This is a genomic window from Ruegeria lacuscaerulensis, assembly GCF_013034745.1.
GTDB lineage: Bacteria > Pseudomonadota > Alphaproteobacteria > Rhodobacterales > Rhodobacteraceae > Ruegeria > Ruegeria lacuscaerulensis_B.
Genome location: NZ_WQGP01000009.1, coordinates 111,604 through 209,442, shown reverse-complemented (window position 1 = coordinate 209,442; position 97,839 = coordinate 111,604). Strand labels below are relative to the sequence as shown.

The following is a 97,839-nucleotide window of genomic DNA, read 5'->3' as shown; positions in this document are numbered from 1 at the left end:
ATAAAAAGATATGGCAGCAAACGAACTATCGTTTTCGGCATGGGTCACCCTCCCGTTTTCATCCGAACTGCATAGACAGGATTTAAAGTTAGCAAACTGAAGCTGGATACCTTTCTCGCCTGCTTTCCGAATCCATAAACAACAGATTGGTCCTTGGTAGATAAAGTTGCAGGAATTCGGTCAGATTCCGAATAAACGTCGGCAGTCTGACGCAATATGCGTTTTGGACCTACTTTGTTCCAGACACGTCGACGGATTAAGTAATTTCCGCGCATTGCGAACAGCTTAGCAGACCTTCAAGCGAAGCAGAATCGCGCGGCATCAAGGGAACGAAGAGTTTGTGAAGAAAGTTCAACAGAACACATTTGCTTATTCAGCGGGGATGTATGGATCCTTAGTGCCAGGCTTAATTGGAGGCTCTTTTTGAAGTGAGATTGCGTGCTGAGTAAGTTGTTTCAGAGCTGCCTGCGGTACCCAAGTCTCAGGAAACAAGACATTCTGTGTCTCACCGGGGTCTTTATAGAGATTGTAGATCCGCGGCACGCCGTAACTTACGGTACCTGTCAGAATGTTCTGCTGCTCTTTGAGGTGTACTTTCCAGTTCCGCCATTTCACGCCCCAAACGTCGTTACCCATATAAACAATTACGCCTTCCCGATTTGATTTCTCCTTATTTCCAAGGAAAAACTCGGTCTGGTCGATACCATCTATTATCCGGTCGTCTGGAACTGAGCCGCTCGCTATATTGGCGAATGTGGGGAATAAATCCATTTCATGAATAATTTCGTCACTGGTTACACCAGCCGGAATTTTGCCTGGCCAACGCACTGCGAACGGCACTCTCAAGCTGCCCTCGAACCCGGTGAATAGCGAGCCGCGCCAAGGACCTGCATTGCCCGGTATGAAATATTCAACGGAGGGAGTATTTGATCCTTCAGGCAAGATTTCAGGACCATTGTCGGCCGTGAAAATAAAGATCGTGTTGTCTCGTATTCCGAGATCGTCAATCGCGTCTAATAGCATACCATTGTAAGCATCGATCTGTGCCAGCACATCTGCAAATCTACCGTTGCCGGTAGAGCCCGCAAAATCCGGATGGGGAATGAGGGGGTAGTGTGTCATTGTGTAAGGCAGGTAAAGGAAAAAAGGCGTTTCAGATGCGGCGTGACGAGCCATAAAGTCGATCGCGCGCCTAGTTAACTCACCGTCGATCAATGCCCGCTGCTCAAGATCATAGTCCAAAACCTGCTGCGGTGTTGAACCTCGAATGCCTTCATAAATGTGGGTTCCGGCAACACCGCTTTCGGAAAACCCATCAAGGATGGACCAAGGTGTTTCGTCGCTTGAGTTTGGGATTCCGTACCACTCCTCAAAACCCTGATCAGTAGGAAATCGACCTTCTGTATGACCAAGGTGCCACTTGCCGAACATGCCAGTTGCATACCCCGCATCAGACAGCATTTCGGCCATGGTAACTTCCCACTGCACCAAGCCATATACGCCCCCTCCTAAAGGGATTGTACCATTGCCGGTCCGAACAGCGTAGCGACCGGTCATTATCGCTGCGCGTGATGGTGTGCATTGAGACTCGACGTTGAAGTTTGTGAGTCTCAAACCTTCAGCAGCCAATTGGTCTAGACGTGGAGTCGCTGCACCACGCGTTATTCCGCCGCCATTAAATCCAGGCTCGCCCCAACCGAAGTTGTCCATGAACACCAAAACAATGTTGGGTTTCTCGGACGCGTAAGCCGCCGTGCCGAACAGAGTCGTGACTGCAACTGCAAATGCTATGAATGTTCGACCCATCATCTTGCTCTCCAAAACGAAATTTGAGTAATGCAGGGGCTCAGGATCAGAATATATATTTGACCCCGCCCTCGAAGTTCCAATCCAGTGGTTCGTCTGGTCCCAAGCCGACACCAGGGCGGCCGTAAAGAGTGACGCCGGATTTCCACGTGTATCCAACCTCCGCATCGAAAACACCGCCCTGGGTATCGTTTTCCCAATCCACAATGTATTGAGGATTCAAGAGCATATAGAGCTGCTGCTCAGGCCATTGCTTTAGGAAAAAGACATCAAATCGGGTCTCATTGACATCGTCGCCGACGTTTGATCCCACATTAAAAGCATGCTGTATGCCGGGGAAGAGCCCGGAACTCTTAATGCCGAACGGATTGAAGAACGCGTAAAATAACTGCGGACCCAATACAACGTCATCGTCGCCGAGGATGTCCTCTGACGCGGTGGGCAACCATACCTCTAATCCGTATGCGAAAGCTTGCCGAGTCTCGGGATTCAGATAGGGAACGGTCAAGACGCGAAAGTTGATATCCCCAAGGCCCGCCTCATCAAAAAAAAAGCCGGGGCCAGTAACATCAACTGATCGATGAGGAATTTTTATCCGAAACTGCCATTTACCTTTGGCGAACGGCGTTCGGTATTCAAACGTAGTAACGTTTCCCGTGTTTCCGCCTCCTAAATCTTGATATTCATGATAAAGGCGGACGTCTTTCTGAAAATTAATCGGGTTTGTTCCGGTTTTGTCATCTTTAGAACGGAATTTTTCGTCGGAAGCTTGTTCTGCTTCTGAAGCTTCTTGTGCCAGAGCAGGATTGATTGTCTGCAATGCGGTTAGGCAAACAGAAAACGCTAGGGACAAAAAATAATATTTCATGACGCACTCCGAATTCCATTGGGTTCGCCACTTTCTGAAGTGGCGATCAGGAAGACTTGTAGCGGTTACGCTACTATCCTTGGTCTTAGGAAGTCGTTGCCATTTCACGACAAAATTTGCGGCACTACCAATGCAGCTTTCGCGGTTTCACATGCTAAAGTGAAGAAAACTGGCCACGCAAATTGAATATTGAGTCAAACTCTGTGGAAAGGACTACAGGCATACTCAGAAGTGAAAATGAGAAAGCTAGCGAAACAGCTTATTGAACCGCGGCAATTGGGGATCATCTTCGCGGTTCTTGGATAAGCAGAGACGGAAGGCTCACAGCCTCGCTGCCTGCGACCTCTCCGAGAGAATTAGTCTCCTTCAAGCCTCGGCCAATAAGTTGAACAACCTTAGGCGACTCAGCAAATTTTCCGTGGCTCTTCGTTCCAACGTCGTCGACTTCGCTGAGATCAATTACTGAAACACCAAGGTCTTCCAATTGCTCAATGTTTGCTTGCCCAAGTCGTGTTTGTCGTCCAGCAATTAAGCTTGAAAGCTTCAACGCGTAGTCGGCCTTCGAAGTAAGGATGTATACGTCATCTACGACTTCGGGGATCAATTGCAATTGAGCACGAAACAGGTCGAGATCGATGTCCGGTGAAGCCAGAATAATGTTCTTCAGTCGGTTCTTACGATCAAAATGGCCAGTTGTCGTTGCGTAGACAATGCCTTCCATTATGGCAAAGCTGCCCATGGACCATGCTAAGATATCAACCCTGTTCGCATTGCTGCGCGTCAGCAAATCTGCGGCAGTCACCATTTGAACTCTAGATTGAAGTGCACTGTTAAGGTCGTAAACATATCGTGTGGCGCTAGCGTAAGATGCCCAGGAAAAAAGTACCGGAACGCCTTCGAAACCTGAGTCTTGCACGAATTGGGTTAACCTAAGTGTCGCGTCGCTCAGGGTCATATTATACCCGTGTACGAAACCTAAGATCGTTCGATCTTCTGGAGATCTTCTTTCCAATTCTCTATTCATACTTGATAGGAACTTACCGTCGGTTTCATACACCACAGGTTCAATTACAGTGAAGTTCTTGCGCGGGTCTGGTGGATTTGTTTTCGATCTCTCTATCTTTGAGGTCGTGTGGTTAGGGGGCACGGTTACAACGACTGACGAAAGGCCGAGTTGCCCTGATCGTTGACGAGAATATAGTTCAGCTTCAACGCCACTTCGAGCTCTGGATGTCATGATGAAAACTTTATGGCTTGTTATACCCGGCACCTGGGATGGCGACACATCCGGATTTTCAATGCCAATAAGATCCGGCGGACGCGTACAACTTAGTAGTGCAAGGCACAAAACTAGGGAGAACAATGCTTGCCGAAGTATGCCCATCAAAAAGCGCGCTCCCTGTTAGTAAATGAGACCTCCACATTCGGTCAGGAAAGTTCCGCAAGATTTTGCAAGCTGGGTCTACATCAATCGTGCTGACGCGGTTATTTCAGATCTGTATTTGCTTGGTGAAACTTCGAATACTCGTGTAAACGCGCGTGTGAAATGTGAAGTGGCGGAGTAACCAAGCTCGTTGCCAATGATCGCCACTGTCGCCTCACTTCCTCGTAAAAGCTCACATGCCCTTTGCATTCGAACTCGCTCCAATAAATCTCGGAATCCGATACCGTGTGCCTCAAGCCTACGTTGCAAGGTGCGAGGGCCCATTGCCAAAGCGCGGGCGGTTTCCTCAAGACCGCTCTTTCCATCCGGCAAGTGTATCTTGATCAGGTGAGCGACCGACCCAATAAAATCTAGCGGCAAATCTTCACCCAAATGCTTTAGGTCGGCGAGGGAAACCAGTGCATCGCCATTGGAGGCTTGAATGGCCCGTGCTTCTTCGAATTGATCCCGGTCCAAAACGAACGCAAAGCTGTCCGAACAAAAATGCACAGGCGCTTCGAATGTATCTTCATAGTCTTGCTCCCAAGGTCCACTTGAACACGCTAATTTTATGCTCTTCGGGCACCATTCAGGACCAAGATAGGCTCGAATAACGGCCTCAAGAATACGCAGGGTCATATCACCTGCTTGGCGAAAACCAACAATAGACTGGAAAAGGTTCTGATAACCTATAGTGCACTCATTTTCTGAGTACTGTACTGAGATTTCACTCCCACTTTCGTAATACGGTAGCCCGGTTTTAAACTTAGCGATCGCACCTTTCAGCGTTTTTGCGGAAAGGACAAAATCTGCCATTGCACCGTATTCGCTCAGTTCTATTCCTTCAGTAGCCTTAAGGCCAAAAGATCGAATGCCTGTTACTTCAGCGGCGTTTCGGTACAGCCCGATAATGTCTTTCATGGGGATGACAGCGTCACGGTCGTCCAAAATTTCGTAAGGAAGAATCTGCCGATCTAACGTGCGGCGCAGCGCTTCTTCTCCACCCCAAGCTAGAATTAACTCAGGTAGCCCATTTAAATCGCTAACGCGCCCAAACGTCATTTCACTCATAACTAAATATCATGGCTGCGGGAGCCTTATGTCAACTTGGCGTAGATTCAGCGCTTTCCTCTAGCTTCGAGACGGAACGCCGCCGCGCTGTGAGAAAACACGCGGCTTGATGACCATTGCAAAGCAAAGTTTTGCAATCGATCAAGCCATTGCCGGGATTTTGTCGTGAAATGGTAACGCCGTTCCTCAGAAAGATAGAGCAAGCGAAACTTGATCATCATAACATCGGCATGAGGCTACGATCTACCATTCCAGAAGCGGTGGACGGCGACAAAGCGTATTTGCTCAATGGTTGGATTACTCAGTCCAGCCCGAGCGATTGCAATAGGTTTCCTCCGGTTTGAGAGAAACTGGTCGAATGAGACACTTGTGGCTGGCTTGGAAAGCAATCCCAGCAAGTGAGCCTCCTCGCAAGCCAATGCAAAAGCAAGCGACGTTGGAGTAGTTATGTATTTAGGGAAAGAAAAGTGAACGCCCAAATTCTGTCACTACGCGCACTATTTGTTTCTGTTGGTGCGATACAGTTAGCAACAGCAGCCCTGGGAACGCTAGTCGCTCTTCAAATCGCGTCGATTGGAGGAACTCAAGAAGCCGCTTCGATTGTCGCTGCAGCTTATTCGCTTGGGTTTATGGTTGGCTGTTTTTACATCGCTAAGCCGCTAGCTCGGATTGGGCACATCCGGGCCTTCACGGCGGCCGCTGCGATTTGCACGCTTTTCACTCTAATTCTGTCGAGTACCCAAGAACCAGTCATAATGGTGTTTGTTCGGTTCATCACCGGGCTCGCGACGGCAGGTCTATACGCTATCGGCGATGCTTGGATCAATGACACTGCCGGACCTGAAAACCGAGGACGCATACTCGCAGTTTACGCAATCGTTCTCGGCATCGTGTCGGTTCTGAGCCAAGGGATTGTCATTAACCAATCAGCCGAGCTTTCAGAAGCCTTTGTTCTTGTCTCGATGTTCTATTGCTTCGCAATTGTCGTGCTTGCAACAACGCGGACCAATCCTGCGAGTCCCGGAGGAACAGCGAATATTAGGATTAGCGAAGTCTTCAGAGAGTCGCCCACAGCGTTCGTCGGCGCTTTTATAAACGGTCTTCTAGTCACTGTTATGTTAACAGTTGTTCCGTTTCGTGCCAGCGTGCTGGGGCTCGATCCCAGGACAATTGCTATTGGAATTGGATTGGCCTACGCGGGCCGCATTTTTTTCCAGTTCCCGCTCGGAAAAGCCTCTGACGAAATGGACCGTCGGATTTTGATTGCTGGCGTCTCTGTATTTACCGCTATGATACTGTTACTGTTCGTTGTTTTGGGCAAGGGCGACGCCGCGGCTGCCAAGGGCGACTATGGTATAGGGTGGCAGCTTTTTGGGTTTGCTTTGGTTTTCCTCTTGGGTGGCTTGCTTCTCCCAACCTATTCGTTGCTAGTCGCGCATGGAATGGATCGAACTGTGCCGGTCTACGTTCCTTCTGCAGCAGTAACGCTACTCTTCGTTTGGACGCTCGGCGGTGTGACGGGGCCTGTTCTTGCAGCAATTGTGAGTAAGTTATTTGGCGATGGAAACATATTCTTGATGTGCTTGGTCATCGCGCTCACGTTCTCACTGTTTGTCGTTTGGCGTAGGAATCGCCGCGATAGTGTACCGCAAGCTGCTCGAGCTACTCATGTGCCCGGTACCGCGACAAGCGTTGAGATGACGCCTGAGCAAAAGCGAGTACCGGTTTCTGCCACGATTTTGGGGGCAGAAGAGGAACTATGATACTTATTAGCTTCGCGAGCTTCAGCTTTGTTTCGGATAGGCGAGTGTGTCGGGTGCCGCTTGGTATCACATTGCGAAGTAGCCAAGATGAGGCCTTACACCCGCAGATACAAGCATCATCACGCGGTCACAATCCGATAAGAAAATTTTTGAAATGCAATTCACGTTAAGTGTTGGGAACTCATTGAGTGAGGAAAAAATGCGCAATAAAACAAAAGCTTCTGTATTTTATCTGTGCGTAGGTTTATTTGTAGGTTGGATGGTGTATCAACCCACGGCTCAGTCTTTCGCCCAAACCGCAAGCAGGAAATGTCCAGAAAACCCCGACAAATCAGGAACCTTCACATTGGAAGGCCAAAAGAGAGGAATATTCGTCGCTTTTAGACAGGGAGAAGGCGTCCTTACTCTCAACAACGGTCAGCAGGTTGAGTTTACAGTAAGAGGGTTGAAGTTCGGCGAAACGGGATCGAGCACCGTACGAATAAAGGGAGATGTATACGGGCTGCAGTCCTTGGAAGACTTCGTTGGACACTATGAAGGAGTCGCTGGTGGCTTCTTGCCGATGATAGAACGAAAAGACGTACAAGTGGTGAATTCTAACTGTGTGACTCTAGTTGCTAAAGTCGTTGAATCGGGATTGCGCTACTCTCTTGTAGCCGGACAGAGTTTTTTAATTGAATTCCCTGAAGAATGAGAAATGGATTTGAGTACAAATATTTACAATCGTCCTTCGTGAGATGGTCGACTTCCAAACAACAACAATAACAACACTTAAAACCCCCGATTTTTGAAGTCGCTTTCTGAAAACCCCCGCCCCCTCATTATTCGGATATGAATTCTGTCTGGCCAACTGCCCAGCGCTATACGGCTTGCTGGCCTCTGCCGATAAACCATGCCCATGTGTCAGCTTCAGAGCGTGGCGCAAATGTCTGTCCATGGAGTCGGTCTCGACTTTTGGCAGACACCCTGCCGCAACTTCTAAAACATCATTGGCAAACAAGGAGACCATCACATGATGATCGGATATGCTCGCACGTCGACACTGGAACAGAAAGCATCCCTAGAGGCTCAGAGAGAGTCACTGAGGGGCGTTGGGTGCGAGAAGGTGTACGAGGAACAGATAAGCTCTGTGGCCCTCAGAGAGTCCCTCAACGCCGCTATGGAGTTCTGCCGGGAAGGTGACGTTCTGGTAGTGACCAAACTGGACAGACTGGCCCGGTCTGTGAAGCATCTCGGGGAAATTGTGGACGACCTAGAAGCAAGGAATATTGGCCTTTGGGTGCTGAACCTAGGCTTGGATACGTCAAATGCCACCGGGAAACTGATGCTGAATGTTCTGGGTTCCGTGGCTCAGTTTGAACGGGAGATGATGCTGGAACGTCAACGGGAAGGCATCGCCAAGGCAAAGGCCGAAGGCAAGTACAAGGGAAGAAAGCCCACTGCCAGAGCTAAGGCAACGGACATTGAGCAGTTGCTTTCTGAGGGGCTTAGCAAACGGGCGATAGCCAGACACCTGAACATCTCCGAAAGGTCAGTCTATCGAGTCGTGACGTCGCTGTCCTGACACCTCACCACCTCAATCAGATCACTTAAAAAAACAATCGTCGTACGAGCCGCTTTGGATAATTCTGAGCGGCTTTTTTGTACGCCCAGCGCAAGAAAGACCAACTCATGAAACTGTACAAACGCAATGGTTCTTCATTCTGGTGGTATTCGTTCACCGTTGATGGAAAGCAATACCGGGGTTCAACAAAGCGGTTATCCAACGACAAAAAGGGGGCAAAGGCAGTCATGCAGAAAGCCTACCAAGATGCGCTTGACCGAGTTCAGTTTGCAGAGCTGCCTGAAATCAGCCTTGAGGACTGCTTTGAACATGCATTGGTTGATCTGGACAAGGAACAGTCCAGACGCATCTACAGGGCGTCCTATCGTGTCCTGTATGAATACGTTTCGTCAAAGGACATGAACGCTTCTGACTTCACGCAAGACATGCTGGAAGACTTTCTGGACTTTCGTCGTCAACAGGGCCGTAAGGAAAACACTCTGAAAGGTGATATTCGAGCGATCCGTCGTGCGTTCAACAAGCTTGAGCATCGGTACAACTGCCCGAAGCTGAAGTACCCGAGCATCAAAGGCTTTACCAAGACACGGTATCTGTCTGACCGTGAGGAAAAGATCATCTTCGATGTTCTGGCGCAGAACGAAACTATCACGGCACGTAAGGCGGAACAGCTTTGCGTGGTGCTGATTGACACGGGTTTACGCCTGATGGAAGCGGTAACTCTGGAATGGGAATTCATCGACCTGAACAGACGGGAAATCGAAGTCTACCGGACCAAGACCGGAACGGTATCGTTGGTGCCTATCTCGCAAAGGGTTCATGACCTGTTTCGACGGTTGCATAATCAGGACCAGCCTTTCGAGGGCGTAGAGGAAGCAATCAAACTTCTGCGTAAGGTGATCCGTGACAACTGCAACAAGTCGGAGCGGGTTGTCCTGACACGGGGTAGCGCCACGGTGCATAGCCTTCGGGATACTTATGCCAGTCGGATGGTCCAACGTGGCCTTTCGATACAGCAAGTCTCGGTCCTTCTGGGGCATTCAAATATCTCCCAGACCATGAAATACGCTCAACTTGAAAAGGTAGACGTGGTTGCTCAGGCACGTTTGGCGCTCGACGCCTGACGCGCAATCTTAGTACAAAAACCCACACAGTATGTGCGGACAATACTTCTGGGGTAGGAAAATCAGGCTGTAAAGGGCTGAAAAGTAAATGAAAAATGGAGTGGTGGGTGATAACGGATTTGAACCGCTGACATCTTCGATGTGAACGAAGCGCTCTACCACTGAGCTAATCACCCGTAAGGCGGCGTCTTACAGTGAGTCTTGGCCCGCCGCAAGAGCCGGGATTCGTTTTTCTAACCCCGGCACCAAAGTCCCCCCGGAGGCGCGCCCCGAGAGGAAAATGTCCTCATAGACCCGGCAAACCTGGCAGTCTGGACAGAACGCCACGCTGACCGAAGGTGGTGCCGCGTTCGTTGCCAAAGTTCACACGGACGCCGAAGCTGACATATGCTTCGTTTTCGCTACCGGACACCAATGGGGACGAAATATGGGCAACACCGACATTGCCGTAGACTTCGGCATTGTCCGCAGCCGCATAAGAGGCGCCAATGGCAAACAGGTTGTAGTCCAGTGCACCTGCAAAGTTGTCAACGATGTCAAAGCTCGCGTTCAGTTCCCATGCATCAGCCAATTCGGTTTTTGCCGAAATACCAAATAGCGTGCCATCCAGATCCGAGGCATTTGTCAGATCTTGCCGCCCAAGATAACCTTCGATCTCTGCGGGTCCGGCATCAAATCCGGCTTCCAGACCGTAGAATTCGAAATCGGCATCGGCCAGGTCTTCCTGGCCGTAAAACAGGCCGAAAGACGCGTTGTTGGCGGTGTGCCAGTTGCCGTGCAAGGTCCAGTTCGTTGCGGTCTCGCTTAGGTCCTGAAATCGCTGGACGCCAAGATCTAGCTGTGTGCTGAATGCGCGGTTAAATGCCAATTCTCCAGAACCGTTCAGGTTGTAGGCGTCACCGAAGTCGGTGTCTGTGAACGTAGAATAATCCAGATTCAAATATCCGCCGGAAAATTCGACAGCTTGTGCTGCACCAGTCAGGGTTGCTGCTGACAAAGCGCTGCTAATAAACAACTTTTTCACGTTTATGCTCCGTTTTCTTTTCGTTGTGCAATAGGGTCTTGTTGAGACCTTCTGAGCAATTGCGGACTTAATCGGGCTAGAGCGGAAAGTGTATCTGGCACAGTTGAATTAGGTGCGATGTGGCGAAGCTGACACAGTTTTTGGTTGTGGCGAAAACACCTGCTGCTTGATCCACTTGCGTTGTTGGCTGATCTACTGTCAAGACCGGTGATGACACGTTGATCCGAGATCTTCGGCGAAGGTAAAATTCCCGAATTCGGAAAAAACTTCAAAACGCCGCTTGACGCTGCCCGAGCGGAGCCATAATACACCCCAACGTTCAGCAACGAACGTGCAGCGGGCGGTTGTAGCTCAGTTGGTTAGAGTACCGGCCTGTCACGCCGGGGGTCGCGGGTTCGAGCCCCGTCAACCGCGCCATCGCTGCACTCCTTGGTCCAGGTTAAAGGCCGTAAAAATAGATGCGCGGTTGTAGCTCAGTTGGTTAGAGTACCGGCCTGTCACGCCGGGGGTCGCGGGTTCGAGCCCCGTCAACCGCGCCATTTATTTCTCAAATCTCAGTCAGAACTTTGAACATTCAGCACATTGCGCGCCGACGCACATGTTTTGTCAGGAGTGATCGGCAATAATCCGTAAGTTCACACTTTGTTCTAATTTTTCTGTTGGAGACTCAGTGCTGCTCGCCTATTTCTAGGTCACTTGCGTGTAGGGGGCCAAGAATGGCTGAGCTTAAGAATATCGAGGTGCGCGGCGCGCGCGAACATAACCTCAAAAGCATTGATGTGGATATTCCGCGGGATCAGCTTGTTGTGATCACGGGGCTATCTGGTTCGGGCAAGTCGTCGCTGGCCTTTGATACGATCTATGCCGAGGGTCAGCGTCGCTATGTCGAAAGCCTGTCGGCTTATGCGCGGCAGTTTCTGGACATGATGGAAAAGCCCGATGTGGATCACATCAGTGGGCTGTCTCCAGCGATCTCGATTGAACAGAAGACGACGTCGAAAAACCCGCGCTCGACCGTGGGGACCGTGACCGAGATCTACGACTATCTACGCCTTTTGTTTGCCCGCGCAGGTACGCCCTTTAGCCCCGCCACCGGCCAGCCGATTGAGGCGCAACAGGTGCAGGACATGGTCGACCGGATCATGACGATGGAGGAGGGCACGCGCGGCTACTTGCTGGCCCCCATCGTGCGCGACCGGAAGGGGGAATATAAGAAAGAGTTCCTTGAACTGCGCAAACAAGGTTTTCAACGTGTCAAAGTGGATGGCGAGTTCTATGAGCTCGATACCCCGCCCACTTTAGACAAGAAATTCCGCCATGACATCGACGTGGTCGTAGACCGCCTTGTTGTGCGTGAAGGGATGGAGACTCGGCTGGCCGACAGCCTGCGCACCGCTTTGGATTTGGCGGATGGCATCGCGATTCTGGAAACCGCCCCGAAGGAGGGCGACCCGGAACGTATCACCTTCAGCGAGAATTTTGCCTGCCCAGTCAGCGGCTTCACCATCCCCGAGATCGAACCACGCCTGTTTTCTTTCAACGCGCCATTTGGGGCGTGCCCGGATTGCGACGGGTTAGGGGTCGAGCTGTTCTTTGACGAACGCCTCGTGGTGCCGGACCAGACGCTCAAACTGTATGACGGTGCCTTGGCCCCGTGGCGCAAGGGTAAGTCGCCATATTTTTTGCAAACCATCGAAGCCATTGCGCGGCATTTTGAGTTCGACAAGAACACCCCGTGGAAAGACCTTCCCGCCAAGGTGCAACAGGTATTCCTGCGCGGCTCTGGTGATGAGGAAATCCAGTTCCGTTATGATGAGGGCGGGCGAGTCTATCAGGTGACACGCAGCTTTGAGGGCGTTATTCCGAATATGGAACGCCGCTATCGCGAAACCGACAGCGCCTGGATTCGGGAAGAATTCGAGCGTTATCAGAACAACCGTCCTTGCGGGGCCTGTGAAGGCTACCGTCTGCGACCCGAAGCTTTGGCCGTCAAGATCGCGGGTCTGCATGTGGGGCAGGTGGTTCAGATGTCGATCCGTGAGGCCTTGGCTTGGGTTGAGGACGCCCCGAACCATCTGAGCGTACAGAAGAATGAGATTGCTCGGGCGATTCTGAAAGAGATTCGCGAGCGCCTCGGATTCCTGAATAATGTGGGTTTGGAATATCTTACGCTGTCTCGTTCTAGTGGCACGTTGTCCGGTGGCGAAAGCCAGCGTATCCGGTTGGCCAGCCAGATTGGGTCCGGCCTGACGGGCGTGTTATATGTGTTGGACGAGCCTTCGATCGGGTTACATCAGCGGGATAATGACCGGCTGCTGGGGACGCTCAAGAATCTGCGCGATCAGGGCAATACGGTGATCGTGGTCGAACATGACGAAGAAGCGATCCGCGAGGCTGATTACGTGTTCGATATTGGCCCCGGTGCCGGTGTGCATGGCGGGCAGGTGGTCAGCCATGGAACGCCAGAGCATATCGCGGCCGATGCGGCCTCGATGACCGGGCAATACCTGTCGGGCACGCGAGAGATTGCTGTGCCGACTGACCGGCGCAAAGGGAACAAGAAAAAGCTGAAGGTCGTCAAAGCCACCGGGAATAACCTGAAAAACGTCACGGCAGAATTTCCGCTGGGTAAGTTCGTTTGTGTGACCGGTGTATCGGGTGGCGGCAAGTCGACTCTGACGATTGAGACACTGTTCAAAACCGCCTCGATGCGATTGAACGGCGCGCGGCAGACGCCTGCGCCCTGTGAGACGATCAAGGGTCTGGAGCATCTGGACAAGGTGATCGACATTGACCAACGCCCAATTGGGAGGACTCCGCGTTCGAATCCAGCAACTTACACCGGAGCTTTCACTCCGATCCGCGACTGGTTTGCCGGTCTGCCGGAAGCCAAGGCGCGAGGGTACAAGCCGGGGCGGTTTAGCTTTAATGTCAAGGGCGGCCGGTGCGAGGCGTGTCAGGGTGACGGCGTCATCAAGATCGAGATGCACTTTCTGCCTGACGTCTATGTCACCTGCGAAACCTGCAAGGGTGCGCGCTACAATCGCGAAACATTGGAGATCAAATTCAAGGGCAAGTCCATCGCCGATGTCCTTGATATGACTGTAGAAGACGCGCAGGAGTTCTTTAAGGCCGTGCCTTCAATCCGCGATAAGATGGATGCGCTGGCGCGTGTTGGGCTGGGCTATATCAAGGTTGGGCAGCAGGCCACGACCTTGTCCGGGGGCGAGGCGCAGCGGGTGAAATTGTCCAAGGAATTGTCCAAACGCTCGACTGGGCGGACGCTGTATATTCTGGATGAACCAACGACGGGTCTGCATTTCGAAGACGTGCGCAAGCTGTTGGAAGTGCTCCATGAATTGGTCGATCAGGGCAATACGGTCGTTGTGATCGAGCACAATCTGGATGTGGTAAAAACCGCTGACCATATTATCGACATCGGCCCCGAAGGTGGCGATGGCGGTGGTGAGATCGTCGCCACCGGCACGCCCGAAGACGTGGCCGCCGTCGAGCGCAGCCATACTGGGCGATACCTGAATCAGATGCTGAACTCTGAACAGGTCGCGGCGGAATAGCGTCAATACTGCGCGTATCGCAGCATATGCCAGTGGCGCAGTAATGGTGGGAAGAAAAGAAACACAAAGCCGAAATTCACATAGGCAAACACCATCATCGGCAGCCACATGGCGACGCCAATCAGTCCGACAAATCCGGCAATGCGGGTCGCTGTTACGGGTTTCACCATGCGGTTCAGCATTGCGTGGAACAGCCGTCCACCATCCAGCGGCATCAATGGCAGCATGTTGAAAATCGCCAGCCACAGGTTCAATTGTGCGGTCACGACCAAAACCCACCCCAGCGCGGGAGAGGAAACGAAGGGCTCGACCAGTGAACACACCGCCCAAAGGGTCAGGTTCACTATTGGCCCCATGGCCACGATCAACTCATCCTCGTACGACGAGGTCGAGCGGCGATGTTCGCAAAATCCGCCACCGCAATAAAGGACGACGCGGTTGACGGGGACGCCCTGGATCAAACAACCCCAAGCGTGTCCGAGTTCGTGCAGCAGGATCGAGCCCAGCAAAATACCCACGAATCCAAGCGCATAGGGCAGGGTCCCGGGGTCGAAGCTGAATCCGACGATGATCAGAACCAGTAAAATCAGGCTCTGGTTCAATTGAATGGGTACGTTCCACGGGCCGCGGAACTCAAAAATCGCACCGTCACTATACATATTCAATCCTCGCAATAACGAGAATCGTGATGACGCAGAATTGCGTCAAAAATTGGGTGCTATCGTTGAGGTTGTGTGACCTAGTTCAGAATGTCGACGACCGCGCCGATCAGGTTCAGCACTTTGCGCGTTTCGGGGTCGACCCGGTAAACGTAATCGCCAGCTCGGATATACGAACCGCGATCTAGACCATAACGGTAAGGGTCATTGATCCAGCGGTAGTCGTTATTGATGAACTCGCCGTTGCGATACAGTTTTTTGGCCTGGCCAGGCGGAACGCAAGGTACGTTTTTCTTGGCCAGACCCGGTGGGCAATGGCCACCCTTGTTCTTGACCTGAATCACAGGTTGCGAAGGGATGCGAAAAACGTTGTCCGTAGTCTTGCCGATGCCTTTACCATTGCCTGCCATCACCGCCGCAGGAGCGGCCACCAGAGTGGAAACTGTTAACAAAACTGCCAAAACGCGTGACATCGTGATCTCCGACACAAAACTGCTCTGACTCGATAGATGGCGGTCCGAAGGTCGGCGGTCAACCCCGCGGGCAGATACCCGCCCACGGGATAATATCATCCGCGTCCGCGTTTTTCGAACCGGGGCAGCATGGCAGAAAAGTCCTTGCCCAGCCCGTTCTCGGCCTCGACAAACTGCTCATAAAGCGCAGTGGCCGCCTGTCCCATCGGAGTATCAGCATCCGAGCTTTCGGCCGCTTGCTGGCTGAGGCGCAGGTCCTTGAGCATCAGTTCCGCCGCAAAGCCCGGTTGGTAATCGTTGTCCGCCGGGCTGGCAGGTCCTACACCGGGCGCGGGGCAATAAGCGTTCATCGTCCAACTATAGCCCGAGGACGTGCTGACCACGTCGAACATCTTTTGCCGGTCCAGACCCAGCTTGTCAGCCAGCGCAAACGCCTCGCAGGTGGCGATCATAGTGACGCCGAGGATCATGTTGTTGCAGATCTTGGCGGCCTGACCGGCACCAGAGCCACCGCAATGCACGGCCTTTTGCCCCATGATGTCGAACAGTGGGGCGGCCTTGGCGAAGGCCTCCTCAATGCCACCTGCCATAAAGGTCAGGGTTCCGGCGGCGGCACCGCCAATCCCTCCGGACACGGGTGCATCCACGGCCAAGACGCCAACTTGAGCGGCTTGGTCTGCGACTGCGCGGGCACTGTCCACATCTACGGTCGAGCAATCCACCCAGACCGCGCCCGAATCCATTGCGGGCAAGATCTGGTCAGCGACAGCACGCAGTATCTGGCCGTTGGGCAGCATGGTGATGACGATCTCGGCACCGACGGCGGCTTCAGCCCCCGAAGCGGCCATAACTACGCCTGGAACGTCTACGTCTGCCATGTCAAAGCCTGCAACCTCGTGCCCGGCCTTGGACAAATTGGCAGCCATCGGATTGCCCATATTCCCAAGGCCGATAAACCCGATCTTCATTCCTCAATCCTCCTCGAATGTCAGCGTATTGCTGCCCAGCGGTTGTAGCATCCGCGACACTTCGACAATGGGGACAGTCCGGTCTTGGTGCTTCCAGCGGGGTGTGCGGTCCTTGTCGATAATCTGTGCGCGGATACCTTCCAGAAAATCTCCGTGCTCGCCTGCGCGGTAGGTAAAGCGGAATTCATGTTCCAGCGCTTTCCGAATGGTCAGGTTAGGCCCGCGCAGCCGGTGCAGCATTTCGATACAGCAGGCCATGGAAAGGGGCGAACCTCGGTTCACCATTTTCAATGCGCACGTCGCAAAATCCGTGTCTGACGCGGTCAGGGTGTTGAGGATGTCCTGCAACCCTTCACCATCAAAAAGCATGTTGATCTGGTCTTGCAGCGCGGCCAGTTTGCCGTCAGGGGCGTCTTGGGCATGGGCGGCCAGCAGGCTTGCGTCGCCCGAGGCTTCGAGCATGTCGATCAGGTCAGCCCATTGCGCGGTCGGGATGTAGTGATCGGCGAATCCAGCGAAAATCGCGTCGGCGGGACCCATACGGTGGCCGGCTATGCCCAGATATTCGCCCACCCGACCGGGGGCCAGCGCAAGCATCAGCGAACTGCCCACATCCGGCACCAGACCGATGCCGCATTCGGGCAGGGCGATCTGGCTGCTTTCGCCCACGACGCGATGACTGCCGTGACATCCGATCCCAACGCCGCCGCCCATGGTAAATCCTTGCAGGAAACTGACGACCGGTTTGGGGTATTCGAAGATCAGCGCATTCAGGCGGTATTCATCCCGCCAGAACGTCTGACCATATGCGAAATCGCCCTTGGTGCCGGTTTCGTAAAGCTCGGCAATGTCGCCTCCGGCGCAAAAGGCTTTGTCGCCCTCGGCGTCAAAGATGATCAGATCCACCGCATCATCCTCGCGCCAGTTGCGGAGCGCCGCGTCGATGGCCATGCACATGTCATAGCTGAGCGCGTTCAGGGCCTTGGGCCTGGTCAGAGTGATCCGTCCGGCGCGGCCCGCTGTTCGAATGTCGATATCAGCCATAGCGCCCTCAGCGATTGGCCAACATCTGGCGCGACACGATCACGCGCATAATTTCATTCGTTCCTTCCAGGATTTGATGCACGCGCAAGTCGCGGACCAGTTTCTCGATACCGTAGTCTGCAAGGTAGCCATAGCCGCCATGCAGTTGCAGGCACTGATCCACCACTTTCGATCCGGTCTCGGTCACGAATTTCTTGGCCATGGCGCAGAACTTGGTGGCATCGGGCGCGCCCTGATCCAATTTCCACGCGGCTTGGCGCAAAAATGTGCGCGCGGCCTGCAACTCGATCTCCATATCGGCCAGACGGAATTGCAGCGCCTGAAACTGGTCGATGGACTGACCGAAGGCCTGCCGCTCGGACATATATTGCAACGTCATATTCAGCCCCGCTTGCGCGGCCCCTAACGAGCATGAGGCGATGTTAAGCCGTCCGCCATCTAGGCCCATCATCGCATATTTGAACCCGTCGCCTTCGACACCAACAAGGTTTTCGGCCGGGATTTTGCAATCGTCGAACTGCACCTGCGCCGTGGGTTGGCTTTTCCATCCCATCTTCTGCTCCAAAGCGCCGAAGGACAGGCCGGGGGCGCCGTCCTCGACATAGACCGTTGAAATCCCCTTGGGACCGTCCTGTCCCGTGCGCACCATGCAGACATAGGCGTCGGAATAACCACCTCCTGAGATGAACGCCTTGGTCCCGTTCAGCAGGTATCCTTCATTGCTGCGGTCCGCGCGGGTTTTCAGCGCAGCAGCATCCGAGCCCGAGCCCGGTTCGGTCAGGCAATAGCTGAGAACGGTATTCAGGCTGAGAACATCGGGCATGATACGTGCTTTAAGCGCATCCCCGGCGAAACTGTCCAACATCTTCGCGCACATGTTGTGAATCGAAAGAAACGCCGCGACGGACGGGCAGGCCATCGACAACGCCTCGAACACCATTGTGGCATCCAGACGCGACAGGCCCGAACCTCCACTGTCTTCAGAGACGTAGAGGCCGCCGAATCCAAGCTCTCCGACACGTGGCCACAGGTCTTTGGGGATGGTCCCTTCAGCCTCCCACTGTCGAGCATAGGGGGCTATGTTCTTCTGCCCGAACTCATAGGCCATGTCGAAGATCGCAGTCTGCTCTTCGGTCAAAGCGAAATCCATGGCTTCCCTCCCACGCCGACGGATGAATTGAACGAGTGTTTATTTCCCAATCCTTACAGAAATTTTTCACGGCCAGCAATTCCCAGCATCTGTCTATTGGGGATTAAAGGTCGTGGTGAAATTCCTCGATCAGGTGTTGGACAACCGCTTTTCCCGGATCTTCGCCACGGGCGGATGCCTCGGCATAAACGCGTCGCTGACGTGTGGCCGATGTTCCGTTCTGCGCGATTTGTTGCAACCGCGCCAGTTCGGTCATTGTACCAAGTGCCTCGGTGTCTTCAGCCAGTAGTCCCATCAGTTCGCCCATCAGTTCGGGCATGGGCTTGATCGAGCGGTCGCCAAAGTCGATCATGCCCTCGCCTACGCCATAGCGCAGTGCGCGCCAACGGTTTTCTCCGATCAGGAACTGGTCATAGTTGCGCCAACGCAGGTTTCGCGCTTTCAGGCGGCACAGCATTCGGGTCAGGGCCTGTACCATCGCCGCAAGAGACAGCGCGTGTTCAAGCCTCGGTTGCACATCCATGATCCGCGTCTCAAGCGTGGGGAAGCGGTGCGACGGCCTAAGGTCCCACCAGATTTTCGACGTATCCTCGATCACGCCAAGCTCTACCAGAATACCGGTGGTGCGCTCATATTCGTCCCAACTGGCCAAGGCTGGGGGCAACCCGGTGCGTGGAAGGTTGTCAAAGACCGTCAAACGGTACGAGGACAGCCCCGTATCCTCACCGTTCCAATAGGGGGATGAGGTGGACAAGGCCAGCAGATGAGGCAGGAAGTAGGCCAGTTGCGGCATCAGATCAGCACGCAGGGCAGGGTCTTGAACCTCGATGTGGACATGCATCCCACAGATCAGCATTCGCCTCGCCACGCCGCCCAAAGCATGTTGCAGCGCGTCATAGCGTTCCTTGCGCGTGTGGTGCTGCTTCTTCCAGTCGGCAAACGGATGGCACGACACCGCAATTGGTGCGAGGTTGTAGTCTGCCGCGCGTTTGGCCACGCAGGACCGTAGGCGTTTCAGGTCCTCTCGTGCGGCGGCGATAGTGGCATGGGGGCGGGTGCCGACCTCGATCTGACATTGCAGGAATTCGGGGCTGACCTGGCCTTGGAAGTCGGTCTGGCAAGCTTCCATCAACGCCTCGGGCGCTTCGGCAAGTTCGCATGTGTCGCGGTTGACCAGAAGATACTCTTCCTCGATACCCAGCGTGTATTCTTGCTGCATGGTCGCCCTCGTCGGTTATTCCAAACAGTGAATACGGAAATGATCGTCTTGCCAAGTGTTTGGCTTGCGAAGCCCCCGGCGCCGGCGATAAGAACCCTTCAGTCAACAGTCCAAACCCCGGAGCGTTCGCGTGAAACCCAGGAAATTCCGAAAAATCAACGACGCCCTTGAGGAACTTGGGGTTAAACTTATCGACAAAGCCCCCGAAAATGACGAACGCGTCCGCCTTGAAGCGTTTGAGAGGGCAGGAGGCTTGACTCGACCCGCCTATGCCTTGTCGCCGGGGATGAAGGAGTTCGATATCGCGCCGCTGGCGGCCGAATATGGCGAACATGCCGATGCGCTGGCCGCGATGAAGGACCCGGCGCGCTGTCAAACCGGCTATCGGATTGGCAATGGCTATTATGATAGCCCCGATGCCGATGCCTTGTACCTGATGATCCGTCGGTTCAAACCTCGAAGGGTGATTGAGGTCGGCTGCGGCAACTCAACGCGCGTGACCCGGCAAGCGATCATCGACGGCGGGCTCAAGACGCAGATCACCGCGATTGACCCCTATCCGCGTGCAGACATCGCCCATGTGGTGGATCATTTCGAACAGAAACGGCTGGAAGAGGTCGACCCCGCGCTGTTCGATCAGTTGGAGGCGGGCGACATCCTGTTCATCGATTCCAGCCACGTCGTACGCATAAGCAATGACGTCGCACACCTGTTCTGTCGCATAATTCCTGCATTGAAACCCGGTGTCGTGATCCATGTGCACGATGTTTTTTTGCCCTACGAATATCCCAAGCGATTCTTCTATGACTGCCCCGGTTGGGGCGAGCAGTACATGCTGCACGCTTTGCTGCAATCTGGCGCGTATTCAATGCTTTGGCCGGGGTATTACCTGCAACAGGATCGTCCTGATGCGGTCGAGACTTTGCCGTTCCTGGGCGATGGTCGTGCGCAAAGTATCTGGGTGCAGATCAAAGAAAATTGAACTCAAAGTGATCCGCTGCGGCTGAGGCCCCGTACCCCTTTCGATAACACGCTGGAGAGGAGATACAGCCATGTTCCGCCAAACACTGATGGGTGCCGCAGCCGCACTTGCCCTGACACTGCCGGTCAAGGCGCAAGCCGCCGACATCGTGGACACCGCCGTTTCGGCCGGGTCGTTCGAAACGCTTGTTGCCGCTGTTCAGGCTGCTGGTCTGGTCGACACGTTGAAAGGTGATGGCCCGTTCACCGTATTCGCCCCCACAGATGAGGCATTTGCCGCCTTGCCCGAAGGCACAGTAGAAACGCTTCTGCTGCCCGAGAATAAGGATCAACTGGTCGAAATTCTGACCTATCACGTGGTCCCGGCCAAGGTTATGTCCGGTGACATTGCTGGTAAGCGTGCAAAGGTTCTGACGGTCCAAGGTGATCGACTGAGCGTCAACGCCAAGCGCGGGGTTAAAGTCAACGACGCCGAAGTCATTCAGGCAGACATTGAAACCAGCAACGGTGTGATCCACGTTGTCGACGCAGTAATTCTGCCGGAATAACGCGCTGTAAAGTCATGAAAAAACCCCGGTCCTTGCGGCCGGGGTTTTGTGTTTCAAACCAGTCGAACTTGGGTTCCGACCTGGACGAGGGGATAGAGCTCCTCGACATGCTGATTGTAGAGCCCGATACAGCCGGACGAGCTTTGACGTCCAATCTTGCGGGTATCATGGGTACCGTGGACCAGATAGGCAGGCCAGCCAAGATACATAGCCCGCGTGCCCAGCGGATTGCCTGGCTCACCGCCTTCCATGCGGATCGGCAGATCAGGATCACGCTCGCGCATCGACGCGGTCGGTGTCCAGCTTGGGTTTTCGCGTTTGCGTACAACCTCGGTATAGCCGCGTTTTGTCAGCTCTTCGCTCATGGGGACTGAGCTGGGATACAGTTTGTAGGTCCCGTCTGGACCCCAGTAATGCACTGCGCGGCTGGTGATGTCGGCCAACAGGGCACCCACACCCAGCTCATCAAAATGGTCCTGCCAATTCTGCTGCGAGAAGGACGAGACGTTACGGCGCACCGGAAGCTGCGTGCTGATCGCGTCTTCGTTCTGCGGGAATGCGTCAGAGCTTTGGGCGCGCACAAGGGCAGGGGTGGCCAACAGGGACGCTGCCCCCAACAAGGCAGAGCGACGGGTCAAGCGGGAATTGGACAATTTGGCCTCCGGTTCAGGAACTGCTCGATCAATAATTTGCCGTTAAAATATTGGCGTTCGATGCATATTTCCAGACATCTTGGCCTGAATTTATCGTGAAATCGGCGCTTCGGCCGGAATTCGGCAGACCGTTGCCGAAAAAAAACGGCCCCCGAAGGGGCCGATTCAAAAACTACGTCGCATTTAGTCCATGGCTTTGAAGTTAAATTCGCCGCCTTCTTTGATACCCGAGGGCCAGCGCGCGGTGACCGTTTTGGTCCGGGTATAGAATTTGAAGCTGTCCGGGCCGTGCTGGTTCAAGTCACCAAACATGGATTTTTTCCAGCCGCCAAAGGTGTGATAGGCCAGCGGAACTGGGATCGGAACGTTGACGCCCACCATACCGATGTTCACACGGCTGGCGAAGTCGCGGGCGGTATCACCGTCACGGGTGAAGATCGCGGTGCCGTTGCCATATTCATGGTCCATCGCCAGTTTCAGCGCTTCTTCATAAGATCCCGCGCGAACGGTCGACAGAACCGGACCAAAGATCTCTTGCTTGTAGATGTCCATATCCGGGGTCACGCGGTCGAACAGGTGTGGGCCGACAAAGAAGCCGTCCTCATAGCCCTGTAGGCTGAAGTCGCGGTTGTCGACGACCAGTTCTGCGCCTTGTTCGATGCCCGAGTTGATCAGGCCCAGGATACGCTCTTTCGCGGCTCCGGTGACGACGGGGCCCATGTCCACGTCATCGCCTGCTGTATAGGGGCCGACTTTCAACTTTTCGATGCGCGGCACCAGCTTTTCGATCAGCGCATCGGCGGTTTCCTCACCCACAGGAACGGCGACCGAAACTGCCATGCAGCGTTCGCCAGCCGCGCCAAACCCGGCACCGACCAGAGCGTCGGCGGCTTGATCCAAATCCGCGTCGGGCATGACGATCATGTGGTTCTTGGCACCGCCAAAGCACTGTGCACGTTTGCCATTCGCCGTGGCGCGGGAATAGATGTACTGCGCAATCGGGGTCGAACCCACGAAAGAGACGCCCTGAATGATCTCGCTGTCCAGCAGGGTATCCACGGCCTCTTTGTCGCCATTGACCACTTGGAACACTCCCTTGGGCAGACCAGCCTCGACAAACAGTTCCGCCAGCATCAGCGGGACCGAGGGGTCACGTTCGGACGGTTTCAGAACCACGGCATTGCCGCAGGCCAGCGCCGGGCCCACGTGCCACAGCGGCATCATGGCGGGGAAATTGAACGGCATGATCGACGCCACAACGCCCAGCGGCTGGCGCATGGAATACATGTCGATGCCGGGGCCTGCGCTATCGGTGTATTCGCCCTTCAGCATCTGTGGTGCGCCGATGCAATATTCGATCACTTCCAAACCACGCTGAAGGTCGCCTTTGGCGTCAGGGATGGTCTTACCGTGCTCGCGGCTGAGCGCCTCGGCCAGCTTGTCCATATCGCGGTTCATCAGGCCAACCATGGCCATCATCACCCGCGCGCGTTTCTGCGGGTTAGTGGCTCCCCACGCGGGCTGCGCAGCGGCGGCGCTTTCGATGGCAGCCGTGGTCTCGGCCGCGCTGGCCATCGGGCATTTGTACTGAACTTCACCCGTAGCCGGGTTGAAGACGTCGTCAAAGCGACCAGACGTGCCGGGCACGTTCTCGCCGTTGATGAAATGGGACAGTTCGGACATTGCGAATTCCTCCGTTATCTTTGCGCGCACAATAGGCTTGCAAAAATCGCGTGAACAGAGGCAATGTCTCAAATATGTTTTGCAAAAATGCAAAGGGTGTGCGGTGACGCCGAATTGGGATGATATGCGGGTGTTTCTGGCAGTTGCGCGAGAAGAAAGCCTGTCTGCCGCGGGTCGGCAACTTAAGATCGACCCCGCGACAGTGGGCAGACGGATTGCTCGGCTTGAGGCTTCGCTGAACGCGCCTTTGTTCACCAAATCTCAGCAAGGCTATGTTCTGACCTCAGCCGGTGAACGCCTCCTGGATCATGGGTTGAAAGCGGAAGAGGCGATGCGCGCTGCAGCTGGGGCTATGGCGGGGTCGTCCAAAACGCTAAGCGGACAGATCAGGATCGGGGCCCCGGATGGTTGCGCAAACTACCTGTTGCCACAGGTTTGCGCGCAAATCTGCGATGCCAATCCCGATCTGGATATCCAGATCCTCGCCTTGCCCCGTGTCATCAACCTGTCCCGACGCGAGGCGGATATGGCTGTGACCGTCAGCGCGCCGACGGCAGGCCGGGTGCTGGTTCAGAAAATCACCGACTACCGGTTGTATCTGGTTGCCAGTGACGAATATCTTTCCGCGCGGCCCGCGATCCCAACGCCCGAAGCACTGAAAGGGCATCGGATGATCGGCTATATCCCGGACATGATCTTTGACCGGGAACTCGACTACCTGGTCGATCTTGGGGTTGACCGTGTCGCGCTTGCATCGAATTCCGTATCGGTCCAGTTGCGCCAGGTTGCCTTGGGCTCTGGAGTTTGTGTGGCCCACGATTTCACGCTGCCATTCCATCCAAACCTGCGGAAAATCCTGACGGATCATGTCAGTCTGACCCGGAGTTTTCATCTGGTCCGACATCAAGGGGATCAGCGAAACGAGCGTCTGAACCGGTTTGCAACTGCGCTGACCGCAGGAATTCGTGACGAAGTGGCGCGGCTGGAAGCGGCAGCTTCATCTTGACACATTCAATCATTCCGGCAACGCTTTGGAAAACAGCAAGTTATTTCGGAGGTTTCGCCTATGCTTGTTCAGGCCATTCTGAAATCCAAGGCCACCGAAGGGGTCATGACGGTTGCCCCGGACGTGACCGTGTCCGATGCGTCGAAAATTCTGGCAGAAAAGCGGATCGGTACGGTTGTGGTGTCCGAGGATGGCGGGAAATCCGCAGCAGGCATTCTGTCGGAACGCGATATCGTCCGTGAACTTGCGGCCAGCGGCAGCGGATGCCTCAGCAAACCGGTCAGCGCCTACATGACCAGCGATCTGGTAACGGCGACGCGTCAGGATTCGGTCCAAGACGTCCTGAGCCGCATGACTGAAGGACGGTTCCGTCACATGCCTATTGTCGAAGATGGCAAATTGATCGGCATCGTTACACTTGGGGATGTGGTCAAAGCGCAATTGTCCGAACTGGCAATGGAGAAAGAGGCGCTGGAAACCATGATAATGGGGCACTAATCGCCCCGATATCCACGCCAACCTATTGCACCTGCGGCAGAGTTGTGTTTGCTTGCGCAGAAATTTTGTTGCGCAGGAGGCGGCGATGAGGGTTGGATTATATCCCGGAACTTTTGATCCGATCACCTTGGGTCATATCGATATCATTCGTCGCGCATCCGCACTTGTGGACAAGCTGGTGATTGGGGTTGCGATCAACCGCGACAAGGGACCTTTGTTCACTTTGGAAGAACGCGTTTCCATGATCGAGGCTGAATGCGCGCATCTGACCGAGCAGACCGGCACGGAAATCGTTGCGCATCCCTTTGAAAACCTGCTGATTGATTGTGCCCGCGATGTTGGGGCTCAGATCATCGTGCGCGGCCTTCGGGCCGTTGCGGATTTCGAGTATGAATTCCAGATGGTCGGGATGAACCGCGCACTGGACAATTCGATTGAGACGGTCTTTCTGATGGCCGAGGCCCGCCATCAGGCGATCGCCTCGAAACTGGTTAAAGAGATTGCCCGTCTGGATGGGGACGTGTCGAAATTCGTCACGCCCCGTGTCGATGCGGCGTTGAAAGAGCGTTTAGGTTAACGCGCCCATAGCCGCCGCGGTATCCAGCATCCGGTTCGAGAAGCCCCATTCGTTATCATACCAGGCCAGCACCCGGACCAGAGTGCCGTCGGTTACCTTCGTCTCGGGCAGGGACACGGTCGAGCTGTGGGAATCGTGGTTAAAATCGACCGAGATCAGTGGGCGCTGTTCCGCCGCAAGTACGCCGGGGATCTTGGCTGCCGCTTCTACGAACAGGGCGTTGACCTCTTCCTCGGTAGTAGAGCGTGAGACTTCGACGACCAGATCGACAACCGACACGTTGGGCGTCGGCACTCGAATGGCCTGTCCGGTCAGTTTGCCTTGCAGTTGCGGCAGTACAAGACCCACGGCAGAGGCCGCTCCGGTTGTTGTCGGAATCATCGACAGAGCCGCGGCGCGGGACAGGTAGGGGTCTTTGCCAGCGGAATCGTGCACCGGTTGGCTGGCCGTATAGGCATGCACCGTCGTCATGTTGCCATGAACAATGCCAAGGCCCGCATCAAGGGCGGCAGCAACGGGTGATAGGCAGTTCGTGGTGCAAGACGCGTTCGACACAATGGTATCCTGAGCGGTCAACTCGTGATCGTTGACGCCGAATACGATCGTTTTCACGCCACCATCCCCGCGGGCAGGGGCCGAGATCAGAACCTTCTTAGACCCATTTTCCAGATGACGGGCAGCAGCCTCGCGCGTGCGGAACACGCCGGTGCATTCCAGTACGACGTCCACATCGGACCAGTTTAGGTTTTCCGGGTCACGCTCGCTGGTCAAACGTATGGGACCGGCGCCAACATCCATTCCGGCTTCAGACAGCGTCACTGGCTTGGAGTACCGGCCATGGACACTGTCAAACTCGAACAGATGCGCGTTCATCTCGGGCTTGGCCAGGTCGTTTATGGCGACGATTTCAACATCGGTTCGGCCAGTCTCCATAACAGCACGCAACACGTTGCGTCCGATGCGTCCAAATCCGTTGATTGCCAGTTTGAGTGTCATAATCTGCTCCGTCCGTCTTTCGGCTTGCGTTCGAGTTAGCGCTAACAAAGCCAGAATGACGAAAAAGTCAAGGAAAACCTATGTCAGCGCCAGACGGCGATCCAATCCAGGAAGGCATAGAGTTTCTTGCCCAGAAACAGAAAATGCTCGGGCCCGAACAGGGCATAGTCTAGGCAGGCGGCCCCCAGAATCAAAAAACCCAGCCAGATAGCTATTTGATTGGTCATCGAGGCCCCGAACGAAAATGCCCGCCCAGATAACCTGAGCGGGCAAATATGTTCAAGAATTCAATGGCGTCTTAGTTAAGACGGCCCATCGCAACTGCGACATCCGCCATGCGGACCGAGAAGGCCCATTCATTGTCATACCATGCCAACACGCGCACCATGCGGTCACCGACCACGCGGGTTTGATCCGGTGCGAAGATCGAGCTTTCTTCGGTGTGGTTGAAATCGGTCGAAACCAGCGGCGCGGGCTCATAGCCCAGAACGCGCTGCATATGACCCTGCGAAGCTTCACGCACGATAGCGTTGACCTCGTCAACAGTCACCTCGCGGCCGGCGCGGAAGGTCAGGTCCACTGCCGAGACATTCGGGGTCGGAACCCGGATTGCGGAGCCATCCAGACGACCTTTGAGGTTCGGCAGAACCTCACCCAGCGCCTTGGCAGCACCTGTCGAGGTTGGGATCATCGACATAGCGGCAGCGCGAGCGCGGTACAGGTCGCTGTGGCGGCGGTCCAGCGTGGGCTGGTCGCCGGTATAGGCGTGGATCGTGGTCATGATGCCATGCTCAATCCCGATGCCTTCGTCCAGAACCTTGGCAAGCGGAGCAAGGCAGTTTGTGGTGCAGGAGCCGTTTGAGACCATTTTGTCATCAGCAGCCAGGCTGTTGTGGTTCACGCCATAGACGATGGTTTTATCGACATTCTTGCCCGGAGCTGACAGCAGAACCTTTTGCGCGCCACGCTCAAGATGCGTCTTGGCTTTCAGGCCGTCATTGAACTTGCCGGTGCACTCCAGAACGACGTCGCAGCCTTCCCAGTCCAGCTCGTTCATGTCGTAGGTCGAGAACATCTCCATGGGGCCGCGGCCCAGATCCATGGTGTTGCCCTCGATCGAGACGTCGCGGGGGAAGCGCCCGTGGACGCTGTCATATTTCAGCAGATGCGCCGTGGTTTCCAGCGGGCCGGTTGCGTTGACCTTGATCACTTCGATGTCGTTGCGGGCCGATGCCGCGATATGCGACAGGGTGCAGCGGCCAATACGGCCAAAACCATTGATGCCGACCTTGATGGTCATCTAACGTCTCCAAAATGCGCTTGCGTTGCAGGCGATATAGCGGCCCTAACGCGTTCTCAAAAGAGTAAAAGTGACATATTTTTAACGTGTTAGCGCAAACCTTGGCCGGTATCGCTAACGCTTGCGCTAGCTGAAAGATCAGGTAGGGTCCACCTGCGGCAGGTTACAGGAAGGAACACGGCATGAGCGGTCTTTTGGCATTGCTGGACGATGTTGCCGGAATTGCAAAAGTTGCGGCATCGTCGGTTGATGATGTTGTTGCAGCGGCTGGCAAGGCCGGGGCCAAAACGGCGGGCGTGATCATTGACGATGCTGCCGTGACTCCGAAATACGTGCAAGGTTTCGCCCCGGCGCGCGAGTTGCCGATCATCTGGCGCATCGCGCGCGGGTCGGTTTTCAACAAGATCGTGCTGCTGCTACCCGTTGCGCTGTTGCTGGCTAATTTCGCGCCCTGGCTGATCACGCCTTTGCTGATGCTGGGCGGGTCTTATTTATGTTTCGAAGGGGCTGAGAAGATTTTCCATGTTCTCTTTCCCCATGGCAGCCATGCCATCGACGAGGATATGAAAATCCGAGATCCAGGCCATCTGGAAGAGCAGAAAGTCAAAGGTGCAATAAAGACCGATTTCATCTTGTCGGCCGAGATCATGACCATCGCGCTGGCCGCCATTGAGGCGCCGAACATCTGGATGCAGGCGGCGACGTTGGCTGTTGTCGGGATCGGCGTGACGGTTGCGGTCTATGGCTCGGTCGCGTTGATCGTGAAAATGGACGATGTGGGCCTGTTTCTGGCGCAGAACGCACCAACGCCGATCGGGCGCGGAACCGGGCGAGGCTTGGTCAAAGCCATGCCGATTGTGATGAAGCTGCTTTCAATCGTTGGGACCGCCGCAATGCTGTGGGTCGGCGGGTCGATCATCATCCACGGGCTCGAGGTTTTGGGCTTTGGCTGGCTGGGCCACCACATTCACGACTGGGCCTATGCGGTAGGCCATATGGTTTCAGCGCAATATGAAGGCGCGGCTGAGTGGATCGCCAAGGCAACTATGGACGGTGTGTTCGGATTAGCCTGGGGATTGGCGTTAATCCCGGTGGCGACAAAGCTGCTCAAATCGCACTGATCTGGCCAATCCGCGCCGCCATAATGAGCGGCGCGGCATCGTGTCAGAAACCGTTGGTATTGCCTTCGACCACAACTCCCGACCCGTCGATCTTGCCGTCTTTGAACAAGGTTACGGCGACCCCGTCAATTTTCAATTCCCAGCAATTCTTGGGGTCTGTGCCGTATTGAAAGCACATGCCACTATCCGTTGCTTCCCACTTGCCCGTGTAGCCCTCGCCCTTGATGGTGCCATCAGCGGCGTAATATTCGGTAAACGCGCCCGACAGCATACCTCCGGCATAGGTGTGGCCCGCCATGGTTTTCTGAATCTCTTCCTTGCTGGCAAATTCAGCCGCAAAGGCTGGGGCGGCGGTGGCCATGACAACGGCGCAGAGGACGGCGTGGAGTTTCATATTTGGTCTTCCCTGTGACTGGTTGGTTTTGCCGCAGGTAATGCGTTTCAGTCGTGAGGATAGGGCAGGCGGGGTCACAATGACTCACCAACCTGTGACAGGAAACAGGTAGGAAAAAAGGCGACCACTGTGGTCGCCTTTTTTGTGATTTGATATGCGTTGCGGGTTAGCCAAGCAGGTCCTTGACCTTTGCAACGGTGGCTTCGGCAGTGATGCCGAAATGCTTATACAGCTCTCCCGCGGGGGCCGACGCACCAAAACCCGACATGCCGATGAACCCAGCCTTGGCTTCACGGCCACGCTCGCCCAGCAGCCAGCGATCCCAGCCACCGGCGCGGACGGCGGCCTCGATGCCGACGCGGACGGCACCGGCGGGCAGCACGCGCTTGCGATAGGCTTCGTCCTGCTCGGCGAACAGCTCCATACAGGGCATGGAGACGACGCGGGTGCCGATGCCTTCGGCCTCAAGCATCGCTTTGGCTTCCATCGCCAGTGACACTTCCGAGCCGGTTGCAATCAGGATGGCCTGGCGTTTGCCTTCGGCCTCGGCCAGAACATAAGCGCCTTGTGCGGCCAGGTTCTTGGTTTTGTGATCCTTGCGCACGGTCGGCACGCCCTGACGGGTCAGCGACAGGACCGAGGGGCTTTCCTTGAAGGTCAGCGCCAGTTCCCATGCCTCAGCCGTTTCAACCGTGTCGGCGGGGCGGAACACATAGGTGTTGGGTGTCGCGCGGCTGATCGCCAGATGCTCGACCGGCTGGTGGGTCGGGCCATCTTCGCCCAGACCGATAGAATCGTGAGTCATCACGAAGACCGACGGGATTTTCATCAACGCGGCCAGGCGCATCGACGGACGCGCATAGTCGGTGAAGGCCATGAACGTGCCGCCATACGGGCGGATGCCACCATGCAGCGCCATGCCGTTCATCGCAGCGGCCATCCCGTGTTCGCGGATACCGTAGTGGATGTAACGGCCTTTGCGGTTTTCCGGCAGGAACACGCCCATATCCGCAGATTTGGTGTTGTTCGACCCTGTCAGGTCAGCCGAACCGCCAACGGTTTCGGTCATGATCGGGTTAACGACGTTCAGAACTTTTTCCGACGAGGCGCGGGTGGCCAGTTTCGGTTGGTCTTCCGAAGCTTGTTTCTTGAACGCGCGGATCGCGCCGGCCAGTTTCTTGGGCGCTTCAAACGCATAGGCGCGGTTGAACTCGGCCTGCTTACGCTCGGACAGCTCGGCAAAGCGGGCCTCCCATGCGGTGCGCTCGGCGGCACCACGGGCACCGATGGCTTCCCAAGCCGATTTCACGTCGGCAGGGATTTCAAACGCGCCATGCGGCCAGCCATAGCCTTCTTTGGCGGCTTTTAGTTGATCCTGATCGGTCAGCGCGCCATGGCCTTTTGATGTATCCTGAGCCGCGTGACCCAGAGCAATGTGGCTTTCGCACGCGATCATGGTCGGTTTGTTCGACTTTTTCGCTTGCACGATGGCTGTGTCGATGGCTTGCGGGTCATGGCCGTCGATCTCGATCACATGCCAGCCCGAAGCCGCGAAACGGCGCACCTGATCGGTCCGGTCTGCGATGTCCACGGTGCCGTCGATGGTGATGTTGTTGTTGTCCCAGAAGACAATCAACTTGCTCAGCTCATGACGTCCGGCGAGGGTGATCGCCTCTTGGCTGACGCCTTCCATCAGGCAGCCGTCGCCCGCGATCACATATGTATAGTGATCAACGACCTTCTTGCCGTAGTGCGCGCGCTGGATTTCCTCGGCCATGGCAAAGCCCACAGCGTTCGAGATACCCTGACCCAGCGGGCCGGTGGTGGTCTCAATTCCATCGACCAGAAAGTTTTCCGGATGGCCTGCGGTTTTTGCGCCCAACTGGCGGAAGTTCTTGATCTCGTCCAGCGTGACGTCAGCGTGGCCGGTCAGATACAGCAGCGAATAGATCAGCATCGAACCATGGCCGGCTGACAGGATGAACCGGTCGCGGTCGGGCCAGTTCGGGGCCGAGGCGTCAAATTTCAGGTGCTTTTCGAACAGCACGGTCGCAACATCGGCCATGCCCATCGGCATGCCAGAATGGCCGGAATTGGCGGCGGCGACGGCGTCCAGGGTCAGGGTGCGGATGGCCGCAGCTTTGTCCCAATGTTCGGGGTTTGCATTGCGCAGCGCAGTCAGGTCCACGGGCGTTATTCCTTTGGATTACGGGCAGATTGCGCGCTGAATACCACTCAGCCCTCAAAGTGCAAGCAGAACCGGGGGTTACGCGGTCGCAGTGGTTCAAGAATGCGGTCCAAGTGATTGAAAGCAAACAGTGGGTATTTTCCGCGCCATTCGGTTAGACTAGGCCAAGACGAAGACAATGTTGATTCGCACAAATCACATTTCAAGGAACCTTGGTAAACAGGTGGCACAGGTATGAGCCAGATCGAAGAACTACAACGTCGCATTGTCGCCGCGATGGAACGGATTGGAGCCGGCGTCGATGCCTTGGGCACCAAACCAGCAGATCCCTCCGGACAAGACGATGTACTGAAAGCTGCATTGGATGACGAAAAAGTTGCCAACGCGCAGCTTGAAGAGCGTTTGAAATCGCTGAAACAGCGCCACGAGCAAGAGGTCGACGCGATGCGCGCCGACATGGAAAACTTGCGTGCAGCCCCGGTCGAAGACCCTGAGGCGCCTCAATTGCGTCAGCAATTAGCAGAGGCGACCGCGAAACTGGCTTCTGTCGAAGCGGCGCGGGCCGAGTTGGCCGAAGCCAAGGCGGCTTTGGAAAATCAGGATGAACTGGACGCGCTGAAATCCGAAAACGAAGAGTTGAAGGCCGCGATCAACGGGGCTCTGGCTCTGGAAGAAGAAAACGCGCGTCTGCGGTCCGAATTGGCTGATAGCGAGCGGGTTGCTGAACTTTCGGCCGAGTTGGAGATGCTGCGCGCCGAACGCAGTAGTCACGGGGCCGCGATGTCGCGTCTGGATGATGACCTGCAACGGATGCGCAAGGCAAATGAACAGCTGCGCGAGACGGTAGATGAGCTGCGGTCTGCCTCGCAAAACGGAATGCCGGATGCCGAATTGTTGAACCGCGCCACGGTGGCCGAGCTTGAGGCGACCCGCGCCGCACAAGCCACAGACGCGGCCGAAGCCCACGCAGTTCTGGCCCGGCTAGAGCCGTTGTTGTCGCGCGCGAAACTGGCGGAAGGTGAGGTGGAGTAATGCCCGAGGTGACCATTCAAATCGGCGGTCGTGGCTTTGAAGTCTCGTGCCAGCAGGGGGAAGAGGTGTTCTTGCAGGCCGCTGCCAAGATGTTGGACGACGAGGCTCAAGTGCTGTCGGATCAGATTGGCCGGATGCCGGAATCGCGGATGTTGCTGATGGCTGGGCTGATGCTGGCCGATAAGGCCGCCGCTACGGATGATCGTATCAAGATGCTGGAAGGCAAGCTGGCTGAGGTCGAGGCCGAGGTGCAGACCCTGCGCAACGCCCCGCAGCCTGAACCAGAGCGTGTCGAAGTGGCGGTCGTGCCGCCCTCGGTCACGGATACGCTGGCGGAACTGGCCGCACGGGCCGAGGCATTGGCGTCGGTGGTGGAAGAGAAAGCGGGATGAAATTTTTCCCTGCTACTGCGCTAGCTTCCATGCTGGGCATGTGGGGCAGCGTCGCGTCGGCCCAGATAGACGTCCTGCCTGTGACCTTCACATGCGAGAACGGCACTCCGCTGGAGGTGATCTTTTTCAACGCTACAGACGGTGCAAGTGCTGCGGCGATGTTGGTGGATAACCGGTTGATTGCATTGGAGCAGACCATCAGCGGGTCGGGTATCCAATACCGCTCCAGCGGTCCGGGTGGCAGCTATGTCCTGCGCTCGAAAGGCTGGGACGCAACTGTCAGCTATCTGGCGGCAGGCGATGCCGCCAGCGAGCAGGTTGTTCTAAGCGATTGTAGTAGCCGCTAATCAGGCGTTAGCTTCGCGGATCTTGTCGGCGGCATCTTTGTTGTAGCCGACGCCATTGTCGTCAAACAGCGTGTCCAGTTCGCCGGACAGGGTCATCTCGGTGATTATGTCGCAACCGCCGACGAATTCACCTTTGACGTAAAGCTGCGGCACGGTCGGCCAGTCGGAATAATCCTTGATGCCCTGACGGACCTCTTCATCAGCTAGAACGTTCACGTCGGCATAGTCGACGCCCATATAGTTCAGCACACCAGCCACGCGGGACGAGAATCCGCATTGCGGCATTTCCTTGGTGCCTTTCATATACAGCACCACATCGTTGGCTTTGACGGTTTCGTCAATCTGGGTCTTAACGTCGCTCATCTTGCGTTTCCTTCTCCCCCGCGTCCGGGGCGTTGGTTTCATCCTGAGACAGACCGGGGGTCCATCCTTCGTTCTGTAGCCGCCGCTGCTCCGTCTGAGCCAAAATGTACGGGTCGAGACCGCGGCGTTTGATACCGCCAGCTTCGCCGATCTTGTCCGGGGCCGGGCGTATTTCGACCAGTTTGTGTTTTCTTTTCCGTTTCACATAGGCTTCGATCAATGCGGCGGCAACTATTGATGCAAAAACTATTGCAAAAACGATGGAAGCCACTGGCATCAAGATTAAGAACTATCTGAACGATGCTGTTCGTTCGCGCTATTACGGAGTCTTCTACGATAGTGAAGTATCAAACCGGGCAAACCGATCAGTACAAGTGGAGCTAGCAAACTGCTAAAACGCTATATGCCGCAATTGAACCGTAGATCGCTAAGTTACTCCGGTACTTTCGTTGTCAGCGCCAGCGCGTGCAGCTCTCCATCTGGGCCGTCCATCTTGCCTTTCAAGGCCGCATAGACCGCGCGCTGTTGTTGAACCCGGTTTTTGCCGCGAAAGCTCTCGTCCACGACCATCGCGGACATATGCACGCCATCACTGCCGCCGACTTGAATTTCCGCATCGGGAAAGGCTTCGCGCAGCAGGTGTTCGATTTCGTGGGCGCTCATCGGCATGTAGGTTACTCCTGAAGGTCTTTCCCAAGATGTAGAGCGCCTAAGCGGGGCGCGCAAGTGGTCCTGAGACGACAAAACCCGCGCCGATCAAAGCGCGGGTTTCGGTATCGTTTGAGAAGGCTATGTCAGGCGACAGCTTCCGCAAAGCTGCTGCGGAATGTGGCGGTCAGCTCAACCAGCGCAGCCTCAGAGCCTCCGATCTTGACCGCATCGCCGGTGAAGCGGCCGACCGAGACCAGCGGAACGCCGGCCTGACCGGCAGCGATCATTAGCGCCTCAGCCTGATCAAAGTTGCAAGCCACCAAATACCGGGCTTGATCCTCGCCAAACAAGAATTCGGTTGGAGCTTCGTCTAAGTGGACACCGACGCCCGCGGCCTCGGCCAGTTCGAACGCAGCTAGCGCCAGACCGCCATCGCCCAGATCGGTACAGGCTTTGATCATCTCGCGGTTGGCGCGGATAAACTCGCCGTTGCGCTTTTCGGCCTCCAGATCGACATGGGGCGCGTCGCCGTCTTCGCGGTTGAACACCTCAGCCAGCAGGGCGGATTGACCCAGATGGCCATTCGTTTCACCGATGACCAGAGCGACATGGCCTTCGCGCACCTCATTTCCGATGATCTCATCAGTGTGGTTTAGCAGGCCAACCGCGCCAATGGTGGGGGTCGGCAGGATCGCTTGACCGTCGGTCTCGTTATAGAGCGAGACGTTGCCCGACACGATCGGCATATCCAGCGCGGCGACAGCCTCGCCAATGCCTTTGATCGCGCCGACAAACTGTCCCATGATCTCGGGCTTTTCGGGGTTGCCGAAATTCAGGTTATCGGTGGTTGCCAGCGGGGTTGCCCCCACGGCGGTCAGGTTGCGATAGGCTTCGGCCACCGCCTGCTTGCCGCCCTCAATCGGGTTGGCACGCACGTAACGCGGGGTCACGTCGCTGGTGAATGCCAGAGCCTTTTCGGTGCCATGCACGCGGACCATACCCGCGCCCAGACCCGGCGTGCGGGCGGTGTCGGCCATGACCATCGTGTCATATTGCTCGTACACCCATTGCTTGCCTGCGTAATTGGGCGAAGAGAGCAGGGCACGCAGACCATCGATTGGATCAATCTGAGGGACCTCGGCCAATTCCTCGGCTGCGGGTGTTTCGACCCAAGGGCGGTCGTACTCGGGCGCGGTCGAAGACAGTTTCGACAGAACCAGATCAGCTTTGACATCGCCATTATGAACGATCAGGAAACGGTCTTCAGCGATTGTTTCGCCAACAATGGCAAAGTCCAGATCCCATTTCTCGAACACGGCGCGGGCCTCAGCCTCAAGCTCGGGCTTGAGGACCATCAGCATCCGTTCCTGAGATTCCGACAGCATCATCTCATAGGCGGTCATGTTTTCTTCGCGCTGGGGGACGTTCTCGAGATCTAGACGTACGCCAAGGCCACCCTTGTCGCCCATTTCAACTGCGGAACAGGTCAGGCCAGCTGCACCCATATCCTGGATCGAGATCACGGCGCCGGTCTGCATCAGTTCCAGCGTTGCCTCCATCAGGCGCTTTTCAGTGAAGGGGTCGCCAACCTGAACGGTGGGGCGCTTTTCTTCGATGGTGTCATCGAACTCGGCCGAGGCCATGGTCGCACCGCCAACGCCATCACGGCCGGTTTTGGCGCCAAGATAGACGACAGGCATGCCGACGCCCGAGGCGGCCGAGTAGAAAATCTTGTCGCTATCCGCCAGACCGGCGGCGAAGGCGTTCACAAGGCAGTTACCGTTATAGGCCGGGTGGAACCGCACCTCGCCACCCACGCAGGGCACACCGAAGCAGTTGCCATAACCGCCAATGCCTTCGACCACACCATTCACCAGCTGGCGGGTCTTGTGGTGGCCGGGTTCGCCAAAGGACAGCGCATTCATCGACGCGATGGGGCGCGCGCCCATGGTGAAGACATCACGCAGAATGCCACCTACGCCAGTCGCCGCGCCCTGATAGGGTTCGATGTAGGACGGGTGGTTGTGGCTTTCCATTTTGAAAACCACAGCCTGACCATCGCCGATATCGACCACGCCTGCATTCTCACCCGGACCGCAGATCACCTGCGGGCCCGAGGTGGGCAGGGTGCGCAGCCATTTCTTGGAGGACTTGTAGGAACAATGCTCGTTCCACATGGCCGAGAAAATACCCAGCTCGGTAAAGGTCGGCTCGCGCCCGATGATTTCGAGGATCATGTCATATTCGTCGGGCTTAAGCCCGTGTGCGGCAATCAGATCCGGGGTGATGGCGGGCTCTTGCATCTTATGTCCTGTGTCCAAAGGGGCCGAGATTGCGCGCCTTTTAGGGCAAGGGCGCGCCCGTGGGAAGGGTCAAGTCACCGCAGGGTGGTCTGGATGAAGAAAAACGGGCCCCGCAAAAGTGCAGGGCCCGCGTATTGGTTCAAAAAGCGTGGGCTCAGGCCGGGGCTTCGCCCTTGTTGACTGCATCGGCGGCGGCGGCACCGACGGCTGCTTTTTGCTCTTCCGAGAGGTTCTCGTTCTCTTCCAATCCCGGAATGGCAACCCGAACTTCCCGGCGCGCAAAATCGATGCCGTTGGCATTGAATTCCGCCTTCACGCGATTGAAAATCTCTTTGCGGAGCGTGAACTGTTTGCCCGGTTTGGCCATGAACTTGCCCCGGATAATCATGCCGACATCGTCGAAGTCGAATACTCCTTGAGATTTGAACGGTTGCAGGAAGCCATCCTTGTGGGTCTCGTCCTGCATCATCTCGGCCCCGATCTTCTTGAAGATTTTCTTGACCTTGTTGGGATCAGTATCAAACGGCACGGTAAATTTCAGCTTCATGATGACCCAGTCGCGGCTGAAATTGGTCAGCTTTTGTATCTCACCATAAGGGATCGTGTGAACGGGTCCGCGGTGGTGGCGCAACTGCATGGAGCGGATCGAGATCTTTTCGACAGTACCCATGGTGCCGCCCACATCGACATATTCACCCACGCGGAAGGCATCGTCGATCAGGAAGAAGATGCCGCCGACGATGTCAGCCACCAGTTTCTGTGCGCCGAAGCCGATGGCCAGACCCAGAACACCGGCACCAGCCAGTAAGGGCGTGATGTTGATGCCCAGCGCCCCGAGGGCAAGCAGGCCGAAGATTACCGCGATGGTGATCTGCGCTGTGATGCGCAGCAGCGGCAGGACAGTCGCAAGACGCGAACCACCCGCGCCGCCGCCTTCGCCACCGGCTTCTTCGTCCAGCGCCTCAGCTGCGGTCTGTTCCTTAGCCAAGCGACGGTTGATCCAAAGAGAGACGACCTCGTTTAAGATATAGCCAATGGCGATGATCAGCAGGAACTCGATCACGGCGCCGCCCACTTCGGCACTGACGCCGGCCGAGGCCACATCGCGCAGGTCCAGATGCCAGGCGTTCGCGATCATGAAGACAACGAAAAGGCCCGCAATAACGCGACCGATGCGAATATAGCTGCGCTTGGCCGAGCGATGCGCCCGTTCGGCTAGCGGCCCTTCACCCGACATCGGCGGTTGAAGATGCCGCACCAAGCCCCGAATCAATGTATCAAGTGCAGGCGCGATCAGCAGCCAGAACATGGTGGTGAAATGCGCCCCGTTGACCAGAACACGCATGACAGCGGGGTCACGCTGCGCCACAAGGAATTCGACCAGCAACCAGATCGCGACCGAGACCCCAATTGCGAAATAGGGGTAATAGTGCGAAACTTCTTCGTCGAATTTGGTGTGATCGGGGTCTGTACCCAACATCATCTGGGATAGGCCCTCGCGCGCAGTCCAGGCGATCAGGCCGATATAGATGTGGATCGCGGCGTTCAGCCAGAATCCGATGCGCGTATCGTCTGATGTTATGTCATTCAAGCCATTGAAGCGCAGGATGAACAGGGTAAAGCCGATCAAGATGAGCAGGCCAATCAGATTGCGATGCAGGTATTTTGCCCAGTGATCATCAATGTTGACGAGCCGGAACTGCGGTTTTTGCGGTGCCAGAACAAAGCGCGAGACAGCGGCCCCAAGACGCGGCACCCAGATCAGGTAGAACACAAAGGGTCCGGCATAGATGATCTGCTCAGGCGTCAACACGCCGCGACCGAATGCACGGACGACCACATAAAATACGATTAGCCCCGCGATTTCCCTACAAAACCGTCGAAACAGGTATCGGGCAGCGCCCCATAGATCGGCCTCGTCCGCGACCTCTGTCGCTTCGTGCCAATGACGGGTCAGGAAAATAAACAGTTTTTCGGCGACATACCCAACCAGAAGGACGGACAAGACGAGCCCTAATAGAGTGAAAACCCCGGTCGTGCCGAACGTATCAGCGAAATTGCCGAACGCTGTGATCTGCGCCGTTACAATCCTGGGAAGTGTTGTAAGAACATGAGTCCAGGACGAAACCATCTCGGCCCAGATTTCGTTGATTTCGGTCAGTGGGTCTTCGACATTGGCTTTTTCAGCGGCTTTTTGTTCGGCCACGGCATCCAGCCGCTCCAGAAGAATCGCGCGCACCTGATCGTCAGACATACGCGCAACAAGATCGTCGACCTGTTCAGGTGTCAGATCCTCGGGAATTGTGACCGATGACGCGCTGGTATCCTGCGCAAAAACGGGAACCGCCAGAGAAAGCGCAGCGACCATCGCCAGCGCCAGGCGAAGTGGGTGAAGCATGAATGAGCCCTCGAACACAAATTATTTAGCTTTTTCGGGATCATATGCGGTTGGAGGAATTTTTCCCAGTAGTTTTGCGGGGGCGACAAGGGTGGAAGCCAAAAAAAAGGCCGAGCACTAAGCTCGGCCATAGTCCAACAGGGAGGTATGAAGATGATGAGCGTTGCAGCATCATCGCCTTCATGTGCTCATTTAGGGATCACTTTATGAACGATCAAGATGTTTCAGACTGATCAAAGGTCATGTCCGCTATGACCTTGGTGCATAGCTAGAGTTTTCCCATCTGCTTCAACTGTTTGCGCTGCGCGATGATTTCGTCCTGCACGAAGTCGCGGAAAGCGGCGACACGCTTGGAATGTCGCAGTTCTTCGGGGTAGGCCAGATAAACGGGGACATCTGCAGTTTCGATATCGGTGAGCAGGGGTACCAGATGTGGAAAATCCTGGGTTACGTAGTCCGGCAAGACGCCGATGCCAAGGTTGTGAAGCACGCCTTGCAGCACGCCGAAATAGTTGTTCACTGACAACAGGGACCTGGGGTTATAGGTCATCAGGTGCCGTACCATGGCGGCACTTGCCCCAACTTGCGGTGCCGATGGCGTCTGGCTGATCAGCCGGTGGTTCGCGATTTCCTCCAACTCCTCAGGGGCGCCGTTTTCCTCTAGATATTCTTGCGTGGCGTAAAGCTGCATCTGAACGGTCATCAGGCGTTTGCGTACTAGATCAGCCTGGCTGGGCTCTTTCATGCGGATGGCGACGTCTGCTTCACGCATGGGCAAGTCCAGAACCCGCTCCTCTAGCATCAGGTCAATGTTAAGGTCCGGGTATTGTTCGTAAAGCTTCGGTAGGCGTGGTGCGAGCCAGAGCGTGCCAAAGCCGAACGTTGTGGTGACGCGCAGAACGCCGAACACTTCTTCTTCACTGTCACGGATACGCGCGGCGGCGGCATCCAGACGTTTAGACATGGCCGAGGTGGCGTCGAACAGCAACTCGCCCTGTTCGGTCAGGATCAGTCCGCGTGCGTGGCGGTGGAAAAGAGTCGAATCAAGCGATTCCTCCAGCGCCCGAATTTGGCGGCTGACGGCGGATTGCGACAAATTCAGCTTGTCGCCCGCATGAGTCAGGCTGCCTGCATCGGCCACCGCGTGAAATATCCTAAGCTTGTCCCAATCCATCGCCGCAACTTTCGTTATCTTTTGGAAGCCCTATATGAAATAGGTAACAAGTTCTACATTCAAACTGTGATTTTGGCAGGATTACAGAGGGTAAACCCTATACAGGTCAGAAATTGTGACCTAAAATGCGAGGGAAATACGCACACTGATCTGACGAGGGGAGACGTCTGATGAGCCAGCCACAGATATCGCTGAACGACCGGTTTGATATTGAGAAGAACCCCGTCCTTTTGAACGGCACACAGGCGCTTGTGCGGTTGATGCTGTTGCAGAAGGAACGTGACCGACAGGCAGGTTTGAATACTGCAGGTCTGGTCACAGGGTATCGGGGCTCTCCGTTGGGTGCGGTCGATCAGCAGATGATGCGGGCGCAAAAGCATCTGGCTGAAAGCGATGTCACCTTCCAATTCGGCCTGAACGAAGATCTTGCTGCCACCGCGCTCTGGGGCAGTCAGCAGGCAGGTCTGCGGGGTGATGGCAAGTTCGATGGCGTGTTCGGCCTGTGGTACGGCAAAGGCCCCGGCGTTGATCGTTCGGGCGACGTGATGCGCCATGCCAACATGGCGGGAACGGCGGAACATGGCGGTGTCCTTGTTGCGATGGGCGACGATCACACCGGCGAAAGCTCGACCGTGCTGCACCAGTCCGAGTGGGCGTTGGTGGATATGTATATGCCTATTGTCAGCCCGGCGGGTGTTCAGGAAATCCTCGATTACGGCATCTACGGATATGCGCTCAGCCGGTTTGCGGGCGTGTGGGTCGGGTTGAAGACGATGAAGGACACGATCGAAGTGACCTCGGTCGTCGATGGCAGCCCGGATCGGATCAAAGTGGTCACGCCGCAATTCGACATGCCCCAAGGCGGCCTGAACATCCGTCTTGGCGACACGCCGCACCTGCAAGAGGCGCGGATCATCGACGCCAAAAGGTTCGCGGCTGAGACGTTCTCGCACGCCAACAAGATGGACAAGCGCGTCTGGGGCAAACCCGGTGCCAAGATCGGTTTCGTCGCGGCGGGCAAGAACTGGCTGGATCTGGTCCATGCTCTGTCGCTGCTCAATATCGACGAGGCTGAGGCCGAACGGCTGGGGATCACAACCTACAAAGTGGGCCAGACCTTCCCACTGGATATGGCGGGTTTTCATGACTGGGCCGAAGGGCTGGACCTGATCGTCATCGTCGAAGAAAAACGCAAGCTGATAGAGGTTCAGGTCAAGGAAGCCATCTTCGACGACCGTCGCGGGCGGCGCGTGTATGGGTGGTACAAAGGTGGTGCAGGGACCCTACACCGGGAAGAGCTGTTCCCGACCCGCGGTGCCCTTGATCCGATTATGATCGCGGAAAAGCTGGGCGATATCCTGATCGAAGAGGGGCGCGAAACCGACGGTGTGCGTGCAGGGCTTGCCAAACTGGCCGAGTCGCGCCGGGCCGACAATGCCGAAGAGATCGCGACGCGTTTGCCCTATTTCTGCTCGGGATGTCCGCATAACAGCTCGACCAAGGTGCCCGACGGCAGCCGTGCTTATGCAGGCATAGGGTGTCACTACATGGTTCAATGGATGGACCGAAATACCTCGGGCTTTACCCAGATGGGGGGCGAAGGCGCGAACTGGATTGGCGAGGCTCCATTCTCGACCACACCGCACGTCTTTCAGAACCTCGGCGACGGGACCTATAACCACTCGGGCGTGCAGGCCATCCGGGCGGCGCTTTCGGCGGGGACGAACATTACCTTCAAGATCCTGTTCAATGATGCCGTTGCCATGACAGGTGGACAGGGCAATGAGGGCGATTTGACCGCCGAACGCATCGTGGCCGAGGTCAAGGCGATGGGCGTACAGCACGTGGCTTTGGTCTATGACGAAAAGGAAGATGTGAATTTCAAGGCGCTGCCATCGGGGGTAGATACGTTCGAACGCGCCGAACTAATGCAGGTTCAGGAAAAATTCCGCGAGATCGAGGGCGTCTCGGTCATTGTCTACGTGCAGACCTGCGCTGCTGAAAAACGTCGCCGTCGCAAGCGCGGAACGTTCCCGGACCCGGATAAACGTGTCTTCATCAACACTGACATCTGTGAAGGCTGCGGCGATTGTGGGGTTCAATCCAACTGCGTCTCGATCGTTCCGAAAGAGACCGAGCTGGGCCGGAAGCGCGCGATTGATCAATCCAGTTGCAACAAGGATTTTTCCTGTGTGAACGGATTCTGCCCGTCTTTCATCACGTTGGAAGGTGCGAAGATCCGTAAGGAGGCCACCACCGAAATCGACTTGCCGGATTTGCCAATGCCCGATCTGCCAGAGATCAATGGCACGCACAACGTGGTGATTACCGGAATTGGCGGGACCGGCGTGGTGACGCTGGGCGCGGTATTGGCGCAGGCGGCGCAGATCGACGGCAAAGGTGCGGGCATGATGGAAATGGCTGGCCTGGCGCAAAAAGGCGGCGCGGTGCATATCCACTGTCGTCTGGCCAATCGCCCCGAAGATATCAGCGCCATCCGCGTGGCCACCGGCGAGGCACATGCGCTGATTGGTGGCGATCTTGTCGTGTCCGCAGGGGCAAAGACCCTGGGCCTGACCCGTGCGGGCCAGACCGGTGCCGTGGTCAACAACCATGAAACGGTGACAGGTGATTTTACGCGTGACACCGCCTTCCGTATCCCTGGCGAACGTTTGGAACTGGCACTGGAAGCGCGGCTGAAAGAGGATGTCTCCCTGTTCGACGCGACCGCATTGGCGCGCGCCGTGATGGGGGATTCGATCTATTCCAACATGATGGTCTTTGGGGCCGCGTGGCAGCGTGGATTACTCCCGGTCAGCCATTCGGCCATAGAACAGGCTATCGAATTGAATGGCACTGCAGTGGAACGCAATAAGCGCGCCTTTGATATCGGCCGCTGGGCGGTTCTGCACCCGCAGCAGGTCGCCGATATCCTGAAACCGAACGTCGCTGAACTGCCCAAAACGCTGGATCAGATCATTGATTTCCGTGCTAACCACCTGACCGATTACCAAAGCGCGCGTCTGGCCAAAAAGTATCGCAAAATGGTCGATGCCTTCGAGGATACCGATATCCGCGAGGCCGTAGCGCGGGGCTATCACAAACTTCTGTCCTACAAGGATGAATACGAGGTCGCGCGTCTGCTGCTGACCAGTCGCGAAAAAGCCACAGCCGAGTTTGATGGCGATTTTCAAATGACCCTGCATCTGGCCCCGCCCATTCTTGGCAGCAAGGGGCCGAATGGTCGCCCGAAAAAACGAACCTATGGCGAATGGATGCTGGGTCCGCTCAAGCTCTTGTCCAAGTTGAAAGTCTTGCGAGCGACGCCTCTGGACATTTTTAGCTACAGCTCCGAACGTCGGATGGAGCGCGCCCTGATCAAACAATATGAGCGTGATCTCAAAGAGATCACTCCGCTGATCAACGCTCAGACACGGGACGCGGTGATCGCACTGGCGCGTCTGCCGCTGGACATTCGTGGCTTTGGTCCGGTCTTGAAGGAAAGCGAAGCCAAGGCCGCCAAGCGGCGCGAAGAACTGTTGTCTGTCATTCGCAGCGGTGGGCCCGATTTGCGCGCGGCGGCGGAATAGATCGTCACATCCCTGTCACGATCTCTAGGCAAACCTGTGGGCTGCACCTAAGTTGCAGGCCACAGAACCTCGGAGACCGCAATGCCTTCGCCCCGCCATGTCGCTCGTGACATTTCCTATGCTTATTCCGCCGAAACCAAAGGCGGTCGCATGGTCATCAAGTTGATGGAAAACACGACGGGTCGGATGCGCCTGATCAAACGCGCGGACGGCTATGAGCAAGAGGTCGCGCAGGGCCGCGATTTTTGGACGGTCATGGTGGACCGTTATGGCCTTTCTCTGGATGTGGTGGGCGGATCGCTCGCGAATATCCCCAATACCGGCCCGCTGATCCTGATTGCCAACCACCCCTATGGCATTCTTGATGGGATGATGATGGGACATATTCTGTCGCAAACGCGCGGCGATTTCCGCATTCTGGCCAACAGCGTGTTTCGCAAGGCCGAAGACTTGAACCGGGTCGTGTTGCCTGTGTCGTTTGACGAGACCAAAGAAGCGATGAAGCTGAACTTGCAAACTCGCAAAACGGCCCTGAACTATCTGGGTGACGGTGGCGCGATTGGGATTTTCCCCGGCGGTACGGTCAGCACCGGGGTTAAGCCGTTCTCATACCCGATGGATCCGGGCTGGCGCGGCTTTACTGCACGAATGGTCGCTAAATCGAACGCAACAGTGGTGCCGGTCTTCTTTGACGGTCACACCTCGCGTCTGTTTCAGATCGCCAGCCATCTGCACAGCACTTTGCGCATGGGATTGCTGATCAAAGAGTTCAAAAAACGTGTCGACACTCCGGTCAAAGTGGCGATCGGGAAGCCGATCAGCCGCGACGTTCTGGACCCTCTGGCCAGTGACACACGCAAGATGATGGATTTCCTGCGCAAAGCCACGTATGAGCTGTCCCCGAAGCCGTTGAAGTCTTATGACTACGGCTATGAGTTTGAGGAACGGCATCGCGCCTGAAGGGGCAAATGGCAGTAGGTATTTTTGATTCTGGTTTGGGCGGGTTGACCGTTCTGGACGCCGCGCAGAAACGTCTGCCGGAAGTGGATTTTCTGTATTACGCGGACAGCGCGCACGCGCCTTATGGCGTGCGGGATGCGGAAAACATTTATGACCTGACCCGCGGGGCGGTGAACGCGTTGTGGGACCGCGGCTGTGATCTGGTGATCCTGGCCTGCAACACCGCCAGCGCTGCTGCGCTGCGCCGGATGCAAGAAGAAGGCGTGCCCGAGGGCAAGCGCGTGCTGGGTGTCTTTGTACCGCTGATCGAGGCTTTGACCGAGCGGCAATGGGGCGACAACAGCCCTCCGCGTGAGGTTGCCGTAAAACATGTGGCGCTGTTTGCGACGCCCGCGACTGTCTCCAGCCGTGCATTTCAGCGCGAACTGGCCTTTCGCGCCATTGGCGTGGATGTTGAGGCCCAGGCCTGTGGCGGCGTGGTCGATGCCATCGAGGACGGCGACATGATTCTGGCCGAAGCCCTGGTACGCAGCCATGTCGATGCTCTCAAACGCAAGATGCCTGATCCGCAGGCCGCGATTTTGGGCTGCACCCATTACCCGCTTATGGCCGAGACCTTCCAGGCGGCTCTTGGTCCGAATGTGCAGGTGTTTAGCCAAGGTGATCTGGTGGCCGAAAGCCTAGCGGATTACCTAGCCCGGCATCCAAACATGCTGGGCAAGGGCGAGGCTGGGTTTCTGACCACCGGCAAGCCCGCCTTCGTCAGTGACCGGGCAACGCAGTTCCTGCGACGACAAATCTCCTTCGAGGCTGTCTGACTTAGGTCAAGGACGCCAAACGGGCGAATCCGTAAACCAAGGCCGGCGCATCGGCGGTCGTGATATGTGACATATGAATAGAAGAGGTCTGACATGACCCATAAAATCGCAATTCTGGGCGCTTCCGGCTACACCGGTGCCGAACTCGTGCGCCTGATCGCCGAGCATCCGAATATGGAGATCACTGCGCTGGCCGCCGAGCGTAAGGCGGACCAGTCCATGGCGCAGGTCTTTCCGCATCTGCGCCATATGGATCTGCCGGACCTGTGCAAGATAGCCGAGATTGACTTTTCGCAGATCGACCTGTGTTTCTGCGCCTTGCCGCACAAAACCAGCCAAGAGGTCATCCGCGATCTGCCCAAAGATCTCAAAATCATTGACCTTTCCGCCGATTTCCGCCTGCGCGACCCGGATGACTATGAGAAATGGTACGGCAACCCGCATGCCGCTTTGGCGCAGCAGGACGAAGCCGTCTATGGCCTGACCGAGTTTTATCGCGATGATATCCGCGATGCGCGTCTGGTGGCGGGTACCGGCTGCAACGCGGCTACAGGGCAATATGTGCTGCGCCCGCTGATCTCGGCCGGGGTGATTGATCTGGATGACATCATTCTGGACCTCAAATGCGCGGTGTCCGGCGCGGGGCGGTCGCTCAAGGAAAATCTGCTGCATGCCGAACTCAGCGAAGGGTACAACGCCTATGCCGTGGGTGGCACGCACCGGCATCTGGGTGAGTTCGATCAGGAGTTCTCGGCCCTAGCAGGACGTCCGGTCCATGTGCAGTTCACGCCGCATCTGGTTCCGGCCAACCGGGGCATCCTGGCGACCACTTACGTGAAAGGCGATCCAGAAAGCGTGTATGAAACGCTGGCCAAAACCTACGAACACGAACCTTTCATTCAGATGCTGCCCTTCGGTGAGACCCCGTCGACCCATCATGTGCGGGGCTCGAATTTTTGCCATATCGGCGTGGTGGGCGACCGGATCGAACGTCGCGCCATTGTGATCGGCGCGCTGGATAATCTGACAAAAGGTAGCAGTGGCCAAGCCTTGCAGAATGCGAACCTGATGTTAGGTGAAACTGAAACCCTTGGCCTGATGATGGCCCCTCTATTCCCGTGAGGATATCATGAAGTCTCTCAAGAAACGTCGTCGCGTACAAATCATTCTGCTGGCTGTGGTGGCCTTGGTGTCATCGACGGCGTTGATTGGGTGGGCTTTGCAGGATGGAATCAACTTTTTCCGGTCCCCCAGCGAAGTAATCGCCGAGCCACCCAAACCGACGGAGGTTTTTCGCATCGGCGGGTTGGTCGAAGAAGGCTCAATCGTGCGGGGGCAGGGTGAGACTGTGACCTTTGTCGTCACAGATGGCGGTGAAAGTGTACCGGTGGCCTTTACCGGTGTCCTGCCTGATTTGTTTACCGAAAATCAGGGTATGGTTGGCACAGGCAGCTACGTGAATGGCGTGTTTGAAGCCACTGAAATCCTTGCGAAACACGATGAGACATACATGCCAAAAGAGGTGGTGGATGCGCTCAAGGAACAAGGCGTCTACAAAGAAGGCAGCGATAGCTGAACTCCGCTCAGATTTGAGTAAACGGGCGTTGCGAGGATGAACCTTGCAGCGCCCTTTGTCATTGTTCTGAATTAACCGTTCTCTGCCAGCGTCCTCGGCAATCAGATGCGGAGGATGCCATGCAAACGGTTCGGGATATCGCAAAGCAGATCGTGGCGCGCGAAGGTGGGTTCGTGGACGACCCGGACGACCCCGGCGGCGCGACCAAATACGGCGTCACAATCCATACGATGCGGCGTTTGGGGCTGGATTTGAACGCGGACGGTCAGATGACGACAGAGGATGTCAGGCTGCTCAGCCTATCGCGAGCCGTCGAGATTTTCGTCACGCATTATTTCGACCGTCCCCGTCTGGCCTTGCTGCCCGAGGGTCTTCAGGCGTCAGTTTTCGACATGTATGTGAATACCGGCGCGCAGGCCGTGAAACTCCTGCAACACTTGCTGCGCGATATGGGGTTTGCGGTGACGGTTGATGGGGTCATCGGGCCGCAAACCGCGCAGGCCAGCCTCAAGGCTGCCGAAAGGAGCCCAACGGCCTTGGCCGATGCATACGGGATTGCGCGCCGGAACTATTACTTTCGACTGGCCGACCGTCGCCCTGCGTCCCGAAAATACGCGCGAACGCGGGCCGGGGGGAAGGGCGGGTGGATACGCCGGGCGGAAGAGTTCATTTCGGCCCGCTATCACCTGAACGAACGCGAATTTCAGCAAAGGGTTGCGCAATGGGATTGATCTCGGATGTCTTGACGTTTCTGTTCGGAGGAGGGCGCAACGTGGTGCGTGAAACCGCTGAGGTATTCCGCGAGAATGCCGAAAACAGCGCTGTCCGGGATGCGACGGTTCAAAGCCAAACGCTTGCGCAGTTTGGGGCCGAGTTTCAGATGCCGCAGAAAGGCGCCTATGACCGGTTCATCGACGGGTTAAACCGCCTGCCGCGCCCCGCGCTGGCGCTGGGAACGATGGGGTTGTTTGTGGCTGCCATGATCGACCCGCTGTGGTTTGCCGCCCGAATGCAGGGAATCGCCTTGGTGCCCGAGCCGCTTTGGTGGCTTTTGGGGGTCATCGTGTCGTTTTATTTCGGTGCGCGACATCAGGCCAAGGCACAGGATTTGCAGCGGGAAATCTCAGCCACAGTCCTGCGCGCACCCCAGGTTGCCGGAAACATCGAGACCCTGAATGCGCTACGTCACACCAGCGTGGGTCGGTCGGATCCTGGCCCTGACGCAGAACTGTCCGAGATGATCTTGACCCCGGACCAGAACCCGGCACTTGAAGAGTGGCGTCGCGCGAAAACAGCCTGACCCGCGACACTATGTGCGTGCTGTTTAAGCGAAAGTTATTGGTGCTTGCGACGCAACAGGACTATATCCGGGGCCATGATTACAGAACTCGGTCACTACGCGCTCATCCTCGCCTTCCTCGTTGCGATTGTGCAAACAGTCGTTCCCTTGATCGGCGCGGCCAAAAGGTGGACCGGGTGGATGACATTCGGCGAGACGGCGGCCATCGCTCAGTTCGTTTTGGTCGGGTTCTCTTTCTGTGCATTAGTCTGGGCCTTCACGACTTCGGACTTCTCGCTGCGCATCGTGGTTGAGAACAGCCATTCCGCAAAGCCGATGCTTTATAAGATCAGCGGCACATGGGGAAATCACGAAGGGTCTATGTTGCTGTGGGTCTTCATCGTGGCGATTTTCGGCGGTATGGCAGCGATATTCGGCGCGGGGTTGCCGCCAACGCTGAAAGCACGCGTCTTGGCGGTGCAGGCGGCAATTGGTGTCGCGTTCTATGCCTTTATCCTGTTTACATCGAACCCGTTTGATCGCCTGATCGTCGCTCCGTTTGATGGGCGGGACTTGAATCCTCTGCTGCAAGACCCCGGATTGGCCTTCCATCCGCCCTTCCTGTATCTGGGCTATGTGGGTCTGAGCATGGCCTTCAGCTTTGCCGTCGCCGCCCTGATCGAGGGCCGCGTAGACGCGGCCTGGGGACGGTGGGTACGCCCCTGGACATTGGCCGCATGGGTGTTTCTGACCATCGGTATCGCGCTGGGATCGTGGTGGGCTTACTACGAGCTCGGCTGGGGTGGATTCTGGTTCTGGGATCCGGTTGAGAATGCCTCGTTCATGCCATGGCTTTTGGCGGCGGCGCTGCTGCACTCGGCCATTGTGGTCGAGAAACGCGAGGCGCTGAAAAGCTGGACCATCCTGCTAGCGATCATCGCATTTGGGTTCTCGCTGATCGGCACGTTCATCGTGCGCTCGGGGTTGCTGACCTCGGTCCATGCCTTCGCAAACGACCCGGAACGCGGCGTGTTCATCCTGTTCATTCTTGTGATCTTCATTGGCGGCGCGCTGACGTTGTTTGCCGCACGCGCGCAGGCGATGGAGGCCAAGGGTGTCTTTGGAATGGTCAGCCGAGAAAGCGCGCTGGTGCTGAACAATATCTTGCTGGCCGTTAGCTGTTTCGTGGTCTTTTTCGGAACCATGTGGCCCATGGTCGCCGAGATGGCGTTTGATCGGAAACTGTCCGTTGGGCCTCCGTTCTTCAATGCCGCCTTCACGCCCTTCATGATTGCTTTGGGCCTTGTGCTGCCCATTGGGGCGATCCTGCCGTGGAAGCGGGGTAAGATCGGCAAAGCGGCATATTCGCTACGCTATGCGTTTGTGCTGGCTGTTGCATTGGCCATTCTGGTTTGGGCGATGCAGACCGGCCGCAGCGCCATGGGCCCGGTTGGGCTGTTTCTTGGCGCATGGATCACCTTCGGGGCAGCGGTGGACCTGTGGAGTCGCACGGGCCGTAAAGGCAGCATCCAACGTCTGTTCCGACTGCCTGGTGCGGATTGGGGCAAAGCAGTCGCTCATACTGGGCTTGGCGTCACTATCTTTGCCATTGCGGGTTTGACCGCTTGGGAAGTCGAGGATATCCGCGTCGCACAACCTGGCCAACCTTTCGAGGTTGGGCAATTTACGCTGACACTGGAAGATGTCAGACGGGTTGAAGGTCCCAACTATTTCTCGACAACTGCTGATGTTCGGGTCGAAAAGAATGGTCGTCCGATGGGCAGCCTGCATCCCGAAAAGCGCGACTATCCAGTTGCGCGCATGCCCACAACAGAGGCCGCGATCGACTATCGCTTTTTAGGCGATCTTTATGTTGTGATCGGCGATCAGCAGGCCGATGGCGGCTGGGTCATGCGGACCTATATCAAACCGCTGGCCAACTGGATTTGGGGCGGGTGTATCCTGATGGCGCTGGGTGGTTTCCTCAGCCTGTCGGACCGGCGGTTCCGGGTCGCAGCGGGCGCGCGCAAGGCCCCAAGTGGCGGAGTACCTGCGGAATGAAGCGCCTTTTCCTGATCTTCGCCCTAATCGCCTCACCCCTGTTTGCGGTGCAGCCTGATGAAGTGCTGGACGATCCGGTTCTTGAACAACGCGCCCGCGATCTGAGCACCGGGCTGCGGTGCCTTGTTTGCCGCAACGAAAGTATCGACGAAAGCAACGCTGATCTGGCCCGTGACCTGCGCCTATTGTTGCGCGAGCGTCTGGTTGCCGGGGACACGGATGACGAGGCGATCCGGTTCATTGTAGATCGTTACGGCGAGTATGTCTTGCTGAAGCCAACAGTTACGGGGTCGAACCTGATGTTGTGGCTGGCCGGTCCGATCATGCTATTGATCGCCGCTGCGATGGGGTGGAATTTCCTGAGAAAACGTTCGGACGTTCAGGTCGCGGGCTCGGATACGCTCAGCGAGGCGGAAAAGAAGCGATTGGAACAAATTCTCAAGGACTAACCCTTGGTCGGTCTTTCCCTTGTGATGTAATTGCGTCAGGGTTTGCCCAAGACTGTTGTTTGGGGGGATCCTGATGAATTACGAAACCGTGTTGCTCGACATCTCGGACAATCTGGCGGTGCTGACATTGAACCGGCCCGACAAGATGAACGCGATGACAGCGCAGATGCGGGCCGAGGTCGCCTATGCGATGAAACAGGCGGCCGCGAATGCGCGTGCGGTGGTTCTGACCGGCGCTGGCGCAGCGTTTTGTTCCGGGCAGGATCTGGGTGATGCGTCCAGCACCGGCAAGATCGACCTTGAGCGGACCTTGCGCGATGAATACGAACCGATGCTGGAAACGATCTACAACTGCCCCGTGCCGACCATCGCGGCGGTGAACGGTCCAGCGGCGGGGGCAGGGTGCAATATGGCGCTATGTGCCGATGTAGTGATTGCCACGGAAAGCGCCTATTTCCTGCAAGCCTTCGCGCGGATCGGGCTGTTGCCGGATGCGGGCGGCACTTGGTTCACGCCGCGCCAGATGGGGTTTGCCAAGGCGATGGGCGCCGCACTTTTCGCGGACAAGATCAGCGCCCGGCAAGCAGATGAGTGGGGCATGATTTGGGAGGCCGTCCCAGACACGGAATTCGACGCACATTGGCGCAAACGGGCGACTTATCTGGCAAATGGTCCGACCGCAGGGTTCAGCGCGATCAAGAAAGCGATCCGTGGTACTTACGAAAAAACGCTGGACGAACAACTGACGATCGAGGCCCATTTGCAGGGCGAATGCGGACGTTCGCGTGATTTTGCCGAAGGTGTCGTGGCCTTCATGGAAAAACGCCCCCCGAAATTCGAGGGGCGCTGATCGTCAGGCGCGGCGGCGGCGGCGTGTCCGTCGCTCGGGCACGGCATCCTCACCCGTGCCGTCCGAGGCCGATGAGAACGGCCCCAGCGCATCCGTGATCTGATCCAGAGTAGGGCGCACACCACGCGGCGCGCTGTCCAGCGCTTCGCGCATCTTGCGCAGGTGATCGGGCATCGTGCCGCAGCAGCCACCGATGATTGTTGCGCCGGCATCGCGGGCCATGGCCGCATACTGGCCCATCAACTCGGGCGTGCCGTCATAGTGGATATGGCCGTTCACATATTTGGGGATACCCGCATTGCCTTTCGAGATCACAGGACGTTCGGTGCCCTGTGCCGCAAAGCCCAGAACTGTACGCAAAATGTCCGATGCTCCGGTGCCGCAATTAGCGCCAAAGGCCACGGGCGGGTTCGGTAGCGTTTCAACCAGTTGCGCCAGGTCGGCCGAAGTCACACCCATCATGGTGCGCCCTGCGGTGTCGAAGCTCATAGTCCCGCACCAGGGCATGTCGGCCAGCGCAAAGGCTTCGGCGGCAGCGCGGAATTCCTCAGGTGCGCTGATGGTTTCAAGCCACAGCACATCGGCACCGCCTGCTTTCAACGCTTCGGCCTGCTCGTGGAACATCTCGACGGCACCTTCATGAGAAAGGCTGCCCACGGGCTCCATAATCTCTCCGGTCGGCCCGACCGAGCCCGCGACGATCACGGTGCGGCCGGCCTTGTCGGCCACCTCACGGCCCAGCTCGGCCCCGATGCGGTTCAACTCAGCCACGCGGTTCTGCGCGTCGTGGAGTTTCAAACGGGCGGATGTACCGCCAAAGGTGTTGGTCAGGAACAGATCGCTGCCCGCATCGACCGAGCCCTGATACAAAGCCTTGATCTTGTCAGGCGCGTCTAAATTCCACAGCTCAGGCGCGTCACCGGATTGCAAGCCCATGTTGAACAGGTTTGTTCCGGTGGCCCCATCGGCCAGAATCGCATCTTTGGTTTCCAGAAGTTTCGTCAGTGCGTTTGTCATTGGGCTATCCCAAAAAGTCGGCGAAGCCGATAAAACTAAGAAGTCCCGTGTCTCATGACCGGGACTTCAAAGCAAATTCATAAATCTCATGAAGATCATGAGGCGGGGCAGATACCCGTCAGTCGGTCTCGCTGAGAACCTGCGCCTTGGCCTCAGGCAACAGCTCGGCCATCTTGGCGCGGATCTCGTCATCCGAGGACAGCGAGCCCAGATCGCCAGAAACCTTGCGCACGACATCTTCGTGCCCGGCCTCTTCAAAATCCGCGATCACAACAGTTTTGGCATATTCTTCAGCGTCGGCACCGGACTTGCCCAGCTTTTCCGCGGCCCACAGGCCCAGCAGCTTGTTGCAACGCGCCTGCGCCTTGAACTGCATTTCTTCGTCATGGGCGAATTTGGCTTCAAATGCGTTTTCGCGTTCGTCAAACGTGGTCATGGGTTGGGGACCTCTTCGGTTATATCTTCTTGATTGATGATATGACGATAGCCGCGCCCGGACGCAAGGGATTTGCGCTGCGTCAAAGCCTCTCGGTTTACTGCGCTTGCGGGAAAAGGGGGGTTGGACTATGAGAGCGCCAAGAAGCGGGAATATTCCCGCTCGTCAGTCTGGAAGGGTCGCTTATGGCGCGTCGCAAGAAAATCTACGAAGGCAAGGCAAAAATTCTGTATGAAGGCCCCGAGCCGGGTACGATCGTTCAGTACTTCAAGGATGATGCCACTGCCTTCAACGCGGAAAAAAAAGACGTGATCGACGGCAAGGGCGTTCTGAACAACCGCCTGAGCGAGTTTTTCATGACCGGTCTGAACCAGATTGGCGTTCCGACGCACTTCATCCGCCGCCTGAACATGCGTGAACAACTGGTGCGTAGCTGCGAGATTGTGCCGTTGGAAGTGATCGTGCGCAACTATGCCGCCGGGTCGATGTCCAAACGTCTGGGCATTGCTGAAGGCACGCAATTGCCGCGTCCGATCGTAGAGTATTGCTACAAGGATGACGCTCTGGGTGATCCACTGGTGACCGAGGAACATATCGCCGCCTTTGGCTGGGCCAGCCAGCAGGACATGGATGATATTCTCAGCCTTGCGCTGCGGGTGAATGATTTCCTCAGCGGCATGATGCTGGCGGTGGGTATTCGTCTGGTCGATTTCAAGATCGAAATCGGGCGCGTGTACGAAGGCGATTTCCAGCGCCTGATTATCGCCGATGAGATCAGCCCCGACAGTTGCCGTCTGTGGGACATCGAAAGCGGTCAGAAGCTGGACAAGGACGTATTCCGTCGCGATCTGGGCAGCCTGACGGATGCCTATTCCGAGGTCGCGCGCCGTCTGGGCGTTCTGCCCAAAAGCAATGTGACCAAGCCTACGCTGATCAACTGATCTGCCTCGCTTGCGTGGAATACTGGAAACGCCGTGCCCTTGCGCGGCGTTTTTGCTTTTGCGCCGGTTCCTGCGGCAAACTGCGTGCGGACAAGGGTTGTCGAATGGCAAAAGGCGCGCTATCCCCCGCGCAACGGAACGGGCCGCGACTTTTGGCCCTTAGCTGGAGTTGCAGGAATGAAAGCACGTGTGCATGTGATGCTCAAGAATGGGGTTCTCGACCCGCAGGGCGAGGCCGTGCGCCACGCATTGGGTGCCATGGGCTTTGATCAGGTCGAAGGCGTGCGTCAGGGCAAGGTGATCGACCTTGAGCTGGCCGACGGCGCGACCGAAGCCGACGTGACCCAGATGTGCGAAAAACTGTTGGCAAACACGGTCATCGAACGCTACGAGATCGAACTGGTCTAAGCGGATGCGGGCGGCGCGTCTAATCACCTATCGCCAGCCGCTCGAGCTGGCCTCGGTTTCCGATCCGAAACCGGGAGAGGACGGTGTGGTTCTGTGCGTGCTGGCCTGCGGCGTGTGCCGTTCCGACTGGCACGCATGGTCTGGTGCGGACCCCGACGTTGTCCTGCCCATGATCCCTGGACACGAATTCTGCGGCGAGGTGGTTGCGGTTGGAAAGCGCGTCAGCCGATGGAAGGTCGGAGACAGGGTGATCGCGCCCTTCATTCTGGCTTGCGGCCATTGCCCGGATTGCGCGCAAGGCCATCAGACAATCTGCGCCGATCAGGTGGTGCCTGGCTTTACCTGCGATGGCGCATTTGCTGAATATGTCTCGGTAGCGCATGCAGATGCCAATCTTTCGGTGTTGCCTGATACAATGGCTCCTGAAATTGCTGCTGCCTTGGGCTGTCGTGTCACGACGGCCTGGCAGGCCCTGGTGGGGCGTGCGCAGTTGCAAGGCGGTGAATGGCTTGCGGTTTTCGGCGGCGGTGGAGTAGGGATATCGACCCTGTTGCTGGGCAAGGCGCTGGGTGCGCGCGTGATCGTTGTGGATATCGCCGACGACAAGTTGAACTACGCCAAAACTCTGGGTGCAGATGTGGTGGTCAACGCGGCGACCAGCAATGCGCCACAGGCTATTAAGGATATCACCTGCGGTGGTGCCCATGTCGCGATCGAAGCTCTTGGGATCGAAACTACTACAATCGCCGCCATGAAATCCCTGCGTAAGCTGGGTCGCATGGTGCAAATAGGAATGCCCGCCGGACCGCATAGCAACATGACCTTGCCGATGGATGCGCTTTATTCCGGTCAGCTTGCCGTATTCGGAACCCGCGGTATGCCCAGCTGGCGCTACCCCTCGCTTTTGTCGTTGATCGCAGGGGGCAGTGTTGACCTGAGCCCACTGGTGACGCGGCATATTTCTTTGTCCCAGGTAAGTGAAGAACTTGCCGCCTTTGACCACCCGACGCCGCCCGGCGTTGCCGTTGTCACCGATTTCACGCATTAGGAGGCCCCGCCATGCGCGCAGCAGTCATCGTATTTCCCGGCTCCAACTGTGACCGGGACCTGGCCGTGGCCTTTGAACAGGCCGGTTTTCAGGTCGACATGGTTTGGCACAAGGATGCCGCTCTGCCCGAGGGCGTGGATATCGTGGGCGTGCCCGGCGGGTTCTCGTACGGTGACTACCTGCGTTGCGGTGCGATTGCCGCGCAGTCTCCCATCTGTAAGGCGGTTGTCGACCATACTGACCGTGGTGGCTATGCCGTGGGTATTTGCAACGGCTTTCAGATCCTGACCGAAACCGGGATCTTGCCGGGGGCGCTGCTGCGCAATGCGGGCCTGAAGTACATCTGCAAGACCGTCGGCCTGAAAGTTCAAACCAGCGACAGCGCCTTTACGCAGGGCTACAACGCAGGTGACGAGATCGGCGTGCCGATTGCCCATCATGATGGAAACTATTTTGCTGACGACGCAACATTGTCCACGCTTCGTGATCAAGATCGCATCGCATTCACCTATACCGAGAATCCGAATGGCTCGGTCGGGGACATCGCAGGCATCCTCTCGGAAAACCGCAGGGTTCTCGGGATGATGCCGCACCCTGAACGGGCGGCGGATCAGGGCCATGGCGGCACGGACGGAACGGCATTGTTCCGCGCATTATCAGGCGTTCTTGCTCCGGCGTGACTTGAGGAACCGATTCAGCCCGCGTAGTTTCCGGGGCATGAGTTCCGACAATCGTTCAGGCTGGTCTTCTTTCAAGACCCCGTTTCAAGGCGCCCCTTTGGGGTGGCGATTGCGCGTTGCGGTCACGGTTCTTCTTCTGGCAACCGTGGCGACGATTTGGGTCACGAACCGGTTGCTGATCGACCGCTTTACCGAATCCACGCGCAACCGCGCTGAACTGCGGCTGGCTTTGTACTCCGGAAATTTGCTGAGCGAACTACGCCGCAATGCTATTGTTCCGCAGCTTTTGGCGCGCGATCCCAGCCTGATCTCGGCCTTGCAGTCCAGTGATTATACGCTTTCCAGCCAACGCTTGATTTCATTTGTCGAGGAAATAGGCGCGGCCTCTCTGATGCTGTTGGACGGCGATGGTCTGACACGGGCGGCGACGGACAGGAACCGTCTTGGCGAAGGGCACAGAAACTCGCCTTATTTCATTGATGCGGTTCGCTCCAACGCGACGATCTTTACCGTGATCCAGACGGAGTCTGGTGGATACAGCTTTGTTTATTCGCGTCGGATTGAGGCAAATGCCGAAGTCCTCGGTGTCATCGTGGTCGAAGTCGATCTGCAAAAGTTCGAACGCGCTTGGGCCGGAATCTCGGATGCCGTTATGGTGGCGGACAGCACCGGGACCGTGATCCTTTCCACAGAACCCAAATGGCGAGGGCTGGACGAAAACACTGCCATTCAACGCCAATCGCCGGATTCTGCCATTGAACGCGCCATACGCGCGACGGCCGATTGGACAGCCCTGCCTGCCGACGCCTATGTGCAGGGCGAGGCCGTGATGCGCATGGAAACCCGCATTCCGTTTCGTGGATGGAAGATGACATCATTCACGACCTATTCCTCTATCCGCGAAAAAGTGAACAGTGTCATCGCGTTGGAGATCATGGGCTTTGCGATTCTTCTGGCGCTGGCCTTCTATGCGCTCAGCCGCCGGGCCACGTTCCGCATGACGCTGTTTCAGCGCGAGTCGGCAGAGCTTCGCGCATTGAACGCCCGCTTGCAGCGGGAAATTGCTGAACGTGAACGGGTAGAAAAGACGCTGGAAGTGGCTGAGCAGACGCTGGCACAAAGCTCGAAACTTGCGGCGTTGGGTGAGATGTCGGCAGCCGTCAGTCATGAGCTTAATCAACCTCTGGCTGCAATGAAAACCTATCTGGCCGGGGCACGCCTTTTGCTGCGCCGCAACCGTCCCGAAGAGGCATTGGCCAGCTTTGGTCGCATAGACGGGCTGATTGAGCGGATGGGGGCGATCACCCGCCAGCTCAAGTCTTACGCAAGAAAGGGGGCGGACGCATTTTCCCCTGTAAATCTTGGCGAAGCGCTGGCCTCGGCCTTGTCAATGATGGAACCGCAGTTGCGGCAACGCCATGTTAAGATCACTCAGATTCTGCCCGAAGAACCGGTATTGGCCATGGGCGACCGGATGCGGATCGAGCAGGTTATGGTAAACCTCTTGCGCAACGCGCTGGACGCCACCAAGTCAGTATCTGAGCCCGACGTTGAAATCATTTTGGCAGCAGGCGATATGGCGGTGTTGACGGTGCGCGACAATGGGCATGGTATCGAAGATATCGAGAACCTGTTCGAACCGTTCTATACAACCAAGCAGCCGGGCGACGGGGTTGGGCTGGGGCTTGCCATCTCCTCTGGGATCGTGAACGACCATGGAGGACGGCTGACCGCCCGCAATAGTCCCAACGGGGGCGCGGTGTTCGAGATGCAGTTGCCAATACTTGGAAGCGATGGCCTAGAGGCCGCGGAATAACGGGGTAAGAAAATGGCACAAGCCATGAAGATCGCCATTGTGGACGACGAACAGGATATGCGCCAGTCGATCAGTCAATGGCTGGCACTGTCGGGATATGACACCGAAACCTTTGCCAGCGCCGAGGATGCGCTCAAGGTATTAGGGCCGGACTACCCCGGCATCGTGATCTCGGACATCAAGATGCCCGGTATGGACGGCATTCAGTTGCTGAAGAAACTCATGGGCGCGGACAGTACACTGCCGGTCATCATGATCACCGGGCATGGGGACGTGCCTATGGCGGTTGAGGCGATGCGCGTGGGCGCGTTCGACTTTCTGGAAAAGCCCTTCAACCCCGACCGGATGTCCGAACTGGCCAAACGCGCCAGCAACGCCCGTCGTCTGACGCTCGACAACCGGGCTTTGCGGCGTGAGTTGTCCGATGGCACCCAGATCATGAGCAAACTGATCGGGGCCAGTCCGGTCATGGAGCGCCTGCGAGAAGATATTCTGGATCTGGGACAGGCCGATGGGCATGTTCTGATCGACGGTGAAACCGGAACTGGCAAGACATTGGTGGCGCACGCTCTGCACGCCGTAGGCAGTCGGGCAGGTAAGAAATTCGTCCTGATCTCATGCGCAGCCTTGGAGGAAGAGGCGCTGTCCAAACGGTTGTTCGGGCCTATGATGCCCGAGGATGCGCAATTGCCTGCCATTGAAGAGGCGCGTGGCGGCACGCTGGTGCTGGAAGATGTCGAAGCGTTGAGCGACACGTTGCAGGCGCGATTGCTGAGCGTGATGAATGATCAGGGCACACCTGCCGAGACCCGCATTATCGCAATTTCGAATTTGCAGGAAGCGGGAAAGACCTCGGAAGATGTTCTGCGACCGGACTTGTTCTATCGGTTGGCTGCGCTGCGCATCACCATGCCGCCGCTGCGCCAGCGCGGCGAAGATATCCTGACGCTATTCACGCGCCTTAGCGAGCAATTTGCCGAGGAATATGGCTGTGATGCACCGCAGGTCAGTGCGCAGGAGGCCGCGCAGCTGTTGCAGGCACCGTGGCCGGGTAATGTGCGGCAGCTTATTAACATTGCGGAACGTGCGGTTCTGCAATCACGGCGCGGGTCTGGAACGATCGCATCGTTGTTGATGTCGGATCATGAAGAGATGCAACCGGTTATGACCACAGAGGGCAAGCCGCTGAAAGAATATGTTGAGGCGTTCGAGCGGATGCTAATCGACAATACCATGCGCCGACACAAAGGCTCGATCGCTTCGGTGATGGATGAGCTGTGTCTGCCGCGTCGAACGTTGAACGAAAAGATGGCGAAATACGGGTTGCAACGCTCGGACTATTTGTGACGGTTGGGAGGGGGCCAGCCCCCTCTTGAGCCTGTGGCTCAATTCACCCCCGAGGTATTTTTTAAACAGAAGAAGGTTTGGGAGCGTGCTGGATTGAGGCGGCATGCAGTTTGCCCATTGTCTTTTCCACAGGACTGCTTTTATTGTACCCGAACGGGCCGGGCCATTTTTGTGCCCTGAAGTCCCGAATCTTTGAGTTTCGCTGCGAGGTCGCAGGTGGTGACATCTTCCCACACAGGCTGAGCAGGCCGATTGTGCCCCGATCAAGGGGCAGTTGAACGCCTGAACCCGTGGATGCGGGTGAAAGGAATATAATGGGCAGACAGCGTCAAGGCGCGTCTGTCGGAGAAGAACCGCGATGACGCGCGCGCAACGATTGACTATACGGGCAGGGGGCCACAGCGCCAGACCCTGCCGCGCGCCGTCCGAAATCGCCCGTACAAGACACCTCCCCAAAAGTGCCTGTCCGCCTGGACGGGTCAGGACAACGCGTTTGGCGCGGTGCACCAAGGACAAATGGCTAAGAAAATGCTTATCGATGCCACCCACGCCGAGGAAACTCGGGTTGTGGTGGTCGATGGAAACAAGGTCGAGGAATTCGATTTTGAATCTGAAAACAAACGCCAGCTCGCTGGTAACATCTATCTTGCAAAAGTAACACGGGTCGAGCCGTCGCTGCAGGCGGCTTTTGTGGACTATGGCGGGAACCGGCATGGGTTCCTTGCGTTTTCCGAGATTCATCCGGACTATTACCAGATCCCCGTCGCCGACCGCGAGGCGCTGATGGAGGAAGAGCGCGCCTATGCCGAGGCGATGAAAGCGCGCGACGAGGCTGAGGAAGCGAAGCCCAAGAAGCGCCGGTCGCGGTCGCGGAGCAAGGCAGCGGATGTGAAAACCGATGATGCAGTGGAAACGCTGGAGGTGTCGTCGGAACCGTCGGGCATGGAAACCATTGACCTGGATGACGGGGATGAGAACGCCGATATGGCCGTTCCCGAAGGTTCGTCTCCGGTCGATCGCGTTGCGGAAACGCCGGTTGAGGAACCCGAAGAGGATGCGGCTTCCGAGGATACTCCGGCTGAGACTGAAGAAGCGGATACTGAGGTTGCATCGGAAGATGACCAGCCGGATGTATCGGTGGAGCCAGAGCTCGCAGAGGAATCTGAGCCTGATGCTGCTATTACGGATGACGCGGTGGCAGAAGAAGCTGCGGAGACCGAAGAGGCAGAAGGAAAACCTGAGGACGAGGGCGAGGCGCGTGCAGACGCGACGGCCAAGGATGACACGATTGAATCAGTGGCGGATGAGGATGACAGCGAAGACATTCGTCCTCCGCGCAAACCGCGCCCGCGTCGGTACAAGATTCAAGAGGTCATCAAGGTCCGCCAGGTTCTGCTGGTGCAGGTCGTCAAGGAAGAACGGGGCAATAAAGGTGCCGCACTGACCACCTATCTCTCGCTTGCAGGGCGTTATTGCGTGTTGATGCCGAATACCGCGCGTGGCGGTGGGATCAGTCGCAAGATCACCAACGCTCCGGATCGTAAGAAGCTGAAGGAAATCGCTGCCGAGATTGACGTTCCCACGGGCGCAGGTCTGATCATTCGGACCGCTGGCGCCAAGCGTACCAAGTCCGAGATCAAGCGCGACTACGAATACCTGCAGCGCATGTGGGAACAGATCCGCGAACTGACGCTGAAATCCATCGCGCCAGCTAAGATCTATGAGGAAGGCGACCTCATCAAACGGTCGATCCGCGACCTTTACAATCGCGAGATCGACGAGGTTCTGGTCGAAGGCGAGGGCGGCTATCGCATCGCCAAGGACTTCATGAAAATGATCATGCCGTCACACGCCAAGAACGTGAAGCGGTATGAGGATTCGTTGCCTCTATTTGCGCGTTATCAGGTGGAAAGCTATCTGGCTGGGATGTTCAACCCGACCGTACAGCTGAAATCCGGCGGCTATATCGTGATCGGCGTGACTGAGGCGCTTGTGGCGATCGACGTGAACTCGGGGCGGGCGACCAAGGAAGGCTCGATCGAGGAAACCGCGCTCAAGACCAACCTTGAGGCGGCCGAGGAAGTCGCGCGCCAGCTGCGCCTGCGCGATCTGGCCGGTCTGATCGTCATCGACTTTATCGATATGGACGAGCGTAAGAACAACTCGGCTGTCGAAAAGCGCCTGAAGGACAAGTTGAAAACCGACCGTGCCCGCATTCAGGTGGGTCGGATTTCCGGCTTTGGACTGCTTGAGATGAGCCGTCAGCGCCTGCGCCCCGGTATGCTTGAGGCGACGACACAGCCTTGTCCGTCGTGCCATGGCACTGGGCTGATCCGCTCGGATGATAATATGGCGCTGACCATTCTGCGCCAGATCGAAGAAGAGGGCACGCGTCGTCGTTCGCGCGAGGTGTTGGTACGCTGCCCTGTCAGCATTGCGAACTTCCTGATGAACCAGAAGCGCGAGCATATCGCGCAGATCGAGGCACGCTATGGCCTGTCGGTTCGGATCGAAGGCGATATTCATCTGGTCAGCCCCGATTTCTCGATGGAGAAGTTCAAGACTGCCAGCCGAATTGTGCCCGAAGCCTCCGCGCCTGTTGTGTCGGTGGACGCGTCCCTAATGGATCTCGTGGATGCAGATGAAGAGGAAAAGGTCGAGGAAGAAACGCCTGTGACCGACGAAGAGGTCAAACCCAAACGCAAACGTCGTCGTCGGCGTCGCAAGAAAGGCAATGGGAATGGCGATCAGGCCGAAGGGATGGCGGACGAGGCTGAAAGCCAGGACGAACCCTCTGCGGAAGATGCGCCTGCCGAAACGGATGCAGCCGAGAAAAGCGACGAGGAAGCAGAGGTCAAACCAAAGCGCCGCCGCGCACCGCGTCGCAAAAAGAAAGAAGAAGAACCGGTTGAAGATGAAGTCAGCGCCGAGGCGTCTGATGAGGCCGAGACACCTTCGGAACCCCTTGAAGCGGCAGCGGTTGAAGAACCGCTTGTCGAAGCTGCCGAAGAACCTGCGGCCGAGGCGTCAGAGGATTCCCAAGAAGCGGAGCCTGCAGTCGCAGCGGATGGACCTGTGGCAGAACCCGAAGCCGAAGAAGTTTCCGAAGAAGGGGCTGCAGCAGAACCTGTTGAAGAGCTTAGCGCCGAGCCAACCGCTGAACCCGTTGCCGAAGCCACGGAAGAACCTGCAGCGGAACCCGTCGCTGAAGCTCCGCAAGAGCCTGTGGTCGAAGAACCGGTTCTTGAGGTTGTGTCGGACGAACCTGAAAAGCCCGCTAAGCCGAAAAGGCGTGGGTGGTGGTCATTGGGACAGTGACCAAAGGGCGGGCCAATGGCCCGCCTTTTTTGTTCAGTATTGAAACAATTCTAGCCTATTTTCTGGATGATATAGATCTGATGCCCGTCTGCCTCGTCCTGTGAAACGAGGCGATGACCGCTTTCCGCGCAAAAATGCGGAACGTCGACAACGGCTGCCGGATCGTCGGCCAAGACACGCAATAATGCGCCTTCCGGCATAGATTTCAGGCGCTTACGTGCCTTGAGGACGGGTAGGGGGCATAGCAGCCCCAACGCATCAAGTGTATCAGATGGGTTTGACATAGGCCTGAGATATTTCCAACTTGGCTGGGTGTCCAGCGTGCAACCACGAGGATGTGACCGAATGGCCCCGTGACGTTCACGGCTTCATACCATATGTGCTGAAACATGTTCGGAATTGATATCATAGACGCGGGCCTGCTGCCTGCCATGTTCATCGCAATGCTGGGCGGGCTGATCAGCTTTCTGTCGCCTTGCGTTTTGCCCATCGTTCCGCCTTATTTGGCCTATATGAGCGGCGTGTCGATCAACGAAATGCAGGATCAGGCCGCCGCCAGACGCAAGGCAACGCTAACGGCGTTGTTCTTTGTGCTTGGCCTGTCGACGGTCTTCCTGTTGCTGGGCTTTACCGCATCGGCCTTCGGGGCCTTTGTGCTGCAAAATCAGGTGCTGTTCGCAAAGCTGTCCGGTGCAGTTGTGATCGTGTTCGGCCTGCACTTTCTGAATGTGTTCCGTATTCCCTTCCTGGACCGGGAAGCGCGGATTGAAACGGGCGACTCGGGTGGTTCCGTGTTTGGGGCATATATTCTGGGCCTTGCCTTCGCCTTCGGCTGGACGCCCTGCATCGGGCCGCAACTGGGCGCGATTCTGTCTCTGGCCGCGTCCGAGGCTTCGGTCGCACGGGGAACCTTGTTGCTGGGCGTTTATGCGGCCGGGCTTGGTATTCCGTTCCTGCTGGCAGCGATGTTCCTGAACCGCTCGATGACTGTGATGAACAAGATCAAACCGCACATGGCGACTATCGAGAAAGTCATGGGTGGCCTGCTGCTGTTCGTAGGTATCATGCTGATCACCGGCCTGTTCACTCAGTTCAGCTGGTGGTTGCTGGAAACCTTCCCTGCGTTGGCAAATTTCGGGTAAAAACCGGACTCCTCTTACCTTGCCGGTAACGCTGCGCTAACCTGCGCCGCAGAAGGTAAGGGCATGCGCAGTCACGACAATCACAGGCAGGTTAAACGACGTCGGGTGTTCTATATTCCCGGCTATGACCCCATTCATCCCCGCCGGTACCGAGAGCTTTACCGGACCGAAAGCGCGGCTCAGGCGGCCATATCAGGGTATGAAATCACACTATCGCCCAGAACTGGCGATGGGCCATATGGTTGGCACGTGCGATCCGTGCAGGACGGGACGGCGGTAGAGGCCGAGTTTCAGGTGCTCGTGTGGTCGGATATCGTGCGCGACAGCATGTCGAACTCGATAGCGGCAACCTATGGGCAACTGATCAGAACTGCGTGGGTCTATATCTCGACTGGGGTTTTGTGGCGGTTGATGAAGCTCCGCAAAGGTCCTGTAATCGCCGCAATTTATCCGGTTGCGATGTTGCTGATCCAATTGGGTGTCGCTGTCGGCGCCGCGTTGGGAATATGGGCGCTTCTGTCGTCGATACTGGGCTGGGTGGCCTGCCTTCCTGCCACCGCATTGGGCTATGCCGTGCTGCGATGGTTCCGCAAAATCGACAACCACCTGTTCGCCTATTACCTGATGCATGACTATGCCCATTCCGCCGCATGTCGGGGGCGAACGCCTCTTGCGTTGCAGCAACGCCTTTGTGAATTCGCGTCGTTGGTCGACGCCGCGCTAAAGGACGACGTTGATGAAGTTCTGGTCGTAGGTCACAGTTCGGGCGCGCATCTTGGTGTCGCCGTCCTGGCCGAGCTTATCCGGTCTGCACTCCCAGACAGAGACGGTCCAACACTGTCTTTTCTGTCGCTTGGTCAAGTGGTTCCGATGGTCTCTTTTCTGCCGGACGCGACCGACTTACGCGCTGATCTGCAATTCCTCTCGCAGCAAGAGGGGGTGACGTGGGTCGATGTCTCGGCCCCAGGCGACGGATGCGCCTTTGCGCTTTGTGATCCAGTTTCTGTGACAGGCGTTAGAACCGACGCGAAGAAATGGCCTTTGGTACTATCGGCCGCCTTTACGCAGACACTTTCACCAGAGCGGTGGAGGCAGTTGCGCTGGCGGTTCTTTCGGCTGCATTTTCAGTATCTTTGCGCTTTTGACCGGGTGGGCGCCTATGATTATTTCCGTGTGACCGCTGGACCTTTGACCTTGGGTGCACGTTTCGGGGGTCGCGCACCTTCCAAATCGCGCATTGATACGCCTGTGTCGAAATACCGCTCGGTGGTTGGATGAAACCGCCCAAGCCGACCCCGCGGCCAGACAAGGTCTCGCTTTGGCGATATCTCAAACTGTTTCGGCAGGATCTTTTGTCGGCCCAGCCACAACGACTCTACCGGGCATGGATGGCTGAATTTCGGACTGTTTTCTTTCGATCCTACATGATCAACCAGCCAGAGTTGGTTGAAACTGTATTGAAAAAGAGGCCCTACGACTTCCCCAAGTCCAACCGCATCGCCGAAGGCCTGCGCCCTTTGCTGGGCAATTCAGTGTTTCTGACCAATGGTGACACGTGGAAACGCCAGCGGCGGATCATTGACCCTGCCTTTGAAGGCGGCCGTCTGAAAGATACCTTTCCGGCGATCCAGGATGCCGCGCAAGCCGCCAACGATCGGTTGCAGCAAAGCCTGAACCAGATCCTCGAATGTGAGAAATTCACCAGCCACGCGGCGGCGGATGTGATCTTTCGGACCCTGTTTTCAGTGCCCATCGAGCATGAAGTTGCCGCGCAGGTGTTCACTAAATTCCGCGCCTATCAACGCAGACAGCCCTTGTTGAACCTAGCCGCGTTCCTACCGCTGCCTAGCTGGATGCCTCGGTTCCATTCACGCCAAACAAAACAAAATGCCCGAGAAATCAGAGAGCTGATCGAACATCTTGTTTCAGCGCGCGCCGCGCTGATCGCCCAAGGTATGGCGCCAAACGATCTGGCGACCAAGATCATGACGACCCCGGACCCCCAGACTGGCAAGTGTTTCGACACAGACGAGATGGTGGATCAGGTGGCCATCTTCTTTCTGGCTGGCCACGAGACCAGCGCATCCGCATTAGCGTGGGCCCTGTACCTACTGGCACTGTATCCGGACTGGCAGGACAAGGTGGCTGAAGAGGCCGCAGCGCTGGACACCCCCGGCATGACCGCCGTTGCTGGCTTGAAGATCAGCCGCGATGTGTTCCGCGAAACCCTGCGCCTATACCCGCCGGTCCCGATGATGGTGCGGCAGGCCACATGCCCCGAAGTCTTTCGGAACCGGCAGATACAACCCGGTGCTCAGATGGTTATCAGCCCCTGGCACCTGCATCGTCATGAACGCCTGTGGGACAATCCCGACGGGTTCGACCCCGGCAGATGGCACACTGAGAATGGCAAAACCTGCCAGCGCACCGCGTTTATTCCGTTTTCGGCAGGCGCACGGGTCTGTAGCGGGGCAGGGTTCGCGATGGTCGAAGGGCCTTTGATCCTGTCTACGCTGCTGCGCCGCTATCGCTTCGAACTGGTCGAAGGCCAAACACCGGTTCCCGTGGCTCATCTGACCGTTCGCTCAAAAGATGGCATTCGGTTGCGTGTGGTTGAGCGCTAACAAACTACCATCACCAATCACGTTGCTGTATGCGGTTGAAAACAGCGGAATCATTTCGAACGGGAAAACCTTATGTCCAAATCAGAACAGCGCGCGCAAATGGCCAATGGGGCGGGGTTTATCGCCGCTCTGGATCAAAGCGGTGGTTCGACCCCCAAGGCGCTGGCGCTTTATGGTGTTGAGGCATCGGATTACAGCTCGGATGCTGAGATGTTCGGCGAAATCCAGAAGATGCGCGCGCGTATCATTCTGGCCGATGACTTCACCAAGGATAAAGTGATCGGCGCCATCCTGTTCGAACGTACCCTGGGCGAAGAGATCGACGGCAGGAAAGTTGCCGATTACCTGTGGTCGCAAAAAGGGATCGTGCCGTTCCTCAAGATCGACAAGGGGCTAGAGGATGAAGCGAACGGCGTACAGATGATGAAGCCGATCCCTGGCTTGGCGGATACGTTGGCCAAGGCCGACGGTGTTTTCGGCACCAAGGAACGTTCTGTCATCCATGAGGCGAATGCAGAGGGCATCGCCGCTGTGGTCGCGCAGCAGTTCGACGTCGCACGCGAGGTTGTTGCAGCTGGTATGGTGCCGATTGTCGAGCCTGAGGTAAACATCAACTCTTCCACCAAGGCCGAGGCTGAGGACATCCTGAAAGCGGAAATCCTGATGAATCTCAATAAGTTGGAGGACGGTCAGGATGTAATGCTGAAGCTGACCATCCCCAGCACCGCCAATCTTTACGATGCTGTGGCCGATCACCCGCGTGTTCTGCGCGTTGTGGCGCTTTCGGGTGGGTATTCGACTGATCAGGCCTGTGCGCTGCTGTCCGAGAACGGCAAGATGATCGCATCTTTCTCGCGGGCGCTGACCGAGGGTTTGTCGAAACAGCAATCAGATGCCGAGTTCAACGCGGCGCTGGGTGGCAATATCGACAAGATCTTCCAGGCTTCGGTCTGATCTGACCTAAACCGGTTTTGTGAATTCGCGGCGCAAACGCGCCGCTTTTTCACGCATCACACACCCTTCCGCGTGATCATTCACAAGCCCCATCGCCTGCATGAAGGCAAAAACCGTGGTGGGGCCCACGAATTTCCAGCCCCGTTTCTTCAAATCCTTCGACATAGAAATGGACTCGGCCGAGGTTGAGGCCGTTTGCGGAACCGGGGGCATTGTCGTCTCATACCGCCACACATAGGCTGCCAGCGACCCCTCGGCCGCGATCAATTCCTGCGCCCGTTGGGCGTTGTTGATCACGGCCTCGATCTTGCCGCGATGCCGGATGATACCTGCATCCTGCAACAACCGTTCCACATCCGCGTCATCAAATTGCGCCACCTCTTTGATATTGAAATGTTTAAACGCTTTACGGAAATTTTCGCGTTTGGACAGGATTGTGCGCCAGCTTAAGCCGGATTGAAAACTTTCGAGGCAGAGCTTTTCGAATAACCGTTGATCATCCGCGACTGGATATCCCCATTCAGCATCGTGATACGCAAAGAACTCAGGTGCGGCCTGACACCAGGCGCATCTGGGTTGGCCGTCCGGGCCTTGTACGGTCTTCAACATGTATGTACCCTTTTTGTTCCATTGACGCTACTGCGCCTCAGGCCAAAAAGCAATCGCTCACGGACGGTTGCGGTACCAGTTCAGCACATAGACCCGAATTGCCGACGCTAACCCGATATCAGGGTCACGCTCCACATCAATCTGCGCAGCCAACGCATTGATAGGCATTTGTTTTTGCTTTGCAATATCCCGAAATGCGGACCAAAATTCATCCTCAAGCGAGACCGAGGTTCGGTGCCCTTTGAGGGTCACAGAGCGTTTGACAGGGCGCCCGCTCATTCATCTAACTCGTGATTGTCCAGATCGCGTGTCTGTTTTTCTCGATCCAGCCGGTCCGCCTCTTTCTGAGCTTTACTGCGCCCGAAAGCGACGGCGTTCTGGTCAGCGCGGGCCTTTTTGTTGGCCCGCGCTTTTTCCTTGCGGTACCGGTTCAGATTGACCGGTTTGCCCATCAGTCCTTTGGACCAATCATCTGTTCGGGGCGGACAACCGCGTCAAAGGTCGCCTCATCCACGAAACCCAGCGCGATGGCTTCTTCTTTCAAAGTCGTGCCATTCTTGTGCGCCGTTTTGGCAACCTTAGTGGCGTTGTCATAACCAATGGTGGGGGCCAGTGCTGTCACCAGCATCAACGATTCCTTCATCAGCTTGTCGATGCGCGGTTCGTTGGCCTGAATGCCCAGCAGCATCCGTTCCGTAAAGCTGTCCGCAGCATCGCCCAGCAACTGGATGGATTGCAGCAGGTTGTAGGACATCATCGGGTTGTAGACGTTCAGTTCAAAATGACCCTGACTACCTGCGAATTTGATCGCGGCGTCATTGCCCATCACATGCGCTGCCACCTGGGTCAGCGCTTCGGCCTGTGTTGGGTTCACTTTGCCGGGCATGATGGACGAGCCGGGCTCATTCTCGGGCAGGATCAGTTCACCAAGGCCGGAACGAGGGCCGGACCCCAAAAGCCTGATATCATTGGCAATCTTGTAGCAGCTACCGGCAATTGTCGCCAAGGCGCCAGACAGGAATACCATGGCATCATGCGCGGCCAGCGCCTCGAACTTGTTGGGGGCGGTGACAAAGGGCAGGTCGGTGATTTCTGCCATATTGGCTGCCACAGCCTCGCCCCATCCGTGCTGCGTGTTCAAACCGGTACCTACAGCTGTACCGCCTTGGGCCAACTCATAAATGCCGGGCATTGCAGCGTTTACACGTGCGATTCCCTGTCGGATTTGATGGGCATAGCCGCCAAATTCCTGGCCAAGCGTCAGAGGGGTCGCGTCTTGCGTATGGGTACGGCCGATCTTGATGATATCTTTGAACTCATCCGCTTTCTGTTCCAGTCCACTGGCCAGCTTTTCCAGGCCGGGCAAGAGGACATCCCGAACGCTCATCGCGGTTGCGATATGCATGGCGGTTGGGAAGGTGTCGTTTGACGATTGCCCCATATTGCAGTGATCATTGGGATGCACCGGGTCCTTCGATCCGATCACGCCGCCGAGAATCTCTATGGCGCGGTTTGCAATCACCTCGTTCGAGTTCATGTTCGATTGGGTGCCGGAGCCGGTTTGCCACACTACTAGCGGGAAGTTGTCGTCGAACTTCCCTTCAAACACCTCACCAGCCGCCTGAATTACCGCATCCGCAATCGTTGCGTCCAGTTTGCCGGTTGCCTTGTTCTGCATGGCGCAGGCTTTCTTGATCACCCCTAGCGCACGCACGATGGCGACGGGCTGTTTTTCCCAGCCGATGGGAAAATTCATGATCGAGCGTTGCGTCTGCGCGCCCCAATACTTGTCTGAGGGAACCTCCAACGGGCCAAAGCTGTCGGATTCGGTGCGGGTCTGGGACATCGGTCACTCCGTCGTGTATGCCGTTGCATGCCGTTTACGCACAACTTTAGCATCATGCAATCGGCCAGTTGCGCGCACCATAAACTTAAGGTGGGCAAAGGTATAGATCGTGCCGAGTGTCATTTTCTTCTGTTAAACTTGAAACGGACCATTGTACGCGCCGGTAGGTGAGCTAGAATAAAACATCATCATTTTGGAGGCGCACGTGCTCCTACAAGTTCCGGTTCATTCCTTTAGACTTATTGGCCTTATTGCAGGTTGGGTGGCGTTTTTTTCGGTCGTCGCATTGCCATCGCATGCTGCTGAGATCACGCCCTTTGTCGGTGACTATGTAGGTTCGGCCAATATGGTTGATCAGGATGGCACCGAAACCCCAAGGGACATGAGCGTTTCGATCCAAGAGAACAAAAACGGATTCAATGTCAGTTGGAAAACGACGACCTACAAGCATGACGGGCGCGTGAAAGAGCAGGCCTTCTCGATCGACTTCAACCCCTCTGAGCGGTCTGATGTTTTCTCGGCCGCGATGCGCCGAAACGTTTTCGGGCACGAAGTGCCGTTGGACCCGATGCAAGGCGAGCCATTCGTCTGGGGCCGCATCATGGGCGACACCCTGACCGTGTTTTCGTTGTTTATTGATGAAAACGGTGGATACGAGCTGCAGCAGTTCGACCGCACCCTGGCGGAGGGTGGGCTTGATCTATCCTTTTCCCGGTTTCGCAACGGGATCAAGTCCCGCTCGGTCGAGACCTTCCTGAAAAAACAATAATCCCGACAGGGTTACTTCCGGAAACTGTCTAGCGACACGACATCAGCGTCATGATGCTCGTCCTGCTCGGCCTCGATTTCAATCGGCGCCTCTGCTATCGGTACCTCATCGTCCTCATCTTCGGCGCTTTCAAAACGCAGTCCGAATTCGACAGAGGGATCGACGAAAGTTTTGATCGCAACATACGGAATATACAGCGGTTCCGGAGCATCACCGAAGTTCAGCGTAATTGCAAAACCCGAGTCTCCGACTTCGAGGTTTTCGAACCAGTGCTGCATGACGATCGTCATCTCTTCTGGATATCGCTCGCGCAGCCAATCGGCCATTTCAACGCCGTTCTGGCGCGTGTCGAAAGTAATAAAGAAATGATGCGCTCCGGGAAGACCGTTTTCAGAAACGCTGGTCAGAACCGTTTTGATCAGCCCGCGCATGGCGGTGTGCATCAGGTTCCCGTAATCAATGTCCTGCGACATGTGTCATCCTCAAATATGGTGCCCTTCAGCATAAGGGATTCCATTGGAAACGAAAGACCGAGAGTCACGGGATTGTTCAAAGAAAATATGTTCCGACACCGGCTATGGCCATCAAGGCCAATGTCTTTCCCATGCCGAATTTGAATCGAAATATCAACACTCCAGCGATCACAGTTAATATCAGGGCGGAGATATTGAGCGTATTTGAAGCGGGCCAGGGCAAACGAACAAGCCCCCACGCTATCTCTTTCACGTTCGTGAAAAAAACATGCAAGGCAAACCAAAGAGAAAGGTTGAGAATCACACCCACAACTGCCGCCGTTATGCCATGCAATGCGGCTGAAAGGCGGGGTCTGGCGGCCAGCTGGTCCAAGTATGGTGCGGTCAGGAATATCCACAGGAAACACGGCACGAATGTAGCCCAAAGCGCAACGATTCCCGCAGCCAACGCCAACGGCAAACCTGCCGTTGTTTGTCCAGTCAACATGGCGACGAATTGGGTAACAAGGATAAGCGGGCCCGGGGTTGTTTCAGCCAAACCCAATGCGTCGATCATCTGGTTGGTTGTGATCCACTCGTATTTTTGGACGACGGTTTGCGTCATATACGCAAGAACGGCATATGCGCCACCAAATGTGACTACTGCCAAACGGGCGAAAAACCAACCCAGATCGCTTAACAGTTTAGCGCCCGCAATGCTGAGGAGAAACAAAGGTGTCAGCCACAGAGTGATCCAAATCAGACAGGTGCGCACAGGGTTGGTTTGGGGCGAGTAAATGCCCGATACGGAAGACTGGCCCCCATCAAGCCGTAGATACCCCCAAACCGCGGCACTCAGAATAATGACAGGAAAGGGCAGTTGCAGTGCGAAGATGGTCAGAAAACCGAACAGGGCGATAAATTTGCTTTCGCCACTAGTCAACGCGCGGCGTGACAGATTGCGCAATGCTTGAATGACAATGACGATGACTGTTGCCTTCACTCCTAGAAAGCCTGCTTGGACGAAAGGAAGGTCACCAAACCGAGCATAAAGCCAAACCAAAGCGCCAATCACTATGGCACCCGGCAGTACAAATAGGGTGCCGGCAATCAAACCGCCGGGCACGCCGCGCAAACGCCAGCCGGCATAGGTGGCCAACTGCATTGCCTCGGGGCCGGGAAGCAGCATGCAAAGTGACAGCGCCCGCAGATAGGTGTGTTCATCCAACCAAGGGCGTTTTTCGACAAGTTCTTCGTGCATCAATGAGATTTGCGCCGCGGGTCCGCCAAAAGATAGCAGGCCAATACGTCCAAAAACACGGATCAACTCGGGGACCGAAGGAGGCGTCATCTGGTTCTGTCCATGAAAACGGCTAGGTATTGCGCTGACGTCAAACGCCAGCTGCTGCGAGCAATTCCACTTTCAGTGCGGGAAGTTAGGTCTAAGCAACAAAGAGTTACGGCGGGAATATTGCGTTTTTGTCTTTGGAGTACATTCAGAATAGGTTGAATAGGGCACGGCATGTCACTTGCCTCAGGCACGACCACGCGAAGCTTGGGGTTGCCCCATCACGGGTGTTCGCGACCTGACCCTCTGCCCGTTGCTAACGCGCATCAGACAAACGGGTCAAGCGCCCCGCAAAACTATACCCAATCCAACCGCTGCCCGGTCATGCAAACAGGCAATGTATCCTTTGGGAACTGTCCTAATTGCTCGAAAAGCGAGATGAAGTCGAATTGGTTATATGCCTCAACCATTTTGTCGCCGCGAAAGCGCGCCACGACCTGACCCGTCACCTCAACCGGGGCACCATTGTCAGCCCGAGAGGTTTGAACGTGCAAAATACTGGACACCCAATCGCCGTTCTCGATGGTCTTACGTACATCAATTGAGATTTCTCCCAAGATATGGCGAAAAGCCATGACTAAATCACGAAAGTCGTCGGCACCGACCTGCATCTCGGGGATCAACCCCTCAGCCGCTGTATCAGGCGTGAAATACCGATCAATCGCATCGGTGTTGCCGTTTTCCCAAACCTCGGAATACCACTCACGTAGGATCTCTGCATGTGACATCTCAGCTCTCCTGTCTTGCTGGAACAAAGATGAACAAAAGGAGTGAACAAACTCTGAACACTGAAGATAATATGAGGTGGAGAAATGCAGGTTTCTGTTGCCAGGTACCTGCGAACCCCGCCTTACGCGGCTAGGCGCAAGGGCTTAAGTTTCGGTCTTGTTACTGCTTACGCAGCAACTGCAACCGGAGCACGATTGTCGTTTGCAATTGTACTAGTTTCGCCGATAACGGTGGCAGACAGCCGAGACAAAGCTAACCCCTTTAGACGTTCGTCGATCCTATTTCGGCCCCGAAATCCTCAAACGAAGGATGATTGGTGGAGCCGCCGGGTACCGCCCCCGGGTCCGATCCGCTTATTACGAGCGCGTTTATGTCCATAGTCCCGAGGGACACATCTTATATAGGTGAGGGTCGTCGGGGATGCAATTGCTCAGTTTTAGAGCGTGTATTACATGATTACAGTTGCTTACGGTGCTTTATTCAAGTTCGCCACTATCAACCACAGGGCAAGTACCGCTTCGATTCCGCCAAAAGTCAGAGCCTTGACCAAAGGCGGATTGTCCAGAATGACCGACAAGAACCGCCCCAGTGCTGCGCCTGCATAGACCACGCCCAACATTGCGTAGGCCATTGGCGCATTCAGCCATAGGACCGCAATACCCGTCACAACAAACAATCCGCCAACCGAGGCACGCATTTCGCTCAGCCCCATGGTGCTGTTGGTCGGGGCCAGATCCAGCGCGTTGGCGGTATAAGCCGGAGCCAGAAAGCCGAACAATCCAAAGCCGATTGTCAGCACGGCCGCAGTGATATTTAGGACGGATACCATCAGATCCTCTCTAGGCTGGTTTGCGTCGCTGTTCCGCGACATCATGGGCCAGTTTTCGTGTGTATTTTTCAAGCTTTACGAGGCTCTCATCAACCACGTCTGCATCGCCGTTTTCCAGGCCGTCGGCAATCTGAGTGTGCAGCGAAATGATTTCCTCGCGGGACCGGGCGGTGAAGGTGATCATGTTCATCAGTGGCTGCATCGCTTCGACCGCACCCGCCAACTGGTAGGACAACACAGGGTTTCCTGCGCCGTCGACCAGCGCACGGTGGAAGGCCACATCTGACGCGCAGAAAGCTTCATCCGTCAGGCCAGGCTGCGCTTGGCGAAAGATCTCGGCCCGCATGGTGGCCAGTTGATCGGCCGTCCGACGCTGTGCCGACAATCGGGCGCAGGCGCGTTCCAAGGCATAGCGCGCCTCGCAGGCCGTGTCGAAACTGACCGTGTTCATGGACAACAACAGTGTCGACGTAGTGATTTGTTGGGAATAGGCGTCCTCAAAACTCAACCGATTGACAAAAGCACCGCCGGTCGCACCCCGTTGCGTGCGGATTAGAGACTGCGCAGCCAGCCGCTTCAAGGCCTCGCGCACCGTCGGGCGCGACACCTGAAATTGGTCGGCCAACTCTGCCTCGGACGGCAAACGCTCATCAACGATCAACTGGCCCGAGACGATGGCATCGCGGATCGCCTGCGCAATCTGCGCGGACAGGTCGGCGGGCTTCTGAGGATCGATTTTCATATTCCGGCACCTGTTGGTACGTTTTTATTTGTCTGACATTTAAAAGTCTGACATTTGAATTGCAAGGACTGAGTCGGGAGGGACAAGTGAGTCGCGCAGTTCTCCGCAATGGATTTTGGCTGGGGTTTTACGCTCTGATCCTGTGGGCGTGGTGGATGATGTTCACCATGAGCCGCGCAATGGACCTGGACTGGATCGGCCGTCCGGGTCCGATGGGACAGGCCATGGCCGCGATGGATCCGCGGATGGACATGTATATGCCGATGGCCGAGTTCGGGCCCTTGTTCTGGATGTGGGCAATCATGATGGCTGCGATGATGCTGCCGACATTGGTTCCGACCCTGCGCAGCTATGACGACCTGATCCGCAGCGCCAATGGCACGCGGGCAGGGTGGCTGGGCGTGCTGTCCGGTTACTTCGCTGTTTGGGTCGGGTTTGCAGCACTTATCACGGCTGTTCAACTGGCGCTGTTGTTCGGTGGCGTGGTTGACATGCTGGGCATCCCCAAATCGACGTTCTTATCCGGCGCTTTGATGATCGCAGTGGGCGCATTTCAATTCACCCGAGCTAAAGAGGTCTGCCATGGCGTCTGCCATGCGCCAATGAGTTATTTTCTGGGCCATTGGAAAACCGGATTTACTGGCGGACTGCGGATGGGGCTTAGACTTGGCGCATTCTGCGTCGGCTGTTGCTGGGGGTTCATGGCGCTTGGTTTTGTTGGTGGCGTCATGAGCTTGTTGTGGATGGGTCTTGCGACTTTCTTCATGGTTCTCGAAAAACTGCCTCAGATCGGGCACGCGATCACGCGTCCGCTGGGGTTTGCTTTGATTGCGGGCGGCGCTCTGCTGCTCATCTATCCCTTTGCTTACGGAGGATAAGCTGATGGCTAAAAACAGAAAAACAGATTCGGACCGCTTGCCGATCAGTCAACGAATCGACAGCCGTATGCCCAACCCCAAACGGCGCGAGATGAGCCCGACCAACTGGGCCATCAAAGGTGAACTGATCCTGAATTGTTCCTGTGACGTGTTCTGCCCCTGTGTGGTCTCGCTGGGCGCGCATCCTCCGACTGAGGGGCACTGCCATGCCTGGATGGGTGTGATCATCGACGAAGGTCATTTCGAGGGCGAGGACCTGTCGGGACTGAATGTGGGTCTTCTGGTCGACATTCCAGGCCGCATGGGCGAAGGACAGTGGAAAGTCGCGGCTTATGTCGATGAACGCGCCAGCGGCAAGGCCTATAACGGTTTGCTGCAAATCTTCAGCGGGCAGGCGGGCGGCACCACCGGGCTGTTCACCATGCTGGTCAGTGAGATCATCGGGGCGGAGCGCGCTCCGGTCGTCATCGAACGCGACGGCACCAAGCGGCGTATCGTGATCGGCCGAAAAATTCAGGGCGAAATTGAAATGATGGCGGGCAAGGATCCGGATCACCCAGTGATGGTCTCGAACTCGAAATACTGGATGGGTCCGGATATCATCGTGGCGCGTGGCACCAAATCCAAGGTGCGGGACTATGGCCGGGTGTGGGATTTTGGTGGTAAATCGGCCGAGATTTGCCCAATCGACTGGCATGGACCCAAGTGATGATCACCGCGGCTTATGCGCAGGAGATGGCGCGCTATAATCGCTGGCAGAACAGTCAGTTGAAAAAGTTCTTTAGCGCACTCACCACCGAGGAATTGAACCGTGAGCGCGGAGCGTTTTTTGGGTCGATTCTTGGGACTGCCAATCATCTGCTTTGGGGTGACTGGATATGGATGTCACGTTTCGACGGAGGCGAAGGACCCGACGGTGGCATTCCGGAAAGCACAGCGATCTGTGCTGATGTCGATGAGTGGGTGGTGTTGCGTGACGTTGTTGATACCCGGATAGAAGGTTGGGTCGCCAGCCTGAAGGATGAGGCGTTGTCAGGGCCCTTCACATGGTTTTCAGCGGCAAAACAAGCCGATGTCACGAAGCCCTACGCGCAATGTGTAATGCATTTCTTCAACCATCAGACACACCACCGGGGTCAAATTCATAAAATGTTGACCGAGACCGGATCGGCAGCGCCGGTCAGCGATCTGGTCTTCTTACCACAGGAGGGATGAATGGCTCAGGTTTCGTTTTCACGTCGGTTGCGCCGGACCCCTTTCTCTGAGGGTGTCGAGGCGGCGGGGGTCAAGGCCTACACAGTCTATAACCGGATGTTGCTACCCACCGTTTTCGAGTCGGTAGAGGCCGACTACCGACACCTCAAGGAACATGTGCAGGTGTGGGATGTATCGTGCGAACGTCAGGTCGAGTTGCGCGGCCCGGATGCAGCGCGTTTGATGCAGATGCTGACCCCACGTGATCTGCGCGGCATGTTGCCAGGTCAGTGTTTCTATGTGCCCATCGTGGACGAAACCGGCGGGATGCTGAACGACCCGGTGGCCGTGAAGCTTTCCGAGGACCGTTGGTGGATTTCGATTGCCGATAGCGACCTATTGTTGTGGGTAAAGGGTATCGCCAATGGCTATCGGTTGGATGTTCTGGTGGATGAACCGGACGTGTCCCCTCTGGCCGTGCAGGGTCCCAAAGCCGATGAGCTGATGTCGCGTGTATTCGGCGACCGCGTGCGCGATATCCGGTTTTTCAAGTTCGACATGTTCGCGTTCGAAGGCCGCGACTTGGCCGTTGCACGCTCGGGCTATTCCAAGCAGGGCGGGTTTGAGATCTATGTCGAGGGCTCAGATATCGGTATGCCGCTGTGGAACGCGCTGTTTGCGGCGGGGGAGGATTTGAATGTGCGGGCGGGATGCCCGAACCTGATCGAGAGGATCGAAGGTGGTTTGCTGTCTTATGGCAACGATATGACCGACGACAACACGCCGCATGAATGTGGGTTGGGCAAGTTCTGTAATACGCACACAGCAATTGGATGTATCGGTCGGGATGCGCTGTTGCGCGTGGCCAAGGAAGGGCCGGTTCAGCAAATCCGGCCGATTGCGATTGACGGCGCGGCGGTACCGCCCTGCGATCGGCCTTGGCCTGTCTATGTTGACGGGAGACGGGTGGGGCAGGTGACGTCTGCTGCTTGGTCTCCGGATTTTGGCACCAATGTTTCCATCGGGATGTTGCGGTTGAGCCATTGGGATGCCGGCACCCAGGTAGAGGTTGAAACACCTGATGGGATGCGTAGCGCAATCGTACAGGCGCATTTTTGGACTTAGGCGTGGTTGGGGCACTGCCCCCGTCGCTGCGCGACTCCCCCGGGATATTTTTTGCCAGGTGAAGGACGGGGCCTGGCACCATGAGATGAAAGGAACGTTCAGATGTTTAATGCGTTGGTGATGGAGAGAGACGACGAGAGCGGTCTGGCCAGCCCCGTGGTCACACAGCTGTCAACCGATGACCTGCCTACGGGTGAGGTTACAGTTGCGGTCGAGTATTCGACGGTCAATTACAAAGATGGTCTTTGCATGTCGCCCAAAGGTGGCGGTCTGGTGCGCAGCTACCCGCATGTGCCGGGCATTGATTATGCTGGTACGGTCGAGGCGTCCGCGGATGATCGTTACAAGCCCGGCGACAAGGTTGTGCTAACTGGCTGGCGTGTGGGCGAGGCCCATTGGGGTGGTTATAGTCAGAAGGCCAACGCAAGAGCCGACTGGCTGGTACCGCTGCCCGATGGGTTGGACACGCGTCAGGCGATGGCTGTAGGAACCGCTGGGTTTACCGCCATGCTGGCCGTCATGGCGCTTGAGGATCACGGCCTCAAGCCTGGCAACGGGCCGGTGCTTGTAACCGGTGCTGCGGGCGGTGTTGGTTCGGTTGCGACAGCGATTCTGGCAAACTTGGGCTACGAGGTCGCAGCAGTGACGGGCCGGGCCGAAGCAGGCGATTATCTCAAATCTTTGGGGGCTACGACCATTGTTCCTCGTGATGAGTTGAACGAGACGACCAAGCGTCCGCTGGAAAGCGAGACATGGGCAGGCTGTGTCGATGCCGTTGGTGGTGACATGCTGGCCCGTGTTCTGGGGCAGATGAAATACGGTGCGTCGATCTCGGCTGTTGGTTTGGCAGGTGGCGCCGGACTTCCGGCAACCGTCATTCCGTTCCTGCTGCGTGGTGTAAACCTGTTGGGGATCGATAGCGTGATGCAGCCCTACGAGAACCGCGTTCGGGCGTGGAAACGCGTTGGGACCGATCTGCCCATGGACAAGTTGGAGGCCATGGTTCACCCGGCCACACTGAGTGATCTGCCACAATTGGGCGCTGATATCCTTAGGGGGCACGTCAAAGGCCGGGTGGTTGTGGACGTAAACGCCTGAACCCATGTCAGAACACCGCACCGGTCCGGCGCTGCCCGGGCCGGTTCCCGCGCCCTTGAACGACCGTGAAAATGCCGCAAACAGCTCTGGTCATTGGCGCAATTCCGGATCATCATCGCTATACATCCCAATTGTGATGGCTTATGAGCCATCCCAACAGCACCTGAAGACGGGGAGTGAGCAGAATGGCTGACGATTTCGAACTGGATACCGATGATCTGAAGCGCCGCATGGAAGGCGCGATGTCCAACCTCAGAACCGAATTCGCATCGTTGCGGACCGGGCGGGCTTCGGCCTCGATGCTGGAGCCGGTGATGGTTGATGCCTATGGTTCGATGACGCCCATCAATCAGGTTGGCACGGTCAATGTACCCGAGCCGCGTATGGTGACGGTCAATGTCTGGGACAAAGGTCTGGTCGGCAAGGTCGAAAAAGCCATTCGCGAAAGTGGGTTGGGGATCAATCCGCAACTAAACGGGACGATCATCATGCTGCCGATTCCGGAGCTGAACGAAGAACGTCGCCGCGAGCTGGGCAAAGTCGCCGGTCAGTATGCTGAACATGCGCGCGTCTCGATTCGTAACGTGCGTCGGGATGGGATGGACCAGATCAAAAAGGCCAAGGCAGACGGGATGTCCGAGGACGATCAGAAGTTCTGGGAAAGCGAAGTTCAGGACCTGACCGATCAGATGATCAAAACCGTGGATGCCGCGCTTGAGACCAAGCAGGCCGAGATCATGCAGGTCTGAGACCGGATATGCCTGACACCCCACAGACGGCGCCTCAGGATGGGCCTCGGCATGTTGCGATCATCATGGATGGCAACGGTCGCTGGGCTCAGGCGCGTGGACGGCCGCGCCTGTTTGGCCATCAGGCCGGTGCGCGGCGCGTGCGGGATGTGGTCGAGGCCTGCCCGGGGCTTGGCATCAAGTATCTGACTGTCTTTGCCTTCTCGACCGAGAACTGGAAGCGGACACAGGCCGAAGTGGCCGGGCTGATGAGCTTGTTCCGGCGCTACATCATTAAGGAAACAGCGAACCTGACAAAAAACGGGGTTCGGGTTCGGTTCATTGGAGATCGGGTGCGTCTGGACGCTAAGCTGATCGACCTGATGGACACGCTGGAAAATGCCACCAAGGATAACGATCTGGTGCATCTGACCATTGCCATAAACTATGGCGGTCGGGACGAGGTTGCGCGTGCCACCAAGCGGCTGGCGCGTGACGTGGCCGAAGGACGGTTGCGACCCGAGGATGTGGATGAGGAAACCTTACCCAAGTATCTGGACACGCACGTTCTTCCCGATCCTGATCTGGTGATCCGAACCAGCGGTGAGGCGCGAATTTCGAATTTTCTTTTGTGGCAATCGGCATATTCGGAATATGAATTCATTGACACGCTCTGGCCGGATTTCACTGCTGATGAACTGGCGCGGCTGTGCCAGAATTTCGGGTCTCGCGAACGTCGGTTTGGGGCTGTCCCAGCATGAGCGACAGCCGATGGTCTGATCTGACAGCGCGGGTTCTGTCGGCTGTGGTGCTTGTGGCCGTCGGCTCGGTTGAGGTTTGGCTGGGCGGGCTGTGGTTCGAAGCCTTCATCGCTATCGCCTGCGGCCTGATGACCTGGGAGTTGGTTCGGATGATCGACCCGGTCCGGACTGGGGTCGCTATCCAGCTTGCAGTGTTGACCGGGGTTGCTGTTGTCCTCAGTTATCATCTTCCGCCGCTTTATAAATTGCCGTTCCTGCTGGCTCCGGCACTGGTTGGGGCGGGGCAGGTAAGTCGGGCCAAGGGTACGTATCTGCTGTTTGCAGCGTGGATTGCGGCGGCGGGGCTCGGGTTTATCTCTATACGTGAAAACATGGGGTTTGGCTGGATGGTCTGGCTGATCTCGGTAGTTGTGGCGACGGATGTCGCGGGATATTTCGTGGGCAAGGCGCTGGGTGGGCCTAAATTCTGGCCGCGCGTGAGCCCCAAGAAAACATGGTCGGGCACTGCCGGCGGGTGGTTCGCGGCGGCGATCGTCGGCGCGGTTTTTGCGGCTTTCGCAGGGTTCGGATTTTTGTTCGTGTTGGTGTCCGTCGCAGCCTCGATGGCCAGTCAAGCCGGCGACATAGTGGAAAGCGCGACAAAACGGAAGTTTGGCGTCAAGGACAGCTCGAACCTGATCCCGGGCCATGGCGGCTTTCTGGACCGGTTTGACGGGATGATGGGTGCGGCTTTGTTCGTTCTGATTGCTGGGCTGCTATACGCACCGGGACCGATGTGATGCGCAGGGTTTCGATTTTTGGCGCCACCGGGTCGATTGGGCAGAACACGATCGACCTGATCGACCGGAACCCTGATGCGTATGACGTGGTGGCACTGACGGGTGGGGCGAATATCCACAAACTGGCGGAGGATGCCAAACGCCTGCGCGCCAATGTGGCTGTAACTGCCCATCAGGACCGGCTGGAGGATCTGCGGGCTGCTTTGGCGGGTTCCGACGTGCAGGCAGCGGCTGGCTCTATGGCCCTGACCGAAGCGGCCGCGCGGCCAGCGGATTGGGTGATGTCGGCCATAGTTGGGGCTGCCGGACTTCCACCGGGGCTAGAAGCTTTGAAGCAGGGCGCGACGCTTGCCCTGGCAAATAAAGAGACTTTGGTCTGCGCTGGTCCCCTGGTCCTTGATACGGCGCGGCAACACAATGCAACCCTTTTGCCGGTCGACAGCGAGCACTCCGCTGTGTTTCAGGCCCTGGCTGGAGAAGATATGAGCGCCGTCGAGCGGATCATCATCACAGCCAGTGGTGGGGCATTCCGCGATTGGCCGTTAGGTGATCTGGCCAACGCAACGGTCGAGCAGGCGTCCAACCATCCGAACTGGAACATGGGTCAACGAATTACTATCGACAGCGCCTCGATGTTCAACAAGGCGTTGGAGGTAATTGAAACCAAGGAATATTTCGGGGTTTCACCTGAGCAGGTTGAGGTTCTGGTTCACCCCGAGTCCATCGTCCACGCGCTAGTCGGGTTCAACGATGGGGCGTTGATGGCACATATGGGTGCGCCCGACATGCGCCACGCCATCGGATACGCGCTGCATTGGCCCGCGCGGCAGGACTTGCCGGTCGAACGGCTCAATCTGGCCAAGCTTGGTCAGTTGCGGTTCAGCGAGCCCGACGATGCACGCTATCCTGCGCTGAAACTGGCCCGGCACGTGATGCAACGTGGCGGCTTGTCTGGTGCCGTGTTCAACGCCGCCAAGGAGCGCGCGCTTGATCACTTCATCGCGCGTAGGATCGGATTTTTGTCGATGGCCGATTGCGTTGCCGCTGTTTTGGACCGATTTGATGCCCAAAGCAGCCTTATTGATGCCCCTTTGACCCTTGATAACGTGCTGCAAACGGACCATCTGGCACGTAAATGGGTCGATGAAGCCATAAGCCAAAGAGCAGGATAGAATTTTGGACATACTCTCGCTGATCCCTCAGTTTGGAAACTTGCTGTATACAATTGTGGCTTTTGTCATCGCCTTGTCGGTGATCGTCGCGGTGCATGAGTATGGACACTACATCGTCGGCCGCTGGTCAGGCATCCATGCCGAGGTTTTCTCGATTGGGTTCGGACCCGTGCTGCTGAGCCGCGTGGACAAGCGCGGAACGCGGTGGCAAATCGCTGCGCTGCCTTTTGGCGGCTACGTGCGGTTTCTGGGCGATTCCAATGCGGCATCCGGCAAGGATGAGGCGGCGATGGACGCAATCACCCAGAAAAGCCCCGAAGAACTACGCCGCACCATGCATGGCGCGCCTCTGTGGGCACGCACGGCAACAGTTGCGGCTGGACCGGTGTTCAATTTCGTCATGTCGATCATCGTTTTTGGCACAATTTTCCTATCGCAAGGCGTGACCAAGGAACCTTTAACCGTCGGCAGCCTGCACCCGCTGCCGGGCACCGAACAGCAATTGCGGGAAGGCGATGAGATCTTGTCGATCGCCGGTATTCAGGTGCCCGAATTCGACGAACAGGACGCCTGGACGCAGTTCACCGATGCGCTACCCGTGCAGCCCGTTTTGGACTATACTGTCCTGAGGGACGGCCAGACGCAGGACGTAACCGGCCCTTGGTTGTTCCCGCCTCTGATCCAACAACTTGCCCCACGCAGCGCAGCCTATGACATCGATCTGAAGCCGGGTGACGTAATCACTGCAGTCGATGGCGATCCGATCTTTGCGTTTGAACAACTTAAAGAGCATGTCGAAGGCTCGAATGGAAAAGTCCTGTTGCTGAACGTGTGGCGTGAAGGGGCCGAGCTGGATTTTGCACTAGCCCCGCGTCGGACGGATGAGCCGCAGCCTGATGGCGGGTACGTCACACATTGGCGGATCGGCATTGTGGGCGGCATGATGCTGGAACCGGCGACCGAACCGACCGGCCTGTGGGCCTCTGTGACAGGGGGCGCGCGTCAGACCCTGCGTATTATCGACGCGTCCCTGTCGGGCATGTGGCACATGGTGACGGGTGCAATTAGCACGTGCAACATCTCGGGCCCCATCGGAATTGCGGAAACGTCAGGCGCTATGGCCAGTCAGGGCGCTCAAAGTTTCATCTTCTTCATTGCCGTCTTGTCCACAGCAGTCGGGTTGCTGAACCTGTTCCCGATCCCTGCACTGGATGGTGGCCATTTGGTGTTTTACGCTTATGAAGCCGTGACAGGCAAGCCGCCCAGCGACGGCGCGTTGCGGATATTGATGGGGATCGGGGTCTCGTTGATCCTTGGTCTTATGGTATTTTCTGTAACAAACGATCTCTTCTGTTGAATGTGGCCTTAGCCGCTCAGAAAAGCCGTAATTCCGCCGCATTCAATCTGTAGGTTTGTGACCAAATCCAAACTGAGTCAGAGGCTACAATGGCAAAGGCGCTGAAAAAATCCTATCGAAGCTTCAGCTTCCTGTTCATGTTGAACTGGGACTCGATCCTGTTCTTTGCGGCGACGGCAATTGCGATGGCAGGCTGGGCCTATTTGATCAGCATGTGATTCTGTAAGCACCGAAATTGAAAAGTGTTTGGCGGCCCATTGGGCCGCTTTCTGTTTTGGGCTTTTGACAAGAATAATTAATCCCGTTACTCAGCTTCTAAGTCCTATAATTTTGGGTAGAGAAAAATATGACTGATCGGCGAGGCGCAGGCACATCCTGCGGAGGGCAGACGCTGGCAAACAAGATTTTGTGGCGGGTGCTATCCGTTTTTTCCTTTATTGTTCTGGTGGGTTTAGTTGCCCTGCCACAATCGGCAAAGGCGCAAAGTTTCATCATCAACTCCTTCGAGGTTGAGGGTAACCGGCGGATCGAAACGTCCACGATTATCACTCGAACAGGGATCGAACCGGGGCAGACTGTCACCGCGGGTGAACTGAATGACGCGTTTCAGCGTTTGCTTGACAGTGGTGTTTTTGAAACAGTCGAACTGACGCCGCGCGGCAATACATTGGTGATCGAGGTTCAGGAATATCCAACGATCAACCAGATCAGCGTCGAAGGGAATCGCCGGGTCAAGGATGATGTCTTGCTCGAGGCGATTTCGTCCGAACCCCGTCGTGTCTTTACGCCTCAGGTTGCCGAAGCCGATGCGGATCTGATCGCGCAGATATATTCGGCGCAGGGCCGGGTGTCAGCGACGGTTATTCCGCGCATTATCCGACGCAGTGACAACCGCGTCGACCTTGTGTTTGAAGTGTCCGAAGGCACCACGATCGAGGTGGAGCGCGTCAGCTTTGTCGGGAACCGCGCCTTTACCGACCGTCGCTTGCGCCGCGTGCTGGAGTCCAAGCAGGCAAACATCCTTCGGACTTTCATTCGCAGCGATACGTTCATCGCCGACCGGATTGAGTTCGACAAACAGGTCATTCGGGATTTCTACCTATCCCGTGGCTATGTCGATTTCCGCGTCAACAGCACTAATGTTGAATTCACTCAGGAGCGCGACGCCTTTTTCCTGGTTATGAACATTACCGAGGGGCAGAAATTCTCGTTCGGGAACATCACAACAGTCAGTGAAATCCCAGGGGTGAACGCGGCGGAGTACCAAGCGGCGCTCAAAATCAAACCTGGGGTGACCTACACCCCGTCTTTGGTGGAAAATTCGATCGCCCGGCAAGAGCGGTTGGGCCTTAAACAAGGCGTCGATTTCCTGCGGGTTGAGCCACGGGTGACGCGCAATGCGCGCGAATTGACCCTGGACGTCGAGTTTGTCCTGACCCGTGGTCCGCGCATCTTTGTTGAACGGATCGATATCGAGGGCAACACAACCACGCTTGACCGTGTCATTCGCCGCCAATTCGATACGGTCGAGGGTGATCCGTTCAATCCACGCGAGATCCGTCAGGCCGCTGAGCGAATTCGGGCTCTGGGTTTCTTTGCCAACGCTGAAGTCGAACCGCGCGAAGGCTCAACCCCCAGTCAAGTCATCGTCGATGTGGATGTCGAGGAACAGCCTACTGGCTCGTTGAGCCTCGGCGGTAGCTTCTCCGCCTCGGATGGTTTCGGTATCGCGGTTGGCCTGACCGAGACGAACTTTCTGGGTCGCGGACAAACCCTAGGGCTGAACCTGTCGACGGCGCAGGATTCGGAACAGTATTCGTTGAATTTCACTGAACCTTTCCTGCTGGGACGCCGACTGCAATTCGATGTGGGTCTGGGCCTGGCGACTACAAACTCGAGCTTTGCCAGCTTTGACACCGACAGCCTGTTCTTCCGTCCCCAGCTGAGCTACGCCATCGGTGAACTGTCTTCTCTGCGTCTGCGCTATGAGTGGGATCGCAGTGAGATGACGCAGCAGGACAACGAAGTGAACGGTGTTGTCGTCGCGTCCGAGATTGCGCAGGGCGAACGGACAACGAGCGCTCTTGGTGTCTCGTATGTGTATGACAGCCGTCGTGGTGGCCTGAACCCCAATGCCGGAGTGCTGTTTGAGGTTGGCGTTGATGCCGCAGGTCTGGGTGGTGACAATGAGTTCTTCCAGACGACGGCCCGCGCGATCGCCCAAACTCGCGTCCTGAGCGAAGAGGTGGTTCTGCGTGCCTCTTTCGAACTGGGCGCATTGCACTGGACTGGGGATGATTTCAGCCGCACAGTCGACCGTTTTGTTCTTGGCCCCAGCACATTCCGCGGTTTTGAACCTGCCGGTCTGGGTCCGCGTGACCTGTCGAATGGTCAGGATGACGCCATTGGTGGCAACTATTACTGGGTCGCTCGGTTTGAATCGGACTTTCCTTTGGGCCTGCCCGAAGAACTGGGCCTGCGGGGCGGGGTGTTCTATGATGTCGGCAACCTCTACAATCTGGATGATGTGAACACAGCAGGAGCGGATATCGTGGGCGAGGACGGGTCGGTCCGACACGTTGTTGGTGTTTCCGTGCTTTGGACGACACCCTTTGGTCCGCTGCGCTTCAACTTCTCGAAAGCGATCGTGAAAGAAGATTTTGACCAGGAACAGAACTTTGACCTGACCATTCAGGCACGGTTCTGATCCGTTCATGATGAGCTTCTGGAAGTCGTATCTACAGGGCCCTATCTGGGCCCTGTATTTTATTTTCATCCATGCCTTAGCGCTACCGCTTGAGGCACAGCAACTGGGTGTGCCGGAAACGACCGTGCTGACGATTTCCAGCGACCGTTTGTATTCGGATTCTGCCTTCGGTCAGCGCATATTGCGCGAGATTGAGGCTGAAGGAACTTTGCTGGCAGATGAAAACGAGCGCATCGTGGCTGAGTTAAGCCGCGAAGAAAAAGAATTGACCGAAAAGCGGGCTGAAATGCCAGCAGATGAGTTCCGTCCCTTGGCCGAGGCATTCGACAGCAAAGTTCAGTCCCACAGAGATGGCCAACGGGCCAAGTTGGATGCCTTGGCGCGTCGCAGCGATGAGGCGCAACAGTTGTTTTTTGAAATGATCCAGCCGGTTCTCATTGAACTGTTGCGCGACTCTGGCGCGACCGTGATTATTGAACGCTCCAGCGTCTTTCTAAGCTCGGACAGGACGGATGTGACCGAGATCGCGATTGGACGGATCAACGCGGCCATTGGCGATGGTAGCGCCCTTGAAAAGAATGGCGACCAATAGGTTCGCTTGCCCTTGCGGCGCTGTGTTGCTAACCACGCGTCCAAGAGAAATCCATAACGGGACGACCAAAAGATGACCTCGGAAACAAAAAGCGCAGATATTCAGCTGATCCAGCGGATCTTGCCACATCGCTATCCGTTTTTGCTGGTTGATAAAGTTGTCGATATCTCAGGCTATCAATCCGCCGTTGGCATCAAGAATGTCACCATGAACGAGCCCCATTTTCAGGGCCACTTTCCCGGCACCCCAATCATGCCCGGTGTCACCATCGTCGAAGCGATGGCGCAAACCGCAGGTGTGATGCTTGGTGTCGGCATGGACGTGATCGACAGCGAGCTGTTGATCTACTTCATGAATATCGACAAGTGCAAATTCCGCCGCAAGGTCGTACCCGGTGATGTGCTGGAAATGCATGTGGAAACCGTGCGCGGTAAGAAGGGCGGCAAGATCTTCAAATTCGCCGGCCGCGCGACCGTTGATGGCGAAGTTGCGGCCGAGGCCGAATTCTCTGCCTATGTGGACTGGGACATGGAAAAAACGACATGAGCGGCATTCACCCAAGCGCGATCATCGAAGACGGTGCGCAAGTCGGTGAAGGCTGTATCATCGGGCCGTTTTGCTATGTCGGTTCTCAGGTCAAGCTGGGCGACCGGGTCGAGTTGAAGTCGCATGTTGTGGTCACCGGCGATACGGTGATCGGCGATGAAACCGTCGTTTTCAATTTCTCGGTCATCGGTGAAATCCCACAGGACTTGAAATTCGGTGGCGAAAACACGCGGCTGGAGATAGGCAAACGCAACCGCATTCGCGAGCATGTAACGGTAAACACCGGCACCGAGGGTGGTGGTGGCGTGACCCGGATCGGCGATGACTGTCTTCTGATGGCAGGCGTCCATGTGGCTCATGACGTTCAGATCGGTAATCGTGTGATCATGGTAAACCATGCGGGTGCCGCTGGGCATTGCATCATCGAGGACGACGTGATCGTTGGCGGTATCTCGGGTCTGCACCAATGGGTGCGTGTCGGTCGTGGCGCAATCATCGGTGCTTTGACCATGGTCCCCAATGATGTGATCCCTTATGGCCTTGTTCAGGCTCCGCGCGGTGAACTGGACGGGCTGAATCTGGTCGGCTTGAAACGCAAAGGTGTGTCGCGCGAAGACATCTCGGCCCTGCGGGCGGCGTTCAAAGAACTTTCGACCGGCGACGGTACATTCATGGAGCGCGCCCATCGCGTCGGAGCCAAGAATGAAAGCGAATATGTCCAGCGGATCGTGGACTTCGTAACTGGGCAGACCGACCGCTCTTTCCTGACACCGAGGAAGTAAGCCCATGCTGGCCGTGATTGCGGGAACCGGCGCTTTGCCAACCGAGGTGGTCGACCAACTGGCTAACCGCCCGGTGATCTGCGCGATGGAAGGGTTCGCGCCCGACACTCTGGACGTGGATATGACCTTCCCGCTTGAGCAGTTGGGGACATTCATCGCGGATTTGAAAGCACGCGGCGTAACGCAGATTTGCATGGCAGGCGCGGTGCGGCGCCCTGCAATTGATCCAAGCCGGATTGATGCCGCGACCATGCCTTTGGTGCCCATCTTGCAACAGGCCATCATGTCCGGCGACGATGGGGCCTTGCGAGCGGTGATCGGGATTTTTGAAGATGCGGGCCTACAGGTCCGTGCCGCCCACGAAATCGTGCCAGCCCTTTTGCCAGCTCTTGGACCGCTGACCGAGGCTCAGCCATCGGACGCGGACCTGTCTGACGCGAATCGAGCAGCTGGGATCGTTCGCGCCATGGGTGCTGCGGATATCGGGCAAGCTTGCGTCGTCTCGAAGGGGCAAGCGCTGGCGGTCGAGGGGATTTTCGGGACCGCCTGGATGCTGAAATCGCTGACACAACGGCCCGATGCGGGCGGAGGCGTCCTGTTCAAGGCCCCCAAACCCGATCAGGATCGACGTGCCGATTTGCCTGCGATTGGCCCGGATACAGTCGCGGATGCAGTGGCCGCCGGGCTGTCTGGTATCGTCATTGAAAAGGGTGGGGTGATGGTGCTGCAACGGCCGCAAGTCATCGCCGAATGTGACCGGCTGGGACTGTTTCTTTACGTGCGCGAGCGGACGAACTGATGCGCGTTTTCGTGGTCGCCGGTGAGCCGTCAGGCGACCGCTTGGGTGGCGCACTGATGGAAGGGCTGCGCAGTCTTCAACCCGATGTGCAGTTCGACGGAGTCGGCGGCCCTCTGATGCAGGCGCAAGGATTAAACAGCCGCTTTCCCATGTCCGAGCTTTCGGTGATGGGGCTGGTCGAGGTCCTGCCTAAGTTCTTTCATCTCAAACGTCGCATAGCCGAGACTGCTCAGGCAGTTCTGGACATGCAACCTGATGTTCTGATCACCATCGACAGCCCCGATTTCTCGCTTCGCGTCGCCAAGCTGGTAAAAGCGCAAAGCAACATTCGTACGGTGCATTACGTGGCCCCCAGCGTCTGGGCTTGGCGACCGGGGCGGGCGGACAAGATGGCCAAGGTCATCGACCACGTTCTGGCGCTATTGCCGTTCGAGCCGCCCTATATGGAACGCGCGGGGATGGAATGTGATTTCGTCGGCCATCCCGTCGCAAGTGAACCCATAGCAACCGAGGACGATATTGCCGCGTTCCGCAACGCTTATGATCTGGGGAATGCGCCGATCCTCTTGACCTTGCCTGGTTCGCGCCGGGGCGAGGTTGATCGCTTGGCCCCAGTCTTTGGACAGGCACTTGACCTTTATCTGCGCGATCACCTCGATACGCGCATAGTGGTACCTGCCGTAGCTCATATGGTCGAGACGGTTCAAGCACATCTGGAAAACTGGCCCGGTAATCCAGTTGTTGTAGATCCCCGCAACTTGCCCGCGGATGAGGCAACCGCACAAAAACGCGCGGCCTTTGCAGCCGCCGATCTGGCTCTGGCTGCCTCTGGAACTGTGTCACTGGAACTGGCAGCGCAGGCGACGCCGATGGTCATCGCCTATCGTTTGAGCTGGCTGACGCAAAAGATGGCCGAGCGGATGGTCAAACTCGATACCGTCACACTGGTCAATCTGGTGTCCGAGACCCGAACCGTGCCCGAATGCCTGCTTGATGAATGCCAGCCAAACAAGATCGCCGAGGCGTTGGGGCAAGTGGCGGCAACGCCCGATCTTCAACAGCAGGCGATGGCCGAGACAATGCAGCGACTGGGCCGGGGTGGCGAAGCGCCGGGCCTGCGCGCTGCCCGCGCCGTGCTGGAGCGGATGGCAGGCTAATGCTCGACCACGTTCTTTTTGCGGCCTCGGCCGGATTGGCCATGATCTCGACCAATCTGGACAATCTGGCGGTGCTGCTGGGCCTGATCCTGATTATCGAGCAACGCCGCGCCATTGCAGGATTTGCGGTTGCACAGGCTATGGTCTTGTCCCTCGCAATGATCGTGGCAATCGGGTTGGATCAAAGCGGCATCCCCGAGTGGATTGGATATCTGGGCGTCATCCCCTTGGTGTTCGGCTTGCGCGGCATCTGGCAGCAATATCGCGGGGACGCGGGCGAGGACATAAGCGCGAAAGGTGCTGTCAGTTCGGTTGTAACCCTGTTTCTCAGCCTGTCGGTCGACAGCTTTGCCGTCATGACCCCGCTACTGGCCGATTCCACACCTTCTTTCCGACTGGCCGCCCTGCTGGGTGCTGCAGTGGCCGCGTTCCTATTGGTCGCGGTGGCGGCTTGGGGGGCGCCTCGGGCTAAAAGCCTCGGGCCGCAAGTGGCGCGCCTGGACCGGATCGCGCCCTATGTCATGGTGTGCGTCGGGCTCTATATCCTGTTCAACTCGCCCACCGATCTGTTGTGATGCGTTGACCAAATCGGTCTCATCAGGTCTTTATGGCCCACCGCCAAGACCAGCCATGTCCGGTGAAGGAGAAATTTGATGTCCCGAATTCCGCCCCTCGTCGACGACGACATGACCGAGGCCGCGCGCGCGTCTCGGGCCCTGCTTGGGGCGTATGGGCCATTCGACAATTGGGCGCGCATTGCTGCCCATAGCCCTGCGGTGTTGGAACATGTGGCTGAGATGCTGACGGCATTCAAGGCGCAAGAAAACCTGCCGCGCCGTGCATTGGAACTGGCGATGGTTACGGTGTCCAAATTGAACGCCTGCGACTATTGCGTATCGCATCATATACCACAACTGACCGTGACCGGGCTAAGCCCTGAAGGCGCGGCGCGTCTGCCGGATGTCGAAAATCACCCCGAACTGGACGATTGCGACAAAGCGGTCGTTCGCTATGCCGAGGCGGTCACGACGCGGTCAGGCCGGATGCGCGATGCCGAAGTCTCGGACCTGCGCGCATGGTTCAACGATTCTCAGATCGTTGAACTGACATGGCGCATTGCCCTGACCGGCGCGTTCAACCGCTTCAACGATGCGCTGCAAGTCGAGATCGAGACCGAGGTCGCGCCCGTTTCGGCCTAGTAGCCGCGCCAGATCCAGCCGCCGCCAAAGATGCGGCTGCCCTCAGATGCATAGAACACGCAGGCCTGACCGGGTGAGACGCCTTCCTCGGGCGTCAGCAATTCGACCTCGGCGGTGGTATCGGACAGGGGGCGAATGATTGCCTCGCGCGGGGGGCGGGTCGAGCGAACTTTGACCTTCAGATGCCATTCATCACGAGACGTAAATGGTTCATCACCCAACCAGTTGATCTCGCGTACCGGGATCGTGCGTGTGGCCAACATGTCCTTGGGGCCGACGACGACCTGTTTCTTGTCCACATCCAACTTGACCACATAAAGCGGCTCGGTCAGCCCGCCGATGCCCAGGCCGCGGCGTTGACCGATGGTGTAGTGGATCACTCCGTCATGCTGCGCCAATACACGGCCATCGGCATGCACGATCTCACCCGGTTCAGCTGCGCCGGGGCGCAGTTTCTCGATAACGCTGGCATAGTTGCCGTTGGGCACAAAGCAGATGTCCTGACTGTCCGGCTTGTCGGCCACAGCCAGGCCATACTGTGCTGCCATCTCGCGCGTCGCATCCTTCGAGGGCAGGTGGCCCAGAGGAAAGCGCAGGTAGTTCAACTGTTCAGGCGTGGTGGAGAACAGGAAATATGACTGATCGCGGTTCGCATCCTCGGCGCTGTGCAACTCGGGACCGTTGGGGCCCATCTTGCGCTGAATATAGTGACCGGTGGCCATGCAGTCGGCTTCAAGGTCCTTGGCGGTTTCCAGCAGGTCCTTGAACTTCACCCGCTCATTGCAACGGATGCAGGGCACCGGGGTGGCACCAGCCAAATAACTGTCGGCGAATTCGTCAATCACCGCGTCCTTGAAGATGTTCTCATAGTCCAGGACATAGTGGGGAAAGCCACGTTCTTCCGCCACACGCCGCGCATCGTGGATGTCGATACCCGCACAGCAGGCGCCTTTCTTGGCCAAGGCCGCGCCATGGTCATAGAGCTGCAAGGTCACGCCGACCACGTCATAGCCCTGATCGGCCAGATGCGCTGCCACAACGGAACTGTCCACGCCACCGGACATAGCGACAACCACCCGCGTTTCCGAGGGCGGTTTGGCAAAGCCAAGCGAGTTCAGAGGGGTCTCGGTATCGAGGGCCATGACGATTCCAGTGCGGGTTAAGAAAGACCGGCAGAATATAGGAAAATTCTACACACTCTCAAGAGGCGGTTTCACCGCACATTAAGTAGGCTGGTGTCAGCTTTGTCGCAGCAGAAAAGGTTGGAAAGATGTATTTGCACAAAGTTGAAGGGCCACGGTCCGTAACCCTGCCGGATGGAACGGTTTTATCGCGTGCAGACCTGCCACCGGACGACACGACACGCTGGGTGGCGTCCCGCAAGGCAATAGTAGTGCGCGGGGTACTATATGGCTTGATCGCACTGTCGGATGCCAAGAAACGCTATGGGCTAAGCGATGAGGAGTTCAACTCGTGGGTTTCAGCCGTGGCAGAGCATGGAACAGACGCTCTGAAGGCAACTTCATTAAAAAAATATCGACAACCTAAAGTAGAGCGTGAATAAATGGTTCAACGGTAACGTCAGATTAACCATTTTTGATCAGGCTCAGTTTGAATTGGTAAATTGAACCGAATTGGAGCAGTAAATGCGTATACTTCTTGTCGAGGATGACCCCACCACGTCGAAAAGCATCGAGCTGATGCTGACGCACGCCAACCTGAACGTCTATGCGACGGATCTGGGTGAGGAAGGGATCGATCTGGCAAAACTCTATGACTACGACCTGATTTTGCTGGACCTGAACCTGCCGGACATGAACGGCCATGAGGTTTTGCGCCAATTGCGCTTTGCGCGCGTTGAAACACCGATTCTGATATTGTCGGGCGCAGATGATACCGAAAGCAAGATCAAGGGCTTCGGCTTTGGCGCAGATGACTATATGACCAAGCCTTTCCACCGCGAAGAGCTGGTGGCCCGCATTCACGCAATCATACGACGCTCCAAGGGGCATTCGCAATCGGTCATTCACACCGGTCAGGTCGCTGTGAACCTTGATGCCAAGACCGTCGAGGTCGAAGGAAAGACCGTGCATTTGACCGGCAAGGAATACCAGATGCTCGAACTTCTGAGCCTGCGAAAAGGCACAACGCTGACCAAAGAGATGTTCCTGAACCATCTCTATGGTGGAATGGATGAGCCCGAGCTGAAGATTATCGACGTATTCATCTGCAAACTGCGTAAGAAACTCAGCAATGCAACGGGTGGTGACAACTACATCGAAACCGTCTGGGGCCGGGGCTATGTGCTGCGCGACCCGCAAAGCAACAGCGTCGATGAACGTCGCATGGCCGTCGGGGCCTAAAACAGATCTGCCGCTTTGGTCCGGGGCGGCTCCCTCACTCACTGAACAGCACATCTGGACCTGACCATGGCCTCGCCCTATCACTGAGGTCCAAGAAGACGTGACAGGGCGGGGCTATGGGCGATTCACTTCCGGTTTCAGAGCTGACAGAAGACAGCGCGCGCGCAGAACTTGCGCGGTTGGCCGAACTGCTGGCGCGGGCCAATACGCAGTATCACACGCAGGACGCGCCCGAGATTTCGGACGCGGAATATGATGATCTCAAACGTCGCAATACCGAGATCGAGAAGCGCTTTCCCCATCTGAAACGCGCAGACAGCCCATCTGACCAGGTCGGTGCCAAGCCGGGTGATGGGTTTTCAAAAGTGACCCACGCCGTACGCATGATGTCGCTGGGCAATGCGTTCGATGATGAAGATGTCGGCGACTTCACCCGTTCAATCCGAAAATATCTGGGCCTTGGCGACGATGCTCCGCTAGCGTTTACGGCTGAACCCAAGATTGACGGCCTGTCCCTGTCCTTGCGGTATAAAGACGGCCACTTGGTGCAAGCCGCAACGCGTGGAGATGGCGAGTTTGGCGAAAACGTCACCGCCAATGCACGCACCATCTCGGACATTCCGCACCGATTGGAGAATGCTCCGGCGGTGCTTGAAGTGCGGGGCGAGGTTTACATGTCGCACGCAGATTTCGATCAGTTGAACGCGCGGCAAGCGGAGGCAGGCGAGAAGACATTCGCCAACCCACGAAACGCGGCTGCAGGATCGCTACGGCAACTGGATTCGGCGATTACTCGGGCGCGACCATTGCGCTTTTTCGCTTATGCTTGGGGAGAGCTGTCCGCGCCCTTGGCTGAGACGCAAATGGGCGCCATTGAACGGCTTAAGCAGTACGGCTTTTCGACCAACCCCCTGACGGCCCTGTGTGAGACGACGCATCATATGCTGGACCACTATCGTGGGATCGAAGCCCAGAGGGCAACACTTGGCTATGACATTGATGGTGTCGTCTACAAGGTCAATGATCTTGCGTTGCAAGCGCGATTGGGGTTCCGGTCGACCACGCCACGTTGGGCGATCGCTCATAAATTCCCCGCTGAACTGGCCTGGACCCGGTTGGAGGCCATCGACATCCAGGTCGGTCGTACCGGAGCGCTCAGTCCTGTGGCTCGGCTACACCCGGTGACGGTCGGCGGTGTGGTCGTCTCGAACGCGACCCTGCACAATGAAGACTACATTGCCGGGCGCGACGCCAAAGGCGGGACCATCCGGGACGGCAAAGATATTCGCGTCGGCGACTGGGTGCAGGTCTATCGCGCAGGGGATGTGATCCCAAAAATTGCAGATGTTGATATCTCAAAACGCCCTGATGATGCGGTCGAATTCACCTTTCCGAATACCTGTCCGGAATGCCAAAGCCAGGCAATCCGCGAGGAAGGTGATGCCGTTCGGCGGTGCACGGGCGGCATCATTTGCCCCGCACAGGCCACTGAAAAACTGAAACATTTTGTCTCACGCAAGGCCTTCGACATTGAAGGTCTAGGGGCCAAACAGATCGAAATGTTCTATGACGATCCTGATCTGTCCGTCAAAACGCCCGTCGATATCTTCACGCTGCAAACGCGTGACGCGGCAAATCTGAATAAGCTGGCCAATCGCAAGGGATGGGGTGCGCAAAGCGCGGGCAACCTTTGGGCTGCGATTGACGAAAAACGCCTTATCCCGTTTGGGCGGCTGCTGTTTGCCCTTGGGATTCGCCACATGGGCGAGGCGGCCTCAAACCTGGTGGCGACCCATTACGGAGAATGGTCTGAATTTGAGCGGGCGGTGACGGCCGCCTCCGGGTTCGAAGGGCCGGAATGGGATGAATTGCTGAGCATTGACGGCATCGGCGAGGTGATGGCGCGCGCGCTTGTGTCCGCCTTCGCACAAGAGGCCGAGCGGGCGAGCATCGACGCTCTGGTCGCGCAGCTTGAAGTTCAACCAGCCAAACGGCCCGACACCGATGGCAGTCCGGTGGCCGGAAAGACCGTGGTTTTCACCGGCACGCTTGAAAAAATGACGCGGGCCGAGGCGAAAGCACGTGCCGAGGCGCTTGGGGCCAAGGTGTCAGGTTCGGTCAGCAAAAAAACCGACCTGTTGGTGGCGGGCCCCGGCGCGGGGTCGAAGGCCAAAAAGGCCGCCGAGCTTGGCATCGAAACGTTGGACGAGGATGGCTGGCTACACCTGATAGGCGCGGCATGACCGGACGACCAGAAATCCTGTTTCCCCTGTTTGCCGGGTTGGAAACGCTTGATGGGGTTGGTCCCAAGACGGCGCAGCTTTTGACCCAAAGCGGGACCGAAGCGCCGCGAGATGTCCTGTTCGGTCTGCCTTACGCCGTGATCGACCGGCGACGGCGGGACACGATCCAAGGGGCGGATTTACCCTCGACCCTGACGGTAGAGGTCACGGTCGGTGCGCATCGGCCCGCACGAAACAAGGGTGGTGCCTATCGCGTTCATGTCGAAGATGCGCAGACAGAATTTCAGCTTGTGTTTTTCCATGCCCGCGGGGACTACCTGAAAAAGGTGTTGCCGCAGGGCGATCGGCGTGTGGTTTCGGGAAAGTTGGAGCTGTTCGACGGAATGGCGCAGATGGTACACCCCGACCACATGCTGCCGGTCGAAAGCGCAGGGGATATCCCAGAATTCGAACCCGTTTATCATCTGACGCAAGGCGTGACCCAAAAAACGGCCTATAAGGCTGCGCGCAGTGCGCTTGCGCGGGCACCGAAACTGGCAGAGTGGATAGATCCGTCACAGATCGGCAGAGAGCAGTGGCCTAACTGGTTCGATGCGGTTACTGCGGCGCACAACCCCTTGGGGGCAGATGACGTGTCACCTCATGCCCCGGCGCGAGCGCGATTGGCTTATGATGAGTTCTTTGCGCATCAGGTGACTTTGGCCCTCGCGCGTCAACGGGAACGCAAGGCGCGGGGGATTGTCAGTGTGGCGACCGGGCGGTTGCAATCCAGGGTTCTGGCAGATTTGCCCTACAAACCCACCGGCGCGCAGATGCGGGCGATTGATCAGATCACCGAGGATATGGCCTCGGACGCGCGGATGAACCGCTTGCTTCAGGGCGATGTCGGCGCTGGTAAAACGCTGGTGGCTTTCATGGCTCTGTTGGTCGCGGTCGAGGCGGGCGGGCAGGGTGTCATGATGGCCCCAACCGAGATTCTGGCGCGACAGCATCTGGAAGGGTTGCGCCCCTTGGCCGAAAGCGCGGGGATCGTGCTGGAGATCCTGACCGGGCGCGATAAAGGCGCGGAGCGGCGCGCAAAGCTTGAAGCGCTACAACGGGGCAATATCCATATACTCGTCGGCACTCATGCGGTGTTCCAATCTGACGTCGCCTTCCGCGATTTGCGCCTTGCCATCGTGGATGAACAACACCGGTTCGGTGTGCGGCAAAGGATGGAGTTATCGGAAAAGGGACAGGGCGCGGATGTGTTAGTGATGACGGCGACGCCGATCCCACGCAGTCTCGCGTTGGCGCAGTATGGGGACATGGACGTTTCGGTTCTGGACGAAAAACCACCTGGGCGAAAGCCTGTGAAAACAGCGGTGATCAGCACGGAACGGATTGAC

At 56.8% G+C, this 97,839-nt stretch carries 96 protein-coding genes, 3 tRNA genes and 1 other RNA gene (1 of these 100 only partly in view); 61 read left to right on the top strand and 39 right to left on the bottom strand.

Going from position 1 to position 97,839, the window contains the following annotated elements:
• Window positions 1-369: 369 nt before the first annotated feature.
• From GOV79_RS18395 to GOV79_RS18380, 4 genes are all read right to left on the bottom strand, one after another.
• On the bottom strand, window positions 370-1,809 hold the full coding sequence (locus tag GOV79_RS18395; protein ID WP_170354048.1) for an arylsulfatase: 1,440 nt from the start codon (window positions 1,807-1,809) through the stop codon (window positions 370-372).
• A 43-nt stretch (window positions 1,810-1,852) separates the two neighbouring features.
• Window positions 1,853-2,674 (bottom strand): hypothetical protein, encoded by an 822-nt coding sequence (locus tag GOV79_RS18390; protein ID WP_170354049.1) that lies wholly within the window; start codon window positions 2,672-2,674, stop codon window positions 1,853-1,855.
• 283 nt (window positions 2,675-2,957) lie between these two features.
• Window positions 2,958-3,734, bottom strand: coding sequence for an alpha/beta hydrolase (locus GOV79_RS22395; protein WP_408015524.1), 777 nt, complete (start codon window positions 3,732-3,734; stop codon window positions 2,958-2,960).
• Window positions 3,735-4,136: 402 nt separating this feature from the next.
• Entirely contained in the window at window positions 4,137-5,168 is a 1,032-nt protein-coding gene (locus GOV79_RS18380) for an AraC family transcriptional regulator (RefSeq protein ID WP_170724319.1), read from the bottom strand.
• A gap of 467 nt (window positions 5,169-5,635) precedes the next feature.
• Between GOV79_RS18380 and GOV79_RS18375 the strand changes: the two genes are divergently transcribed.
• The 4 genes from GOV79_RS18375 to GOV79_RS18360 all read left to right on the top strand — a co-directional run bounded on the left by GOV79_RS18375 (window position 5,636) and on the right by GOV79_RS18360 (window position 9,616).
• Entirely contained in the window at window positions 5,636-6,931 is a 1,296-nt protein-coding gene (locus GOV79_RS18375; protein ID WP_170751022.1) for an MFS transporter, read from the top strand.
• Window positions 6,932-7,130: 199 nt separating this feature from the next.
• Window positions 7,131-7,625: a hypothetical protein gene (locus GOV79_RS18370; RefSeq protein WP_170756474.1), complete on the top strand. Its 495-nt coding sequence runs from the start codon at window positions 7,131-7,133 to the stop codon at window positions 7,623-7,625.
• A 318-nt stretch (window positions 7,626-7,943) separates the two neighbouring features.
• On the top strand, window positions 7,944-8,495 hold the full coding sequence (locus GOV79_RS18365) for a recombinase family protein (protein WP_170751026.1): 552 nt from the start codon (window positions 7,944-7,946) through the stop codon (window positions 8,493-8,495).
• Between the two features lie 77 nt (window positions 8,496-8,572).
• The gene (locus GOV79_RS18360) at window positions 8,573-9,616 is read left to right on the top strand and encodes a tyrosine-type recombinase/integrase (RefSeq protein ID WP_170791090.1); all 1,044 of its coding nucleotides are present in this window, start codon (window positions 8,573-8,575) and stop codon (window positions 9,614-9,616) included.
• 101 nt (window positions 9,617-9,717) lie between these two features.
• On the opposite strand, the gene GOV79_RS18355 is transcribed toward GOV79_RS18360, so the two are convergent.
• Both GOV79_RS18355 and GOV79_RS18350 read right to left on the bottom strand, forming a co-directional pair.
• Window positions 9,718-9,792: transfer RNA gene (locus GOV79_RS18355), tRNA-Val, on the bottom strand.
• A 110-nt stretch (window positions 9,793-9,902) separates the two neighbouring features.
• Window positions 9,903-10,640 (bottom strand): porin, encoded by a 738-nt coding sequence (locus GOV79_RS18350; RefSeq protein ID WP_170791087.1) that lies wholly within the window; start codon window positions 10,638-10,640, stop codon window positions 9,903-9,905.
• 340 nt (window positions 10,641-10,980) lie between these two features.
• Here GOV79_RS18350 and GOV79_RS18345 point away from each other — a divergent pair.
• The 3 genes from GOV79_RS18345 to uvrA all read left to right on the top strand — a co-directional run bounded on the left by GOV79_RS18345 (window position 10,981) and on the right by uvrA (window position 14,215).
• Window positions 10,981-11,057, top strand: a tRNA-Asp gene (locus GOV79_RS18345).
• Window positions 11,058-11,102: 45 nt separating this feature from the next.
• Window positions 11,103-11,179, top strand: a tRNA-Asp gene (locus tag GOV79_RS18340).
• Window positions 11,180-11,356: 177 nt separating this feature from the next.
• Window positions 11,357-14,215 carry an excinuclease ABC subunit UvrA gene (gene uvrA / locus GOV79_RS18335; RefSeq protein WP_170786610.1) on the top strand — a complete coding sequence of 953 codons (2,859 nt, stop codon included), beginning with the start codon at window positions 11,357-11,359 and terminating at the stop codon, window positions 14,213-14,215.
• 2 nt (window positions 14,216-14,217) lie between these two features.
• Here uvrA and GOV79_RS18330 read toward each other — a convergent pair whose 3' ends face one another.
• The 6 genes from GOV79_RS18330 to GOV79_RS18305 form a co-directional block, all read right to left on the bottom strand.
• Window positions 14,218-14,874, bottom strand: a complete 657-nt coding sequence (locus tag GOV79_RS18330) for a site-2 protease family protein (protein WP_170791085.1) — start codon at window positions 14,872-14,874, stop codon at window positions 14,218-14,220.
• Between the two features lie 80 nt (window positions 14,875-14,954).
• Window positions 14,955-15,347, bottom strand: a complete 393-nt coding sequence (locus GOV79_RS18325) for a hypothetical protein (protein WP_170791083.1) — start codon at window positions 15,345-15,347, stop codon at window positions 14,955-14,957.
• 95 nt (window positions 15,348-15,442) lie between these two features.
• Complete coding sequence (gene mmsB, locus GOV79_RS18320; RefSeq protein ID WP_170791081.1) at window positions 15,443-16,315, bottom strand: 3-hydroxyisobutyrate dehydrogenase; 873 nt, start codon at window positions 16,313-16,315, stop codon at window positions 15,443-15,445.
• Between the two features lie 3 nt (window positions 16,316-16,318).
• Entirely contained in the window at window positions 16,319-17,359 is a 1,041-nt protein-coding gene (locus tag GOV79_RS18315; protein WP_170791079.1) for an enoyl-CoA hydratase/isomerase family protein, read from the bottom strand.
• A gap of 7 nt (window positions 17,360-17,366) precedes the next feature.
• Window positions 17,367-18,509, bottom strand: a complete 1,143-nt coding sequence (locus GOV79_RS18310) for an acyl-CoA dehydrogenase family protein (protein WP_170791078.1) — start codon at window positions 18,507-18,509, stop codon at window positions 17,367-17,369.
• A gap of 103 nt (window positions 18,510-18,612) precedes the next feature.
• Window positions 18,613-19,728 (bottom strand): carboxylate-amine ligase, encoded by a 1,116-nt coding sequence (locus GOV79_RS18305; protein WP_170791076.1) that lies wholly within the window; start codon window positions 19,726-19,728, stop codon window positions 18,613-18,615.
• 130 nt (window positions 19,729-19,858) lie between these two features.
• Between GOV79_RS18305 and GOV79_RS22600 the strand changes: the two genes are divergently transcribed.
• Both GOV79_RS22600 and GOV79_RS18295 read left to right on the top strand, forming a co-directional pair.
• Window positions 19,859-20,710 (top strand): class I SAM-dependent methyltransferase, encoded by an 852-nt coding sequence (locus GOV79_RS22600; RefSeq protein ID WP_170791073.1) that lies wholly within the window; start codon window positions 19,859-19,861, stop codon window positions 20,708-20,710.
• Between the two features lie 70 nt (window positions 20,711-20,780).
• A complete protein-coding gene (locus GOV79_RS18295; RefSeq protein ID WP_170786627.1) occupies window positions 20,781-21,257 on the top strand; it encodes a fasciclin domain-containing protein in 477 nt (158 codons plus the stop codon).
• 53 nt (window positions 21,258-21,310) lie between these two features.
• On the opposite strand, the gene GOV79_RS18290 is transcribed toward GOV79_RS18295, so the two are convergent.
• Together GOV79_RS18290 and GOV79_RS18285 are read right to left on the bottom strand one after the other, a co-directional pair.
• Window positions 21,311-21,910: a L,D-transpeptidase gene (locus tag GOV79_RS18290; RefSeq protein ID WP_170769642.1), complete on the bottom strand. Its 600-nt coding sequence runs from the start codon at window positions 21,908-21,910 to the stop codon at window positions 21,311-21,313.
• A 183-nt stretch (window positions 21,911-22,093) separates the two neighbouring features.
• Entirely contained in the window at window positions 22,094-23,593 is a 1,500-nt protein-coding gene (locus GOV79_RS18285; RefSeq protein WP_170786629.1) for a CoA-acylating methylmalonate-semialdehyde dehydrogenase, read from the bottom strand.
• Window positions 23,594-23,696: 103 nt separating this feature from the next.
• Here GOV79_RS18285 and GOV79_RS18280 point away from each other — a divergent pair, with 103 nt between their 5' ends.
• The 3 genes from GOV79_RS18280 (at window position 23,697) to coaD (ending at window position 25,674) form a co-directional block, all read left to right on the top strand.
• A complete protein-coding gene (locus GOV79_RS18280; RefSeq protein ID WP_170791071.1) occupies window positions 23,697-24,599 on the top strand; it encodes a LysR family transcriptional regulator in 903 nt (300 codons plus the stop codon).
• 60 nt (window positions 24,600-24,659) lie between these two features.
• Window positions 24,660-25,097, top strand: coding sequence for a CBS domain-containing protein (locus GOV79_RS18275; RefSeq protein ID WP_170786633.1), 438 nt, complete (start codon window positions 24,660-24,662; stop codon window positions 25,095-25,097).
• Between the two features lie 85 nt (window positions 25,098-25,182).
• Window positions 25,183-25,674 carry a pantetheine-phosphate adenylyltransferase gene (gene coaD, locus GOV79_RS18270; protein ID WP_170791069.1) on the top strand — a complete coding sequence of 164 codons (492 nt, stop codon included), beginning with the start codon at window positions 25,183-25,185 and terminating at the stop codon, window positions 25,672-25,674.
• On the opposite strand, the gene gap (GOV79_RS18265) is transcribed toward coaD, so the two are convergent.
• The 3 genes from gap (GOV79_RS18265) to gap (GOV79_RS18255) form a co-directional block, all read right to left on the bottom strand.
• On the bottom strand, window positions 25,666-26,670 hold the full coding sequence (gap, locus tag GOV79_RS18265; RefSeq protein ID WP_170791065.1) for a type I glyceraldehyde-3-phosphate dehydrogenase: 1,005 nt from the start codon (window positions 26,668-26,670) through the stop codon (window positions 25,666-25,668). The genes coaD and gap (GOV79_RS18265) overlap by 9 nt on opposite strands.
• A gap of 83 nt (window positions 26,671-26,753) precedes the next feature.
• Window positions 26,754-26,897 carry a hypothetical protein gene (locus GOV79_RS18260; RefSeq protein ID WP_170791063.1) on the bottom strand — a complete coding sequence of 48 codons (144 nt, stop codon included), beginning with the start codon at window positions 26,895-26,897 and terminating at the stop codon, window positions 26,754-26,756.
• 71 nt (window positions 26,898-26,968) lie between these two features.
• Window positions 26,969-27,970, bottom strand: coding sequence for a type I glyceraldehyde-3-phosphate dehydrogenase (gap, locus tag GOV79_RS18255; RefSeq protein ID WP_170791060.1), 1,002 nt, complete (start codon window positions 27,968-27,970; stop codon window positions 26,969-26,971).
• A gap of 182 nt (window positions 27,971-28,152) precedes the next feature.
• Here gap (GOV79_RS18255) and GOV79_RS18250 point away from each other — a divergent pair, with 182 nt between their 5' ends.
• Window positions 28,153-29,091, top strand: coding sequence for a DUF808 domain-containing protein (locus GOV79_RS18250; protein ID WP_170791058.1), 939 nt, complete (start codon window positions 28,153-28,155; stop codon window positions 29,089-29,091).
• Between the two features lie 43 nt (window positions 29,092-29,134).
• On the opposite strand, the gene GOV79_RS18245 is transcribed toward GOV79_RS18250, so the two are convergent.
• Window positions 29,135-29,485, bottom strand: coding sequence for a hypothetical protein (locus tag GOV79_RS18245; RefSeq protein ID WP_170769651.1), 351 nt, complete (start codon window positions 29,483-29,485; stop codon window positions 29,135-29,137).
• 166 nt (window positions 29,486-29,651) lie between these two features.
• On the bottom strand, window positions 29,652-31,673 hold the full coding sequence (gene tkt, locus GOV79_RS18240) for a transketolase (RefSeq protein WP_170791056.1): 2,022 nt from the start codon (window positions 31,671-31,673) through the stop codon (window positions 29,652-29,654).
• Between the two features lie 234 nt (window positions 31,674-31,907).
• Here tkt and GOV79_RS18235 point away from each other — a divergent pair, with 234 nt between their 5' ends.
• From GOV79_RS18235 to GOV79_RS18225, 3 genes are read left to right on the top strand one after another with little or no spacing between them, the layout of a single operon-like run.
• Complete coding sequence (locus GOV79_RS18235; RefSeq protein WP_170786645.1) at window positions 31,908-32,705, top strand: hypothetical protein; 798 nt, start codon at window positions 31,908-31,910, stop codon at window positions 32,703-32,705.
• A complete protein-coding gene (locus GOV79_RS18230) occupies window positions 32,705-33,097 on the top strand; it encodes a cell division protein ZapA (RefSeq protein ID WP_170786647.1) in 393 nt (130 codons plus the stop codon). The genes GOV79_RS18235 and GOV79_RS18230 overlap by 1 nt, the downstream gene beginning before the upstream one ends.
• A complete protein-coding gene (locus tag GOV79_RS18225; protein ID WP_170769655.1) occupies window positions 33,094-33,444 on the top strand; it encodes an MliC family protein in 351 nt (116 codons plus the stop codon). The genes GOV79_RS18230 and GOV79_RS18225 overlap by 4 nt, the downstream gene beginning before the upstream one ends.
• Here GOV79_RS18225 and grxD read toward each other — a convergent pair whose 3' ends face one another.
• The 6 genes from grxD to GOV79_RS18195 all read right to left on the bottom strand — a co-directional run bounded on the left by grxD (window position 33,445) and on the right by GOV79_RS18195 (window position 40,333).
• Window positions 33,445-33,807, bottom strand: coding sequence for a Grx4 family monothiol glutaredoxin (grxD, locus tag GOV79_RS18220; protein ID WP_170791053.1), 363 nt, complete (start codon window positions 33,805-33,807; stop codon window positions 33,445-33,447).
• Window positions 33,794-34,078 (bottom strand): hypothetical protein, encoded by a 285-nt coding sequence (locus tag GOV79_RS18215; RefSeq protein ID WP_170791051.1) that lies wholly within the window; start codon window positions 34,076-34,078, stop codon window positions 33,794-33,796. The genes grxD and GOV79_RS18215 overlap by 14 nt, the downstream gene beginning before the upstream one ends.
• Before the next feature lie 161 nt (window positions 34,079-34,239).
• Window positions 34,240-34,476: a BolA/IbaG family iron-sulfur metabolism protein gene (locus GOV79_RS18210; protein ID WP_170354080.1), complete on the bottom strand. Its 237-nt coding sequence runs from the start codon at window positions 34,474-34,476 to the stop codon at window positions 34,240-34,242.
• 125 nt (window positions 34,477-34,601) lie between these two features.
• Window positions 34,602-36,761: a phosphoribosylformylglycinamidine synthase subunit PurL gene (gene purL / locus GOV79_RS18205; protein ID WP_170791049.1), complete on the bottom strand. Its 2,160-nt coding sequence runs from the start codon at window positions 36,759-36,761 to the stop codon at window positions 34,602-34,604.
• A gap of 154 nt (window positions 36,762-36,915) precedes the next feature.
• Entirely contained in the window at window positions 36,916-39,159 is a 2,244-nt protein-coding gene (locus tag GOV79_RS18200; RefSeq protein WP_170769658.1) for a mechanosensitive ion channel family protein, read from the bottom strand.
• Window positions 39,160-39,427: 268 nt separating this feature from the next.
• On the bottom strand, window positions 39,428-40,333 hold the full coding sequence (locus GOV79_RS18195; protein WP_170786651.1) for a LysR family transcriptional regulator: 906 nt from the start codon (window positions 40,331-40,333) through the stop codon (window positions 39,428-39,430).
• Between the two features lie 170 nt (window positions 40,334-40,503).
• On the opposite strand from GOV79_RS18195, the gene GOV79_RS18190 reads away from it, so the two are divergent.
• From GOV79_RS18190 to GOV79_RS18145, 10 genes are all read left to right on the top strand, one after another.
• The gene (locus GOV79_RS18190; RefSeq protein WP_170791047.1) at window positions 40,504-43,923 is read left to right on the top strand and encodes an indolepyruvate ferredoxin oxidoreductase family protein; all 3,420 of its coding nucleotides are present in this window, start codon (window positions 40,504-40,506) and stop codon (window positions 43,921-43,923) included.
• Window positions 43,924-44,004: 81 nt separating this feature from the next.
• The gene (locus GOV79_RS18185) at window positions 44,005-44,883 is read left to right on the top strand and encodes a lysophospholipid acyltransferase family protein (RefSeq protein WP_170791045.1); all 879 of its coding nucleotides are present in this window, start codon (window positions 44,005-44,007) and stop codon (window positions 44,881-44,883) included.
• An 8-nt stretch (window positions 44,884-44,891) separates the two neighbouring features.
• Complete coding sequence (gene murI, locus GOV79_RS18180; RefSeq protein ID WP_170769662.1) at window positions 44,892-45,701, top strand: glutamate racemase; 810 nt, start codon at window positions 44,892-44,894, stop codon at window positions 45,699-45,701.
• 93 nt (window positions 45,702-45,794) lie between these two features.
• Window positions 45,795-46,823 carry an N-acetyl-gamma-glutamyl-phosphate reductase gene (argC, locus tag GOV79_RS18175; protein ID WP_170791043.1) on the top strand — a complete coding sequence of 343 codons (1,029 nt, stop codon included), beginning with the start codon at window positions 45,795-45,797 and terminating at the stop codon, window positions 46,821-46,823.
• A gap of 7 nt (window positions 46,824-46,830) precedes the next feature.
• A complete protein-coding gene (gene ccmE, locus GOV79_RS18170; RefSeq protein ID WP_170769664.1) occupies window positions 46,831-47,277 on the top strand; it encodes a cytochrome c maturation protein CcmE in 447 nt (148 codons plus the stop codon).
• Between the two features lie 119 nt (window positions 47,278-47,396).
• Window positions 47,397-48,008: a holin-associated N-acetylmuramidase gene (locus GOV79_RS18165; RefSeq protein WP_170791041.1), complete on the top strand. Its 612-nt coding sequence runs from the start codon at window positions 47,397-47,399 to the stop codon at window positions 48,006-48,008.
• The gene (locus GOV79_RS18160) at window positions 47,999-48,577 is read left to right on the top strand and encodes a holin family protein (protein WP_170791039.1); all 579 of its coding nucleotides are present in this window, start codon (window positions 47,999-48,001) and stop codon (window positions 48,575-48,577) included. The genes GOV79_RS18165 and GOV79_RS18160 overlap by 10 nt, the downstream gene beginning before the upstream one ends.
• Before the next feature lie 75 nt (window positions 48,578-48,652).
• The gene (locus tag GOV79_RS18155) at window positions 48,653-50,617 is read left to right on the top strand and encodes a heme lyase CcmF/NrfE family subunit (RefSeq protein WP_170791037.1); all 1,965 of its coding nucleotides are present in this window, start codon (window positions 48,653-48,655) and stop codon (window positions 50,615-50,617) included.
• Window positions 50,614-51,066, top strand: coding sequence for a cytochrome c-type biogenesis protein (locus tag GOV79_RS18150; RefSeq protein ID WP_170791035.1), 453 nt, complete (start codon window positions 50,614-50,616; stop codon window positions 51,064-51,066). The genes GOV79_RS18155 and GOV79_RS18150 overlap by 4 nt, the downstream gene beginning before the upstream one ends.
• Before the next feature lie 73 nt (window positions 51,067-51,139).
• On the top strand, window positions 51,140-51,916 hold the full coding sequence (locus GOV79_RS18145; protein WP_170791033.1) for an enoyl-CoA hydratase-related protein: 777 nt from the start codon (window positions 51,140-51,142) through the stop codon (window positions 51,914-51,916).
• A gap of 3 nt (window positions 51,917-51,919) precedes the next feature.
• Here GOV79_RS18145 and bmt read toward each other — a convergent pair whose 3' ends face one another.
• Window positions 51,920-52,933: a betaine--homocysteine S-methyltransferase gene (gene bmt / locus GOV79_RS18140; protein ID WP_170791031.1), complete on the bottom strand. Its 1,014-nt coding sequence runs from the start codon at window positions 52,931-52,933 to the stop codon at window positions 51,920-51,922.
• Between the two features lie 118 nt (window positions 52,934-53,051).
• Window positions 53,052-53,369, bottom strand: a complete 318-nt coding sequence (locus tag GOV79_RS18135; protein ID WP_170791029.1) for a DUF1476 domain-containing protein — start codon at window positions 53,367-53,369, stop codon at window positions 53,052-53,054.
• 185 nt (window positions 53,370-53,554) lie between these two features.
• On the opposite strand from GOV79_RS18135, the gene purC reads away from it, so the two are divergent.
• From purC to GOV79_RS18100, 7 genes are all read left to right on the top strand, one after another.
• Window positions 53,555-54,310, top strand: a complete 756-nt coding sequence (gene purC, locus GOV79_RS18130; protein WP_170769672.1) for a phosphoribosylaminoimidazolesuccinocarboxamide synthase — start codon at window positions 53,555-53,557, stop codon at window positions 54,308-54,310.
• A 177-nt stretch (window positions 54,311-54,487) separates the two neighbouring features.
• Complete coding sequence (purS, locus tag GOV79_RS18125) at window positions 54,488-54,718, top strand: phosphoribosylformylglycinamidine synthase subunit PurS (protein ID WP_170769673.1); 231 nt, start codon at window positions 54,488-54,490, stop codon at window positions 54,716-54,718.
• A 4-nt stretch (window positions 54,719-54,722) separates the two neighbouring features.
• Window positions 54,723-55,766 carry a zinc-dependent alcohol dehydrogenase family protein gene (locus GOV79_RS18120; protein ID WP_170791027.1) on the top strand — a complete coding sequence of 348 codons (1,044 nt, stop codon included), beginning with the start codon at window positions 54,723-54,725 and terminating at the stop codon, window positions 55,764-55,766.
• An 11-nt stretch (window positions 55,767-55,777) separates the two neighbouring features.
• Window positions 55,778-56,446, top strand: coding sequence for a phosphoribosylformylglycinamidine synthase subunit PurQ (gene purQ / locus GOV79_RS18115; RefSeq protein ID WP_170791025.1), 669 nt, complete (start codon window positions 55,778-55,780; stop codon window positions 56,444-56,446).
• 37 nt (window positions 56,447-56,483) lie between these two features.
• A complete protein-coding gene (locus GOV79_RS18110; RefSeq protein ID WP_170791023.1) occupies window positions 56,484-58,262 on the top strand; it encodes a sensor histidine kinase in 1,779 nt (592 codons plus the stop codon).
• A gap of 12 nt (window positions 58,263-58,274) precedes the next feature.
• Window positions 58,275-59,609 carry a sigma-54-dependent transcriptional regulator gene (locus tag GOV79_RS18105; protein WP_170769677.1) on the top strand — a complete coding sequence of 445 codons (1,335 nt, stop codon included), beginning with the start codon at window positions 58,275-58,277 and terminating at the stop codon, window positions 59,607-59,609.
• Window positions 59,610-60,125: 516 nt separating this feature from the next.
• Entirely contained in the window at window positions 60,126-62,927 is a 2,802-nt protein-coding gene (locus tag GOV79_RS18100; RefSeq protein ID WP_170791021.1) for an Rne/Rng family ribonuclease, read from the top strand.
• A gap of 50 nt (window positions 62,928-62,977) precedes the next feature.
• Here the strand turns inward: GOV79_RS18100 and GOV79_RS18095 are convergent, their stop codons facing one another.
• On the bottom strand, window positions 62,978-63,211 hold the full coding sequence (locus GOV79_RS18095; RefSeq protein ID WP_170769679.1) for a sulfurtransferase TusA family protein: 234 nt from the start codon (window positions 63,209-63,211) through the stop codon (window positions 62,978-62,980).
• A 105-nt stretch (window positions 63,212-63,316) separates the two neighbouring features.
• Here GOV79_RS18095 and GOV79_RS18090 point away from each other — a divergent pair, with 105 nt between their 5' ends.
• The 4 genes from GOV79_RS18090 to GOV79_RS18075 all read left to right on the top strand — a co-directional run bounded on the left by GOV79_RS18090 (window position 63,317) and on the right by GOV79_RS18075 (window position 67,647).
• Window positions 63,317-64,069, top strand: a complete 753-nt coding sequence (locus tag GOV79_RS18090) for a cytochrome c biogenesis CcdA family protein (RefSeq protein WP_170769680.1) — start codon at window positions 63,317-63,319, stop codon at window positions 64,067-64,069.
• Between the two features lie 63 nt (window positions 64,070-64,132).
• The gene (locus GOV79_RS18085) at window positions 64,133-65,347 is read left to right on the top strand and encodes a hypothetical protein (protein WP_170791018.1); all 1,215 of its coding nucleotides are present in this window, start codon (window positions 64,133-64,135) and stop codon (window positions 65,345-65,347) included.
• Complete coding sequence (locus GOV79_RS18080; protein ID WP_170791016.1) at window positions 65,344-66,693, top strand: cytochrome P450; 1,350 nt, start codon at window positions 65,344-65,346, stop codon at window positions 66,691-66,693. The genes GOV79_RS18085 and GOV79_RS18080 overlap by 4 nt, the downstream gene beginning before the upstream one ends.
• A 72-nt stretch (window positions 66,694-66,765) precedes the next feature.
• On the top strand, window positions 66,766-67,647 hold the full coding sequence (locus GOV79_RS18075; RefSeq protein ID WP_170791008.1) for a fructose bisphosphate aldolase: 882 nt from the start codon (window positions 66,766-66,768) through the stop codon (window positions 67,645-67,647).
• Between the two features lie 6 nt (window positions 67,648-67,653).
• Here GOV79_RS18075 and GOV79_RS18070 read toward each other — a convergent pair whose 3' ends face one another.
• From GOV79_RS18070 to fumC, 4 genes are read right to left on the bottom strand one after another with little or no spacing between them, the layout of a single operon-like run.
• Window positions 67,654-68,256, bottom strand: coding sequence for a DNA-3-methyladenine glycosylase I (locus tag GOV79_RS18070; protein WP_170791006.1), 603 nt, complete (start codon window positions 68,254-68,256; stop codon window positions 67,654-67,656).
• Window positions 68,257-68,313: 57 nt separating this feature from the next.
• Window positions 68,314-68,535, bottom strand: coding sequence for a ribbon-helix-helix domain-containing protein (locus GOV79_RS18065; protein WP_170769685.1), 222 nt, complete (start codon window positions 68,533-68,535; stop codon window positions 68,314-68,316).
• A complete protein-coding gene (locus GOV79_RS18060) occupies window positions 68,532-68,708 on the bottom strand; it encodes a DUF4169 family protein (RefSeq protein ID WP_170769686.1) in 177 nt (58 codons plus the stop codon). The genes GOV79_RS18065 and GOV79_RS18060 overlap by 4 nt, the downstream gene beginning before the upstream one ends.
• On the bottom strand, window positions 68,708-70,102 hold the full coding sequence (gene fumC / locus GOV79_RS18055; RefSeq protein WP_170791004.1) for a class II fumarate hydratase: 1,395 nt from the start codon (window positions 70,100-70,102) through the stop codon (window positions 68,708-68,710). Before fumC ends, GOV79_RS18060 begins: the two co-directional genes overlap by 1 nt.
• A gap of 205 nt (window positions 70,103-70,307) precedes the next feature.
• On the opposite strand from fumC, the gene GOV79_RS18050 reads away from it, so the two are divergent.
• Window positions 70,308-70,871, top strand: coding sequence for a hypothetical protein (locus GOV79_RS18050; protein ID WP_237215913.1), 564 nt, complete (start codon window positions 70,308-70,310; stop codon window positions 70,869-70,871).
• Between the two features lie 11 nt (window positions 70,872-70,882).
• On the opposite strand, the gene GOV79_RS18045 is transcribed toward GOV79_RS18050, so the two are convergent.
• From GOV79_RS18045 to GOV79_RS18020, 6 genes are all read right to left on the bottom strand, one after another.
• Window positions 70,883-71,344: an SspB family protein gene (locus tag GOV79_RS18045; protein WP_170786684.1), complete on the bottom strand. Its 462-nt coding sequence runs from the start codon at window positions 71,342-71,344 to the stop codon at window positions 70,883-70,885.
• A 76-nt stretch (window positions 71,345-71,420) separates the two neighbouring features.
• Window positions 71,421-72,674, bottom strand: coding sequence for a chromate efflux transporter (gene chrA / locus GOV79_RS18040; RefSeq protein WP_170791002.1), 1,254 nt, complete (start codon window positions 72,672-72,674; stop codon window positions 71,421-71,423).
• Between the two features lie 293 nt (window positions 72,675-72,967).
• The gene (locus tag GOV79_RS18035; protein WP_170769690.1) at window positions 72,968-73,399 is read right to left on the bottom strand and encodes an ester cyclase; all 432 of its coding nucleotides are present in this window, start codon (window positions 73,397-73,399) and stop codon (window positions 72,968-72,970) included.
• 83 nt (window positions 73,400-73,482) lie between these two features.
• Window positions 73,483-73,830, bottom strand: a transfer-messenger RNA (tmRNA) gene (gene ssrA / locus GOV79_RS18030).
• Between the two features lie 36 nt (window positions 73,831-73,866).
• Window positions 73,867-74,229, bottom strand: a complete 363-nt coding sequence (locus GOV79_RS18025) for a DUF4345 family protein (protein ID WP_170791000.1) — start codon at window positions 74,227-74,229, stop codon at window positions 73,867-73,869.
• 10 nt (window positions 74,230-74,239) lie between these two features.
• Entirely contained in the window at window positions 74,240-74,971 is a 732-nt protein-coding gene (locus GOV79_RS18020) for a FadR/GntR family transcriptional regulator (RefSeq protein WP_170790999.1), read from the bottom strand.
• 86 nt (window positions 74,972-75,057) lie between these two features.
• Between GOV79_RS18020 and GOV79_RS18015 the strand changes: the two genes are divergently transcribed.
• The 19 genes from GOV79_RS18015 (at window position 75,058) to GOV79_RS17930 (ending at window position 91,845) form a co-directional block, all read left to right on the top strand.
• Window positions 75,058-75,849, top strand: a complete 792-nt coding sequence (locus GOV79_RS18015) for a DUF2182 domain-containing protein (protein ID WP_331252731.1) — start codon at window positions 75,058-75,060, stop codon at window positions 75,847-75,849.
• A 4-nt stretch (window positions 75,850-75,853) separates the two neighbouring features.
• Complete coding sequence (locus tag GOV79_RS18010; RefSeq protein WP_170769693.1) at window positions 75,854-76,558, top strand: DUF1326 domain-containing protein; 705 nt, start codon at window positions 75,854-75,856, stop codon at window positions 76,556-76,558.
• Window positions 76,558-77,064 (top strand): DinB family protein, encoded by a 507-nt coding sequence (locus GOV79_RS18005; protein WP_170790997.1) that lies wholly within the window; start codon window positions 76,558-76,560, stop codon window positions 77,062-77,064. The genes GOV79_RS18010 and GOV79_RS18005 overlap by 1 nt, the downstream gene beginning before the upstream one ends.
• Window positions 77,065-78,168: a dimethylsulfoniopropionate demethylase gene (locus GOV79_RS18000; RefSeq protein ID WP_170769695.1), complete on the top strand. Its 1,104-nt coding sequence runs from the start codon at window positions 77,065-77,067 to the stop codon at window positions 78,166-78,168.
• 102 nt (window positions 78,169-78,270) lie between these two features.
• Complete coding sequence (gene acuI / locus GOV79_RS17995; protein ID WP_170790994.1) at window positions 78,271-79,266, top strand: acryloyl-CoA reductase; 996 nt, start codon at window positions 78,271-78,273, stop codon at window positions 79,264-79,266.
• 185 nt (window positions 79,267-79,451) lie between these two features.
• Window positions 79,452-80,015 (top strand): ribosome recycling factor, encoded by a 564-nt coding sequence (gene frr, locus GOV79_RS17990; RefSeq protein WP_170769697.1) that lies wholly within the window; start codon window positions 79,452-79,454, stop codon window positions 80,013-80,015.
• 8 nt (window positions 80,016-80,023) lie between these two features.
• Complete coding sequence (locus GOV79_RS17985; protein ID WP_170790992.1) at window positions 80,024-80,755, top strand: undecaprenyl pyrophosphate synthase; 732 nt, start codon at window positions 80,024-80,026, stop codon at window positions 80,753-80,755.
• Window positions 80,752-81,534 carry a phosphatidate cytidylyltransferase gene (locus tag GOV79_RS17980; protein WP_170790990.1) on the top strand — a complete coding sequence of 261 codons (783 nt, stop codon included), beginning with the start codon at window positions 80,752-80,754 and terminating at the stop codon, window positions 81,532-81,534. The genes GOV79_RS17985 and GOV79_RS17980 overlap by 4 nt, the downstream gene beginning before the upstream one ends.
• The gene (dxr, locus tag GOV79_RS17975) at window positions 81,534-82,706 is read left to right on the top strand and encodes a 1-deoxy-D-xylulose-5-phosphate reductoisomerase (RefSeq protein ID WP_170790988.1); all 1,173 of its coding nucleotides are present in this window, start codon (window positions 81,534-81,536) and stop codon (window positions 82,704-82,706) included. Before GOV79_RS17980 ends, dxr begins: the two co-directional genes overlap by 1 nt.
• Window positions 82,707-82,710: 4 nt before the next feature.
• Window positions 82,711-84,063 carry an RIP metalloprotease RseP gene (gene rseP / locus GOV79_RS17970; RefSeq protein WP_170790986.1) on the top strand — a complete coding sequence of 451 codons (1,353 nt, stop codon included), beginning with the start codon at window positions 82,711-82,713 and terminating at the stop codon, window positions 84,061-84,063.
• 89 nt (window positions 84,064-84,152) lie between these two features.
• Window positions 84,153-84,281 carry a hypothetical protein gene (locus GOV79_RS22535; protein ID WP_269149762.1) on the top strand — a complete coding sequence of 43 codons (129 nt, stop codon included), beginning with the start codon at window positions 84,153-84,155 and terminating at the stop codon, window positions 84,279-84,281.
• Between the two features lie 128 nt (window positions 84,282-84,409).
• Window positions 84,410-86,770: an outer membrane protein assembly factor BamA gene (bamA, locus tag GOV79_RS17965; RefSeq protein WP_170790984.1), complete on the top strand. Its 2,361-nt coding sequence runs from the start codon at window positions 84,410-84,412 to the stop codon at window positions 86,768-86,770.
• A gap of 10 nt (window positions 86,771-86,780) precedes the next feature.
• Window positions 86,781-87,362 (top strand): OmpH family outer membrane protein, encoded by a 582-nt coding sequence (locus GOV79_RS17960; RefSeq protein ID WP_237218056.1) that lies wholly within the window; start codon window positions 86,781-86,783, stop codon window positions 87,360-87,362.
• Between the two features lie 72 nt (window positions 87,363-87,434).
• Window positions 87,435-87,908, top strand: a complete 474-nt coding sequence (gene fabZ / locus GOV79_RS17955) for a 3-hydroxyacyl-ACP dehydratase FabZ (protein WP_170769704.1) — start codon at window positions 87,435-87,437, stop codon at window positions 87,906-87,908.
• Window positions 87,905-88,690 (top strand): acyl-ACP--UDP-N-acetylglucosamine O-acyltransferase, encoded by a 786-nt coding sequence (lpxA, locus tag GOV79_RS17950; protein ID WP_170790979.1) that lies wholly within the window; start codon window positions 87,905-87,907, stop codon window positions 88,688-88,690. The genes fabZ and lpxA overlap by 4 nt, the downstream gene beginning before the upstream one ends.
• Before the next feature lie 4 nt (window positions 88,691-88,694).
• Complete coding sequence (locus GOV79_RS17945) at window positions 88,695-89,489, top strand: LpxI family protein (RefSeq protein ID WP_170786697.1); 795 nt, start codon at window positions 88,695-88,697, stop codon at window positions 89,487-89,489.
• A complete protein-coding gene (gene lpxB / locus GOV79_RS17940) occupies window positions 89,489-90,646 on the top strand; it encodes a lipid-A-disaccharide synthase (RefSeq protein WP_170790977.1) in 1,158 nt (385 codons plus the stop codon). The genes GOV79_RS17945 and lpxB overlap by 1 nt, the downstream gene beginning before the upstream one ends.
• Complete coding sequence (locus GOV79_RS17935) at window positions 90,646-91,221, top strand: hypothetical protein (RefSeq protein ID WP_170790975.1); 576 nt, start codon at window positions 90,646-90,648, stop codon at window positions 91,219-91,221. Before lpxB ends, GOV79_RS17935 begins: the two co-directional genes overlap by 1 nt.
• 78 nt (window positions 91,222-91,299) lie before the next feature.
• Window positions 91,300-91,845: a carboxymuconolactone decarboxylase family protein gene (locus GOV79_RS17930; protein WP_170790973.1), complete on the top strand. Its 546-nt coding sequence runs from the start codon at window positions 91,300-91,302 to the stop codon at window positions 91,843-91,845.
• On the opposite strand, the gene mnmA is transcribed toward GOV79_RS17930, so the two are convergent.
• Window positions 91,842-92,987 carry a tRNA 2-thiouridine(34) synthase MnmA gene (gene mnmA, locus GOV79_RS17925; protein ID WP_170769709.1) on the bottom strand — a complete coding sequence of 382 codons (1,146 nt, stop codon included), beginning with the start codon at window positions 92,985-92,987 and terminating at the stop codon, window positions 91,842-91,844. The genes GOV79_RS17930 and mnmA overlap by 4 nt on opposite strands.
• 128 nt (window positions 92,988-93,115) lie before the next feature.
• On the opposite strand from mnmA, the gene sciP reads away from it, so the two are divergent.
• From sciP to recG, 4 genes are all read left to right on the top strand, one after another.
• On the top strand, window positions 93,116-93,409 hold the full coding sequence (gene sciP / locus GOV79_RS17920; RefSeq protein WP_170790971.1) for a CtrA inhibitor SciP: 294 nt from the start codon (window positions 93,116-93,118) through the stop codon (window positions 93,407-93,409).
• 82 nt (window positions 93,410-93,491) lie between these two features.
• Entirely contained in the window at window positions 93,492-94,208 is a 717-nt protein-coding gene (gene ctrA / locus GOV79_RS17915; protein WP_170790969.1) for a response regulator transcription factor CtrA, read from the top strand.
• A 116-nt stretch (window positions 94,209-94,324) separates the two neighbouring features.
• Entirely contained in the window at window positions 94,325-96,451 is a 2,127-nt protein-coding gene (gene ligA, locus GOV79_RS17910) for an NAD-dependent DNA ligase LigA (RefSeq protein WP_170790967.1), read from the top strand.
• A protein-coding gene (recG, locus tag GOV79_RS17905; RefSeq protein ID WP_170790964.1) for an ATP-dependent DNA helicase RecG crosses the window boundary here: on the top strand, window positions 96,448-97,839 show its 5' portion. 699 nt of this gene lie beyond the right edge of the window; 1,392 of the gene's 2,091 nt are visible here — the first part of the coding sequence; its start codon is at window positions 96,448-96,450; the stop codon falls past the right edge of the window. Before ligA ends, recG begins: the two co-directional genes overlap by 4 nt.

Excerpts from the sequence above, each read along its gene's own strand:
- gap (WP_170791065.1), bottom strand. The coding sequence starts at position 26,670 with ATGACACTCAAACTGGCAATCAACGGATTTGGACGCATCGGACGCAAC.
- GOV79_RS18060 (WP_170769686.1), bottom strand. The coding sequence starts at position 68,708 with ATGGGCAAACCGGTCAATCTGAACCGGTACCGCAAGGAAAAAGCGCGG.
- GOV79_RS18110 (WP_170791023.1), top strand. The coding sequence starts at position 56,484 with ATGAGTTCCGACAATCGTTCAGGCTGGTCTTCTTTCAAGACCCCGTTT.
- GOV79_RS17980 (WP_170790990.1), top strand. The coding sequence starts at position 80,752 with ATGAGCGACAGCCGATGGTCTGATCTGACAGCGCGGGTTCTGTCGGCT.
- GOV79_RS17945 (WP_170786697.1), top strand. The coding sequence starts at position 88,695 with ATGCTGGCCGTGATTGCGGGAACCGGCGCTTTGCCAACCGAGGTGGTC.
- GOV79_RS18330 (WP_170791085.1), bottom strand. The coding sequence starts at position 14,874 with ATGTATAGTGACGGTGCGATTTTTGAGTTCCGCGGCCCGTGGAACGTA.
- purL (WP_170791049.1), bottom strand. The coding sequence starts at position 36,761 with ATGCAAGAGCCCGCCATCACCCCGGATCTGATTGCCGCACACGGGCTT.
- GOV79_RS18105 (WP_170769677.1), top strand. The coding sequence starts at position 58,275 with ATGGCACAAGCCATGAAGATCGCCATTGTGGACGACGAACAGGATATG.
- GOV79_RS18070 (WP_170791006.1), bottom strand. The coding sequence starts at position 68,256 with ATGTTGAAGACCGTACAAGGCCCGGACGGCCAACCCAGATGCGCCTGG.
- GOV79_RS18150 (WP_170791035.1), top strand. The coding sequence starts at position 50,614 with ATGAAGCGCCTTTTCCTGATCTTCGCCCTAATCGCCTCACCCCTGTTT.
- sciP (WP_170790971.1), top strand. The coding sequence starts at position 93,116 with ATGTATTTGCACAAAGTTGAAGGGCCACGGTCCGTAACCCTGCCGGAT.
- GOV79_RS18235 (WP_170786645.1), top strand. The coding sequence starts at position 31,908 with ATGAGCCAGATCGAAGAACTACAACGTCGCATTGTCGCCGCGATGGAA.
- purQ (WP_170791025.1), top strand. The coding sequence starts at position 55,778 with ATGCGCGCAGCAGTCATCGTATTTCCCGGCTCCAACTGTGACCGGGAC.
- GOV79_RS18305 (WP_170791076.1), bottom strand. The coding sequence starts at position 19,728 with ATGCAGCAAGAATACACGCTGGGTATCGAGGAAGAGTATCTTCTGGTC.
- bmt (WP_170791031.1), bottom strand. The coding sequence starts at position 52,933 with ATGACAAACGCACTGACGAAACTTCTGGAAACCAAAGATGCGATTCTG.
- frr (WP_170769697.1), top strand. The coding sequence starts at position 79,452 with ATGGCTGACGATTTCGAACTGGATACCGATGATCTGAAGCGCCGCATG.
- GOV79_RS18095 (WP_170769679.1), bottom strand. The coding sequence starts at position 63,211 with ATGTCAAACCCATCTGATACACTTGATGCGTTGGGGCTGCTATGCCCC.
- GOV79_RS18195 (WP_170786651.1), bottom strand. The coding sequence starts at position 40,333 with ATGGATTGGGACAAGCTTAGGATATTTCACGCGGTGGCCGATGCAGGC.
- GOV79_RS17985 (WP_170790992.1), top strand. The coding sequence starts at position 80,024 with ATGCCTGACACCCCACAGACGGCGCCTCAGGATGGGCCTCGGCATGTT.
- GOV79_RS17930 (WP_170790973.1), top strand. The coding sequence starts at position 91,300 with ATGTCCCGAATTCCGCCCCTCGTCGACGACGACATGACCGAGGCCGCG.
- chrA (WP_170791002.1), bottom strand. The coding sequence starts at position 72,674 with ATGACGCCTCCTTCGGTCCCCGAGTTGATCCGTGTTTTTGGACGTATT.
- GOV79_RS18250 (WP_170791058.1), top strand. The coding sequence starts at position 28,153 with ATGAGCGGTCTTTTGGCATTGCTGGACGATGTTGCCGGAATTGCAAAA.
- GOV79_RS18035 (WP_170769690.1), bottom strand. The coding sequence starts at position 73,399 with ATGTCACATGCAGAGATCCTACGTGAGTGGTATTCCGAGGTTTGGGAA.
- GOV79_RS18260 (WP_170791063.1), bottom strand. The coding sequence starts at position 26,897 with ATGACCAATCAAATAGCTATCTGGCTGGGTTTTTTGATTCTGGGGGCC.
- gap (WP_170791060.1), bottom strand. The coding sequence starts at position 27,970 with ATGACCATCAAGGTCGGCATCAATGGTTTTGGCCGTATTGGCCGCTGC.
- GOV79_RS18380 (WP_170724319.1), bottom strand. The coding sequence starts at position 5,168 with ATGAGTGAAATGACGTTTGGGCGCGTTAGCGATTTAAATGGGCTACCT.
- GOV79_RS18080 (WP_170791016.1), top strand. The coding sequence starts at position 65,344 with ATGAAACCGCCCAAGCCGACCCCGCGGCCAGACAAGGTCTCGCTTTGG.
- GOV79_RS18045 (WP_170786684.1), bottom strand. The coding sequence starts at position 71,344 with ATGTCGCAGGACATTGATTACGGGAACCTGATGCACACCGCCATGCGC.
- ccmE (WP_170769664.1), top strand. The coding sequence starts at position 46,831 with ATGAAGTCTCTCAAGAAACGTCGTCGCGTACAAATCATTCTGCTGGCT.
- GOV79_RS18155 (WP_170791037.1), top strand. The coding sequence starts at position 48,653 with ATGATTACAGAACTCGGTCACTACGCGCTCATCCTCGCCTTCCTCGTT.
- GOV79_RS18285 (WP_170786629.1), bottom strand. The coding sequence starts at position 23,593 with ATGTCCGAACTGTCCCATTTCATCAACGGCGAGAACGTGCCCGGCACG.
- GOV79_RS18120 (WP_170791027.1), top strand. The coding sequence starts at position 54,723 with ATGCGGGCGGCGCGTCTAATCACCTATCGCCAGCCGCTCGAGCTGGCC.
- GOV79_RS18190 (WP_170791047.1), top strand. The coding sequence starts at position 40,504 with ATGAGCCAGCCACAGATATCGCTGAACGACCGGTTTGATATTGAGAAG.
- purS (WP_170769673.1), top strand. The coding sequence starts at position 54,488 with ATGAAAGCACGTGTGCATGTGATGCTCAAGAATGGGGTTCTCGACCCG.
- murI (WP_170769662.1), top strand. The coding sequence starts at position 44,892 with ATGGCAGTAGGTATTTTTGATTCTGGTTTGGGCGGGTTGACCGTTCTG.
- grxD (WP_170791053.1), bottom strand. The coding sequence starts at position 33,807 with ATGAGCGACGTTAAGACCCAGATTGACGAAACCGTCAAAGCCAACGAT.
- GOV79_RS18085 (WP_170791018.1), top strand. The coding sequence starts at position 64,133 with ATGCGCAGTCACGACAATCACAGGCAGGTTAAACGACGTCGGGTGTTC.
- ctrA (WP_170790969.1), top strand. The coding sequence starts at position 93,492 with ATGCGTATACTTCTTGTCGAGGATGACCCCACCACGTCGAAAAGCATC.
- GOV79_RS18165 (WP_170791041.1), top strand. The coding sequence starts at position 47,397 with ATGCAAACGGTTCGGGATATCGCAAAGCAGATCGTGGCGCGCGAAGGT.
- GOV79_RS18100 (WP_170791021.1), top strand. The coding sequence starts at position 60,126 with ATGGCTAAGAAAATGCTTATCGATGCCACCCACGCCGAGGAAACTCGG.
- GOV79_RS18245 (WP_170769651.1), bottom strand. The coding sequence starts at position 29,485 with ATGAAACTCCACGCCGTCCTCTGCGCCGTTGTCATGGCCACCGCCGCC.
- dxr (WP_170790988.1), top strand. The coding sequence starts at position 81,534 with ATGCGCAGGGTTTCGATTTTTGGCGCCACCGGGTCGATTGGGCAGAAC.
- GOV79_RS18020 (WP_170790999.1), bottom strand. The coding sequence starts at position 74,971 with ATGAAAATCGATCCTCAGAAGCCCGCCGACCTGTCCGCGCAGATTGCG.
- GOV79_RS18365 (WP_170751026.1), top strand. The coding sequence starts at position 7,944 with ATGATGATCGGATATGCTCGCACGTCGACACTGGAACAGAAAGCATCC.
- bamA (WP_170790984.1), top strand. The coding sequence starts at position 84,410 with ATGACTGATCGGCGAGGCGCAGGCACATCCTGCGGAGGGCAGACGCTG.
- argC (WP_170791043.1), top strand. The coding sequence starts at position 45,795 with ATGACCCATAAAATCGCAATTCTGGGCGCTTCCGGCTACACCGGTGCC.
- GOV79_RS18315 (WP_170791079.1), bottom strand. The coding sequence starts at position 17,359 with ATGGCTGATATCGACATTCGAACAGCGGGCCGCGCCGGACGGATCACT.
- GOV79_RS18010 (WP_170769693.1), top strand. The coding sequence starts at position 75,854 with ATGGCTAAAAACAGAAAAACAGATTCGGACCGCTTGCCGATCAGTCAA.
- GOV79_RS18005 (WP_170790997.1), top strand. The coding sequence starts at position 76,558 with ATGATCACCGCGGCTTATGCGCAGGAGATGGCGCGCTATAATCGCTGG.
- coaD (WP_170791069.1), top strand. The coding sequence starts at position 25,183 with ATGAGGGTTGGATTATATCCCGGAACTTTTGATCCGATCACCTTGGGT.
- GOV79_RS18075 (WP_170791008.1), top strand. The coding sequence starts at position 66,766 with ATGTCCAAATCAGAACAGCGCGCGCAAATGGCCAATGGGGCGGGGTTT.
- GOV79_RS18230 (WP_170786647.1), top strand. The coding sequence starts at position 32,705 with ATGCCCGAGGTGACCATTCAAATCGGCGGTCGTGGCTTTGAAGTCTCG.
- GOV79_RS18310 (WP_170791078.1), bottom strand. The coding sequence starts at position 18,509 with ATGGATTTCGCTTTGACCGAAGAGCAGACTGCGATCTTCGACATGGCC.
- GOV79_RS18210 (WP_170354080.1), bottom strand. The coding sequence starts at position 34,476 with ATGCCGATGAGCGCCCACGAAATCGAACACCTGCTGCGCGAAGCCTTT.
- GOV79_RS18065 (WP_170769685.1), bottom strand. The coding sequence starts at position 68,535 with ATGAGCGGGCGCCCTGTCAAACGCTCTGTGACCCTCAAAGGGCACCGA.
- GOV79_RS17960 (WP_237218056.1), top strand. The coding sequence starts at position 86,781 with ATGAGCTTCTGGAAGTCGTATCTACAGGGCCCTATCTGGGCCCTGTAT.
- GOV79_RS22535 (WP_269149762.1), top strand. The coding sequence starts at position 84,153 with ATGGCAAAGGCGCTGAAAAAATCCTATCGAAGCTTCAGCTTCCTGTTC.
- ligA (WP_170790967.1), top strand. The coding sequence starts at position 94,325 with ATGGGCGATTCACTTCCGGTTTCAGAGCTGACAGAAGACAGCGCGCGC.
- purC (WP_170769672.1), top strand. The coding sequence starts at position 53,555 with ATGGCGCGTCGCAAGAAAATCTACGAAGGCAAGGCAAAAATTCTGTAT.
- mnmA (WP_170769709.1), bottom strand. The coding sequence starts at position 92,987 with ATGGCCCTCGATACCGAGACCCCTCTGAACTCGCTTGGCTTTGCCAAA.
- fabZ (WP_170769704.1), top strand. The coding sequence starts at position 87,435 with ATGACCTCGGAAACAAAAAGCGCAGATATTCAGCTGATCCAGCGGATC.
- mmsB (WP_170791081.1), bottom strand. The coding sequence starts at position 16,315 with ATGAAGATCGGGTTTATCGGCCTTGGGAATATGGGCAATCCGATGGCT.
- GOV79_RS18390 (WP_170354049.1), bottom strand. The coding sequence starts at position 2,674 with ATGAAATATTATTTTTTGTCCCTAGCGTTTTCTGTTTGCCTAACCGCA.
- uvrA (WP_170786610.1), top strand. The coding sequence starts at position 11,357 with ATGGCTGAGCTTAAGAATATCGAGGTGCGCGGCGCGCGCGAACATAAC.
- GOV79_RS18395 (WP_170354048.1), bottom strand. The coding sequence starts at position 1,809 with ATGATGGGTCGAACATTCATAGCATTTGCAGTTGCAGTCACGACTCTG.
- GOV79_RS17935 (WP_170790975.1), top strand. The coding sequence starts at position 90,646 with ATGCTCGACCACGTTCTTTTTGCGGCCTCGGCCGGATTGGCCATGATC.
- GOV79_RS18295 (WP_170786627.1), top strand. The coding sequence starts at position 20,781 with ATGTTCCGCCAAACACTGATGGGTGCCGCAGCCGCACTTGCCCTGACA.
- GOV79_RS18160 (WP_170791039.1), top strand. The coding sequence starts at position 47,999 with ATGGGATTGATCTCGGATGTCTTGACGTTTCTGTTCGGAGGAGGGCGC.
- lpxA (WP_170790979.1), top strand. The coding sequence starts at position 87,905 with ATGAGCGGCATTCACCCAAGCGCGATCATCGAAGACGGTGCGCAAGTC.
- GOV79_RS18200 (WP_170769658.1), bottom strand. The coding sequence starts at position 39,159 with ATGCTTCACCCACTTCGCCTGGCGCTGGCGATGGTCGCTGCGCTTTCT.
- GOV79_RS18275 (WP_170786633.1), top strand. The coding sequence starts at position 24,660 with ATGCTTGTTCAGGCCATTCTGAAATCCAAGGCCACCGAAGGGGTCATG.
- GOV79_RS18145 (WP_170791033.1), top strand. The coding sequence starts at position 51,140 with ATGAATTACGAAACCGTGTTGCTCGACATCTCGGACAATCTGGCGGTG.
- GOV79_RS18325 (WP_170791083.1), bottom strand. The coding sequence starts at position 15,347 with ATGTCACGCGTTTTGGCAGTTTTGTTAACAGTTTCCACTCTGGTGGCC.
- GOV79_RS18090 (WP_170769680.1), top strand. The coding sequence starts at position 63,317 with ATGTTCGGAATTGATATCATAGACGCGGGCCTGCTGCCTGCCATGTTC.
- GOV79_RS18000 (WP_170769695.1), top strand. The coding sequence starts at position 77,065 with ATGGCTCAGGTTTCGTTTTCACGTCGGTTGCGCCGGACCCCTTTCTCT.
- lpxB (WP_170790977.1), top strand. The coding sequence starts at position 89,489 with ATGCGCGTTTTCGTGGTCGCCGGTGAGCCGTCAGGCGACCGCTTGGGT.
- GOV79_RS18370 (WP_170756474.1), top strand. The coding sequence starts at position 7,131 with ATGCGCAATAAAACAAAAGCTTCTGTATTTTATCTGTGCGTAGGTTTA.
- GOV79_RS18025 (WP_170791000.1), bottom strand. The coding sequence starts at position 74,229 with ATGGTATCCGTCCTAAATATCACTGCGGCCGTGCTGACAATCGGCTTT.
- GOV79_RS18135 (WP_170791029.1), bottom strand. The coding sequence starts at position 53,369 with ATGACCACGTTTGACGAACGCGAAAACGCATTTGAAGCCAAATTCGCC.
- acuI (WP_170790994.1), top strand. The coding sequence starts at position 78,271 with ATGTTTAATGCGTTGGTGATGGAGAGAGACGACGAGAGCGGTCTGGCC.
- GOV79_RS18185 (WP_170791045.1), top strand. The coding sequence starts at position 44,005 with ATGCCTTCGCCCCGCCATGTCGCTCGTGACATTTCCTATGCTTATTCC.
- fumC (WP_170791004.1), bottom strand. The coding sequence starts at position 70,102 with ATGTCCCAGACCCGCACCGAATCCGACAGCTTTGGCCCGTTGGAGGTT.
- GOV79_RS18225 (WP_170769655.1), top strand. The coding sequence starts at position 33,094 with ATGAAATTTTTCCCTGCTACTGCGCTAGCTTCCATGCTGGGCATGTGG.